The sequence below is a fragment of the Lysinibacillus irui genome (assembly GCF_028877475.1).
GTDB classification, from domain to species: Bacteria; Bacillota; Bacilli; order Bacillales_A; family Planococcaceae; genus Lysinibacillus; species Lysinibacillus irui.
Window position 1 is genome coordinate 1,040,243 of record NZ_CP113527.1, and the last position, 115,343, is coordinate 1,155,585.

Sequence of the window (115,343 nt, forward strand, 5' to 3'; positions counted from 1 at the left end):
TTGCTGCTCAGGAAGCATTTATGGAGCAGAAGCGTATAGAGGAAGCGGCATTGGCTCAGCAAGCAATGCAAGATTTCCAAAAACGAGAGCAGGAGAAAAAGGACAATCCAGCAGCAGCGAGCCTAGGAGATCGTCCATTCCAACTTGGGATGCATATTAAAGATGATGAAACGATGGAAATTAAACGAATTGTCGAAGAAGAGCGTCGTGTCATTATAGAAGGTTTTGTCTTTGATACCGAAATTAGAGAACTGAAAAGTGGGCGTTCCTTATTACAAATTAAAATTACCGACTATACAGATTCTATCGTAGTCAAAATGTTCTCTCGTGATAATGATGATGCAGAATTGATGCAGCATTTGAAAAAGGGTATGTGGGTAAAAGTTCGAGGCTCCGTACAAACAGATACGTTCATCCGTGATTTAATTGTCATGGCCAACGACATTAATGAAATCAAAAAAGAAACACGACAGGATCTCGCACCTGAGGGTGAAAAACGTGTTGAATTGCATTTGCATACACCAATGAGTCAAATGGACGCTGTTACGCCTGTTGATCGACTAGTAGCACAGGCTGCAAAGTGGGGTCACCCAGCTATCGCTATTACAGATCATGCGGTTGTACAATCTTTCCCAGAAGCATATGCAGCAGGGAAAAAACATGGGATTAAAATAATTTATGGTCTAGAGGCTAATTTAGTTGATGACGGGGTTCCGATTGCCTATGCTCCAGAGCATCGTTTATTAGCAGATGCAACGTATGTTGTCTTTGACGTGGAAACGACAGGATTATCTACAGCTTACGATACAATTATTGAACTTGCCGCAGTAAAAATTAAAGATGGCCAAGTCATCGATAAATACGAAAGCTTTGCGAACCCTCATCATCCACTTTCAGCTACTACAATTGAATTAACAGGGATTACAGATGATATGGTTCGAAACGCACCAGAAGTAGAGCAGGTTATTAAGGAGTTTCATGCATTTATTGGTGATGCGATTGTCGTCGCTCATAACGCATCATTTGATATTGGTTTCTTGTATACTGGCTATAAAAAATTTGGTCTTGAAGAAACGGTACATCCAGTAATTGATACGTTAGAGCTTGCCAGATTACTTTATCCTACGATGAAAAACCATCGCTTAAATACATTGTGTAAAAAATTCAATATTGAATTAACACAACATCACCGAGCGATTTATGATACTGAGGCGACTGGATATCTACTGCTGCAACTTTTAAAAGATGCAGATGAATTAGCCATCAAATACCATGATGACTTTAATAAGCACATAGGTGGGGGTGACGCCTATAAAAAGGGGCGACCAATGCATTGTACAATTTTAGCAGTCGACAATGCAGGTTTAAAAAATTTATTTAAACTGGTCTCACACTCCCATACCAAAACATTCTATCGTGTTCCTCGTGTGACACGAGCTGTCCTCGAGCAATATAGAGAAGGTTTGTTGGTCGGTTCAGGATGTAATAACGGCGAATTATTCGAAACAATGATGAATAAATCACCTGAGGAAGCAGAGCAAGTCGCTCGTTTCTATGACTATATTGAGGTACAACCGAAGGCGGTCTATGCTCCTTTAATTGAACGCAATGTCGTGCGTGATGAATGGACATTAGAGGATATTATCCGTAAGCTTGTGAAATTAGGGAAGAAGCTAGATAAACCTGTTGTGGCCACTGGTAACGTCCATTATTTAGATCCGACAGATGCTATGTTTAGACAAATACTTATAGGGTCTCAAGGTGGGGCGAATATTTTAAATCGTTCCAAGCTACCAGAAGTTCATTTTAGAACAACAGATGAAATGCTGAAGGAATTTGACTTTTTAGGACCTGACCTTGCAAAAGAAGTCGTGGTGACAAATGCTCAAAAAATTGCTGCAAGCATTGGGGATGTTAAACCGATTAAAGATGACCTTTATACACCAAAAATTGAAGGCTCAGATGATGAAGTAACGAATTTAACCTATGAAATGGCTCATCGTATTTATGGTGAAGAGTTACCTGAAATTGTAAAGGCTCGAATTGAAAAGGAATTAAAATCAATTTTAGGTCACGGGTTTGGCGTAATTTACTTAATTTCGGCCAAGCTAGTGAAAAAATCATTAGCTGATGGCTATTTAGTAGGTTCACGTGGTTCGGTTGGTTCCTCATTAGTTGCAACCTTTATGGAAATAACAGAGGTAAACCCACTACCTCCTCATTATGTTTGTCCCAATTGTAAGCATTCCGAGTTTTTTGATGATGGTTCGGTTAGCTCTGGCTTCGACTTGCCAAATAAGGACTGTACAGAATGTGGCACGCCATATAAAAAAGATGGCCAAGATATTCCATTTGAAACCTTCCTTGGCTTTAAAGGGGATAAGGTACCAGATATCGATTTGAACTTTTCAGGTGAATATCAGCCACAAGCTCATAACTATACAAAGGTGCTATTTGGAGAGGATTACGTGTACCGTGCTGGAACTATTGGTACCGTTGCGGAAAAAACTGCATATGGCTATGTAAAAGGTTATGCGAGTGATCATAATCTACATTTCCGAGGAGCAGAAGTAGATCGTTTAGTTCAAGGCTGTACAGGTGTAAAACGTACAACGGGACAACACCCTGGAGGGATAATTGTAGTACCTGATTATATGGATATATATGATTTCTCTCCTGTACAGTACCCAGCGGATGCACAGGATTCGGAATGGCGGACAACTCATTTTGATTTCCACTCTATCCATGACAATATTTTAAAGCTGGATATACTAGGACACGATGATCCGACTGTTATTAGGATGCTCCAGGATTTATCAGGAATTGATCCAAAAACAATTCCAACCGATGATCCTGTCGTAATGAAAATTTTTAGTTCTCCAGAAACTTTAGGGGTAACAGAAAAACAAATTGGCTGTAAAACCGGAACTTTAGGTATTCCAGAGTTTGGTACCCGCTTCGTGCGTCAAATGCTAGAGGATACAAAGCCCTCAACATTCTCGGAGCTTGTGCAAATTTCTGGACTATCCCATGGAACAGACGTATGGCTCGGCAATGCACAGGAACTAATTCAAAATGGCACATGTGTGCTAAAGGAAGTAATTGGTTGTCGTGACGATATTATGGTGTATTTAATTTACCAAGGTTTAGAACCATCGCTAGCATTTAAAATCATGGAGTCTGTACGTAAAGGGAAAGGTTTATCGGAGGAATTTGAAGCCGAGATGCTTGCTAATAAAGTACCTGGCTGGTATATCGAATCATGTAAAAAGATCAAATACATGTTCCCGAAAGCCCATGCGGCAGCTTACGTTTTAATGGCTGTACGTATAGCATGGTTTAAGGTACATTTCCCAATCCTGTATTATGCAGCGTATTTCACTGTCCGTGCAGATGATTTTGATTTAATTGCAATGGTTCAGGGTTCACAAATGATTCGTGCACGTATCGATGAAATCAATATGAAGGGCTTAGATGCATCAACAAAAGAGAAAAACTTATTAACGGTGCTGGAGCTTGCACTAGAAATGTGCGAACGAGGCATGAGCTTCCAAAAAGTTGACTTATACCGTTCACAGGCAAGTGAATTTGTCATAGATGGGAATTCGCTTATTCCGCCATTTGATGCAATTCCAGGGCTTGGAACCAACGTTGCCAAAACGATTGTAGCTGCCCGTGAAGAGGGAGAGTTTTTATCGAAGGAAGATTTACAGCAACGTGGTCGTGTATCGAAAACACTTATTGAATACATGGATCAACTTGGTTGTCTAGAAGGCATGCCTGATGCCAATCAGTTATCACTATTTTAGTATGGAATTTAATTTGTCAGGTTACGTTACAGAGAATTTCAAATTCCTGACACAATATGGTTATCTTCAATGAAGGAAATTTGCATTGTGTCGAGAACTGTGCTATCCTTATGGTAATAATTTGTTGATATTTTTCCAGCAAAAGAGTGGGTCCTTCCCGCTCTTTTCTGTTGTTATACCGTAGCAAAACAAATTTTGACTAACAGCAGGTAAGACCGTAAAATTTCACCAAAGCAACTGGTGGAATTTCTGTTTTATTTAGGTTCATTACTGAATCAATGGCAGTGATGAACAGTTCATACGCTAGAATTTGATAGATACAGGAGGAAACAATGAGCAAAGTACCATCTTTAATTGAAGAGCTCGCTAAACCAATTGTGGATGAGTTAAATCTTGAGCTAGTGGATATTGAGTTCGTCAAAGAAGGACGTAACTGGTTTTTACGTGTCTACGTTGATACGCCTGAGGGTGGAATTGACATTGACCAATGTGCTCAAGTTAGTGAACGACTAAGTTTGCTATTGGATGAAAAAGATCCAATTACACAAAACTATTATTTAGAAGTTTCTTCACCTGGAGCAGAGCGTCCATTAAAAAAAGATACTGATTTTCAAAAAGCAATTGGCAAATTTATTTATGTAAAAACCTATGAGCCCATCAAGGACATGAAGGAATTCCAAGGCTACTTAACGTCATACGATGAACATACATTAGTGATGGAAGTGCGTATTAAAACGCGTAAAATAACAGTAACAATTGAACAAGAAAAAATCGCATTGGCACGACTTGCCATCGATTTTTCAGCATAATGCATATTTAGGAGTGAAAATAAAATGAGTAGTGATTTGTTAGATGCGCTGAATGCGCTAGAAGAACAAAAAGGAATTTCAAGAGATGTGTTAATTGAAGCCATTGAAGCGGCATTAGTTACAGCTTACAAACGCAACTTTAACCAAGCACAAAATGTTCGTGTGGACTTAAATTTAGATAAGGGCTCTATTCGCGTATTTTCACGTAAAGATGTTGTGGAAGAGGTAGAGGATGATCGTTTGCAAATTGCTTTAGAAGATGCAAAAGCAATTAATCCAGCTTACCAGCTAGAGGATATCGTGGAGCAGGAAGTAACGCCACGTAATTTTGGACGCATTGCTGCTCAGACGGCTAAACAAGTGGTGACACAACGTGTACGTGAGGCGGAACGCGGTTTAATTTATGAACAATATGTGGACCGTGAAGATGATATCGTAACAGGTGTTGTTGAACGTTTAGATGCTCGAAATATCTATGTAGGTTTAGGTAAAGTAGAAGCAGCTCTGCCAATTAACGAACAAATCCAAGGTGAATCTTACCATCCTCATGATCGTATTAAAGTGTATATCACAAAAGTTGAACGTACAACACGTGGTCCACAAGTGATTGTGTCACGTACACATCCAGGTTTATTACGCCGATTATTTGAGATGGAAGTACCTGAAATTTATGAAGGCATTGTTGAGATTAAATCAATCGCTCGAGAAGCGGGAGATCGCTCTAAAATTTCTGTCTATGCCCATAATGAAGAAGTTGACCCAGTAGGTTCATGTGTTGGGGCAAAAGGCGCTCGTGTACAAACAATTGTCAATGAACTAAATGGTGAAAAAATTGATATCGTAGAATGGTCTGAAGATCCAGTAGTATTCGTTGCGAATGCTTTAAGCCCATCAAAGGTATTAGACGTTCAAGTGAATGAGGAAGAAAAATCGACAACAGTTGTTGTTCCAGACTATCAATTATCACTTGCGATTGGTAAACGTGGGCAAAATGCACGTTTAGCTGCGAAGCTTACTGGTTGGAAAATTGATATTAAGAGTGAGACAGATGCTCGTGAGCTAGGTATTTATCCTTCTGCTACAAGCACTTTCATCCCTGCTGACGATGAAGAAAGTGATTTTGATGATGTGGCAGTAGACTTATATCAAGACGACGAAGAATAAGTAAGAAAGCCCGTGTGACAAGTCAGCTGACAGTATTCAGTGGGCCCCCTACGCCGACTGAATACTGTCAGAGCGTCAAGTAGAGCATGACTTGTCCACCTCTTACGACAAGCTTCAGAGAGGAATGGTGATTCTTATGGCTGTAAACAAAAAAGTACCTCTTCGTAAATGTGTAGCAACTGGAGAAATGCTACCGAAGAAAGAGATGATACGTGTTGTTCGCTCCAAAGAGGGCGAAGTAAGTGTAGATGTCTCTGGAAAAAAACCAGGACGTGGTGCGTATGTCTCGAAATCAGAGAAGGCAGTTGACATCGCACGTAAGAAAAATGTATTAGGGCACCAACTTGATGTGAAAATTCCTGAAGAAATATACGAAGAACTGATTTTGCTGATTCGTAGGGAGTCAATTTTATGATGAATCAAGCAATATTTAATTTGCTTGGGATTGCGGCAAGAGCACGTAAAGTGATTTCAGGAGAAGAGTTAGTAGTAAAGGAAGTCCGCAATGGCAATGCTAAGTTAGTACTGCTTGCAAACGATGCTTCTAAAAACTCTAGCAAGAAAATTCAAGATAAGTGCACGTACTACAACGTTGAGTATCATGTAATTGGAGATCGTTATGATCTAGGACATGCTACAGGTAAGGAGGCCCGAGTGGCTTTAGCTATTACCGATAAAGGTTTTGCAAGTAAATTGTCTAGTCTACTCAACGAAAACTAATCGGGGGTGAGCAGATGACCAAAATCAGAGTTCATGAATATGCAAAGCAAGTGAATAAAACGAGTAAAGAGGTTATTGAAGCACTAAGTAAATTAAATGTGAGTGTAACAAACCACATGTCTATGTTGGAGAAAGATATTGTGGCTAAGTTAAACCAATCATTTAAAGCAACACCTGAGAAAAATGTAGCAAAACAATCAACTCAAAACATGGCACAAAGACCTCAATCGAATGGCCAGCAAAAACCACAGCATTCGGTGAAGAAGCAAGAGGGACAAAGGCAGCAATCTGCTACTTCTAAACCTAAAGCAAACAATCAGCAACACGCACAGCAAAACTCAAATTCGTCTAACGAAAAATCTAAGAATACAAAAGGTAATCAAAATAGAAATATGACACAAAATAATAATAATAACAATAATAATCGTAGAGGTGGCGGTGGTTATAACCAACGTCCAAAACCAGGGATTCATGGAGGCAAACGTCGCCATCCAAAAACGCATCAACCATCAATACCAGTAAAACAAAAGGAACTTCCAGAAAAAATTACTTTTGTTGAATCATTATCAGTTGCAGAATTAGCAAAAAAATTACACCGTGAGCCATCGGAAATCATTAAAAAACTATTTATGCTTGGTGTAATGGCAACAATTAACCAAGAATTAGATAAGGATGCAATTGAATTAATTTGCGCAGACTATGGTGTAGAAGTTGAAGAAGAAATCCGTGTAGATATTACGGATTTAGAAACTCACTTCGAGCAAACTGAAGAAGTAAACGAGGCAGATCTATCAGAACGTCCGCCAGTAGTAACAATTATGGGACACGTTGACCATGGTAAAACAACATTATTAGATTCTATCCGCCACACGAAAGTGACAGCTGGAGAAGCTGGTGGTATTACACAACATATTGGTGCATACCAAGTGACAGAAGGCGACAAGAAAATTACATTCCTTGATACACCAGGGCATGCTGCTTTCACTACAATGCGAGCACGTGGAGCGAAAGTTACAGATTTAACAATTTTAGTAGTTGCTGCTGACGATGGTGTTATGCCACAAACAGTAGAAGCGATTAATCATGCTAAAGCAGCTGAAGTACCAATTATCGTTGCTGTGAATAAAATGGATAAACCATCAGCAAATCCAGATCGTGTAATGCAAGAATTAACAGAGCACGGCCTAGTTCCTGAAGCATGGGGTGGCGATACAATTTTCGTACCAATTTCAGCATTAAAAGGTGAAGGCATTGATACATTACTAGAAATGATTTTACTTGTTGCGGAAGTTGGCGAACTTAAAGCAAATTCAGATCGTTTAGCGCTTGGTACGGTTATTGAGGCGCAGCTTGATAAAGGACGCGGTTCTGTTGCTACACTTTTAGTACAAGATGGAACGTTAAAAGTAGGTGACCCAATCGTTGTTGGTCATACGTATGGCCGAGTTCGTGCGATGGTGAATGACAAAGGTCGTCGTGTAAAAGAAGCTGGACCATCAACACCAGTGGAAATTACAGGTTTAAATGATGTACCTCAAGCAGGTGACCGCTTCGTTGTTTTTGAAGATGAAAAAACAGCACGCCAAGTTGGGGAAACTCGTGCGATGTCAGCAATCCAAGCGCAACGTTCAGAAAAACAACGTGTAACACTTGATAACTTATTTGAACAAATGAGTCAGGGTGAAATGAAAGAGCTTAACCTAATTGTGAAGGCTGATGTTCAAGGTACTGTTGAAGCAATGGCTGCCTCATTAATGAAAATTGATGTGGAAGGCGTAAATGTGAAAATCATTCACACAGGTGCTGGTGCTATTACGGAATCAGATATTTCTTTGGCAGCGGCTTCAAATGCAATTGTTATTGGATTCAACGTACGTCCAGATGCAAACGCAAAGCGTGCAGCTGAAGAAGAAGGCGTAGATATCCGTTTACACCGTATTATTTATAAAGTAATTGAAGAGATTGAACAAGCAATGAAAGGTATGCTTGATCCTGAGTTCGAAGAGAAAATTATTGGTCAAGCAGAAGTTCGTCAAACAATTAAAGTATCTAAAGTTGGTACGATTGCTGGTTCATACGTAACTGAAGGAAAAGTAACACGTGATTCAGGTGTTCGTGTAATTCGTGATAACGTAGTTATTTTTGAAGGTGAGCTAGATACACTTAAACGCTTCAAGGATGAAGTAAAAGAAGTTGCAAAAGGATACGAATGTGGTATTACCATTACAAACTTCAACGATATTAAAGAAGGCGATATTATTGAAGCCTATATTATGGAAGAAGTTAAACGCGTCTAATGATCGTGTATGCAGAAGTTGAATTCATTATTCAAACTGCCCATTCGTTAAAGGAAAAACGTGCTGTCCTACAGCGTATGATTACCCGCACCAAGCAGAAATTTAATGTATCTATTGCGGAAATTGACCATCAAAATGTATGGCAGCGTACGAAATTAGCACTTGTTGCTGTTTCTTCGTCTAAAGAAGCAGCTGAACGCGAAATTAATCACGCGCTCCACTATTTAGAGTCAAATCCGTCATGGGAACAGCTTAATGTGTGGCGAGATTATTTATAAGTAGTAATAGGTAGTTGTCCAAGCTTACGAAAGCATGGTACACACAACTATCTGTACATCGAAATAGAGGTGACAAATATGTCTCTACGTTCAAACCGTGTTGCTGAGCAAATGAAAAAGGAGCTCGGTGATATTCTTGGTCGTAAAATAAAAGATCCGCGTGTTGGTTTTGTTACGGTTACAGGTGTTGAAGTAACAGGTGATTTACAGCAAGCGACAATTTATATTACATCTTTAGGCAATGAACGTGAACGAGAGGACACGCTTAAAGCGTTAGTAAAAGCTTCGGGCTTTATTCGCTCTGAAATCGGGTCACGCATTCGTTTACGACGTACACCAGAATTAATCTTCGAATTTGATTCATCGATTGAATATGGTAACCGTATTGATACATTGCTAAGAGATTTACACAAAGAATAAGTTGAAAAAGTCTGCCACATGCATGTTTATGCAGGCAGACTTTTTATCTTCATACTGTAAAAAATGATAGCAGTGAGGATGCACTGCGAAATGAATGAAGGCAATTGGGAGGAGCTATATGAACGGTATTTTACCGCTTTGGAAAGAAAGAGGCATGACAAGCCATGATTGTGTCTTTAAATTACGCAAAATTTTGCGGACAAAAAAAGTTGGACATACAGGTACACTGGATCCAGGTGTTGAAGGTGTGCTACCAATTTGTATTGGTCAAGCAACTCGAATTGCAGAATATTTAACTGATGCAGGGAAGACCTATGAAGCTATCATTTCGATAGGTCGTACAACGACAACGGAAGATGCAGAAGGCGAAACGGTTGAACAAGATCAGACAGTGAAAACATTTTCTCGTAAGCAATTACTAGAGGTTCTAGCTTCATTAACAGGTGCTATTGAACAAACACCACCCATGTTTTCAGCAGTAAAAGTAAATGGGAAGCGCCTCTATGAATATGCTCGAAAAGGCGAAACGGTTGAAAGACCAACTCGTCAAGTAACCATTTATGATTTAGAGCTTCTTGACAAGGTAGAACTATATGAGGGGCAAGAAATAACATTTCCTGTCCGAATCGCGTGTAGTAAAGGGACTTATATTCGTACATTAGCTGTGCAAATTGGTGAAGCGCTAGGCTATCCAGCACATATGAAGGAGCTTGTAAGAACGGCCTCTGGTACCTTTACACGTGACAACTGTTTTACATTAGCACAAGTTGCAGAGCTAATGGATGCAGAGCAAGTAACTACCTGTATTTTACCTGTCGAGTATGCATTAGCAGACTATCCATATATTGAGATTACTGCCGCCAATGAAAAAGAAATTTTCAATGGACAAGTGCTTCCAGCAGATGCATTATTAAAGAGTCATGATAAAATTGTGTTTGGAATCAATGGAAAGGCAGTTGCGGTTTATCAGGCTCACCCTACGAAGGATGGTTTGATGAAGCCACACAAGATGTTTCCGACGATAGAGTAGGAGGATTTTTCAATGGAGGTCATTCATTTAAAATACCCACATCAATTACAGCAACGAGAAAGCATGCAGGCATATTCACTAGCGCTTGGTTTTTTCGATGGTGTACATAGAGGGCATCAAGCAGTGATCAAGGCAGCTAAGGAAGAGGGGGACAAACGTCAAATTCCAACTGCAGTGATGACATTCGATCCACATCCTTCATTAGTCCTTGGTGGACGGAACGAAAAAGTGTTTTATATTACACTCTTACAACAGAAATTACAACTGTTTGAGGAACAGGGTGTGGATAAAGTGTTTGTTGTCCATTTCACATCAGATTTTGCCAAGCTTTCACCAGCAGCGTTTATTGATACATTTATTCGTGGATTAAATATTCAACATGTGACAGCTGGCTTTGATTATTCGTTTGGAGCATTTGGTAAAGGAACAATGGACGATATGCGTACACTAAGTAATGGTGAGTATGGTGTAACAGTTGTTGAGAAGAAAACAGACGATATTGAGAAAATTAGCTCTACCCGTATTCGTAAGCTATTACAAGAGGGCGATATGGAAGAGGCAACAAAGCTATTAGGGAGACCATTTGAAATCAATGGGATAGTTGTACATGGTGATAAACGAGGTCGTACAATCGGATTCCCTACAGCGAATGTCCAAGCATTAGAAGGAACCTTTATTCCAGCAAGTGGTGTCTATGCTGTCCGTTTACTAGTGCAAAATAACTGGTATGATGGGGTCTGCAATGTGGGCTACAAACCAACTTTCAAAGATCCGAATGATAAGCAATTATCAATTGAAGTTCATATTTTAAACTTTGATAAAAATATCTATGGTGAGGAAGTACATGTAGCTTGGTATAAACGGATTCGAAGCGAACGAAAATTTGATGGTATTGAGGCGTTGAAGACACAAATCGAAAAAGATAAACAAGAAGCAATTCGCTACTTTAACGACTTGGAAGGCTAACTTCATCATTGTCTTCACATCCTTCAGGTCTACGTTTTGCTTGCTTGACTAACTGATTTATGGTAACATTCATAAGTGCATAAATGCTTAACCTTAGCTCGGTATTTCGATGACTCCAACGTTTACTGTGCTAATGGGGATTAATTATAATTTAGGAGGTCCATACAAATGGCTATTACAAAAGAACGCAAAAACGAAATTATCGCTGAGTACCGTACTCACGAAAGTGACACTGGTTCACCAGAAGTACAAGTTGCAGTATTAACAGAGGAAATCAACGCTCTAAATGCTCACTTACGTACACACAAAAAAGATTTCCACTCTGAGCGTGGTCTTCTTAAAATGGTAGGTCGTCGTCGTCACTTATTAAAATATCTTCGTGAAACTGACGTACAACGTTACCGTGAACTAATCAACCGTTTAGGCTTACGTCGCTAATTAAAGGCGGAAGTATTCCTGTATTAAACTGTAGACAAACCTATGTTTGTCTACAGTTTTTTTATGTTTCTAAGCAGTGGTTATCCTAGGTTTTGTTCATTAGAGAGCCATAACTTTTTATTACACAACAAAGACTGATCAATATAAAAATACTATTCTCAATTATAAGAGAGACTATTAGTCAGACATGCCAGTAAAAGATAGTTTTTCGGGGCTTGCATTTCCAATGTTCACTCAAGCCATTGCTTAAACTTTACTACATACGGAACTTTCTTTATACTAGTAAGATGTTGTATGTTAAGCACCATGTTATAATAAAGCTATTGTTAAAACTTGCACTAGAAAAAATAATGTTTGATAACAGTTACTTCCATTTACATACATTACTTTTCGTCAAGAAGGAATCAATATAAAAAAATCCATATACCAAAATGCTTTTTCAATTAAATATAGAAATAAATCTTAAATAAATTGGCAATAACTGAATTTAAATGTATGATTATTTCATGAAATATTATTTAGCATAGAACAAGCATTTTTGGTACACTTACTATTAGTACATACAGACGAAGTAAGTGTTTTTATAATAGAGAGGGGTTCATTGAATGAACGAAAAGAAAGTCTATTCCTACGAATGGGCTGGCCGTCCACTTGTAATTGAAGTCGGACAGTTAGCAAAACAAGCAAACGGAGCCGTACTAGTACGCTATGGCGATACTTCTGTACTTGCTACAGCAACAATGTCTAAATCACCTAAACCACTTGATTTCTTCCCACTAACAGTTAACTATGAAGAGCGTCTATATGCTGCAGGTAAAATTCCTGGCGGCTTTATTAAACGTGAAGGACGTCCATCTGAAAAAGCGATTTTAGCAAGCCGTTTAATCGACCGTCCAATTCGTCCGATGTTCCCAGATGGTTTCCGTAACGAGGTACAAGTCATTTCTATGGTTATGTCAAACGATCCTGATTGTACTTCAGAGATGGCAGCAATGGTTGGTTCATCATTAGCTTTAGCTATTTCAGATATTCCATTTGATGGGCCAATAGCTGGTGTACAAGTAGGTTATATTGACGGAGAATTCATCGTAAACCCGACAGTAGAACAATCGAATCATTCGACAATTCATTTATCTGTTGCAGGGAACAAAGATGCCATCAACATGGTTGAGGCAGGGGCACTTGAAGTTCCAGAAGAAATTATGTTAGAAGCAATTATGTTCGGTCATGAAGAAATCAAAAAAATCATTGCTTTCCAAGAGCAAATTGTGGCGGAAGTAGGTAAAGAAAAATTACCTGTGACACTATTTGAAATTGATGAGGCGATTCAAGCCGACATAAAAGCAGCTTGTGAGACGGATATGCATGATGCTATTCAAACTGCGGAGAAACATGCACGTGATGAGGCGATTCAAGCTGTAAAAGATCGTATTATCGCTTCTTATGAAGAACAAGAAGCCGATGATGAAACAATGAAACAAGTTTATACAATTTTAGATAAAATGGTTAAAGATGAAGTTCGTCGTCAAATTACGGAAGATAAGATTCGTCCAGATGGTCGTAAGCTAGATGAAATTCGACCACTTTCTTCTGAAACAGGCTTATTACAACGTACACATGGTTCTGGTCTGTTTACACGTGGACAAACACAAGCACTATCTATTTGTACACTAGGCGCACTAGGTGATGTACAAATTATTGACGGTTTAGGTGTTGAAGAATCGAAACGCTTTATGCACCATTATAACTTCCCACAATTTTCTGTAGGGGAAACTGGCCCAATCCGTGGACCAGGCCGTCGTGAAATTGGTCATGGTGCGTTAGGTGAACGTGCATTAGAGGCAGTTATTCCAGATGAATCAGAATTCCCATATACAATTCGTTGTGTATCAGAAGTACTTGAATCGAACGGATCTACTTCTCAAGCATCTATCTGTGCATCAACATTAGCGATGATGGATGCAGGTGTTCCATTAAAAGCACCAGTGGCAGGTATTGCTATGGGTCTTATTAAAAAAGGTGAACACTATTCAATTTTAACGGATATTCAAGGAATGGAAGACCATCTAGGAGATATGGACTTTAAAGTTGCTGGTACAGCTAAAGGTGTAACAGCTTTACAAATGGACATTAAAATCGATGGTTTATCTCGCAATATTTTAGAAGAAGCACTGACACAAGCTAAGGTTGGTCGTATGCATATTCTAGAATCAATGCTAGCAACACTTTCAGAACCACGTGAAAAGTTATCTGAATTTGCACCAAAAATTGTTATTGTGAAAATTAATCCAGATAAAATTCGCGATGTAATTGGACCTGGTGGTAAACAAATTAACAAAATTATTGAAGAGACAGGCGTTAAGATTGATACGGAACAAGATGGTACAATCTATATTTCTTCCGCTGATGAAGAAATGAATGCTCGTGCAAAACAAATTATTGAAGATATCGTACGTGAAGCAAAAGTAGGGGAATACTACTTAGCAACAGTGAAGCGTATTGAAAAATTCGGTGCATTCTGTGAAATTTTCCCAGGAAAAGATGGTTTACTTCACATTTCCGAAATTCAAGAGGAACGTACGAAGCAAGTAGAGGATGTCTTAAAACTTGGTGATCAATTACTTGTTAAAGTGATTGAAATCGACAAGCAAGGTCGTGTGAATTTATCTCGTAAAGTTGTGATTCAAGAGGAAAAAGAACGCGCTGAACAAGAAAAATAAAAATGATCAAAGGGCTGCGTATGATTGCGCAGCCTTTTTAGATAGTAACAAAAAGAATGTTAGGAATTATACAATAGAGAAATTAAGAATTGGGGGAGATTTTTTGGTTCAAGTACATACATGTCAAAATGGTGTTCGTATTGTATCTGAGCAGATTGATCATGTTCGATCAGTTGCATTAGGTATTTTTGTGAATGCAGGTTCCCGCTATGAACTACCTGAAGAGAATGGTATTACACATTTTATTGAGCATATGTTGTTTAAAGGAACATCTACTCGCTCAGCTCGTCAAATTGCGGAAGAATTTGATCGAATTGGAGGAGAGCTAAATGCATTCACGTCTAAAGAAAATACATGTTACTATGCAAAAGTTTTAGATCATCATGCCGAGCTCGCTGTCACAATACTTGCTGATATGTTTTTTAATTCTACGTTTGCAGAGGAAGAATTAGAAAAAGAACGACAAGTGGTGTTAGAAGAAATATTAATGAGCGAAGATGCTCCTGATGATGATGTGCATGAAAAGCTATGGAGTGTCATGTATCCGAATGATGCACTTGGTCGTCCAATACTTGGTACTGCAGCTACGTTAAAGACATTTACAGCAGAAACAATTCGACAATATATGGCCAAACATTATGGTCCAGAGTCTGTTGTAATTTCTATTGCAGGAAATATTTCTCCGCAGCTTTTACAAAAGATTGAAGATTTATTTGGACAATATCAGCCTTCACCACATGCTGTAGCGCCTGTGCTAACAAATCCTCCATTTTATCCGGGAGAGATTACAAAAATACGCGATACAGAGCAAGCCCATCTAGCCATTTCTTATCCAGCAATCGGTGTAAAAGATCCAGATATGTATAGCTTTATTGCTCTGAACAATATTATTGGAGGCAATATGAGTTCTCGTCTGTTTCAGGAGGTACGTGAAGAACGCGGGTTAGCTTATTCTATTTTTTCTTATCAATCCTGTTATGCAGATGTTGGTGCTTTTACGATTTATGGTAGTACAAGCCGTCAACAATTAGCACAGCTCCAACATACGATTGATGCCACGTTACTGGATATTGTTGCAGGCGGTGTTACGGAGGAGGAGCTTGATAATGCGAAAGAGCAACTGAAAGGGAGCTTCGTTCTTGGATTAGAGGGGACGGGTGCTCGTATGAATCGCAATGGAACGAGTGAACTTGTCCATCGGAAGCATCGAACTGTAGACGATGTTCTTGCCTCGATAGATGCTGTATCGATGGAGTCGATAGATCGTCTAATTGCTAAAATATTAAAAGCAGAACCAGCTATTTCGATTATCGGTCCTAGTGAATAAAGTCAACAAAATTAAATAATTGTAAGAGGAGAACTTTGATTATTTTCGAAGTTCTCCTTTTTCGTGTTTTCCTCTTTATCAATTAGGTGTTGTAATTCTCAATTAGCTTTGATAGTATAAATGATATTGAAAATCATTTTCAATTAAAAAGTTGATTGGAGGATATATAGGTGAAAAAATGGCTTATCGCTAGTACCTTTGTGATTTCATTAACACTAGTTGGCTGTGTAGAGCAGGAAGATAAAAATATCGACATAGAGGTGAAGAAAGAAGAAACACAGCAACAAGAAACAGCTAATACAGCTAAAGTACAAAAAGCCAAGATTCAGGATGGGGTAGATGAAGAAGCCTTTCAAAAAGCATTAGCAAGCTTCCCAACGACCATACCAGAAAACATAGTAACCACTTCGGTTCCATTAACAGAAATGTTACATCTCCTAGGAATTACACCTGTAGGGGTACCAACATCGACCAATCCTATACCAACAGATTTTGATTCGATTACAAAAATAGGCTCACCTATGTCACCTGACTTAGAGGTCATCTCGAGCTTACAATCGGATTTAATAATTGGAGCTTCCTCCCTACAAAGCTCGCTCGATCAGGCACTTCAAGGGATGAATTTGCCGACAGCTTATTTACCGACAGATTCGTATGAGGACTTAAAATTGAGCTTTAAAGTGCTAGGTACGTACTTTGCTAAAGAAGAAAAAATGAATGACGTTTTACAAAGAATCGTAGCAAAGGAAAAAGAGTTAGAAGCTCAAGCACAAGGCAAAGAATTACCTTCCGTAATGCTTGTAATCGGTACATCGGATTCCTTTATGGTAATGAACGACAAATCTTATTTAGGAAGCTTAGTGGAACGATTAGGGGCAGACAATATTGCGAAATCTGTGTTAAAAGCAGATTCAACTTATTCACCTATGAATCTTGAAGATATTATTGTGGCTGACCCAGACATTGTTTTTGTGTTAGCATCGGGTGACCACGGGGCAAATGAAGATAAATTTAAACAAGAAATTGAAAAAAATAGCGCTTGGCAACAATTATCAGCCTATAAAAATAATAAAATCTATGTACTTGATTACAGCACATTCGGTGTGACATCTATTACGAATGTAGAAACAGCACTGACAACAATTGCAGATTATTTCTATAAATAAGTTCGTGAGGTAAAGGTATGATTCATACAACAAGAAGTCGCATGATTATAATTACAACCTTTGTGGTTACGATAGTAGTGGCAATCATTGCGGTCGGGTTAGGTAGTGTTCATATTTCCGTTCCTAATATTTTAACCACCCTTCTCAATGGACGTGATCAAGAGGGTGTATATACAACAATAATTTGGGATATCCGATTACCTCGGGTGTTATTGGCTTTAATTATTGGTGCAAGTATTGCCATTTCGGGTGCCTTATTGCAGGCAGTCATGGGTAATCCGTTAGCTGATCCTGGATTAACAGGGGTAACAAGCGGGGCAGCAGCCTTTGTATTACTCATCCTTTTAGCAAATCCAGAGTTGACACACTTCATTCCTTTAGCTGCGATTGTGGGCGGATTGATTGCGGCTGCAATCGTTTATGCTCTCGCTTGGAGACGGACAGGCATTACACCCATCACTATTATTTTATCGGGGGTAGCCGTGAATGCTTTATGTGGCGGGGTCATTGGATTTTTATCGATTCTTTATAGTGATCGTTTACCGTCAGCTGTGCAATGGATGAATGGTAGTCTCGCTGCAAAAGGGAATGCATCACTACATATGATTTATTTGTATGCCATCATAGGTTGGGTACTATCCATTTTTGCGATTCGCAAAGCCAATATCATTCGTTTAGGTGATCAGGTGGCGACTAATTTAGGAGAAAGTGTAACGCGTATTCGTATTATGTTATCTATTTTAGCTGTTTTTCTAGCAGCTATTTCAGTCGCTGCAGTTGGTATGATTAGTTTTATCGGATTAATCATACCGCATATGGCTAGATTACTCGTTGGCTCAGACTATAAGTATATGTTGCCGATGAGTATGGCATTAGGGGCGATTGTTTTATTGATTGCCGACACTGGCGGGCGGACATTATTTGCACCACTTGATATTCCAGCAGGTATTTTAATGGCCGTTATTGGTGGACCTTACTTCTTATACTTGATGAGAAAGAAGGCGTTTTAATGTTAAAGATTGAACAGTTATCCATCAGCTATGAACAAAAGGAAGTTGTCCATGACTTTTCTTTTGATGTTAAAAAAGGCGAAATCCTATCCATCATTGGACCGAATGGCTCTGGCAAATCAACGATATTAAAGGCCCTTGCAAGGATGCAGCCGTACCAGACAGGAACTATTTTGTTTGATGGGGAAAATATGCGTCGATTATCCTCAAAACAAATTGCTCGAAAAATGTGTATGCTTAGTCAACAAAATCAAGCCCCAACTGATATATCTGTCAAAAATTTAGTGGCCTATGGTCGTTATCCACATAAAAAGTGGTTTGAGCGCCTCAATGCAGAGGATGAGGTCATTATTGATTGGGCATTAGAAAAAACTGATCTCTCACATTATAAAGAAAAGCCGATTGCTGCCTTGTCTGGGGGAGAAGCACAGCGCGCATGGATTGCCATGGCTTTAGCGCAACGGCCTGAAGTTTTACTATTAGATGAGCCCACGACATTCTTAGATATTGCGCATCAGCATGAAGTGCTAGAATTAGTGCGAGAGCTGAATCGTGACATGGGCATGACTGTTGTGATGGTACTCCATGATTTAAACCAAGCCTCTAGCTATAGTGATCAAATAGTGGTGGTAAAGGATGGTAAACGAGCTCATATGGGTACTCCAGATGAAGTCATGACAGAACGGATGATTCAACACATCTATCGGATGGAAGCGGAAATTCAATATGTTTCATGGGATAGTGCTCCAAGAATTCAATTAAAAAATACGGTCAAAGCTTAGGAGGAAAGTGCATGCCAAAAGCAATCGATTTGGAACAAGTAAAACAGGATTATAAAGCATTTATTCAAAATAAAAAAAATTGTGTATTAAGCTTCGTGGATGGAGAAGGCAGGCCTTTTAGTAGTACAGCCCCTTTTGTACGCCTAAATGGAAAATTTTATATTTATATTAGTCGGATTGCAGAGCATTACCAACTAATGGAGAAGTCAGAAGTAGTCGATTTAATTTGTGTAGCGGATGAAGCAGTAACTGCTAATCCTTTTGCCACAGAGCGAGCACGCTGGCAATGTCAGCCTAAAAATTTGGGCAATGAAGGTCATGAAGAAGTATTTGCAGCCTTTGATCAACTATTTAATGCAAAAATGATGACAATGTTACGTTCACTTGATTTCTCATTATTTGAGTTAACGCCGGTCGCTGGGCGGTATGTCGTGGGATTTGGCAAAGCCTTTACGATTGATATCGCCAATGACAAATTGATACATGTTGTCATTGATAAAAAATAGGTTGCCAATAAAGGCAGCCTATTTTTCAATGAATAGTTAGCAAATTTCTCTTGTCGTATATAAATGAAGACATTTATGGAACGTAAGAAAGCTAATGAGGGTGCTAACAATTGTTGGGAGCACTAAGATGAATAAGTTTCCAGCTATTAATGATAAATAGTAATGAACAACAAAGTTTAGCAGAATAATCAGCAAGGTAGCCGTAAGCATTCTGATAGTTCGTATTCCCTCCGTTTCTTGAAGTTGCTGAATATAAAATTGACTACAGATGAGAAAATAAGCACTGCTTATATAAGCGAAATACATAGCAAAATGCTCCAAAAAATCTGTAGAAGCTTCAGGTTGAGAGAAATAGATTGGTGCAATGAAAAGAAAGAGCAGAGTAATAAGGCCATAGCAATAAAGGAAATCAGACTGTAATTGCGCCTTTTTTGACAGAGGTAGGCTATTGACAAACACTTCCCAGTTTACTTGTCGATCCCCTTTGTATAAAATTTCAACAAGTGTGGCCGAAATGACGACGATCACCAAACCAATGGAAGGGCTATCCACGAAGGAGAAGTGAACAAAATTAAGGAGTAGACATAAGGTCATTGCAAAAATGAGAGACCATTTTTGTACGACAAATCTTTGTAACAATAATGCTCGCATAGAACCCCTCCCTAGAACTCTTTCCTTTTATAAATGGCTGTAGAAATTAACGAGGATAGCCAAAGTAATAATAAACCGGCAAATGGTGTTACAAACATAAACTGTTTAAGATTTAAAAAAGTGAAGGGTATATTGGGTAGATACTCTTTAAACATCCCTAACAAGAAGCCTGGGATAAAACAAAGCGCAATCAAAACCATTTTTCCTTTAATGGAGCCAAATTTAATATAAATAGGTAATAATACAGCTAACAGACAGAGAGCCAATGTCACAATCATAATAAATGTTAGGAAAAAATCTGTAGTGATACCGTGATCGGTAAAATAGTTGATAAGAAATATAATGGGCAGTGCAATAATAAGACCAATGATCATAAGCAATACACTCAGTATATATTTACTAAGAACAATATCCCCTTTAGAAATCGGTAGGGTATTGGCATACTTATCCCAGCTACTTTGCTCATCATAGGTAAGAGCTGTGATTGCTTGAATCGTTACAATAAAGACAATAACAGCCAGCAGCATTGAGCTTTGCTGCATAAAGATCGCCATCACAAGAAGAAATAGAACAACGTATGCCTGGGATCTCAATTGACGTTGAATAGTCATTAAATCTTTTACTATAAGACCTATCATATTGAAACACTACCTTTCACAAAAAATAGCATGATATCCTCTATAGAAGGTTTTTCGAGTCGGAAAGCCTCGTTTACTTCATGTTTCAGAACGAGGGCTTCAATTCCGAATGCTCCATTTCGTTTTTTTATAATGGCATGCTCTGGCAATACGCTTACTTCCTCACTACTCCCTTTGAAAATGCCGTAATCATATAATAGAGCGTCTTTACTTTCACTCAATAAAATTTCACCATTATGGATGAGCGTAATATAGTCAGCAATTTTTTCTAAATCGCTTGTAATATGAGAAGAAAATAAAATGCTATGTGTTTCATCCTGCATAAATGCTAAAAATAAATCTAAAATTTCATCCCTAATAATAGGATCTAGTCCACTTGTTGGTTCGTCTAAAATCAATAATTTTGGATGATGTGACAAGGCTAATGCAATCGACAGCTTCATCCTCATTCCTCGTGATAGTTCCTTGATCTTCTTCCTCTTTGGTACGTTAAATTGAGTCAATCGTTCAAAGTAATAGCTAGAATCCCACGTTTGAAATACCTTTTTCATAATCTTGTCGAGCTGCGTCGCATTTAGCGTCTCAGGTACATGTAAATCGTCAAACACTACACCGATGTCGTTTTTTATCGATAGCTCATGTTCGACATGATCCTGACCAAAAAGCAATATTTCGCCATATTCTTTTTTTAATAAATTCAGCATGCATTTAATGGTAGTTGATTTTCCTGCCCCATTTTCACCGACAAAGCCCATTACCGTTCCTTGAGGGACTGAAAAGCTTACATCTTTAAGGGAAAAGCCTTCAAAAATCTTATGTAGACCATGAATTTCAATGGCATTCATTTAAATTTCCTCCTCTAACAGTAAAGATATTAATTCTTGCATTTCTTCTTTAGAAAGACCAGCTGTTTTCGCTGCTCTTACCGCCCTCTGCAAATGTTCCTCCACCTGACGTAGTAACTCCTCGCGTAAAAAATCTTGATTACGTTCGGTGACAAAGCTTCCTTTTCCAGCGACTGTTTCAATGAAGCCATCTCGCTCTAAATCGGCATATGCTCGTTTGGTCGTCATCACACTTATTTTTAAATCCTTTGCTAGGGCACGAATAGATGGTAGTGCATCACCTGCTTGAAATTTATTCGCTAGAATGGCCTCTTTGAGTTGTGTGGTGATTTGCTCATAAATAGGCTTATCACTAGCATTACTTAAATGAATATGCACAAATCCTCACCTCTTATAACTGTATATATACACTATATACAGTAGGCGATAAAAATGCAACATATTCCTACTTTTGGTAGGGGGCACGAATTGCAAAAACTCGGCATATATTGAGGTAACGGCTCAAGGAGGGAGATGAGGCATGCTACTATCTGAGATGGTGGATAAAGAATTAATTCAAATTGAGGGTGGCGTACATTTTGGCATTTTAGCACATACAGAATGCCTATTGGATGTGCAAACAGGAAAAATACATGGATTTGAGATTGTGAAAGATAAATTACCATTCCAAAAAAAGAAGATGAAAGTTAGTGAAATGATACCTTGGCATGAAATTATATTAATTGGAGAAGATCGGATTTTATTTAATAAGACATCTACAGTACAATCAGAATATTTACAGTGAGGTGAGCTTTTGGAAAACGAAAAATGGCTTGTTATCGGTGAGGACTCGAGATTAAAGGAATTAGCGACAATGCTAAGAAGTCCATCGAGAACAGTGTTTTATAAAAGAACGACAGTTTGGAACGAAGAGTTAAATAAACTTGTTTTAGAATTCCAACCAAATAAAATTATCCTACCTATTCTTCCGTTGAAAATAGAAGTTGAGCAACTATATGGCATATCACAAGTTAAATTTTATACAGGTCGATTAACGATGCATTGGAAGCAATTGCTGGAGAAAAATGAATCCATTTGTTATTTACAACAAGAATCGTTTATTTGGCAAAATGCTCGGTTAACAGCGGAGGGATTTATCGCCACGTTCTACGGACTCGAGCAAAAATGTATTTACGGACAAAATTTTACGATCGCAGGCTTCGGTCGTATCGCCAAAATGCTCGCCTCTTTACTTGTTAAAATGGGTGCGAATGTTCATATTGTGGCACGTTCAGTTGTACAAGTGAGTGAAGCAAAAGCATATGGTTATAAAGCTACAAATTTAGATGACCGTCAATGGTCTATTACGGATAGCATTTTTATAAATACAATTCCAGCAAAATGGATTACAGAGTCATTTATTGAGCATGTTCCAGCAGTTTTATATGATTTAGCCTCAGAGCCAGGCTGTTTAGATATAGATGCTGATCAATTACAAACGTATGTACTATTGCCATCATTGCCTGGGAAATACTTTGCACATGACGCAGCTACAATATTGTGCAAGGCAATAGAGGAGGAAGAAAATTGTTAACGGGGAAACGAATTGGCCTAGGTATTACTGCTTCGCATTGTACTTATGAAGATGTAGTGCCTAAAATTCAAAATTTTATTGATGTTGGGGCTACAGTTATTCCTATCATTACCCACTCCGTTTTACATGCGGCTACCCGCTTTGGGACAGGGGAAGAGTGGATTGCAAAAATAGAAGCATTAACGGGTGAAAAGGTTATTTCTTCTATAAAAGAGGCGGAGCCATTTGGACCATCCAATCCTTTAGATGCAATGGTCATTGCGCCAATGACAGGCAATAGCATTAGTAAATTTGCTAATGCAGCAACAGATAGTCCTGTATTAATGGCAGCGAAGGCAACTTTACGTAATGGGTCTCCTGTAGTATTAGGTATTTCAACCAACGATGCACTTGGCTTAAATGGTATCAATATTATGAAGTTGTTAAATGCTAAAAACATCTATTTTATTCCATTTGGTCAAGATTCCCCTCATTCCAAACCGAATTCTTTAATTGCTGATTTTGATCAAATGGTGGATACTGTTCATGCAGCAATTACGCAGAAAAAGCAATTACAACCGCTGTTGATACAATATTTCAAATAAATCATATATTACACACAATTTTCAGTATTTTTGTGATACAATAGCACACATTATGAAACATGTATTCAAGGAGAGATGACAGATGACAAAGCAGTTAACGGTTGCAGTTGTTGGGGCAACAGGGGCAGTTGGTTCGAAAATGATGGAGCAGTTAATTAAACGTAAATTCCCAATTGGGAACATTAAATTTCTTGCTTCTGCTCGTTCAGCAGGAAAATCAATCGAATTTAATGGTCAAACATATACAATTGAAGAAGCGACACCTGAAGCTTTTGAAGGCGTCAATGTCGCTTTATTCTCAGCTGGTGGGTCAGTATCAGCTGTGCTTGCACCTGAAGCTGCTAAGCGTGGTGCAGTAGTAATTGATAATACGAGCCATTTCCGTATGGATCCAGAGGTACCGCTTGTCGTTCCTGAAGTGAATCGTGGCGACTTAGCGAAGCATAAAGGGATTATTGCGAATCCAAACTGCTCAACAATTCAAATGGTAGCTGCACTTGAACCAATTCGTAATGCATTTGGTTTAACGAAAGTAATTGTTTCAACTTATCAAGCAGTATCAGGTGCAGGTATTTCTGCTATTGAAGAATTAAAGGCACAAAGCGCAAACTGGGAAGCAGGTAAAGATGTAGAAGCAACTATTTTACCGTCTGGTAGTGATAAACGTCATTACCCAATCGCTCGTAATGTCATTCCACAAATTGATAAATTTACAGATAATGGATTTACATACGAAGAAATGAAGATGATTAATGAGACCAAAAAAATTATGCATGCACCAGAGCTAAAAGTAGCTGCTACTTGTGTTCGTGTGCCAGTTGTTTCAGGTCACTCTGAATCAGTTTATATTGAGGTAGAGAAAGAAGCGTCAATTCAAGAAATTTTCGACGTATTACGCAATGCACCAGGTGTGATATTACAAGATGATATTGCAACACAAACTTACCCAATGCCTATTTATGCAGAAGGGGAAGACGCTACTTTTGTAGGACGTATCCGTCAAGATTTAGACAATAGCAAAGGATTCCATCTATGGATCGTTTCTGACAATTTATTAAAAGGCGCCGCATTAAACTCTATCCAAATTGCAGAAGCAATGCTTGAGGATAACTTACTATAAGAGGGGTGTAAGGATGAATTTAGGTCGAATTGGAACGGCAATGATTACGCCGTTCAAAGATGATGGCACGATTAATTATCCAGAACTAGAACGTATTATTAATCATTTGATAGATAACGGTACAGATTGTATAGTTGCTTGTGGTACGACTTCTGAAAACCCAACGATGTCAACGGAGGAGAAAATTGAAGTTGTGCGCTTTACAGTAGAGAAAGTAGCTGGTCGTGTACCCGTTATTGCCGGCACAGGGGATAATGAAACGGCATACTCTATCGCAATGACTCATAAAGCAGAAGAAAATGGAGCCGATGGCATCATGCTAGTAGCTCCATACTATAATAAGCCAAATCAACGTGGGATTTTTGCTCACTTTGAAACAATTGCTAAACAAACGAGTCTACCTGTTATGCTTTATAATGTCCCAGGGCGTACTGGTGTCAATGTTGCCTATGAAACTTCTGTTGCGTTAAGCAAGATTCCAAACATAGCTTGGATTAAAGAAGCGAGTGGTAATTTAGATCAAATGGGTGATATTATCGAGAATGTTGACCCAGAAGATGATTTCTTAGTTTATAGTGGAGATGATGGCTTAACATTACCTCTAATGGCAATTGGCGGGGCAGGCGTTATTTCCGTAGCAGCTCACGTTGTAGGCAATGATATGCAATTAATGATTAAAGCGTTTGAAGAAGGAAATCATAAGCTAGCAGCCAAAATTCACCGAGCATTATTACCTTTAGTACGTGCGCTGTTCGCTCAACCAAATCCTTCGCCTATTAAATATGCGATGACAAAATTAGGTTTTGATACACTCAATGTACGTCTACCAATGATGGAAATGACAGATCAAGAGAAAGCTAACTTCGACAGAATTTGGGATACGTATCAAGAAAAAGCGAAAAGTTTTAGATAAAAAGCAACGAGGCTGAGATTCTTTCAGCCTCGTTTTTGTATGCTAGAAAAAAGATGAAAGACCCCTCAATCCATTACTTCTCATCCTCAAAAATACTAATATGACTATCATGATACAAGTTATCCAATATCTGCTGATCCCTCTCCTAATAATAAGCAAATAAAAGAAAATCTATTTCCAACGTGAAACATGTATTTTTAATTTGTGCAAAAGCTTTGCAAACCGTATAATAAATGTTAAGTGGTTGCTGTTCGGGATATTTTTTAGGAGGAAATAAATTGACAAAAAAGAAAAATGAATTAATTCGTATCATCCCTCTTGGGGGGGTAGGCGAAATTGGGAAAGCAATGTACGTAGTAGAAATTGATGAAGAGCTATTTGTAGTGGATAGCGGCTTAATGTTCCCAGAAGATGAGATGCTAGGCATAGATATCGTGATTCCTGACATTACGTACTTAGAAGAAAATAAAGAGCGTGTGAAAGGTATTTTCTTAACACATGGTCATGAAGATGCGATCGGTTCTATTGCCTATGTTTTACAAAAAATAAAGGCACCTGTGTACGGATCAAAATTAACAATTGCATTAGCAAAGGAACATTTAAAAGAATTACCTGCACCACATCAGGTGAAATTTTTTGAAGTAACAAATCGAAGTCGTATGAATTTCAATTCAACGTATGTAACATTCTTCCACACAACACATAGTATTCCCGATTCGTTAGGGGTGGTGTTCCATACATCTGAAGGCGCGATTGTTCATACAGGAGAGTTTAAATTCGATCAGTCAGCAACAGGTAAATTCAAACCTGATTTAGCAAAAATGGCACAATTAGGAGAAGACGGTGTCTTTATTCTCTTATCTGAATCGTGCGAAGCTGAACGACCAGGATATACGACATCGGAGATTGTGATTGAAGAACAATTATCAAAAACATTCCACTCAGCACCAGGTCGTATTTTAGTAGCTGTTTATGCATCGAATTTTATTCGTATTCAACAAGTTTTTGCCCAAGCCCAAAAATCATTCCGTAAAGTTGTGATTGTTGGTAAACCATTGGAAAAGGCTGTTGATTTAGGCGTACAGCTAGGTTATTTAACAGTTGAAGAAGATACAATTATTCCGATTTCAGAAATGCAAAAATATCAAGATGATGAAATTATCATTATTGCAACAGGTAATAGAGGAGAGCCTCTAGATGCATTAGAGAAAATCGTCCGCAAGCACCATCGTGATATTAAAATTAAGCAAGGGGATACAGTGCTAATCACATTTACTCCTTCTCCTGGCATGGAAGTACAAATGGCTAATACGATGAACTCTATGTCCAAAGCAGGCGCTGAAATTTTGACTTCTAGCAAAAATGTTCATGTATCAGGACATGGTAGTCAGGAAGATTTAAAGCTTATGCTGAATTTGATGCAGCCAAAGTATTTTGTCCCTGTACAAGGCGAGTACCGCATGCTAATTGCTCACTCGAAGTTAGCGCAACAGCTTGGTATGCAAAAATCACAAATTTTTATCGCTGATAAAGGGGATATTGTAGAGTATAAAAATAATAAAATGCGCATGAGTGGTCGTGTACAAGCTGGTAACGTCTTAATTGATGGTATTGGTGTAGGCGATGTAGGGAATATTGTTCTTCGTGATCGTAAATTATTATCACAAGATGGTATTTTCATTGTGGTTGTGACATTAAACCGCGCACAAAAGAAAATTGCCTCTGGCCCAGAGATTTTATCGCGAGGCTTTGTATATGTACGAGAATCAGAGGAATTAATGATTGAGGCATCTGACATTGCGAAAAACGTCATTGAAAAATATGTTGGTAAAGATACATTTGAATGGACGAATATTAAACAAGAAATTCGAGATACACTAAATACGTATTTATTCCAAAAAACAAAACGTCGCCCAATGATTATTCCAATTATTATGGAGTACTAATTGAACAAGCTTATCGTCAATGCTTTGAGGAAAAAGTAAAAGAAAAAGGATTTTCTCCCAATTGCGGTGGAAAATCCTTTTTTTGAAATAGTCAAGTTCTACTTGTGATGATTCGCTACATATATAAAATGGATTGCAAAAGAAGGTGAAAATAGATGGCAGTTAGTAAAAGAAAGAAAGGAACTAAAAGTAAAGCGACAACTGAAAAAAAAGACATGCATCCGCTTATGTATGAAATTTTAGGACTGCTTTTAATTGCCTTAGCAGTCATTATGATTTTTGAATTCGGCATGATTGGGCGGATTTTACAAACAATCGCCATGTTTCTTTTAGGTAATTTACATTTTGCTGTTCCATTTATGCTTATATTTGTTGCGTTGTTAATGATGATTGGTCGTAAAAAAATTGGTTTGAAGGATCGATTAATACTGGGCATGGTACTCATTATTATGAGTTTAACCATTTTTAGCCATGGCATATTATTTGAGCAATTATCGAAATCAGGTGGTCTATTATCTGATTCTGTTCTTCGTGAATCGTGGCGCATATTGATCAATACAGAAGGTATTATTCATCGTAGCAATGCTCTAGGTGGTGGGATGATTGGTGCTCTATTATTTAGCGGCCTCCACGTGTTATTTGAAGCATCAGGGGCAAAAGTCGTTGCTTGGGTTATTTTCTTTATAGGGTTAATTTTAGTCACAGGTAAGGCATTGGTGCCTTATTTAGCTGAAAAAATGCCAGGTCTATTTGGCAAATGGAAAAAGAAACACCGTGATAAGAAAAAAAATACACCGAAAAAGCCTAGCAATCGTCGCTCTAGAGTAGAAAGTGGAGATGAGGTAGCAGCAGTTAATCAAATGACAGATGTGTCAGAACAAGAGGAGGAAATACCTCATGAGCCGATTATCTCTGCTTTTACGCAAAATGTCTCACAGGAAAGAGCTGTATTTGATACGCCAACGATGGTGGAAAATGAACTAGAAGAAGCAACGGATGATGTCCATATTCAAGGCACTGATACTGTAGAAAATGCAGATTATCAGCTCCCATCCTATAATCTATTACAATTACCTCCTCAGCATGACCAAAGCGGTGAATATTCGGTGATTCAAGCTAATGCTAAAAAGCTAGAACAAACATTACAAAGCTTTGGTGTAAAAGCAAAGGTGACACAAGTCCATTTGGGACCAGCTGTCACGAAATATGAAATTTTACCAGATATAGGTGTGAAAGTAAGCAAAATTGTCAATCTGCAAGATGATCTTGCGCTAGCACTTGCCGCTAAAGATATTCGTATGGAAGCTCCTATCCCTGGGAAATCAGCGATTGGTATTGAAGTGCCAAATAGTGAGGTAGCCATTGTGACACTTCGTGAGGTATTAGAATCTAAGGATGGTGCTAAGCCTGATGCATTGTTACAAGTAGCATTTGGTCGTGATATTACAGGACAAGCGGTTCTAGCAGAGCTCAATAAAATGCCACATTTACTTGTAGCTGGTTCAACAGGTAGCGGGAAAAGTGTCTGCATAAATGGCATAGTTGTATCCATACTAATGCGTACAAAACCACATGAAGTGAAGCTCATGATGATTGACCCAAAAATGGTGGAGTTAAATGTTTATAATGGTATTCCTCATTTATTGGCGCCTGTCGTGACAGATGCACGAAAAGCCTCGCAAGCACTAAAAAAAGTGGTATCTGAAATGGAACGCCGTTATGACTTGTTTTCTCATACAGGTACACGAAATATTGAGGGCTATAATGCTCATGTACAAAAGGTTAATGAGCAAACAGAAGAAAAGCATCCAAAGCTACCGTATATCGTTGTCATTGTGGATGAGTTAGCGGATTTGATGATGGTTGCATCAAGTGATGTAGAGGATTCAATTACACGTTTAGCGCAAATGGCACGCGCTGCAGGGATTCATTTAATAATAGCAACACAAAGACCGAGTGTAGATGTCTTAACAGGCGTCATAAAGGCAAATATACCTTCAAGAATTGCATTTGCAGTTTCTTCAGCAATTGATTCAAGAACCATTTTAGACATGGGTGGGGCTGAACGCCTACTTGGTCGTGGTGATATGCTATTTTTACCTGCCGGGGCTTCGAAACCAAAAAGGGTGCAGGGTGCTTTTTTATCAGATCAAGAGGTTGAAGCTGTTGTGAATTTTGTTATAGAACAGCAAAAGGCACAGTATCAGGAGGAGATGATTCCTACTGAAGAAGAAACCATTTTAGAGGAAACGGATGAATTATATGATGAAGCTGTCCAATTAGTTGTCAGCATGCAAACAGCATCAGTATCTATGCTACAACGTCGCTTCCGAATTGGCTATTCAAGGGCAGCACGTATTGTCGATCAAATGGAACAACGCGGGATTGTAGGGCCTCCAGAGGGAAGTAAACCGCGTCAAGTACTTGTTCACCAGTATGATAACTAACCAAAAAATTGGACAAAAATAACTGTGTTTCACTGTATTTTTGTCCAAATATTTGCAATAAAAATGAAGAAAGAATGAATTCTATAACAGATTTTCTTTAAAACTGTTTATTTCATTCTGCAAAAATGTTATATTTATGAACGATTAGTAGGAATGTTGTACATCAGATGTCTGATCTCTGATTTTGGTGGTGATATATGTGACTATTAAAGCAGATCATCGTCATCTCTATCTTCAAGTAATCGATCGTTTAAAATCTGACATTGAGGCTGGTATTTTTAAAGAAAATGAAAAGCTTCCGTCAGAATTTGAATTATCGAAATCACTAGGAGTCAGTCGAGCAACACTTAGAGAAGCACTTCGACTGTTGGAAGAGGAAAATGTGATTGTGCGCCGACATGGGGTTGGGACTTTTGTCAATCCTAAGCCGTTGTTTACATCAGGCATCGAGCATTTATCGAGCATTTCTTCTATGATCGAGGCAGCGGGTATGGAGCCAGGTTCGCGGTTTTTAAAAGCGACTGAGCACGTACCTTCTGAGGAAGATTTAAAACGCTTCCAATGTGATGGCGAAGATAAAATACTCACGATTGAACGTGTCAGAACAGCGGATGGCGAACCAGTAGTATACTGCATAGACAGGCTACCTGCAAGCTTCCTGCCTACTGACTTTGTCGAAAAAAAAGAAGTTTCACTGTTCTCTGCTCTTGAGCAATCTGGCAAAATTCATGTAGCCTACGCTGTTACATATATTGATCCAGTAGGATATCATGAACAAGCCTCACCGATCTTAAATTGTGGACGTGAAACAGCTCTTTTAGTGTTAAAGCAGTTGCATTACGATGAGCATGATCAAGTAGTGCTCTATTCAAAAAATTATTTCCGAGCTGATAAATTCAGCTTCCATGTAGTTCGTAAACGGGTGTAGAACATTTCTAAATTTTTTCCTGCTAATTACAATACCTTTGGGGGGTTAATTAAATGAAAAAACGTAAATTTGGTTTAGTATTAACATCAGTATTAGCGGCAAGTGCTATTTTAGGTGCTTGTGGTGCGAAAGACGACGAAAAACCTGCAAAAGACAATGACAATGCTTCAGGCGGTGACAAAACTGAAGAAGCTTTCTCAGTAGCAATGGTTACTGACGTAGGTGGCGTTGATGACAAATCATTCAACCAATCTGCATGGGAAGGTGTTCAAGCTTACGGAAAAGAACATGGTCTTAAAAAAGGCGATGGTGGTTTTGACTACCTACAATCAGCATCAGACGCTGACTATGAAACTAACTTAAACAACTTAATTCGCCGTGACTTTAACTTAGTATATGGTATCGGCTTCATGATGGCTGATGCAATTGATGCAGTTGCTTCTGAAAATCCAGATAACCACTTTGCATTAATCGATGCAGAAGTAAAAGCTGACAATGTAGTTAACGTTTTATTCAAAGAGCAAGAAGGTGCTTTCTTAGCAGGTGTTGCTGCAGCAAAAACGTCTAAAACAGGTAAAATCGGCTTCGTAGGTGGCGTTGATATTCCAGTTATTAACCGTTTCCACGCTGGTTTCGTTGAAGGGGCTAAAGCAGTAAACCCTGATATCGACATTCAAGTAAAATACACTGGTGCATTTGATAAAGCAGATCTTGGTAAAATTACAGCGAACAGCATGTACTCTTCAGGTGTTGATGTAATCTTCCACGCTGCTGGTGCAACTGGTAACGGTGTATTCTCTGAAGCAAAAGAGCGTAAAGCTAAAGATCCTAATGCTGATGTATGGGTAATCGGGGTAGATGCTGACCAATACGAAGAAGGTAAAGTAGACGATAAAACAAACGTAACATTAACTTCCATGCTAAAAGGTGTTAATACAGCAGTAGTAGATATTTCAAACAGAGCAAAAAATGGTGATTTCCCAGGTGGAGAAACACTTGTTTACGGTTTAGCTGAAGATGGCGTTAAACTTGCAGATTCTCGTGGTGCAATTTCAGAAGATGTACAAAAAGTAATTGATGAATATAAAGAGAAAATTGCTAAGGGTGAAATCAAAGTTCCAGAAAAAGTGGAAAAATAATTCATCTTTTGATCATCATAAGGGACTTTTTAGAAGGACCTTATGATGATTTTTCAATCTATCGTTATATTTAGATTATTTGCAATACTCTATTTAACAAGATTTATATGAACCTTTAGAGGTAGAAATGATAATTTACTAGTTTAGGTTTTAAGTTAATAGAAGAAAGGTTTCTAACGATGACCTTTCCTGTATTAATTTAGCAAAACATCTACCTCTATGGGTGAAATTAAATATAGCCTCTGGTAGAAATCTAAATACTGGACGTATGGCTTATCTGTACCATCAATCATGTAGCAGCAGATACTATACGCTAAGGCGAAAAGACTTAATAATAGTGCCTATTAAGGGAGTGACAATTTTGGAATATGTGATTGAAATGCTAGGAATCCGTAAAGAGTTCGGTAATTTCGTGGCGAATAATAACATCACCCTCCAACTGAAACAAGGCGAAATCCATGCATTGCTAGGAGAAAATGGTGCAGGTAAATCGACTTTGATGAACGTCCTTTTTGGTTTGTATCAACCAGAGGGTGGCGAAATTCGCGTTCGTGGGAAGGCTGTAAAAATTACAAACCCGAATATTGCCAATGATTTAGGAATTGGTATGGTGCATCAGCACTTTATGTTAGTGGAAAATTTTACGGTAACAGAAAACATCATTTTAGGCACTGAGCCTACTAAAATGGGGATTGTTAACATAAAAGATGCGGCTAAGAAAGTACAAGCACTTTCTGAAAAATATGGATTGGATGTTGATCCATATGCCAAAATCGAAGACATTACAGTTGGTATGCAACAACGTGTTGAAATTTTAAAAACTTTGTATCGTGGTGCTGAAATTTTAATTTTTGATGAGCCAACTGCTTCATTAACACCACAGGAAATTACTGAGTTAATTCAAATTATGCGTCGACTTATTGCAGAAGGTAAATCGATTATTTTAATTACCCATAAGCTTAAAGAAATTATGGAAGTTTCGGATCGTGTGACAATTATCCGTAAAGGTGAAGGCATTGGTACTGTTGTAACCGCTGCCACAAATCCTGATCAATTGGCTGAAATGATGGTTGGGCGTCAAGTTGAATTTAAAACAGAAAAAATTGATGCCAACCCAACAGATGAAGTACTGTCGATTAACAACTTGGTTGTAACGGATTACCGAAACATCGACAAAGTCAAAGGATTAAACTTAAATGTTCGCAAAGGTGAAATCGTCGGTATTGCTGGTATTGATGGTAACGGTCAATCTGAATTAATTGAGGCCATTACGGGTCTTCGTAAAATCAAAAGTGGGACAGTTAAGTTAAATGGCAAAGAAATTACCAACATGAAGCCTCGTAAAATTACAGAGGAAGGTGTTGGACATATCCCACAAGACCGTCATAAGCATGGCTTAGTGTTAGATTTCCCTATTGGTCATAATATTGCTCTACAAACATATTACCAATCTCCAATAGCGAAGGGCTTTGTTATGGACTATAAAAAAGTGTCTGAGAAAGCTCGCCAAATCATTAAAGAGTATGATGTACGTACTGGTAATGGTGAAATGACACCAGCTCGTGCTTTATCTGGTGGTAACCAACAAAAAGCTATTATTGGTCGTGAAATTGACCGTAATCCAGATTTATTAATTGCCGCTCTACCAACGCGTGGACTCGATGTTGGGGCTATTGAATTCATTCACTCTCGTCTTATTGAGCAACGTGATAAAGGAAAAGCGGTTCTATTAATCTCATTTGAATTAGATGAGGTTATGAATGTTTCGGATCGTATTGCCGTAATTTATGATGGACAAATTGTGGATGAGTTAAATCCTAAAGAAACTACAGAGCAAGAGCTAGGCTTACTAATGGCTGGACAAAGTAAAAAAAATAATAAGCATGATGCGAAGGAGGGGAACGACTAATGTCAAATCGTGTCATTAATTTACTCGTTCCTATCATCTCTATCATTATCGGTTTAATTGTAGGGGCTATCGTCATGGTAGTCAGTGGCTATGACCCTGTAGAAGGTTATATCGCTCTTTGGACAGGTATTTTTGGAGATTCATATTCGATTGGGAACACAATTCGACAAATCACACCCTATATTTTGGCAGGTCTTGCAGTAGCGTTTGCTTTCCGCACAGGGTTGTTCAATATTGGGGTTGAAGGTCAGCTTATTTTAGGTTGGCTGGCAGCTGCTTGGGTAGGTTATGCATTTGAACTACCTAAAGTCATTCATTTACCATTGGCATTGCTTGCTGCAGCTGCAGCTGGTGCATTTTGGGCCTTTATTGCAGGTTTCTTAAAAGCGAAATTTAAAGTTCATGAAGTTATTGCGACAATTATGCTGAACTATACTGCGCTTTATATTGCCAACGCAGCGATAAAAAAATTGTCCGATGGCAGCTTTAAAACAGAACGTATTCATGAATCCGCTTCACTGCGTTCTCCGTTTTTAAGAGAGCTTACAGACAATTCAAGTCTTCACTATGGGATCATTGTTGCACTTTTAATGGTAGTTGTGATGTGGTTCATCTTGGAAAAAACTACACGTGGCTATGAACTAAAAGCAGTAGGCTTTAACAAAAATGCTGCAGATTATGCAGGTATGAGCGTCAATAAAAATATTATTCTAGCAATGACGATTTCAGGTATGTTTGCAGGTCTTGGTGGTGCGATGGAAGCTTTAGGTACATTCCAAAACGCATCCATTAAACCAGGCTTTACAGGGATCGGTTTTGACGGTATCGCCGTTGCCCTACTTGGTGCGAATACACCACTTGGGGTAGTGTTTGGGGCTTCACTTTTCGGTTCATTGAAATATGGTGCACTAAATATGCCAAATGCTGCAGGTATTCCAGAAGAAATCGTATCTATTATCATTGCGTTGATTATCTTCTTCGTTGCATCAGGCTATATTATTCGAGTAGGCTTACAAAAGCTGAGCAAGAAAAAGGAGGGACAATAACATGAGCTTTTTAGAAATGTTATATTTCATCATCCCTTCAGCGATTCTTTATGCAACACCTTTGATTTTTACAGCCATCGGTGGGGTATTCTCTGAACGCTCTGGTGTTGTCAACATCGGGCTAGAAGGCTTAATGATTGTTGGTGCATTTGTTGGTATTTTTGTCAATTTAGAATTCGCTTCGTCATTAGGAGGAGCAACAGTTTGGGTAGCAATGCTAGCAGCTGTTGTGATCGGGGCAGTGTTCTCACTTTTCCATGCCGTTGCTTCTATTTCTTTCCGTGCCGATCAAACAGTATCAGGGGTAGCAATTAACTTACTAGGCTTAGCCGCGACAGTTTTCTTAGTAAAAATGATTTATGATAAAGGTCAAACAGATATGATTGACCAACCAATACGTCGTTTTGGTATTCGTTATTTAGAGGATATTCCTTTCTTTGGTCGTTTATTGTTCCATGATGTTTATAGCACATCTATTTTAGCGTTTGTTGTAGCAATTGGCGCATGGTTTATCATTTATAAAACGCCATTTGGATTGCGCTTACGAGCTGTTGGTGAACATCCAATGGCAGCAGATACTATGGGGATTAACGTAAATAAAATGCGTTACATTGCCGTAATGATTTCTGGGGCTCTAGGTGGCCTTGGCGGTGCAGTTTATGCACAAACAATTACACATGACTTCTCACATGCAACAATTGCTGGTCAAGGTTTCATGGCCATTGCCGCTATGATTTTCGGGAAATGGCATCCAATGGGTGCACTAGGTGCAGCATTATTCTTCGGTTTAGCGCAAACATTAAGTATTGCAGGGAACCAAATTCCATTTATCGAGAATGTGCCAGCCGTTTATCTGCAAATTTTACCATATGTCCTAACAATCCTTGCTTTAGCAGGCTTTATTGGTAAAGCAAATGCACCAAAGGCAAGTGGCCAACCTTATATTAAAGGTAAACGCTAAGAAAAATGAATTATCAGAGACTGAGCGATCGTTGCTCAGTCTTTTTTTTTATGCAATTGGTGTAATTATTAATTTTTCCCATACATACTTTGGATTCCTTTTGCAATTATAGACAATAGACATGTATAGTATGTGTAGTACATCGTTATATTAAGAAGGATAGGAGGGTTTTTATATGTTTAAAACAATACCTTTTGCAAAAGGTGTCAATTTGCATATCCGACAAACAACCCAATTTAAAACTGTAAATTTTTCAATAAAATGGAGAAGAGCATTAACGGCTAAAAGTGCATCAGAACGTACAGTGTTAACCAATGTACTGCAGCACAGTAATGCTAAATATAAGACAACTGCTGCATTTCGTAGCTTTTTAGATGACTTGTACGGCACTGTTTTATATTTTGATACATCGAAGCGAGGGAATGAGCATACGGTGCTACTAAATGTAGAGACTGTAAATGACCATTATCTTGCGAATACAAGTGTGTTAAACGACGTACTTGGTTTATTGCACACGGCTATTTTTGAGCCTAATTTAGAAAATGATGCCTTTAAGGAATCAATTGTTGAACGTGAAAAGAAAACAGTTATTCAGCGTATTGAATCTATATTTGACGATAAATCCCGCTTTGCTCAGTTCCGTTTACAACAAATTTTAAGACCGAATGAGCCTGCATCGATTTCAGCAAATGGTAGTGTAGAGGAAATTCAAAAAATTACACCGGCTTCCTTATATGAGGCGTATCAATCCATGCTAGCTAACGATAAAATTGATATTTATGTTGCTGGTGATATTAATGAAGAGGAAGTCGTCGCAAAATTAAAAAAGGCGCTACCATTTAAAGATCGCACACCTGAAGAAGTTCCGGCGGTACTTCCCCAAAAACACCCTGACAATGATTATGTTAGAGAACAGCATGAAATGAAGCAAGGTAAGCTCCATATTGGCTTTAGCACGCCAGTAAGATTTGGTGATGCGGACTTTGCTAAAATGCAAATTTTTAATGGCATTTTTGGTGGCTATCCACATGCTAAATTGTTTATGAATGTTCGTGAAAAAGAGAGCCTTGCTTATTATGCATCAAGTTCATACGCATCGCATTACGGTCTCGTTTTTGTTGTCTCTGGTATCGAGCCTAAAAATGAAGAAAAAGCTCTAACGCTAATTAAAGAGCAACTTGCTGTCATGCAGGCTGGAGATATTACTGATTTAGAGCTGGAGCAAACAAAAGCTATGCTGACGAATCAGCTTAAAGAGTCGCTAGATTCTGCTCGTGGACAAATCGAAATTTTTGATCAATATAAAGACTTACCTGAGGAATTCTCTGTTGAAACTTGGGCAAATAAGTGGAAAGCTGTAACAAAGGAAGATGTTGTTGCAATGGCAAAGCAAGTGCAGCTTGAAGCAGTTTATTTCTTATGTGGAAAGGAGCAAGCGGCACAATGAAAACAATTGAATTTAAACAATTAGATGAAACACTTTATTATGAAAAGCTAGACAATGGCTTAGATGTTTATATTTTGCCAAAAAAAGGCTTTTCCAAAACATTTGTTACATTTACAACAAAATACGGCTCTGTTGATCGTACGTTTGTGCCCATTGGTGAAACGGAAAGTATCACTGTGCCAGATGGCATTGCTCACTTTTTAGAGCATAAAATGTTTGAAAAAGAAGATGGGGATGTTTTCCAAAAGTTTAGTGAGTACGGCGCTTCGGCTAATGCCTTTACATCGTTCACACGTACGGCTTATTTATTTTCTTCTACTGACAATATTTATAAAAGTACAGAAACTTTATTAAATTTTGTACAAGAGCCATATTTCACTGAAGCTACTGTCAACAAAGAAAAAGGAATTATTGGGCAAGAAATTACCATGTATGATGATCAGCCCGATTGGCGTTTATACTTTGGTACGATTGAAAATATGTATCATCATCATCCAGTGAAAATAGATATTGCAGGTACAATTGAATCGATTGATGGTATTACAGCTGAGCATCTATATACATGTTACAACACATTTTATCATCCATCTAATATGCTGTTATTTGTTATTGGCGCTGTGGATCCAGAGCAAATGATGACTTTTATTCGTGACAATCAAGGTAAAAAAGAGTTTCCGGAGCCTACGCCGATTCAACGTTTCTTCGATAAAGAACCAACAGAGGTTGCAATTAAAGAACGTACATTAAATATGGATGTTCAAAAGCCAAAAGTATATGTCGGTTTGAAAGCAAAAGAAACTAATTTATCAGGTCAGGAAATGTTAAAACATGAGCTATCTGTGCAAATTGCGCTTGAGCTTATTTTCGGACGCACATCAAGTTTTTATGAACGTGTCTATGAAGAAGGATTAATCGATGAAACCTATGCATTTGATTTTACTTTAGAAAATGGTTTTGGCTTTGCCATGATTGGTTCTGATTCAACAGAGCCAGATGGGTTATCAAAGGCAATTAAGGAAGAACTAGCAAAGTATGATGGAAATGCACACTTTGAAAGTGCTGATTTGGACCGTATCAAACGTAAAAAAATTGGATTCTTCTTACGTGCGCTTAATTCAATTGAATTTATTGCAAACCAATTTACACGCTATTCCTTTAATGACATGAATTTATTTGATGTTGTACCAGTACTAGAGACATTAACAGTTGAGGATTTAAAGAAAGCATTTGCTTCTATTCAAGGTGAATCTCAACAAACTGTTTTTAAAATTTTACCAAGCAAGCAGGGAGCACAGTGAAAAAATTTGCCCTTGTTTTAGGTGCATCAGGTGAGATTGGTCGTGCTATTTGTCAAAGCTTAGCTGAAGACGGTTGGTCCATCTATGTGCATTATTCACAAAATAAGAATGCGGCACAGAGTTTATGTGATTCGCTTACTACATCTTTCCCTGCACAAGAGTTTATGCTTGTTCAGGGGGATTTTTCAACCATAAAAGGAGCAGAAATGGTCGCAGCACAAATTTTTAATGTGCAGGCCATTGTCTTTGCTAATGGACAAGCCCATTATTCATTGCTTGAAGATACATCAGTGGAGGATATGGAAGCCTTATGGCGTGTTCATGTTCAAAATCCAATGCGTTTGACTGCTTTACTTTCTAAAAAGCTGCGACAACATGATGTAAGCTATGTACTATTTATTGGTTCAATTTGGGGAGAGGCTGGCTCAGCGGGTGAAGCACTTTATGCTACGGTTAAAGGTGCCCAGCATGCTTTTGTTAAATCCTATGCGAAAGAGGCAGCACTATCTCAAATTCGTGTAAATGCCATCGCTCCTGGTTTTATCAATACGTCAATGAACAGCCATTTAAGTCAAGTGGAGCTAGACTATATTTTAGAGGATATTCCTTTAGGCACCATCGGACAAACTACGGATGTAGCTGAAATGGTTCGTTTTTATTTGTCTGGTAAAGCTGATTATGTCACAGGACAAATCATAAGATTAAATGGTGGTTGGTACATATAATATTCTCTTCTGCACATACTACAAATGTAAAGGAGGAGGAACATATGACCATTTTAGAAAACTGGCAAAAATGGACATCGTTTTTAGGGCAAAACGTTATGCAAGCTGAATCAAGCGGCATGCCAAAGAAAATGATTCAAACGGCTGCTGTCCAAATTGGTGAGTATTTGGCGACAAATGTCGACCCTAAGAACGAACAAGAGCGAGTGCTGTCGGATTTATGGGGCGTTGCCTCTGAAGATGAGAAGCATGCATTAGCGAATTGTGTCATTAAACTTGTACAAAATAAGCATGTGCAGTAAATAAAAGAGGAGAGCCTATCTCCTCTTTTTTCTATATAAAAAAGCTATTTATCGCTGAAAATGAGAACGTATGTAAGCCTAATCTGCGAACACCAAAAAAAATTAGTAAATAACGTCGTAATTCCATGTATTCTAACTTTCCATTACATAAAAAATCAGCTATGATGGAACTTATAAAGGATTTTTTACGTTAACTAATAGGAAGGGAACGAGTGTGTTGAGCGATTGGTACTTTGAATATGAAATTCAGGTGAATCGCCCTGGATTATTAGGAGATATTGCTTCACTTTTAGGGATGCTTCGTGTCAATATTATTTCAATAAATGGTGTCGACGAGGATCGACGTGGTATGTTAGTGCATACAGACAATGATGAGGCGATTGAACGATTTCGTACAATCGTTTCGACAATGGAACATATTAACGTAACCAAATTTCGACAACCAAAACTTCGTGACCGTCTAGCTATTAGGCATGGTCGCTATATTCCTCGAGATGCAGACGAAAAAAACACTTTCCACTTCGTAAGAGACGAACTTGGTATTTTAGTCGATTTTATGGCGGAACTCTTTAAAAAAGAAGGACATAAGCTAATTGGTATACGTGGCATGCCACGTGTTGGGAAAACCGAATCCATTGTAGCTGCAAGTGTCTGTGCCAATAAAAAGTGGATTTTTTTATCGTCTACAATGATTAAACAAACAGTTCGAAATAAGCTTGTGGGTGATGAATTTAGTCGTAACAATATTTTTATTCTAGATGGTATTGTGACTCGACGTTCAACTGATGAGCGACATCTGCAATTAGTGCGTGAAATGATGAATATGCCATGTATTAAAGTTGTAGAGCATCCAGATATGTTCGTTCAGCATTCTGAATATAAAATAGAGGATTTTGATTATATTATTGAACTGCGTCATCACACAGATGAAGAAATTACCTATGAGATAATGGAAAAAAATCACATGTCCGAATCCGATTCATTTGGAGGATTTAATTTTTAATTTGATGTTAAAGTAGGTGTTATTAGTGGCAGAATTAGGTACTCGACTAAAAGAGGCGAGACTGTCTAAAGGCTACAGCTTAGACGATTTACAAGAAATAACGAAAATTCAAAAGCGTTATTTAGTAGGAATTGAAGAAGGCAATTATTCTATTATGCCTGGTTCGTTTTATGTACGAGCTTTTATTAAACAATATGCAGAAGCGGTTGGTTTGGACGCTGAAGAAATTTTAGAGACATATAAAAATGAACTGCCAAGCACTCCAAATGATCAATTAAGTCAATCTATGTCGAATAGTCCTAGCAGAAGAAAGGTATCGAAAGGCCCTTCCAACAAAATGATGGAGGCAATGCCAAAAATCATTGTTGCTTTATTTATTGTTGTTATCATTGTAGCTATATGGATACTATGGCAATCAAAAAACAGTTCAGGGACAAGCGAAGAAGTAAATCCAACTCCTGAGATGGAATATGATACAAATGTTAAGCCAATTGATAGTGAAAAAGATAAAAAAGACAAAGAAAATAAAGATGCACAAAAAAATGATAAAGAAGATACAAACTCTACAGATGAAACACCAATTGATGAAGATCAAACAGATCAAACTGAAGAGATGAAACAAACAATTTCTGCGGGTACTATTGAGACAGATGGAGCGACAACTTCTTATACGTTAACAGGTACAAAGACTATGAAAATTAAAGTCGAAGTATCAGGTCCTACTTTTGTTGGTATTCGTGACCAACAACAACAAGAATTATTAACAGATACACGTGTCTATAATGCTGGTGAAGTAATTGAATATGACGCTACAGCGCAAAATTATGTACGTATCCGTCTTGGTAATTCAACGCAGGCTAAAATCTATATTAATGACGAACCTCTAACGTATGCACAACAAATTGTAACGCAAAATATCGTCATCAATTTCAATAAAGAACAGTAGTCATCATCTGATGGCTACTTTCTTTCATCATGAAAGGTGTTAGAAAAATGAATATTCCAAATAAAATTACCATCTCTCGAATCTTGCTTATTCCATTCTTTGTCATTGTTATGATGTTTGATTTCGGCTGGGGAACATTGACATTATTTGGTGCAGAGATGCCAATCCATCATTTTATAGGTGCACTTATTTTTATCTTTGCTTCAACAACTGATTGGGTGGATGGTTATTATGCACGTAAGTATAATCTTGTGACAACGTTTGGGAAATTTTTAGATCCCTTAGCTGACAAATTACTTGTCTCAGCAGCCTTTATTTTAATGGTAGAACTTGATATGGCGCCTGCCTGGATCATTATCATTATTATTAGCCGTGAATTTGCAGTAACTGGCTTACGTCTAATTTTGGCAGGTGGAGGAGAAGTTGTAGCTGCTAATCAGCTCGGTAAAATAAAAACTTGGGCACAAATTGTAGCGATTGCTGCTGCTCTTTTACACAATACAATCTTTACACTAATTGGTATTCCATTTGATATGATCATGCTTTATATTGCATTGTTCTTTACGCTTTGGTCTGGGTGGGATTATTTCTATCTAAACAGACGTGTTTTACTTGAGTCTAAATAAGAAAGGTCTTGTGAATCATGAATGCTGAAATTCTTGCTGTTGGCTCTGAGTTATTATTAGGTCAAATTACGAATACAAATGCGAGATTTATCTCAAGTCAGTTATCAGAGCTTGGTATAAACGTTTTTTATCACACAGTAGTTGGAGATAATGCGCAACGGTTAGAACAAGCTATTGAAGTGGCGGAGTCTCGTGCTGATCTCATTATTTTTTCGGGAGGGCTTGGACCTACGAAGGATGATTTAACGAAGGAAACGATTGCACGTCACCTCGGTGTTTCTCTTGAATTTGACGAAGTGGCATTAACGTATATTGAGCAATTTTTTGCCAAACGAGGACGTCCAATGACGGAGAATAATCGTAAACAGGCATTAATTTTAGCTGGTAGTGAAGTGCTAGCCAATCACCATGGCATGGCTCCTGGTATGATTTTAACAAAGAATGATCGTACCTATATTTTACTTCCAGGACCTCCAAAAGAGCTAGAACCAATGTTTCAATTTGAGGCCAAACCTAAGCTAGCAGCGATGCTGAATGATGGAGGGATCATTGCATCTCATGTCATGCGTTTTTATGGCATTGGTGAGGCCGAGCTCGAAGTACGTGTTCAAAGTATATTAGATGCACAAACAAATCCAACGGTTGCTCCACTTGCTTCTGATGGAGAGGTAACATTGCGCGTGACAGCTAAAGCAGCAACAGAGCAACAAGCTCAACAGTTAATTGCTGCAAAAGTTGCAGAGATACAGGCACTAGTTGGAGAGTATCAATATGGTGTAGATGATGATTCACTTGCATCTAAAACAGTTGAAATGTTACTTGATAATAAGCTAACAATTGCAGCTGCAGAAAGTTTAACAGCTGGGTTATTTCAATCTGAACTTGCTGAAATTCCCGGAGTAGGCAATGCACTTATCGGAGGCATTGTTACGTATGCAGCAGATGCGAAAGTAAAACAGCTTGGTATTTCACAAGAATTAATTGATACACATGGTGTTGTCAGCAGCGAGTGTGCAGCGGCAATGGCGAGTGCTGTACGTGAAAAGTTTTCAACGAATATTGGCATTGGTCTTACGGGCGAAGCAGGCCCTACTGCGCATGATCACCAACCTGTAGGTACGGTTTGGATAGGTATTGCCATTGAGGATGAGGAGCCACTTACATATTTACTTCATTTATCTGGTATGCGCAATACGAATCGACTTCGTGCAGTGAAATTTACATGCCATTATTTAATGCAGTTATTAGAAGAGCGTGGATATACAAAACGATATAGATAGAGTAAAAAATAGGAATTTGGGTAGAGGAAAACTATCCAAATTTTTATTTTGAAGAAAAATCGAATAAATGTTCGCTTTTTTCTTGCGTGTTTTCTCAAAAACAAGTATAGTAGAGATAGACAAAAACAGTGAACAGTTTTCGAAGGAGGAAAATGAATGAGTGATCGTAAAGCAGCCTTAGAACAGGCTCTAAAGCAAATTGAAAAGAATTTTGGTAAAGGTTCTATCATGAAACTCGGCGAAAAAACCGATTTAGAAATTGCGACATCTTCAAGTGGTTCGTTAGCACTTGATGCAGCATTAGGAGTAGGCGGATATCCACGTGGACGTATTATTGAAGTATACGGCCCAGAATCATCTGGTAAAACAACAGTTGCGCTTCATGCCATTGCGGAAGTTCAAGCAAAAGGTGGACAAGCTGCATTTATCGATGCAGAGCATGCATTAGATCCAGTTTATGCGCAAAAATTAGGCGTCGATATTGACGAGCTATTACTTTCACAGCCAGACACAGGGGAGCAAGCACTTGAAATTGCAGAAGCATTAGTGCGTAGTGGTGCTATTGATATTATCGTTATTGACTCCGTTGCTGCCTTAGTACCAAAAGCTGAAATTGAAGGGGATATGGGTGATTCTCATGTCGGCCTACAAGCACGTTTAATGTCTCAGGCATTACGTAAACTTTCAGGTGCGATTAATAAATCAAAAACGATTGCTATTTTCATTAACCAAGTTCGTGAAAAAATTGGTGTCATGTTCGGAAACCCTGAAACAACACCAGGTGGACGAGCTCTTAAATTCTATAGCTCTGTCCGTTTAGAAGTGCGTCGAGCAGAAGCTATTAAACAAGGTAATGATATTGTTGGTAACCGTACAAAAATTAAAATTGTTAAAAATAAAGTAGCGCCGCCTTTCCGTACTGCTGAAGTGGATATTATGTATGGTGAAGGTATTTCTAAAGAAGGCGAAACAGTTGATTTAGGTGTAGAATTAGATATTGTCCAAAAAAGTGGTTCTTGGTATGCATATGGTGATGAACGTCTAGGTCAAGGTCGAGAAAATGCTAAACAATATTTAAAAGAAAATGTTGCTGTTATGGAAGACATCGCAAATAAAATTCGAGCTTCTTATGGTATTGCAGCTTCTTCTTACACAATTGCTGCTCATGATGAAGAAGAGATGGATGAAGAATTGATGTTACTTCTTGAAGAAGAATAATAAACGATTGCATTGTTCCCATTTTTTGAGGGAACAATGCTTTTTTTTGTCTATATTCTTAAACTTTTACCCATAATAAGAGTAATGCCGTCTATCTCAAGGTGTTATTTCTTATGTACTGTTTTTATATTAATTGTATTTAAGATGAAATTTTTTCTAGTGTAAAAGTAATAGGGTGAAAAATAACCGAATGGATAGGACTTACTTTTTTTGGCTGAAGGGCGAACAGACGCCCGACTATCCTTGACAGAGCTTAAGGCTAGCTATACAATTAAATATGTATAATTTCTGAATTATGACTTTAAATAGGCAGTACATTTTATCTTCATTTACCTAGTGTTTTCTAGTGAAATGGACATCACACATTTAGAATATTGTTGAGATTTTCCCTTTCATATAGATGTCTAAACACCTACTAAATGAAGCTAGAGCCTTTGGCTAATAGAACGGATTTTGTGTAAATTCAATCAAAATCTGGCGCAATTTCGCCAAGGCGCGATAGATGTATGCGCCGACTGAAACAGTAATACCCAAATAGCAAGAGGAGGTGTTCATATGGATGGAATTACTATCATCTCCGCTTTGCTTGGACTCATCGTTGGTGCCGCTGTTAGCTATATCTACATGAAAAAAGTGAATGACTCAAAAATCACTGGTGCTAAACATGTTGCTGAAACAATCGTTGAAGAAGGAAAACGAGAAGCGGAGGCAATGAAGAAAGAAGCACTACTTGAAGCCAAAGATGAAACTCACAAATTTCGTACTGAAGCCGAAAATGACATTCGTGAACGTCGTTTAGAACTTCAAAAACAAGAGAACCGTTTATTGCAAAGAGAAGAGAATCTTGATCGCAAGGATGATGCTCTAAATAAGAGAGAAGCAGGCTTAGAGCGTAAAGAACAAGCTCTAGCTGAAAGACAACAGCATATTGAACAGATGGAGAGCAAAGTGGACGAGCTCGTAGCACTACAAAAAACAGAGCTAGAACGTATTTCTGCTTTAACTAGAGATGAAGCTAAAACAGTTATCCTAAATGAAGTAGAAAAAGAGTTAGCGACTGATATTGCTGTGATGACGAAGGAAGCTGAAACACGTGCGAAAGAAGACTCAGATAAAAAAGCACGTGAAATTTTATCATTAGCATTACAACGCTTTGCGGCAGATCATGTAGCAGAAACAACTGTATCTGTTGTGAACTTGCCAAATGATGAAATGAAAGGTCGTATTATTGGTCGTGAAGGCCGTAATATCCGCACATTGGAAACATTAACAGGGATTGATTTAATTATTGATGATACTCCTGAAGCGGTTATATTATCAGGCTTTGATCCAATTCGTCGTGAAACGGCTCGACTTGCACTTGAAAAACTTGTACAGGATGGTCGCATCCACCCAGCTCGCATTGAGGAAATGGTGGAGAAAGCTCGACGTGAAGTGGATGAACAAATCCGCGAAACAGGTGAGCAAACTACATTTGAAATTGGCATTCATAATTTACATCCAGATTTAATGAAAATTTTAGGCCGTATGAAATATCGTACAAGCTATGGACAAAACGTCCTAAAACATTCAATTGAAGTCGCACATTTAGCAGGATTACTTGCTGCTGAACTTGGTGAAGATGTAGCGTTAGCTCGTCGTGCAGGCTTATTACATGATATTGGGAAAGCAATTGACCATGAAGTTGAAGGTAGCCACGTCGAAATCGGTGTGGAACTAGCAACGAAATATAAGGAACATCCGGTTGTTATCAACAGTATTGCTTCGCATCATGGTGATACTGAAGCAACATCTGTTATTGCGGTATTAGTTGCAGCGGCTGATGCATTATCAGCAGCTCGCCCAGGTGCACGTAGTGAAACACTTGAAAACTATATCCGCAGACTTGAAAAGTTAGAGGAAATTTCAGAAAGCTATGATGGTGTAGAAAAATCTTTTGCTATTCAAGCTGGACGTGAAATTCGTATTATTGTACAACCTGAAAAAATTGATGATTTAGCATCTCATCGTCTTGCACGAGATATCCGTAAACGTATTGAGGAAGAGTTGGATTATCCAGGTCATATTAAAGTAACAGTCATTCGCGAAACACGTGCTGTGGAGTATGCGAAATAATATTGAATGTTAGAGGTTTCTTTAGATTATTATCTAGAGAGCCTCTTTTTTAGTAGAGGTAGAGTCATGTTTGAGGAGCATCCATCATAAAAAAGAACAAGGCTAGGTTTTGATTAACGATGAAAGATGTGATAATCATGATCGATCTCCATGCACATATCTTATATGATGTGGATGATGGACCAAAAAATGAGATGGATTCCTTGGAAATGCTAAGGCAAGCTGCTAAAGAAGGGATTACAGAGATTATTTGTACATCCCATGCTAGACACCCACAATATCATGTCACTTATAGAAAAGTGGTAGAGCAAGTAAATGATTTACAACAATTATTACATCATCATCAAATTCCAATTACACTCCATACAGGCCACGAAATTCGCTTACATGATAATCTCCCAATATTACTACAACAACAGCAACTTCATCCATTAGCACAGTCAAAATATATCTTATTAGAACTTCCTTCGAGCACTATTCCGGCTTATACGATAGAGATGATAAGGAGCTTAAAAACATTTGGCTATATACCAATCTTAGCTCATCCAGAACGAAATTTTGCCATTAAAGAAAATCCAAAAAAACTAGAGGCCCTTATTCAACAGGGAGTATTGACACAATTGACAACAGGTAGTTTAACAGGATTATATGGAAAGGACATACAACGTTTATCCCTCGCTTTAGTGAGAGCAAATTACATTCATACGATTGGCTCAGACGCACATGATTTACAAAAAAGAAGTTTCTTCTTTCAATCAGCACTGCACTATCTGGAGAAAAAGAAAGAAATAGATACAATCACTCGCCTCTTAGATAATAATGCAAGAGTTTTAGCGAACAAGCCTATTTTGCCACTTGAGTTAGATGATATGGCTATAAAGAAACGATGGCTTATATTTTAAACGTCTTTGTTAGAATTGAGCGTGAAAAAAGATGCAATTGCTCTATACATTACTGTTTAGCTTACTTGTTTTTATGAGCCTGATGCAGCCTGTCGCTGGTATTTTCCATAAGTTATCCTTATTAATCAGCCTGTTAATCATACTCGTCTCTTTTTTCATCCATAAAAAAATATTCATTCACAATGTACAAGCTAGTGTTTTTTTTAGTATGTATACTTTTTTTTGTGTGATATCAGCAGGGGTGAATCAGGATATGGTTCTCCTGAAAAACAGTCTACAATTAATGTGCATGTTCATAGCAGTTTCAATTTTTTTTAATGATCTTGTCAAAGAACAGGTAATAGAAATTGTTTTGAATAGTGTTTTAATGGCCTATATACCATTTTTAGCTTTATGTTTTCAGCAAGCAAATTATATGTTTTCAGCTTTTTCAGGTGTATTTGAGAACCCAAATACGATGGGGTTTTCAATGATTGGTTTAATGATCGTTGTACTCATGAGATTGTATAAGGTGGCAATGCAGATGCTACATGGACAACAACAGGTAAACTACATATGGTCTTTTATTCTTTATATGACCGTTTATATATTTACTTTGTATGTCATCTTGCTATCTAATGCCCGCACTTCCTTGTTAACGGTTTCTATTGCCACAGTTGTTGTATTGTTTTGTATTGTCAAAAGCATGAACAAAACCTTTTTACCACTCTTAAAATTGATTTTACTCTTTGTAGGTGCAGGTTTAGTGGTGGTGATAGTGATGATCAAATTGGACATAATGCAAGAGGCGGTACAAAGTATTTTATCGAAAATGGAAAAAAAGTCGACGAACATAACAGATGGTCGTCTTGAAATTTGGCATTATGTTATTGAGCATTTTCGTTTCTGGGGACACGGTGTTGAATCACTGTGGTCGATAGGTGTTGCTCATGCACATAATACATTCGTAAATATTGTACAAGAAACAGGATTGATGGCATTGATTAGCTATTGTTTGTTCTTATTGGCAATCGTCAAAGGATATCGTCATATGAATAAACAAGCAATCGTATTTATGGGCTTAGTAATGGTAGCCGCTCTAGGGGTTTCTACATTTGAAATACTATATTTTAATATGCTTCATATTCTTGTATTTGTTGTGAGTGGCACTATTTATAATAAAGGCAAAATCACAATTACATCTGAATAACCAATAGGCTTGTTTAATATACTTTATTAGCATTGCGCACATTTGCCAATTAGGAGGGGATCCATTTTGAATGAAGAAATGACAATACAAAGTCTAGTAAAAGTAATGCTAAAACGTTGGCTCCTTATCCTAATGCTCACTATTCTATCAATAGGCGTTGCTTTATTGATTAGTTACTTTATTCAAACACCCATTTATGAAGCGGAAACCCAAATATTGGTCAATCAAAAAAGCTATGAAAATCAGCAACTAGTAGGGGCACAGAATGTTGATACGGATCTTCGGTTAATTAATACGTACAATGTCATTATCAAAAGCCCTGTTATTTTAGCGAAGGTTATTGAAGTGCTAGTACTTGATACGACGCCAGAGAAATTAATGAGGCAAATTGAGGTTTCGAGCGCCAATAACTCCCAAGTAGTGAACATTCGAGTACAAGATGAGAATAGTGAGAGGGCAGTAAAAATAGCTAATACGATTGCAGAAATATTTAAAGAGGAAATCCCTGTATTAATGCATGTAGACAATATTAATATTCTTTTTGTAGCACAAAATAGTGAGCATCCAGTACCTGTTAAGCCAAATAAACTGTTAAATCTTATCATAGCAGCCATCACAGGTTTCAGTTTGGCGATGGTGCTTGCATATTTTTTAGAAAAAATTGATAGGACTATTAAAACAGAACAAGATATTGAGGTTTTATCATTACCAGTGATTGGGGTTGTCAGTAATATAGAAATGCCTACTAGAAAAAAATCTAGAAACAGGGGGTCATCGTAATATTTTCCAAAAGAAAAACAAAAAAATCAACAATGGCTCGTAAGCTGATTACCGTTTCTGATATGACATCCATTCCTTCCGAGCAATATCGTACGATCCGGGCAAATATTAAATTCTCGCAACCTAATCGAGATGTGAGAACTATTTTAGTAACCTCCTCTATCGCTGGTGAAGGAAAATCTACAAATGCAGCAAATATCGGTGTCGTATTTGCGCAAGAGGGTAAAAATGTCCTCATTGTAGATGCAGATATGCGTAAACCAACTTTGCATCATACATTCTATCTTGACAATATTTCGGGACTTTCCTCTGTGTTATCACGCCAATCTACACTACAGGAAGTTATTCAAGAAACCTTTGTTGAAGGAGTGGATATCATTTCGAGTGGGGCCATTCCGCCCAATCCTACAGAGTTGCTAGCTTCTGAAACGATGACCTCGTTTTTAGCTGAAGTGAAAGATCTATACGATATCATTATATTGGATGCACCACCATTACTCTTTTTATCGGATGCACAAATTTTATCAAATAAATGTGATGGCACCCTGTTAATCGTCAACACAGGGGTGGTTGGGAAAGCCGCTGTTATAAAATCAAAATCCATCTTAACGGTTTCCAAAGCCAATATTTTAGGGGTCATCTTAAATAATTATAAGATAAAAGGTAGTACGTACGAGTATTATTACGGAAAAGAATAAGGGTGAGAATATAGCTGTGAAAAAAATCCTGCATATTATTCCAACAACAGATTATGGTGGTATTACCACGATGATTGTAGACATCTTAATGAATACAAACAAATCATTATATCATTTTGATTTTGTGTCGTTTAATAAAGGGCCATACCATGATATTTTCTTACAACAAGATGCAAAGATATTTTATGAGGAATATATTACGCAGCAAGGTCCTCTCTCGTATATAAAAAATATTTATCGAATAATTAAACAACATCAATATGATGCCGTTCATGATCATACAGGCTATCGAGCAGTCTTTACATTACTAGCAGCTCGTTTAGCAGGTGTTCAGTGCCGTGTACTACACAGTCATACGAATGTTGCAGAAGAGTGGAATCATCCAGTCATGTTAACCATGTTGAAGAAACTAAGTGTTTTCAATGCGACTCAATTGGTAGCCTGTAGTGAAAAAGCAGGAGAATTTTGTTTTCATAAAAAACCTTTTGAAATAATAGCGAATCCGATTGATAGCACCAAAATTGAACGCATATCAAATGAAGAGAAGCGGAGTTTGAGGAAGAAATTAAAAATCCAAGATGGCGAGTTAGTATTAGGACATATTGGGCGTTTTGTTCAAGTTAAGAACCATTCTTTTTTAATTGAACTTGCTAGCAATTTAAAACAACAAGGTGTTCCTTTTAAATTAATTTTGATAGGGGATGGCCCCTTAGAACAGGAAGTTCGCGATCTCGTAAAAGCAAAAAACGTAGAGGACTGTGTTCTGTTTTTAGGACAGCGTGCTGATATCATTAAACTACTACAACTTTTCGATAAATTTATTTTACCATCTCATTTTGAAGGGTTTGGAATTGTTCTGTTGGAAGCTCAAGTTTGTGGTACACCATCCATTGTTTCTTCGACTTTACCAAGGGAAGTAGACCTTGATATTGGTTTACTACATTATCTAGATCTACAGGGCGATATAGATTGTTGGCTACAACAAATTGCTAAGAAGAATGTCAAATTGGATGAACATATTATCCAAAACAGTATAATCAATAAAGGACTGGATGTAGAAAATGTTACGCGCCAATTATGCGCTCTCTACAAGTAACAAATTTAAGTCAAAGGATGAGACTATCCAAAAGAAAATTAAAATTACTCATATCATTACCACTATTGGACTTGGGGGAGCCGAAGCAATGCTTTATCGTCTTTTGCAAAATATGGATCGGAATGTGTATGAGGTAGAAGTCATCTGTTTAACAGAGATGGGGACATATGGTAAGTTAATTGAGCAGCAATTACATATTAAGGTATCTATATGTGATATGCGCAGTAATAGTATAAGGGCTGTTCTAGACTGTTATCGATTATGTCGAGGGAGCGACATTATTCAAACTTGGATGTATCATGCGAATTTACTAGGGTATATTCTATCCATTTTGCTCAAAAAGAAATTAATTTGGGGTATTCACCACAGTAATTTAAACAAAAAGGAGAATAAACGCAGGACTATTTTTATTGCCAAGCTTTGTGCAAGATTGTCGAAACGTGTGGATGCCATTATTTCGTGTGGGCCAAAAGTAAAGGAAATACACGAAGCGATTGGCTACAAAGGGAAGCAACATCACGTTATTGTTAATGGAATTAACACAGATGAATATATGCCGAGTAAAAAAAGATACTATTATATGGAACAATTCGGTATAAAAAACCAACCAATCTTGTTGCATGTCGGGAGATGGGATCCCTTAAAGGATTATGAAAATTTGATTGCTAGTTTAAAATGGTTACGTCAGCTTCGACAAAACTTTTATTTATTTTTAGTTGGCTATGAAATCGATACCTTTAATAAGGAATTAATGCTAATGATTGAGGAAGCACAGTTGCAACAGGTAACATTCTTATTAGGTAGTAGAGAGGATGTCCCACAATTAATGGCTGCGGCTGATTTATTTGTTTTATCATCAGCGGGAGAGGGGCTACCTAATGTGCTAGTGGAGGCACTGGCTAGTGGAACCTGCTGCGTAACAACGAATGTTGGCGATTGTGAGTATTTGGTGGGGGATTATGGAGAAGTAGTGTCAGCCAAGGATCCAAAGGCTTTAGCAATGGCAATAAATAAGGCATTAAACTACAGTTCACAGCAATATGCAGAAAGAGCAGGCCACGGTCGTGAGCATGCTTTAGCAAATTTCCAAATTAAACAGGTCGTTGCGCAATACCATGCATTATATCCTACGATACTTGATGAAAAGTCATCCTAACTAATAGAAAGGTGTGCTCATGAAAGAAATTAAGATTGGGGCCATTCTTTCGTATTTGACAATAGGTTGTACGATGATTTCTTCTCTTATTTTCACACCTATTTTGATCGCACTCCTTGGTCAGAAAGAATATGGTTTATATTCCTTAATGATAGTACTTGTAGGGTATTTATCTATTTTAGATTTAGGGTTAGGTAATGCCATTATACGCTATATTGCTAGAAATAGAGCCGCAGCGGATAAAACGTTAGAAGCATCTTTAAATGGATTTTTTCTAAGATTATTTATCGGTATTGGCTGTCTTTCATTATTGATAGGATTTTTCCTATTTTCACACGTTGATCTTATTTTTGGTCAAAGCTTATCAAAGGAACAATTAGAAAAGGCCAAGATCATGGGCTATATAATGACCATTAGTTTGGCGATGCAGTTTCCCTTAGGCGTCTTTACTTCCATTCTACAAGCATATGAAAAATTTATTTTTATTAAATTGACAACATTATTACAGGTGATTATACAGCCTCTGACAATGTTGTTTTTTTTGTTACAGGGGACAAATTCGGTGACATTAATAGCTATTATCGCTATTTATAACATTCTTTTTTTAGCGCTAGATGCTATTTATTGTATGAAGGTGCTTTCTATCCAATTTACATTTACCATAAAAAATACAGCACTGATAAAGGAGATTTTTGTCTTTTCATTTTTTATTTTTATAACAGTCATCGTGGATAAAATTTATTGGCAAACTGATCAAGTTCTATTAGGAATATTGAAGGGAACTGCGGATGTTGCCATTTATGCAGTGGCGGTTCAGATTGTGTTGATATTTATGTCACTTGCTTTAGCCATTAGTGGATTATTTTTACCTCGTATTTCGATGCTTGTGACAAAGGAAAATGGATTAGAAGAGATTAATCAACTCTTCATTAAAGTTGGAGCGATTCAATTTTTAGTCGTTGGTTATATATTGGGAGGCTTTTTTCTTTTTGGTCAAGAATTTTTATTATTGTGGTTAGGGAAAGATTTTATCGACATATATGCAATAGTTCTTATTATTATGGTGCCTTTTAGTATTGATCTCATTCAAAACTTGGGGCTTAATGTATTAAAAGCCAAAAACCTTTTTAAATTTAGAACTGTTTTACTAATTAGCGTTGCAGTCGCCAATGTTTTTATATCAATACCAGCTATCTATTTTTATGGAAAAATCGGTACAGCAATGATTACGGCTTGTTCATTATTTATAGGGAATGTAGTGATCATGAACATCTATTACCATAAAAAAATTGGATTAGATATATTCGGATTTTGGAGAAAGGTTGGTAGACTAGTTATCGCTTTTAGCTTGGCCATTTGTATAGGTAAGTTATTATGGGAATTAACAAAACCTCCAATTAGTTGGCTTTCTATTTTGCTTTATATTTTCTACTATACAGTTCTGGTAGCAGGCAGTCTTTTTTGGGTTGCTTTAAAGAAGGAACAAAGAAAAGAGTGGATAGAGTTTTTCCGTAAAGGAGGCGCGAAGTTATGGCGTCCAAAATCTTAGTGAGTGTCATTGTGCCTGTCTACAATGCTGAGAAATACTTGGAGAAATGTCTAACGAGCATATGCCATCAAACATTAAGAGATATTGAAATTATTATGATTAATGATGGCAGTCAGGACCAATCATTATCTATTTTGCAAAATTTCGCTGATCTTGATAAGCGTATTACCGTTTTGGATTTGGAAAATAGCGGTGTAAGTAAGGCGAGAAATATAGGGATTGACCATGCGAATGGACAATTTATCACCTTTGTGGATGCGGATGATTGGCTAGAGGTAACCATGCTGGAGGAACTGTATCAAGCATGTAGGCTAACAGGCTCCAACATTGCAAAATGCGATTTATACTGGCAGGAAGCGGAAGGAAGTAGGCAATTACACTATCCATCCAACACCTATTGTACTTTTAGTGCAATAGAGTGTTTAAATAAATTATTTACAGAAATAGGGGAAAGCCATTTTGGTTTTGCAAGCTGCAAATTGTATGAAAAATCTTTTTTAGATATGCATAGGCTTCGTTTTGATGAAGCGATGAGTTTCGCTGAAGATACTGTTTTTTTAACGAGAGCCGTCCTAAAAAACCAGTCTATCTGCTATGTACCAAGACAACTTTATTATTATAATGTGAACAACGAAAGCTCTTTAACTAAGAAAGCAATGGTTAATTTACGGAATAATTATGATGTCTTGTATAAAAAGCTCTTAATGGAATTACTGCGTGCAGAGGTTTATGCGGAAGTGAAAAATAGCTTTTTGAATTACCAGTTTGAGGGGTTACTAGTTATTCTTCATCAAAGCTCAACGAAACAACAAATGAAGTATGAGATGCAATCCTTTTTAAAGGCTTATCCAGACATACTAAAAGTTAAGTTAATTAATCGCAATATGAAACAGTTTGTTTTTTTAAAACTAATGAAAATGAATTGGTTTAGCCTATCTTCAACACTGATCTATTTGAATGTAAAAAAGCCTAAAGTTATATAGCATTGTAAGATCCGATATTTTATTTTGCGTAATCATGGTCCTCGCGTTACAATGAATGATGGTATGATAGGTGCGAATGAATGTCTCTAAAATCCTATAGAGACGGAATGAAAGAAAGAGTGGTTAAAAAATGAAAGTTTTATTTATTGGCGATATTGTTGGATCAATTGGGCGAGATGCGGTGGAGAAATATTTACCTCGCTTAAAAAAGAAATTTAATCCAGATGTTGTAATCGCAAATGGTGAAAATGCTGCGGCAGGACGTGGGATTACGCGTAATATTTATAATAGCCTATTACAGATAGGTGTAGATGTCATTACAATGGGCAATCATACATGGGATAATAAAGATATATTTGATTTTATTGATGATGCAGACTATTTAATTCGACCAGCCAATTTTTCAAATGAGGCACCTGGTAAAGGAATGGTGCAAATTTCGAAAAATGGCGTGACATTATCTGTCATTAATTTACATGGTCGTGTATTTTTGCCTCCTCATGAAGACCCATTTGCAATGGCGGAACAATTGATTGAGGAAGCACGTCAAACATCACCACTTGTTTTTGTAGATTTTCATGCGGAGGCGACGAGTGAAAAGATCGCCCTTGGCTGGCACTTAGATGGAAAGGCTTCAGCGGTTGTTGGGACACATACTCATGTACAGACAGCAGATGCAAGAATTTACCCGAACGGTACAGCCTATATTACGGATGTTGGTATGACAGGTCCTTATGATGAAATTTTAGGCATGACAAAGGAGAGCGTCATCTATAAATTCCAAACTAATATGCCTTCACGTTTTGAAGTGCCAAAGAAAGGGCGAGAGGTATTAAGTGGATTCTTTGTAGATATTGATGATCGAACAGGGAAAGCTACTGCATGTGAACGTATTTATATAAATGAAGATTATCCGTTTCAAGGATAAAATAAGTCGAAGTTTGTTGGTTTACAACTCTTTTAGTGGGATATAGGATTCTTAGTCTATTTCCTTCTTGCGGAGCATAAAATGTGCTACGGACAATAACTTGAGGTCCAAAAAAGGGGGACATGAGTTGTTGAGCGTAAACACTATTCGCGAAACGGGGAGGAATAATTGTGGATTCATTAAAAGTATCATCACGCTCTAATCCAAATTCAGTTGCAGGTGCATTAGTCGCGGTAATCAGAGAAAAAGGGCAAGCAGAAATGCAAGCAGTTGGGGCAGGTGCACTTAACCAAGCCGTGAAAGCAGTGGCCATTGCACGCGGATTTGTAGCGCCAAGTGGCACAGATTTGATTTGCGCGCCGGCGTTTGCCGATATTTTAATTGCTGGTGAAGAACGTACAGCCTTGAAGCTGCTAGTGGAAAAACGTATTCGATAAAATTGTAATGAAGTAAAATGCCTTGTCACATAATAATGTGGCGAGGCATTTTTTCATGTTCTACATATGATACATGTCACTTGAAAAAGAGGCTTGATTTTGCTTAGATTTGAAAATTACAACTTTATGAACAGGATTTTCAGTCAAAGGTCTGATTTTCGCCTAAATCGTTGAGAAACAATAGTGCAGACGGTTTCTTCGTGTTAAACTTATGAAGGAAAAATAATAGTACACATTGGATTTAAGGAGTTGTTGACATGTTACATCAGCTTTCATGGAAAGTCGGTGGGCAACAGGGTGAAGGGATTGAGAGTACAGGTGAGATTTTCTCAATGGCAATGAATCGTCTAGGTTATTTCCTATACGGTTATCGTCACTTCTCTTCTCGAATTAAAGGTGGCCATACGAATAATAAAATTACAGTTCGTCCAACAGAAGTACGTGCAATTGCGGATGATTTAGATATTTTAGTGGCATTCGATCAAGAAACAATCGATGTCAATTATAAAGAGCTTACAGAGAACGGTGTTATTTTAGCAGATGCGAAATTTGATCCTGTTAAACCAGAAGATTCAAAGGCACCTTTATTTGCTGTACCATTCACTGAAATCGCAGCAGAACTTGGTACTTCGTTAATGAAAAATATGGTGGCAATAGGATCTACCGCGTCATTACTAAATTTAGAGGATGCCGTGTTCCAAAATGTTGTTGATGATATTTTTGGTAAGAAGGGCGAAGAGGTCGTTCAAAAAAATATGGAAGCCATTACACGTGGTCGCCAAATTATGAATGAGCTTTTAGGTGATCGTGTAGGTGAATGGGAGCTTGCACCTGCAGATGGTAAACGTCGTATGTTTATGATTGGGAACGACGCTGTGGCGCTTGGTGCATTAGCTGCTGGGACACGCTTTATGGCTGCATATCCAATTACGCCAGCTTCTGAAATTATGGAATACTTGATTAAAAAATTACCGAAATTCGGCGGGACAGTCATCCAAACGGAAGATGAGATTGCTGCAGCTACGATGGCTATTGGTGCTAACTTTGGTGGTGTACGTTCCTTTACTGCTTCTGCAGGTCCTGGTCTTTCATTAATGATGGAAGCAATAGGTCTTTCAGGTATGACAGAGCAACCATTAGTAGTAGTCGATACACAACGTGGAGGTCCTTCAACGGGATTACCAACAAAGCAAGAGCAATCAGACCTAATGGCTATGCTTTACGGAACACATGGTGAAATTCCTAAAGTAGTCATCGCACCTTCTACTATGGAGGAAGCATTCTTTGATACAATCCAAGCATTTAATATTGCAGAGGAACTACAATTACCAGTTATCTTAATGACAGATTTACAATTGTCACTAGGGAAACAATCTGTAGAACCGTTCGATTACAATAAAATCGAAATTCGTCGAGGGAAAATAGTTACAGACGAATTGGAAGAAGCGGCAGATAAAGCCTACTTCAAACGCTATGAAGATACAGAAGATGGCATTTCACCTCGTGTATTACCAGGTAAATTACATGGTATTCACCACGTTACGGGTGTTGAACATGATGAAACAGGTAAGCCATCTGAAGCAACGGGTAATCGCCAAACGCAAATGGATAAACGTTTCCGTAAGTTAGCTAAATTAAAATTTGATAACCCAGTATATGTCAATGCCCCACATGAGGAAGCTGAGATTTTATTAGTAGGCTTTAACTCAACAAGGGGTGCTATTGAAGAAGTGCAAGAACGATTAAATGCGCAAGGAATGAAGGTAAATCATGCACATATTCGCTTAATTCACCCATTCCCATCTGCGGAAATGGCTCCTCTTGTAGCAAAAGCGAAAAAAGTGATTGTTGTCGAAAATAACTATACTGGTCAACTAGCTAATATTATGAAGATGAATATTGGTGGTCATGAGAAGATTGCAACAATTACTAAATACAATGGTACACCATTCTTGCCAGGTGAATTAGAAAATCGTGTGAAGGAGTTGACTCGCTAATGGCAACATTTAAGGATTTTCGTAATACAGTGAAGCCAAATTGGTGCCCAGGTTGTGGAGACTTCTCCGTACAAGCAGCTATTCAACGTGCTGCTGCAAATGTCGGCATTGAACCAAATGAACTGGCTGTCATTTCTGGAATTGGTTGTTCAGGTCGTATCTCAGGCTATATTAATTCTTATGGATTCCATGGTATCCATGGCCGTGCACTTCCAATTGCACAAGGATTAAAAATGGCCAATCGTGATTTACATGTCATCGCTTCAGGTGGTGATGGTGATGGATTTGCTATCGGTATGGGGCATACAATTCATGCGATCCGCCGTAATATCGATATCACTTATATTGTAATGGATAACCAAATCTATGGCTTAACAAAAGGTCAAACATCTCCACGTTCTGCTGCCGGATTTATTACGAAATCTACACCAGGTGGAGCGATTGAGCCATCATTAAAACCGTTAGAGGTAGCATTAACAAGTGGTGCTACATTTGTGGCACAAGGTTTCTCTACAGATATTAAAGAATTAACAGCTTTAATTGAAGCTGGTATTAACCATAAAGGCTTCTCATTTATCAATGTCTTCTCACCTTGTGTAACGTACAACAAAGTGAACACATATGATTGGTTTAAAGAAAACTTAACAAAACTAGCAGATGTGGAAGGCTATGATCACTCAGATCGTGGAATGGCGATGCGTACAGTAATGGAACATGAGGGCTTAGTAACAGGTATTATTTATCATGATACAGAAACAACATCGTATCAGCAAAAAGTACCTGGCTACTCTGAGTTACCATTAACAGATATCGATATCAAAATGAGTGAAAATGATTTTAATGAATTAGTAAAAGAGTTTATGTAAAATATACAGGCAAAGCATTTGGAATGATGTCATTTCCAAATGCTTTTTTTGTTTCGCTATTTATAAAACTGAATTTGGAATCCTTATAAAATCCTTATATTTATTTTTTATACTAAGGTCATCGAAAGGATGATGACTACTTATGAAAGAATTGATTTTGAAAACGGAAAATCTTTATAAAGCTTTTAAAGGTCAAACAATTGTGGACAATTTATCTTTAGAAATCCAACGAAATACCGTTTATGGTTTGCTCGGACCTAACGGAGCAGGGAAGTCAACAACATTAAAGATGATTACTGGCATGCTACAGCCTAATGCAGGGGAAATCATTTTTAATGGGCGTCCATGGACACGAAATGATTTACAAGACATCGGTGTCTTAATTGAAACCCCCCCTCTATATGAAAATTTAACAGCAAAAGAAAATTTAAAAGTTCGAACGGTAGCGTTAGGTCTACCGCAAAATCGTATTGAAGAAGTATTAGAAATTGTAGATTTAACAAATACGGGAAAGAAACGGGCTGGCCAGTTTTCCTTAGGTATGAAACAAAGATTGGGAATAGCCATTGCGCTGTTAAACAAACCAAAGCTATTAATTTTAGATGAACCGACGAATGGGCTAGATCCAATTGGAATTCAAGATCTACGGAAGCTTATTCGCTCATTTCCTGCCCAGGGCATCACAGTTATATTATCTAGTCATATACTGTCTGAGGTGGAACAAGTCGTTGATGACATTGGCATTATTGCTGATGGCAAATTGGGCTATCAGGGAATGGCACCACAGGGACAGGAATTAGAATCTTTATTTATGCAGGTTGTGTCTGCTAATAGAAAGGCAGGCCATTAACATGATAGCAATTATAAAAGCAGAACAATTAAAATGGAAGCGATCTTTTATCCCAAAATTACTTTGGCTTACGCCCATTATGACATTACTTTTAAGTGCTGTACTTATGGGTGGGACTTTCTTTCAAACAGGTGCTTATAACTGGTGGTACTCCATGCTTTTGCCAGGAGCTTTGACGATCTGCTGTGCTTTAGTGGTGGAAAAAGATAAAAAAATGAAATATCATAGTTTACTTGCATTACCACTTAACCTGAAAAAAATCTGGCTTGCAAAAATACTTGCAACAAGTTTATGGTTACTACTAATTACGATTATTTTCTTTATAGGAATCACAGCAGGAGGTTTGCTTTTCAATCATAGTTTACCTCTAACAAGTAGTTTACTGAGTGCTCTCATCATTTTTCTTACGTTTTTGTGGCAAATTCCCTTATGTCTTTTCTTAGCAGCTAAATTAGGCACCTATTTAGCTATTTTGATAAATTTAGTAGCTAATATCATTGGGATTGTTGCTTTTGCAGACGGGGATTTGTGGTATTCTTATCCATTTGCAATTGGAGCACGTTTATTATGTTCAACACTTGGCATATTACCAAATGGTTTGCCAGTTCCAGAAGGAAGCCCATTATTCAATAATAGTGTTATACTTCCAGGCTTACTAATTGCCTTAGCTTTATTTATAATGATTAGCTTCCTGACTGCAAAGTGGTTTCAAAATAGGGAGGCGAAATAGCTGATGGTCATGTTACGATTATTAAGAGCAGAATGTCTTAAAACAAAAAGAACACCTTTTTTACTCACACATCTACTGGTCCCCCTCATTATTTCAGGGATCTTTTTAGCCTACTACACTTATTCACCATGGGATTTTCAAGGAAAGGTAACAGCATATTTTCAGGGATTAGCGTGTGGTTTACCTATTATTATAGGATTGGTGTGTGCTATGGCATCTGAACAGGAGGCAAACGCAGGTCATTTTCAGGTAATGCTGGCTACAACGAACAGAAAAATCATGACATACATGGCTAAACTGTTACTGTTATTGCTCTTTAGCCTTGGAGCTATTTTTCTTTCTATAGCAATTTTTAGTATAGGCTTTATAGAACTATTACATGAAGTACATTTTGATTATTCATTTTATAGTATGGCTGCATGTATTCTGTTCGGCAGTCATGTCATTATATATATATTACATTTATTTGTTAGTCTCCAATTTGGAAAAGGAGCTTCAATTGGACTTGGTATAGTAGAAGCTCTTTTGGTTGCTTTACTGCTTACAGGCTTAGGAGATAGTATTTGGCCATTTTTACCTTATGGATGGAGCGGGCACTTCATTTCCTTATGGATCATAAAGTCTGTAGGAATGGATATAACATTGCTCGAGGCTAGCTTGCGTCATGGTATCATAGCTTGTATAGGAGGCATATTAGTGACCTTTATACTGTCGTGTCTATGGTTTTGGAAATGGGAAGGCAGAGCATCAGAACATTAGGAATGGATTTGAGGGTTAGTTATGGCGAATATATTAGTAGTTGATGATGAGGAAGATATTTTAATGTTGATTAAAAATTCACTTCGAACAGATGATCATTTAGTAACAATTGTATCCGAACCAACAGAAGTTGCTAAGCTAGATCTAGGTATCTTCGATTTAATTTTGCTCGATGTGATGATGCCTGCTATTGATGGCTTTACACTATGCGGACAAATTCGCCATGCAGTGGATTGTCCGATTCTTTTTCTTACTGCTAAATCGCTAGAGGAAGATGTTATGTATGGTCTTGGATTAGGTGCAGATGATTATTTAACCAAACCCTTTGGCATTGGGGAGCTACGTGCAAGGGTCAATGCCCATATTCGACGTGAAAGAAGAGAGAAACGGAGCATTCTTTATATCGATAATGTGCATTTTAATCTTTCAGGTAAAGAGCTTTTTGTTCATAATGAGCGAGTCATGCTAACTAAAAGTGAGTATGAGATATGTGAATTTTTAGCACGTAATCGGGGACAAGTTTTTTCAAAAGAACAAATATACGAAACGATTTTTGGATTTGATGGCAAAAGTGATAGTACGGCGATAACAGAACATATTAAAAATATCCGCTCAAAGCTACATACTTTTGACATAGATGTCATTAACACGGTTTGGGGGATTGGATATAAATGGAGTCAATAAAACCGAGGAAAGGAACACGTCTTCATACATTTTTCCTTAGGTATTTATTATTTCTTTGCATAGGGATTATTTTATTAGGGGCGCTGCTAATGGGTCTATTTATGTTTGCCTTTTCGGCTAATATCATTTTGCCAGCAAATTATGCAGAAACTCAGATTACTAAGGTGAAAGATCATATTGCTTCAAGCAGTTTAGTTACAGACAATATGATTCCTGATCTTGTAGACTACGCTGTTATATCCAATCAAGGGAAATATCTTTCTGGCAATTTAACAGAAAAAGAGGCTCTCCATGCTTTTCATTTGCAGCAAAAGGGGGAGAGGCAGAGTAGCTCTAGGTTTTATACATTTATTGAACGAGAACAGGAAGTGTGTATTCTACGCTATAGTTTAGTTCCCGAGTATCGCTCCACTATAATAAGAAAGTACTTACCCAACCCTCAACTAACAGTGTTACTGTTATTTATTTTAGGAGTAATTTTGCAGGCAACAGTGCTTGCAGTTCATTTCGGCAGAAGGCTTAAACGGAAAATGTCGGGCTTACAAGTGGCCATTGAAAAAATCCAAAATCAAAATTTGGATTTTCATTTAAAACCTTCTGGTATTAGAGAAATAGATGATATTGCACTCTCTTTTGAGCAAATGAAGGAAGCATTAAATCGTTCATTAACACAACAATGGGAGGCAGAGAGGTCGCGAAGAGAACAAATTTCTGCACTTGCCCATGATTTGAAAACACCTCTTACCATTATTCGGGGAAATGCGGAGCTTTTACAAGATACTGTTCAAGATGATATACAAAAAGAATATAATCGTTATATATTAAAAAATACCATTGAAATAGAAAAATTCACAAAGCAATTAATGGACATATCGAAGATGGAACAACATGTTGTGAATGCAAAAACAAATGTAGAATTAGATTCCTTTGTTCATAAGATAGAACAACAAATGAAGGCTCTTGCTTTGGAAAAAAGACTCGAAGTAGATGTAGTGAAAGATAAATTGCCTGCTGTTTTGATGATAGAGGAGGAACTCTTTTATCGGGCTCTTTTAAATGTGATTGTTAATGCTGTTGAATATACACCCAATAATAGCAAAGTCACTTTATCGGTTGCTGGAGAATTAAACTTTGTTCATTTTACTGTGACAGATAGTGGTCCAGGTTTTTCATCGAAAGATATAAAAGAAGCAACCAAGCAATTTTATCGAGGGGATCCAAGTAGGAATTCTGCAAAACATCATGGGATGGGGCTTTACATTGTAGAATCGATTATTCAAAAACATGGTGGAACATTGACGCTAGCTAATAGTTCGATAACGGGTGGAGGAAAAGTGACAATCACAATTCCAACGTCAGGGTTGTAAATCATACTTGTCCACAAAGACCAGGCTTCCGCGTGTATTCCATCTAAGCCTCTGTTAAATTATTAAGAGCTCCCCAAAAAAAGCAGAGGCCAGTACAGGCAATGTTTGTCTAAACAATGCTACAATAAAAGAAAAAAAAGAGGCGATGACCGTGAATAACGTCATTGATTTTATTGCAAAGAAAAAGGAACGTGAAGAAAGAAAGCGTGCACAGGATTTAGAACTTTATGTAGCCACACAGTGCAATTTTCAGCAGCCTGAAAAAATAGATGCTCTTGTAGATGATAAATTGATTGAAGTAAAGGATCATACATTATTTCTGGGCTTTTTATCCATTCTAAAGGATGAGCAAATCGAGCCACTCGCTATTTTTCAGGATGTTTTTACGTTAGAGCCTTCTCGATTTGAGCTGTCCTACAATATGAGATGGTGGTCAGTTGTGCAGCTAGCATTTACATTTTTAACAATTCTAAAGGAACATGAGCCGCATACATATGCAGATTTCTTAGGTCTCTCCAACTAATCAACACAATAAATATTTCATCCCTGTCGTTACATTCGAGTAAGGAATTATTTCGGCTATCTGTCATAGTCTGAAATTGTATGTGATTTTACTTTTCAATACGTCCAATTTTGTGTAAGCTTGGTAATTTTTCGGGTTTTTATTGTACTGTTCTTATTAAATTAGAAAAGAATGGTGGGTTCCATGAAAAAATTAGGTTTACTTAGAATATTGGCATTTATAGTTATAGTGCTAATACTTTTTTCAAATGGGGTACAAGCCCATGATTTTCTTATTTTATTGTTTGCTGTTTTCTTTGTAGGTGTTCCATGGTACCAATTTTTTAAAAGGTAAAATGAATTAGAGCTTAACACATATAGTCGACTTAAAAATTTCTATATTCATTTCTATTCTGTTCAATGCTTAATATTTTGATTGCTGTCGAAACCATAAATTTATCTAAAAAACTCACACATTTTGATTATTTTCCTCAAAATGTGTGGGTTTTATTTATTATAAGGAAATTAAAGCAGGAGAACTGGTTTTATAAATGGATTTTGCTATTTTAAATTTAAAGATTTTTATAATTTCTCAATAATTTTTACTAAATATTTTAATGCACTCCATACTTGCTTAATGTTTGTTTTATACCATTACGTTTGTAAGCAAATAAAAATAAACAAAAACAAATGGAGGTCCAACACATGGCAATTCAAAAGTGGTGGAAAAAAGGTCTAATTGGTGCATTAACAATTTCCATGTTAGCAGCTTGTTCTGACAGTTCATCTAGTGCAAATGAGGTAAGCAAAGATTTATCGCTTGAGGAAATTACGGAGAAAGCGAAGGAAGAGGGTACTGTTAATTCCGTTGGTATGCCAGATACATGGGCGAACTGGGTGGAAACTTGGGAAGAGCTTGGAGCCGAATATAGCATAAAGCACAAAGATACGGATATGTCGAGTGCTGAAGAGTTAGCGAAATTTGAAGCAGAGAAAGATGATGCTACAGCAGATATTGGCGATGTTGGCATCGCTTTTGGTCCAATCGCTAAGGACAAGGGCTTAACCTTACCATATAAAACTTCGTACTGGGATGAAATACCTGATTGGGCTAAGGACGATGAAGGACACTGGATTGTCGGTTATACGGGGACCATTTCATTTTTAACAGATAAAAATAATGTGAAGAATCCTCCAACTTCCTGGGAGGATCTGAAAAAAGGAGATTACACAGTTAGTATTGGGGATGCCTTAACGGCAAATCAAGCTCAGTTTGCTATTTTAGCTGCGGCAATGGCATTTGGGGGAGATGAATCGAATATCCAGCCTGGCATTGATTTTTTTGCTGAGTTAGCAAAACAAGGTCGATTACAAGGAGATCCATCCGTAGCAAATTTAGAAAAAGGAGAAATTGATGTCGCCATCTTATGGGATTTTAATGCCTTAGGGTATCGTCATCAAATTGATGAAGAACGTTTCGATGTAGTGATCCCATCGGAAGGATCTGTTACTTCTGGCTATGCAACGATTATTAATAAGTATGCAAAAAATCCACATGCTGCCATGCTTGCTCGCGAATATATTTTATCCGATGCTGGTCAAGAGAATTTAGCAAAGGGCTATGCACGCCCAATTCGAGAAAAGGTAGAGTTACCACAGGATGTAAGGGATCTACTATTACCAGCAGATATGTATACGAATGCTCAACCAGTAAAAGATCAAAAGAAATGGGAAGAAACAACAAAGCAAATTCCTCAATACTATCAAGAGCAGGTGTTAATCCATGCAAAATAACAAAGTGGTACTCATTGTGATCGATGCGCTACGTTTTGATACGGCCTGTACACATATGGGATTCTTGCACCATCTAGTCGAACGTAAGGTGGCCGCTCGCTATAAAATTTGCTCAGAGGTGCCATCCTTATCAAGACCTTTATATGAGACGATCTTAACAGGGACACCCCCCATTGTTCATGGAGTTACAAGCAATATGACCGTACGTATATCGAATCAAAAAAGTGTCTTTCATGTCGCAAAGGAACATGGTTTGTCCACTGCAGCCTCTGCTTATTATTGGGTAAGTGAGCTATACAATAGAGCGCCATTTAGCCATATGGAGGATAGATTACAACTTGATAAACAGTTACCTATTGAAAATGGTTTGTTCTATTTCGAGGATCATTATCCTGATAGTCATGTATTTGCTGATGCAGCATGGTTAATGGATCAAAAGCAGCCTGATTTTCTTTATATCCATCCAATGAATGTTGATGATGATGGTCATAAATTTACGGCAGATTCCGCACAATATCGCAATCGAGTTTTAGCAATGGATGCATTACTTTCCTTATTTATTCCTAAGTGTATGGCACAAGGCTATGAGGTCATCGTTACGGCTGATCATGGTATGACAAGTGATGGCAATCATGGCGGAACTACCCATGAGGATCGACATGTCCCGCTGTTTGTCATTTCTGATTTTGTAAAGGCTGGTATTAAAGAAGGGATTATTTCGCAATTACAAATTGCACCATTATGCTGTCATTTATTAGCTATTGAGCCTGCTGAAGGTATGGTACCACTCCTACTAGAAGGTGTGTTTACAGCAAAAGAAGTTTAAACAATAATAGTCGCTCCACTTTAACAGGAGCGGCTATTATCCCCCTAAGCCGCAAGTAATTTATAGAAAGAAGTGATTGTGTTGATATCGAAGCGGCAATCCATTGCCTGGCTTTCGCCTTTTCTTGTCTTACTATTATTGTTTTTCTTTGTTCCGTTATTTTATATGCTCATAACAAGCTTTCAAAATAGTGAAGGCTTTACGTTGATGCAATATGAAGCCATTTTTACGAATGACTATATTTTACAAGGTTTTAAAAATAGTATTACATTATCCATTATCTCTGCCTTGATTGCGCTAATTGTCACATTGTTCGCGGTCTATGCCATGATGAAATTTTCTGAACCAGTAAGGGAGAAAATTTTAATTTTATCAAATTTAACTTCGAATTTTTCGGGTATTCCGCTTGCATTTGCTTTTATCGTTTTACTCGGAAATAGCGGGCTATTTACCCTATTATTTGAAAAATGGGATATCGATGTACTATCGTCCTTCTCTCTTTATAGTTGGGGTGGTTTATTATTAATCTACATTTACTTTCAGCTTCCGTTATCACTCATGCTGTTATATCCCATTTATGATGGGATTCAGCAACATTGGAAGGAAGCCGCTGCCTTACTAGGCGCATCTAGTTGGCAGTTTTGGATGAAGATTGGTCTACCTATTATGCTACCAGGTATTGTTGGAACATTTAGTGTGTTGTTCGCCAATGCGATGGGTGCGTATGCTTCTGCCTATGCACTAACAAGCAGTAATTATAACCTCGTTGCGATTCGTATTGGTTCATTAATAAAAGGGGATATCTTTGCTCAACCAGAGCTAGCAAGTGCGATAGCGGTCATTCTCGCTGTAACAATGGTCACTGCTATGCTAATTAGTGAGTGGAGCATCTCAAAAACAAGGAGGAAACTTAAATGAAAAAGCGAGGCTTGGCCGATTTATTTTTCCTCCTGTTAGTGGGGTATTTACTATTACCTGTGCTAGCAACCATGCTCTATGCCTTTGCGTCAAAATGGAACAAAACTATACTACCAGAGGGGTTGACATTAAAATGGCTTTCTACGTTGTTTCAAGACACTGATTTTATTCAGGCATTTGGACGTTCTGTACTATTAGCCAGTGGCGCTGTAAGTATTGCACTCCTTGTCATTGTGCCAGCCATTTTCGTCATTGTTCTATACTTTCCTACATACGAAAAATGGATACAAATGGCAGTGGTTATGGTCTATTCTTTCCCAGGAATTATTTTAGCAGTAGGGCTTATTCGTGTTTATAGCCAATTTGGTATACCGATGATTTTTGTTGTTTTAGGAGCCTATGTTGTTGGGATTCTCCCTTATATCTATCAAGGAACACGAAATAGTTTACGAAATATAGATGCTAGGCAGCTACTTGATGCAGCCCAATTACTTGGCGCTTCTAAAAAGCAAGCATTTACAAAAGTTTTATTGCCTACTGTTTATCCAGGTTTATTTGCAGGGGCATTGTTATCCTTCTCTGTCTTATTTGGTGAATTTGTCTTGATTAATCTTGTGGTTGGTTCTCGCTTTGAAACAGTTCAGATTTACTTAATGAAAAAGCTTAGCACAAGTGGACATATTGCTAGTGCAATTGTTTTCATTTATATCGTGCTGATGGGTCTATTAACTTTTGTCATTGCGATAGTAACGAAAAGAACGAAAGGTGCTACAAATCTATGAGTTATCTTGTTATTGAAGGACTTCATAAAAAATATGGGCAATCAGCCGTTTTAACAAATATTACTATGGAAATTAAAAAGGGTGAATTCATTACATTGTTAGGGCCAAGTGGCTGTGGGAAGAGTACCATTTTACGAATTGTCGCAGGCTTAACAGACGCAACTAAAGGTAAGATTTCTATTGAAGGAAAAGATATGACTGGTGTGCAACCGAAGGATCGTCAAGTGGGCATGGTCTTTCAATCCTATGCGCTCTTTCCAAATATGACTGTGCAAGAAAATGTTGCCTTTGGTTTACGTATGCAAAAAGTTGCTGCTGCTGAAATGGATAAACGAGTTCAAGAAATGCTATCACTTGTTCATTTAAGTGAAAAAGCCCATGCCTACCCAAAAGAATTATCTGGTGGACAACAGCAACGGGTTGCTCTTGCACGAGCCTTAATTGTTCGTCCCAAAGTACTTCTCTTAGATGAGCCGCTTAGTGCGCTAGATGCGCAAATTCGCAAGAAGCTGCAAGCTGACTTAAGAACAATTCAACGAAAACTCAATATGACGATGATTTTAGTCACGCATGATCAGGAGGAGGCAATGGCTGTTTCAGACCGAATATTCGTGATGAATCATGGTAACATAGCCCAAAATGGTACACCGACAGAGATTTATACAAGACCGACTAATGAATTTATTGCTGGCTTTATAGGGCATTACAATATCTTTACTCGCAAGTCATTAGAGAAAATGCTTGGAAAAACTTTAGCAGAGCAATCCACCAAATTTGCCATTCGACCAGAAGCCCTGCATCTTGAAAAAAGAGAGGGGGATTTATGTCTATCGGGGATAGCGAAGCAATCATTAATGAGTGGCAATATTATTCGAACTACATTTGATGGAGAAACCACATTTACAATGGAACAACTCCATCAACAAGGGTATTCGCTTGAAATGGGCAAATCCTATACGTGTTATGTCGCAAAAGAAGATGTGATTGCCCTATTATGACGTACGCAAAACTTGAGAGATTTGAATTTATTTTAAAACAATTAGATATAGAGGGAAAAATAATCGTTGCAAATATTGCCGATGCCCTTCAAGTGGCACCAGAAACAATTCGCCGTGATTTTGATGAATTAGAGCAGCAGCATTTACTAACAAGGGTTCATGGTGGAGCTATTAAATACACCAACGTTCGAAATGAGCCTGCTTTTTTACGCAAGCTACAAATGCAAAAAGAAGCAAAGCGCCAAATTGCTCGTATAGCTGCCAAACGCATTTGCGATGGCGATACCATTGCAGTTGATACAGGGACAACAACAGTTCATATGGCCGATTTCTTACTAGCTGTCGATGATATAACTGTTGTAACCAACTCGATCGCGGCAGCTATTCAATTTAATTTAGCCATTGAAGAGCGACGTATGACGGGCAAGGTCATATTACTAGGAGGTACGACAAATCCTAAACAATCTTCAGTCGCGGGTGCTATGACATTAGAAATGCTAGATAATATGAATTTTGATAAAGCCTTCTTATCTTGTGGTGGTATTAGTGATGGCATTGTTTATGATTACGATTTAGATGAATCTCTAGTTTCTAAAAAGATGCTCAAGCATAGTAAATTAAGTTATTTATTAGCCGATGCATCTAAGATGGATGGGAAATCATTTTTTCAAATCTGTCATCTAGAAGATTGTACAGAAATTCTGTGTGAAAGCACTTGTCCAATAGAATGGCAGGATTATGAGGAAAAATGGACGGTATGTAATGGAGGGAATAGCGGATGACAATAGATTATCATGTGCATTTAGAAGAAGGACCTTATTCATTTCGCTGGCTAGAGCGTACATCACAAGCATTAGATTTTTTCCATCAACATGATGCGATAGATAAAGGTTCGAAGGCACATATGACCGATCAACTACAGCGACTAGCAAAGCGAGTACAAGGTGGCTGTTATAGCGAGGAGTGGTTAGATTTATATCTTGAACAAGCAAAAAAGCTTGGCTTACGTGAAGTAGGCATTGTGGATCATTTATATCGTTTTCAAGAAACGCGTGCCTATTTCGAGCGCTTTATGCGGCTGGATGATAGTGAAATAGGTCAAATCCAGCGATATTGGCTAGAACGTGTTATGACAGAAAATATAACTGATTTTGTTAGTACCATCCAGCAGGCAAAGGAGAAATGGCGCCAACAGGGCATCGCTTTAAGGCTTGGTATTGAGGCTGATTATTTTGTCGGCGGGGAGGAAGAATTAACGGCCTTGCTAAATGATTATCCTTGGGATTATGTCATCGGTTCTGTCCATTTTGTTGATGGCTGGGGCTTTGATAATCCTCAAACACAATATGTTTTTGAGCAAATGGATCAATCTGCTTTACAACAAAGTTACGAGGAATTTTTTACAACGGTTGAGAACATGATTCTTTCCAATATGTTTGATTTTGTTGCCCATCTTGACAATTTTAAAGTGTTTAATTATCAAGTGGAGAATCATGAATTTAATGAGGCTTGGTATAAACGTATTGCTCAAGCGCTTACGTCAACGCAAACTGCTACTGAAATTAATGCTGGGCTGTATTATCGTTATCCTGTAAAGGAAATGTGTCCTGGCCCTCATTTTTTACAAACCCTACTGAACCATGGAGTTGCTTTTACAGTGTCCTCTGACGCCCATTTTCCTGATGATTTAGGTAAATATACATTTGCCAATACAGAATTGCTAAGGAGTTACGGTGTTCAATCGGTGGTTGCCTTTGAGCAACGGGTCAAAAAATGGCTAGATTTATGGTGAGAGTAAAAGGCACTTAAGTTTCAGAGTGCCTTTTAATTGTGTTACATAAGTACAATGGAGCTTGCATACAAATGATTAAATTCAATTTAATATGTGAGGCGAGTCAAATTGACATTCATTAATGAACAACCCTTTTTGCCTATTATTATCCAATCGGGTCAGCATGCCTATGGAGTAGCCCGCTCCTTTTATGAAGCCTATCGTATCAAAAGTCTTGTTATTGAGCCTGCTGTAAAGGATAGAAATATTCGTACGCTCCTATTAGGCGGCTCACAAGGCGTTGCCACACAAAATAGCAGTATATTGGAGTTTCAATATGTAGAGAACTTAGATGAGCCTGCCTACTTTGTACAAGCTTTAATCGGAGTAGCACTGCAGTATCAACAGAAGAAATTGATTTTAATCGTTTGTGACTGCTATTACGCAGAGCTTATCATTGAAAATAAAGTACAGCTTGAAAAATATTTTATTTTACCTTATATTGATCAAACTTTGCTTAAGAGGGTGCAAACGAAGGAAAAATTTTATCAGCTTTGTGATCAGTATCAATTAAACTATCCCCAAACCATCATTATAACTAAACAGCACCTACCGGGTAAACTCCCTTTCCAGTATCCAGTTATCATTAAACCCTCTAATCCAGTGGCCTATACGAATTGTTCTTTTCCAGAAAAGAAAAAAATTTTTTTTGTGCAGGATGCCGCTGAGATGCAGCATATTATTCAATCTATTTATCGTTCTAGCTATCAAGATGCCTTGATAGTACAAGAATTTATTCCAGGCGATGATTCTTCTATCCGTGTACTAGATGTTTTTGTAGGAAGAGATCACAAAGTCAAATTAATGTGTATCAGCAACAAGCTGCTTGAAGATCCATCCCCACAGAATAAAGGTATTTCTTTAGCTGTTATGACTGATTACGATGAACAGCTAATGGAGTCCATCCGGCACTTTTTAGAGGACATAGGCTATAGCGGTTTTGCTAATTTCGATATGAAATATGATGCCAAAGTCGGAGTATACAAGCTATTTGAAATGAATTTACGTGCAGGGGCTTCAAGTCACTATGTGACAGCAAGCGGTTATAATTTAATGCAGTATATGGTGGATGACTACTTACTTGGCATACATCATGAACGAACGTATGTCCAGACAAAGCATATATGGTCACTCCTTCCACCCAAAACTTTATTAAAATACATGCGGAATGAAAAATTAAAAATAGAAGCAAAGCGTTTAATGAAAGAAGGACGATATACGGATGCATTGCTTTATAAAAAAGATGTAAATATCAAGCGATGGATCAAGCTGAAATTGTATAATCGATACTTACATGTAAAGTATCACAAGTACTTTCATGAAAGTGATTGATTAAATAAGTGAATAACAGGATTGAACGTCTTAACTGCAGGATAGCACTTAAAATTTAAAAGATAGAACGTTAAAACGGATGGATAGATACTTCCAACTTGCTGTAATTAAGTCGAATCCCCGACATTTGAGGCGCAAACCTTGTAGGAAGTATCAACTATTCAGTATAATAGTAAAATGGAAATTCAAGTGCATGGATTTCGTTTGAAAGGAGTTACCTGATTGCGATGAATGAGGAACAACGCTTAGCTAATCAACAGGTCAATCAACCAAAAAAAGAAGACAAGCCTGAAAAGGATTATAGTAAATATTTTGAGAGGGTCTTTACAGCTCCTTCCTTAAAAGATGCTAAAAAACGTGGAAAAGAAGATGTTAAATACCATAAGGATTTCAGCATTGCCGAGGAATTTGCAGGCATGGGTAAAGATCGTACTTTCTACATTCGTACTTATGGCTGCCAAATGAATGAGCATGATACAGAAGTAATGGCCGGGATTTTTATGCAGCTTGGCTACACACCAACAGAGGCGATTAAAGAGGCTGACGTTGTCTTACTGAATACATGTGCTATTCGTGAAAATGCAGAAAATAAAGTATTTGGAGAACTAGGTTTCCTACTAAAATATAAACGTAAAAACCCAGAAATGCTGATTGGGGTTTGTGGCTGTATGTCGCAAGAGGAATCGGTTGTCAACAAAATTTTAAGAAGCTATCCACACGTCGATATGGTATTTGGTACGCACAATATTCATCGTTTACCAAACATACTTAAAGAAGCCTATATGTCGAAGGAAATGGTTGTAGAGGTTTGGTCAAAAGAAGGCGATGTCATTGAAAATCTGCCGAAAAAGCGACTTGGTTCTATTAAAGCTTGGGTTAATATTATGTACGGTTGCGATAAATTCTGTACGTATTGTATCGTTCCCTACACACGTGGTAAAGAACGTAGTCGACGTCCAGAAGAAATCATTGCTGAAGTTCGTGATTTAGCGGCTGCAGGCTATAAAGAAATTATGCTTCTGGGGCAAAATGTCAACGCTTACGGGAAGGATTTTGAAGATATCGATTATCGCCTCGGTGATTTGATGGATGAATTAAGAAAGATCGATATCCCACGTATCCGTTTTACAACAAGTCATCCGCGTGATTTCGATGACCATTTAATCGAAGTGCTTGCAAAACGCGGGAACTTAGTGGAACATATTCATTTACCTGTACAATCTGGGTCTAATGAAGTTCTAAAAATTATGGCTCGTAAATATACACGTGAGCATTTCCTTGGATTAGTAGACAAAATTAAAGCCGCAATACCTGAAGTTACCTTAACGACAGATATTATTGTTGGCTACCCAAATGAAACAGAGGAGCAATTCGAGGAAACATTGTCGTTATATCGTGAAGTGGGCTTTGAGGCAGCATTTACGTATATTTATTCTCCTCGTGAGGGAACACCAGCGGCTAAAATGATTGACAATGTACCCGAAGAGGTCAAAAAAGAGCGCCTTCAACGTTTAAATGAAGTAGTGGGTGAATACTCTCGCAAAGCATTGGAACGATTAAAAGGTGAGATAGTCGAAGTTCTAGTTGAAGGTACAAGTAAAAAACGCGATGATGTCTTAGCTGGCTATACGCGAAAAAATCGTCTGGTTAACTTTAAAGCGCCAGCTGAAGTAATTGGTCAATTAGTAAAAGTTAAAATAATAGAGGCTACCTCTTATTCGCTTACTGGTGAATTTGTAGAAGTCGTAAAAAATGAAAAGGTGGAAGCGTAAATGACACAAGTCTTATATACAAAAGAAGATTTAATTAAAAAATCACATGAAATTGCACATATGATTGCGAATACGCCAGAGGTTGAATTCTTTAAAAAGGCAGAGGCACAAATTAATGAAAATCAACAAGTACGTGAACGTATTGCAAGTTTAAAAAGCTTACAAAAACAAGCTGTTAATTTCCAACACTTAGGAAAAGAAAAAGCATTGAAAATGATTGAAGATAAAATCGCTAAAATTGAAGAAGAAATTAATGACATCCCAGTTGTGCAACAATTTAAAGAATCACAAGGCGATGTGAACGATTTATTGCAACTTGTTTCGAATACAATTGCTAATAATGTAACAAATGAAATTATTCGCTCAACAGGTGGCGATGTACTTCGCGGTGAAACAGGTTCATACGTAGAAAACTCTCAGCCAGGTAGCTGTTCTTAAAAAATCATAGAAATGAAAGCTCGAATGACAGCATTCGAGCTTTTTTATGTCTTCTTCTATAGAAGGACTCTATCCTATAGTAGACATCTCATGGAAAAGAATCTTGCCGAACCATTACATTCTCTAAAAATATATGTTCACCCAATGGGCGCTACCTGCATATGATGGAGTGAAAAGAGTCGAAGGAGGAATTGCGCTGAAACGTTTACGACAAATCGTGACGAAAGCAGTAGTTGCCAAAGGGAAGAAGAGAACGGAAGAACGTGTCACATTATCACCAACAAATAAACCGACAAGTATTTTAGGATGCTGGGTTATCAATCATACGTGCTCTGCAAAAAGAGTCGGGAAATTTGTTGAAGTAACAGGGAAATTTGATGTCAATGTATGGTATGCGTATAGTAACCATTCGAAGACAGCTGTGTTTTCCGAAACAGTTCACTATAAAGACAAAGTGAAGCTTCACTACCGAGAAGGCGAGATTAGCGTTGGTGAGGATGTTCGAGTACGGGTGTTACAAGAACCAAATTGTATTGAAGCGGTCATCTCTCCATGTGGTACAAAGTTTGAAATTGTAGTAGAACGTGAAGTAGTAGTTGAAGTAATGGGTGAAACAACAATTTGTATTAGTGTCCATCCATTAGACTATGAGGAAGATTGGAACTTTAATGATGAAAGCTCATCATCATCGTCATCAAGCTCAAGCTCAAGTTCAAGCTCATCTTCGAGCTCTGATGGTGAAGGTAGGTATGTGTTAGAGTCTTCATCGTTTCCTGATGAACGACCAAGATAAATCTAGAAAACATCATTTTTTGATACATGCGGAACGCTAGCATCTTAAAAAAGGTGAATCAAGCGTTTCGCATGTATCTTTTGTTATAATAAAAATATCTATTAGGCAAGAGCGAGGTAAATATTTATATGACAACATATACACCAATGATGCAACAGTATCTACAGGTTAAAGAAGATTACAAAGATGCCTTTTTATTTTTTAGATTAGGCGACTTTTATGAAATGTTTTTTGAGGATGCCATTAATGCCTCACAAATTTTAGAAATTACATTAACGAGCCGAGATGCAGGGGCAAAAGAGCGAATACCCATGTGTGGGGTGCCTCATCACTCGGCTAAAAATTATATTGAAACACTTGTACAAAAAGGGTATAAAGTGGCGATTTGTGAACAAACAGAAGATCCAAAGCAAGCAAAAGGTGTGGTAAAACGGGAGGTCGTTCAATTGATCACACCAGGTACCATTATGGAAGGTAAGGCGCTTGACGGTAAATCTAACCATTTTATTGGAGCAGCAGAGCAATTGGATGACACAACTTTTGGCTATGCTTATTTAGATTTATCAACAGGCGAAGCAGTTGCTTCTTCTATAGAAGGCGATGGAAAAGCTCTTTTAATGCAAATGCAAGCTTACGGCATTCGGGAGCTTATTGTGACTGATAGTTTACAACTATTGTTAGCAGAGCATGCCGTCAATGCGGGAATTGTGCTTTCAGTTGAAACTAATGAAATGCCGATCGATCAAGCAGCAAGCTATTTAGAAGCGGTCCCACAACCATTACAAATTGCATGTCTGCGTTTGTTAGCTTATATTGACCAAACACAAATGCGTTCCTTATCACATATTCAAGCATTCACATTTAATGAAATAAAAAATTATTTACGAATTGATTCTAGTTCTAAACGAAATTTAGAGCTGATTCAATCGATTCGTGGCGGAGACCAGAAAGGGACACTTTTATGGCTGCTTGATGATACTGTAACGGCGATGGGTGGGCGTAAATTAAAGCAATGGCTTCATCAACCACTTGCCACTCGATCAGCTATAGAAGCAAGATTAGAGATTGTAACCGATTTATTGGAAGCATATTTTGTGCGAACAGAGCTGCAAACAGCCTTAAAACAAGTATATGATTTAGAACGCTTGGCCGGTCGTGTTGCTTTTGGTAATGTGGGTGGACGTGATTTAGCTCAATTGCGTGATTCACTACGCCAGGTACCAACCATCCAGCAACAATTGCTGGATGCAGACAAGGAAACGCTTCACCGATTGGGTCTAGCACTCGATACATGTACAGATGTTGAGGCACTGTTAGCAAAGGCAATCACAGATAATCCGCCTATTACCATTAAAGAAGGAGACGTCATCCGTGATGGCTTTAATGAACGACTAGATGAGCTTCGCTATGCTGCTCGTAATGGCAAGGATTGGATTGCTCAGCTTGAACAAGAAGAGCGGATGAAAACGGGTATTAAGAATTTAAAAATAGGCTATAATCGAATTTTTGGTTACTATATTGAAATTACAAAATCCAATATCCATTTAGCGGATTTAACTCGCTATGAGCGTAAACAAACACTAGCTAATGCAGAGCGCTATATTACCCAAGAGCTAAAAGAAAAAGAGGCGTTAATTTTAAATGCTGAGGAAGAAAGCTTAACTTTAGAGTACAATCTGTTTGTGGAAATTCGAGATGCATTAAAAGCATATATTCCCCGTGTCCAAGCACTCGCAGCAAGCATTAGCGAGCTAGATGTTTTACTAAGCTTTGCAAGTGTTTCAGAAAAGTATCGTTTTACGAAACCAGAATTTCATGGTGGACGTGCCTTAGAAATTATCGAAGGCAGACATCCCGTTGTTGAAAAAATGTTAAATAAACAAATGTATGTACCAAATGATTGTGTGTTAGAAGAGCAGAACAATATGATGCTCATTACAGGGCCAAATATGTCTGGTAAAAGTACCTACATGCGTCAAGTTGCCTTGATTGTTGTGATGGCGCAAATGGGCTGCTATGTACCTGCTGAAAAAGCGAAGCTACCGATTACCGATCAAATTTTTACTCGAATTGGGGCGGCTGATGATTTAGCAGCAGGACAATCCACATTTATGGTCGAGATGCTTGAATCCCAGCATGCCATTATGCACGCAACGAAAAATAGCCTGATGCTATTTGATGAAATTGGGCGTGGAACATCGACGTATGATGGTATGAGTTTGGCCCAGTCAATGATGGAATATATTCATGACAAAATCGGAGCCAATACGTTATTTTCTACGCATTATCATGAGTTAACAGCACTTGAAAAGGATTTACCTCGTTTACAAAATGTACATGTCTCAGCCACAGAAAAAAATGGGACGGTTGTCTTTTTGCATAAGGTAAAAAAAGGAGCTGCTGATAAATCCTACGGTATTCATGTGGCGCAGCTTGCGCAATTACCAGAGGAAATTTTAGCGAGGGCACGTGTATTGCTAGAGAATTTTGAAGCAGGTAAAGAAGTAGTAGCCGAAAAACAGGAAATAGCCGAACAACCCGTGCAAATGTCCTTATTTGCTGAGGAGGAATCAATTTTGCCAGCTGAGGCAGAGGTGCTAAAAAAATTAGAAAAAGTAAATATTTTAGGAACTTCACCAATGCAGGCAATGAATATTTTATATGAACTACAGCAAGAGCTTATTAACGCCAAAAAATAAAGGAGTGATTCGTTAGTGGGAAACATACAAATTATGGACGAGTGGCTATCCAATAAAATCGCAGCAGGAGAAGTGGTAGAAAGGCCAGCTTCTGTTGTCAAAGAGTTAGTTGAAAATGCTATTGATGCTGGAAGTACGTCCATTGATGTGTTTTTACTAGAAGCGGGTCTTACTTCTATTCAGGTAATTGATAATGGTGGCGGTATGGATGAAGAGGATGCCTTAATGTCATTCTCTCGCCATGCTACTAGTAAAATTCATCAGGAACATGATTTATTCCGTATTCGTACATTGGGGTTCCGTGGAGAAGCATTGGCATCGATTGCTTCTGTTTCTAAAATGACATTAATTACATCGAATGGGGAATCTGGAACACATTTAGAGCTTGAAGGGGGACATATTCTAACACATAAGCCTGGTCCCTTACGTAAAGGAACGGATTTAACAGTTTCACAGCTCTTCTTTAACACACCCGCTCGCTTAAAATATATGAAAACTATTCAAACTGAACTAGGGCATACAATAGACTTGATGAATCGCCTCGCGCTTAGTAATCCTCAAATTGCGTTCAGATTACTGCATAATGGTCAACAATTATTGCAAACGAATGGACGAGGAGATGTGCAACAAGTTCTTGCTGCTATCTATGGTATACATAATGCCAAGAAAATGGTGTCGTTCCAGGGAGAGTCACATGACTATCGAATTTTTGGCTTTGTAACCTTGCCAGAGGTAACACGTGCATCTAAAAATTATATGTCCTTATTTGTTAATGGTCGCTGGGTTAAGCATTATTTAGTACAAAAAGCAATTGTAGATGCCTACCATACGTATTTACCTATCGAGCGTTTTCCAATCGTTGTCCTCTACATTGAAGGTGATCCATATTTAACAGATGTCAATGTGCATCCTGCGAAGCATCAGATTCGTTTAAGTAAAGAGCCAGAGCTTTTGAAATTAATAGAAGAAACCATTCGAGAAAAAATTCGCAGTGTTATTCGCGTTCCACAAATGGAGAAGAAGGAAAAAAGCGTCAAACCTGTGACGGAGCAATTAAATATTTGGAAACCTGCGCCCAAGATAGATGTTGAGAAGATGAATGCAATCGTAGAAAAACTGTACGATGTACAAACTATTCAAGAAAATAATCAACAGTCAGTTGAGCCAGAGCCTATTCCTGATGTTGTGGGGGATAAGGATAATTGGCAGCCAGCCCCTCAAATAGAGACTAATGAGGTTGAAGAGGTAAGCATTGTAGAACAACAAGAAGTATTAGAGGATGAGCCAACGAAAGAACCGTTTCCCGAACTGGAAGTAGTAGGACAAATCCATGGCACATACATTGTTGCACAAATGGAGGATGGTTTTTATTTAATTGATCAGCATGCTGCACAAGAACGGATTAAATATGAGTTTTTCCGTGAAAAGGTTGGTCAGGTCAATCCACATGAACGTCAGGCATTACTGCTCCCACTAACATTCCACTATGCTGCCGATGAGGCACTTATTTTACGAGAACATAAGCAAGAGTTAGAAGCTGTAGGTGTATTTTTAGAGGAATTTGGACAGTCATCTTTCGTTGTCCGTGAGCACCCAAGTTGGTTCCCACAAGGGGATGAACAGGAAATCATCGAGGATTTAATTGAACAAGTGCTGACAACGAAAAAGGCTGATGTCAAAAAGTTACGTGAAGCAGCAGCCATCATGATGAGCTGTAAAAAATCGATTAAAGCCAATCATTTTCTAACAAAAGAACAAATGGAAACATTGCTGCGAGATTTACGCAATGCAGATAATCCATTTACATGCCCACATGGACGTCCAGTGCTTATTCACTTTACATCGTATGAAGTGGAAAAAATGTTCAAACGGGTAATGTAGTAAGAAGGGAGAATAGGAATGGGCGAATTTATTTTAGCGATTGATCAAGGAACGACAAGTTCAAGAGCCATTTTATTTAATAAAAAGGGTGAAATTGTTCATGTAGCACAAAAAGAATTTCAACAAATTTTCCCGAAGGCTGGGTGGGTAGAGCATAATGCAAATGAGATTTGGGGTTCTATCTTATCTGTTATCGCCGCTGTATTAACTGAAAGTGGACATGAAGCAAGTGAAGTCCATGCAATTGGCATTACCAATCAGCGGGAAACAACGGTTGTCTGGGATAAACAATCAGGTCAGCCAATTTACAACGCTATTGTCTGGCAATCACGCCAAACACAGGATATTGTGAATACGTTAAAAGAACAAGGACATGAAGAACTATTTCAGCAAAAAACAGGATTACGTTTAGATGCTTATTTTTCAGCCACAAAAATAAAATGGATTTTAGACAATGTGGAGGGTGCACGTGAACTCGCTGACAATGGAGACTTGCTATTTGGAACGATTGATTCTTGGATTGTTTGGCGATTATCAAAGGGAAAGGCCCATATTACGGATTATTCAAATGCAGCACGAACAATGCTTTATAATATTCATAAATTGCAATGGGATGAGGAACTTTGCAAGCTGTTAGATATCCCTATGTCCATGCTCCCTGAAGTGAAAAATTCATCAGAAATTTACACAGAAACTGCTCCAAGTATTTTCTTTGGTGAAAAAATTCCAATTGCTGGTATTGCAGGTGATCAACAGGCAGCTCTATTTGGGCAAACTTGTTTTACCAAAGGAATGGCCAAAAACACGTACGGCACAGGCTGTTTTATGTTAGTAAATACGGGACAGCAGGCGGTAACATCTGAGAATGGATTATTGACAACCATTGCATGGGGAATAGATGGGAAAGTGACTTACGCATTAGAGGGTAGTGTTTTTGTAGCTGGGTCAGCTATCCAATGGCTACGGGATGGACTACGAATGATACGCACCGCCGAAGATTCTGAAACCTATGCTACAAAAGTAGATGATACGGACGGTGTCTACGTTGTACCCGCCTTTGTGGGACTAGGTACTCCTTATTGGGATACAGATGCTCGTGGTGCCATTTTTGGCTTAACACGAGGAACGTCTAAAGAACATTTTATCAGGGCAACACTTGAATCACTAGCTTATCAAACGAAGGATGTACTAGATGCGATGGAGGAAGCGGCTGGCACACCAATTGAAGTGCTGCGTGTAGATGGTGGGGCCGTCAAAAATCAATTTTTAATGCAGTTCCAAAGTGATATTTTACAGCTCCATGTAGAGCTAGCAAAGCTCAATGAATCAACAGCACTAGGCGCGGCCTATTTAGCAGGGCTTGCTACTAGCTTCTGGCCAAACCAAGAGGCTTTATCGGCATTATGGATGAGTGGTCAAACCTACCAACCACAAATGGATGAAGAACAAGCCACAGCTCTTTACACAGGCTGGCAAAAGGCTGTAGAAGCTACACGAATTTTTAAATCATAGCTATTGGGGGAAAAAAGTATGTTTTCATATGAGCATCGTCCAAAAATTTTATATTATCTTGAGCACTATAGCTTTGACGTATTAGTCATTGGTGGAGGGATAACAGGTGCAGGTATTGCATTAGATGCTGCATCGAGAGGACTTTCAGTTGCATTAATAGAAATGCAGGATTTTTCAGCCGGTACCTCTAGCCGTTCAACAAAACTTATTCACGGCGGTTTACGTTATTTAAAGCAATTTGATGTGGGTGTCGTAGCAGAAGTGGGACGTGAGCGTGAGATTGTGTATGATAATGCGGTTCATGTAACAACGCCTGAAAAAATGCTCTTACCTTTATATAAAAAGGGCTCGCTCGGTCCTTTCACAACATCTCTAGCATTAAAGGTATATGACAGATTAGCAGGTGTAAAAAAACATGAACGAAGAACGATGTTAAACGCTCAAGAAACACTAGCATTAGAGCCATTACTCAATCAAGATGGACTTGTTGGTGGCGGCTATTATGTTGAATATCGAACGGATGATGCACGTCTGACGATTGAGGTATTAAAGAAGGCTGCTGAATATGGTGCACTGTGTCTTAATTATGCAGAAATGAAGGAATTTATTTACGAAAAGAAAAAGCTTGTTGGCATTAAGGTGGAGGATCATTTAACGGGGAGAATACTCGATGTTCATGCTGCACAAATTGTCAATGCTACAGGGCCTTGGGTAGATGAAGTGCGACAAAAAGATAAAGTAGCTGATAACAAGCAATTACGATTAACAAAGGGTGTTCATATTGTCCTAAAACAAAAGGACTTTCCACTGAAGCAAGCTGTTTATTTTGATATTGCCGATGGGCGTATGGCCTTTGCCATTCCACGAGATGGCAAAACCTATGTAGGGACAACTGATACTGTCTTTGAAGGTGATCCTGTACATCCTATTGCAACCCAGCAAGATGTGGATTATTTAATTGATGCAGCTAAACGTGTTTTTCCAACAGCTACAATTACTAGAGAAACAATTGAATCCACTTGGGCAGGAGTACGCCCACTAATTTATGAAAAAGGAAAGGACCCTTCTGAAATTTCAAGAAAAGATGAAATTTGGACGGCACCAAGTGGTTTAATGACGATTGCAGGTGGAAAACTCACAGGTTATCGTCAAATGGCAGAGACAATTGTAGATAAAATTGTTAAGGTTCGTCGTTATAAGCATGCGAGTGAATGTTTAACTCGTGAGCTATCACTCTCGGGTGCAAAGGGAATAAACGCTATTAATTTCCCTGACTATATAGCCTATAAAGCACGAGAAGGTGTCCAATATGGCTTGAATTATGATGAAGCCAAACAGCTTGTACAAAAGTATGGTACGAATGTTGATGCGTTATTTGATCGTGTGAAATATTTACATGAACATGGCAGTACAATGCCTTTAGCCTTACATGCCATGCTATTGTATGGCATTGAAGCAGAAATGGTCTATACACCGAGCGACTTCTTTATTCGTCGTACTGGCTTGTTATACTTTGATATTGAAGCAGTGAAGCTCTATAAGCAACAAGTGGTTCAAGTAATGCAACAACACTTGAATTATACGGAAGAACAAAAAAATACTTATATAGCTGAATTAGATCAAGCTATCATGGATGCGACAAATTTTGTAAATGAAGGGGAGTAAGGGATGGAGCGTTATATTCAAATGTCGGATGATCAATTTGTCTTCACGCGAACATTGGAGCCATCAACGCCATGCATTGGTCATATACACATTTTGCATGGTATGGCAGAGCACAGTGGTCGTTATGTAACATTTGCCAAAACACTCAATGCATTTGGCTATGCTGTAACGATGCACGATCATCGTGGACATGGTGAAACGGCCGCTTATAATGGCACATTAGGCTTCTTTGCTGAAGAAAACGGCTTTGAACGTGTTGTAAAAGATGCCCATGAAGTGATAATGCAATTACATGCACCGTTTGCAGATGTCCCATTCATTCTATTTGGTCACAGTATGGGTTCATTCATTACACGGCGTTATATTCAACTATACGGAGAGCAAGTTGATAAAGTAATTCTTTGTGGTACCGGAAATGTTACAGCTTTGCATGCAGTGGGAAATATTGTCGCTAAAGCATTAGCGAAGGGACTTGGTAAAGAGTCGGAAAGTAATTTGTTAAATCAGCTGAGCTTTGGTAGCTTTAATAAACAGTTTCCGAATCCAAAAACTGCCTATGACTGGCTATGCTCAGTACAGAAAGAAGTCCAAAAGTATATTGATGATCCCTATTGTGGCTTTATTCCGACCAATCAATTTTTCGTTGATTTAACGACGGGCTTAACAACACTAAATCGTAAAAAAGAATTAGCGAAGGTAAGACAAGATCTTCCTATCCTCTTGATTAGTGGTAGTAAGGATCCCGTAGGTGAACAGGGGCTAGGGGTTTACGCAGTTGCTGAACAATTAACTGCGGTAGGTGTAAAAGATGTAACGGTTTATTTATTTGAGGATAAGCGGCATGAAATTTTAAATGAAGACAATCAAGAAGAAGTCTTTCAAGTTATATTACGGTGGTTAAAAAAATATGATACAAACTAGATTACAGCAGGCAGAGGTCGTAGCTATTGTGGGGCCAACTGCTTCTGGGAAAACAGCTTTAAGTATTGAACTTGCAAAAAAATATAATGGTGAAATCATAAATGGTGACTCCATGCAAGTTTATAAAGGACTGGATATAGGGACTGCAAAAATTACGGAAGAAGAGATGGAGGGTATCCCACATCACCTACTAAGCTTTTTAGAGCCGACAGAATCTTTTTCAGTGGCAGATTATCAAAAACTAGTGCGAGCCAAAATTGCAGAAATCCAATCTCGACATAAGTTACCCATTATAGTAGGTGGCTCGGGCTTATATGTACAAGCTGTCTTATATGATTTTCAATTTACTGATGAAAAAGTCGATGAGGCTGCACGTAAAGCCTATTATGATGAATTAGCAAAGCTTGGCCCAGAGGCAATGCACGATAAGTTAAAACAACTAGACCCTCAAACGGCTGAAACGATTCATCCAAACAATACTCGACGTGTGATTAGGGCATTGGAAATGTTAGAATTAAGCGGTGTATCCAAAGCTGCAGAAGCACAAAATCGAGGTGAAGTGCCTCTATACAAGCATGTCATTTTAGGGCTAGGTCAAAATATGTCACGTGAAGTGCTGTATGACCGCATTAACCATCGTGTTGATTTGATGATGGAAAAAGGTCTTTTAGAAGAGGTTAAAGGATTATGGCAGCAAAATATTCGAGGTGTTCAGTCCATACAAGCGATTGGTTATAAGGAACTATATGATTATTTGGATGGAAAATGTTCCCTTGAGGAAGCGATAGACAGTTTAAAACAAAATTCTCGCCGCTATGCAAAAAGACAGCTTACCTATTTCCGCAATAAAATGGATGTCTATTTTATGACGACAGATGAGCAATTATAAAAGTTGACATATTTTCTTGCTAATTAAAGAAATATTTCTAAAAATTACTAATTGATAAATTGGTAGAACGTGCTACTATAGGAATGAAGAGGTAGAAAGTTAGTAGGGAGGCTATTTGATGAAATCAATCAACTTGCAAGATACGTTTTTGAACCAACTACGTAAAAACAGTGTTTTTGTAACTGTATTTCTGTTAAATGGATTTCAGTTAAAAGGGACTGTGAAATCATATGATAATTTTACAGTTTTATTATTAGATGCTGAAAATAAACAGCACCTAATCTACAAGCACGCCATTTCTACATTCGTTCCAGCTAAACAAATAGATTTTTTAGAGACAGAAGCATAAAAAGATAGTATTAAACAGTTAGTGTTCTCCACACTGGCTGTTTTTTTTTCTTCAGGCTATAATGATAGAGGAAATTGATATTTGGAGGACGAGTTTTATGAAATCGATGGAAACAACGCAATTATTAGATCTATTGGATGCCAATGAAGACCTATATATTATTGACGTTCGAGAAGACGAAGAAGTAGCGCATGGCATGATTCCTGGCGCTCAGCATATTGCCCTTGGGACAATCCCAGAGCGTTTAGATGAATTAGATGTAGAAAAGCCGTATATTGTTGTATGTAAGGCTGGTGCTCGTTCTGCGAATGCTTGCGCCTATTTAGAAGCTCAAGGATTTGATGTAACAAATCTTGAAGGCGGCATGCTTGCATATGATGGAGAATTAGAATTTAAATAATGTGATACGTAAAAAGAAAGAGTGCCTACTCTTTCTTTTTTTAGGTCTATTCTTTTAATGAATTCATAATGTAACCAAAGTTTTCTGCAAAATTGTTATAAAGATTCACATTTTTTTGTCCTTTAATCTTTGCAGCATAACTGGCAAAGTTCAAACCAGCCCCGTAAACTTGTAGTGCACCATTCGCAAGATCCCCCTTTTGGAGAAGCTCAATACCATCCTTTAAAAAATTGTCACTTTCATCAAAGTGACACTCCGTAATGTATTTATGTCCGCTATGAAATAATTTTAAATTTTTTATAATTGTATGTGCTGTTTCTTCGCTAATAGATGCGTCGATGTCCATTAATAACTGATTAATTGGTTTTACGAGCTGGGCATACGGGCTATCATGAGTTTCACATGTTTCAGCAATGGCGTTTCTTAATTCTTTTGCATTCATCGTATCTTCTCCTTTTTCATCATTTAGATTATTGAATAATTTACCTCATTTTTTCAAAGACAAACTCTCCTGAATTTTCAGAAATATGTTATGATAACATGTAATGAAGGAGGGATTTTGTATGTTTCGATCAATAGCACCCCCAACAATGTCTTTACAGTAGAATCTACTGTTTAGGCATCCGATAACTGATTGCTCATTCTTATTAGATTCTACTGTATAGGCTCAAACTATATGCGTAGAAAGTAGGAATTTTTAATGAGCGGAAAATTAGCATTTGTATTATCTATGGTTATTTTTGGTGCTGTCGGTGTTTTTGCAAGGTATATTCCTTTAGCTTCTAGTGAGATTGCCTTTTGGATGAGTGGCATTGGTGCTTGTTTTTTACTAGTAATTTTTATTTATAAAAAGGAAAGCTTTGCAAGAAGCGCTATTGTCCTGAATAAATGGCCGTTATTAATTTCAAGTGTTGCTTTATGTGGAAATTGGATATTTTTATTTCAGGCGTATAAGGAAACGACCATTGCTAATGCTGCCCTAAGTTATTATTTTGCACCCGTATTGGTCATCTGTTTATCGCCTATTATTTTAAAAGAAAAGCTAGTTGCAAGAAAAATAGTTTATGTTGTTGTAGCACTTATCGGTCTTTTTTTGATAGTGCAAAGTCAGAACGCAGAAAATAGTGGACACTTAATTGGTATTGTCTATGGTCTGATTGCGGCATGCTTTTACACCCTACTAACATTTACAAATAAAAATATTCGCGGGTTAAAGGAACCACATAATACGATTATCCAACTCTGTTTAGCTGCATTTTTCCTCAGCCTCTATATTGTAGGAACGACGGGTTTTCAGGTGATGCAAATAAATTTTGCTTCTATTCTATTACTCATCGTATTGGGCATTGTCCATGCAGGTATAGGATTTTATTTATTCTTTTTAGGCATGTCACAGCTAAAAGGTCAAAGTATAGCTATTCTTAGCTATATTGATCCACTGACATCATTAGTGATCTCCACGATGATTATTGGAGAAAAAATGACGCTGCTACAACTAATAGGAGCCATTCTCCTATTAGGCTCCACATTACAAAGTGAAATCGAAAAAGTGTAAAAGGGTTTGACAGGAAGAATAAGCTGTCGTAGATTTAAAGTAATTTAATAAAAGCATTAGGTGCCCAAAGGGGAGAATAGGGAATAAAGTGAAAATCTTTAGCGGACCCGCCACTGTATAAGGGAGTTCTATAGTAAATACCACTAGCGCGTTGCTGGGAAGGTGCTGTGGAATGTTGAACTTGAGCCAGGAGACCTGCCTATTTGCTTTAAAAGGTATGGATGATGGAAAAGTCTGTAGTTTATTTGTTGTGACGATAAACTACAGGCTTTTTCTTTTTGTCTTAAAAGGAAAGGAGAAATTATCATGCAATTACTACAAAACACGTTACAAAACATCCAAGGTGCTGACATGAAAACGAGGGAGCAAGCAAGAAAGCGTATAGATGCTCTCTGTAAGCCCCCTGGTAGTTTAGGAAAACTAGAGTCCATTGCTGTGCAGCTTTCTGGGATAACTGGACAATTATATCCGCTCGTTGATAAAAAGGTCATTATTATCTGTGCTGCTGATCACGGTGTTTGTGAAGAAGGTGTAACCACGAATCCACAAGATGTTACGGTCTTTCAAACATTAAATTTCCCTCAAGGTGGTACAGGCGTTTGCGCGATTGCAAACATTACCAATGCCAAGGTGGTCACAGTAGATGTAGGGGTGAAAGAAGAGATTCCACACGGTGCAGGTGTCATCATCAATAAAATTAAGTACGGTACAGACAATATGGCAAAAGGACCTGCCATGTCTAAAGAGGAAGCCATTCAAGCAATTGAAGTAGGAATTCATGTGGCGACAGAGGAAATAGCAAAAGGGGCTAATGTACTTGGCACAGGTGAAATGGGCATTGGTAATACAACACCTAGTGCTGCTATTTTAGCTGTATTGACTGGATGTGATCCAATTGAAGTAACAGGGTTTGGGGCAGGTGTAGGCAATGGTGGCATTGCTCATAAAGCAGCGGTTATTAAAAAAGCTATTGAGGTCAATCAACCAGACCCTCAAGACGGTTTAGATGTATTAGCTAAAGTCGGGGGCTTAGAGATAGGGGCCATGACTGGTATCATACTAGGGGCAGCTGTCCATCGTAAGCCGGTTGTGATTGATGGTTTTATTTCAACTATTGCCGCACTTATCGCATATAAGCTTGAACCGAAAGTAAAAGATTATATTATCCCTTCCCATGCTTCAGAGGAACCGGGTGCTAAAATTGCCGCAGCGTTACTCGGCATTGAACCAATGCTACATATGAACATGCGCTTAGGAGAAGGCTCTGGTGCCGCCTTAGCTTTTCCCATTTTAGATGCAGCCTGCTCCATGATGAACAATATGGTGACGTTAGAGGAAGCGATGCAACTATTAGCTAAATAAAAAAGGAATAAGCCTGTATAGTTGCAATACTATTTGGGCTTATTCCCCATTCATTATGCTCGATTTAGCTTACGTAAAGGCAAACGCCATTTCATCATATAGGAAAGAATGCGTAACACTGTGATGATGGCGAATAAAATATAAAGGAAGATGTCTCCTGTAAACACTTCAAATCCAATAATTAGCCCTGCAAGTGCAGCCCAAACACCATACACCTCATCTCGTAGAACTAATGGTTTACGTCTAGCCAATAAATCTCGCACAATGCCGCCACCCGAACCAGTTAAGACAGCAGCTACTATCACAGCACTAATAGGCATATCTAGTTTCACGGCATACAACGCACCTTGAATTGCAAATGCTGATAAGCCAATCGCATCTGTGAAGTTACCCCAACGATGCCAATGCTGAATCAAATGATGAGGGAAAATAAAAAATATAGTAATCGCTGCTAACGCAATTTGAAACATCATATCCTGCCCCCATAAGGTCGTGACAGGTAGTCCAATAAGTAAATTTCGAATAGCCCCTCCGCCAAAAGCAGTTACAATTCCGAGTATATAGACACCGAATAAATCGTATTCTTCTTCCATGGCAATAATTGCCCCAGAAATAGCAAAGGCAATTGTTCCGATAATACTAAAAACCTCCCAAGCCATTCCTTTCACCCCTTCTATTAATAAATAAACTTCTTTTTATGTTAAAAGACTTTTCTTGTAACAAAATCTATGGATTTATGAGCCAAATTCAGTCATTAAACACGCTTCTTGAAACAAGTCCGCACATTAGCTTAGCGTAAAATGCGCTTAGAAACAATAGGCAAGTTTTGCAGGTACACATACAAATTGTTAAGATGATAATGAAATAAAGAAAAAGATCTGTCATGAGCGTTGATATACCAGTAGTTGATTAGCAAATTCTAGAGAGAGTTAGTTCAATTTAGATCATAAAAATCTTACTGATTGAAATGCGGGACAACGGTGAAATGGAGAAGAAAAGAATGACGTTTACATCTAACTTATCAGTACAAACGCTATCATTAGCAGCACAAATAGAGGAGCGAGTTCGACCTTATCATGCAAAGGTCGAAGAAATGGCATTTTATAATCAACAGAAGGTGCTAGCAGCTTTCAGAAAGCATCAAGTAAGTGATTATCATTTACATCCATCAAACGGCTATGGCTATGATGATGAGGGACGCGATAATCTAGAGCGTGTTTATGCGGAAGTATTCGGTGCAGAGGCTGCCATTGTACGACCACAAATCATTTCCGGAACACATGCGATCACGCTTAGTCTATTCGGTGTACTTCGTCCTGGTGATGAGCTGCTTTATATTTCTGGTCAGCCATATGATACATTGCAATCTATTGTCGATGGTGGTGACAAAGATACAGGCTCCTTGAAAGATTATCAAATCGGCTATCGCCATGTCGATTTACTGAATAACCAAGCAATTGATTGGACAGGTGTGGAAGCGGCTATTACTCCGCAAACTAAAATGATTGCAATTCAACGATCTAAAGGTTACGCGACACGACCTTCCTTTACGATTGCAGAAATTGCGGAAATGTGCGCAAAGATTCGTCAATTGGCCCCACAAGCGGTCATTTTTGTAGATAATTGCTATGGCGAGTTCGTAGAAGCACAGGAGCCTACAGAGGTTGGGGCTGATTTAATGGCCGGCTCACTGATAAAAAATCCTGGTGGTGGTTTAGCTAAAATTGGTGGCTATATTGCTGGCCGTGCCGATTTGGTGGAGAAATGTGCCTATCGCATGACATCTCCGGGTATTGGGGCAGAGGCGGGGGCTACATTAAATACACTAGGAGATTTTTATCAAGGATTCTTCCTAGCACCCCATGTCGTATCACAAGCATTAAAAGGGGCAATCTTTACGGCAGCCATGCTAGAGGAAATCGGGATGAATACGTCTCCAAGCTATAAGGCGAATCGCACGGATTTAATTCAATCTGTTTCATTCCAAACGGCACAGCAAATGATTGCCTTTTGTCGTGAAATACAAGCCAATTCCCCAATAAATGCTCATTATGCACCAGAACCAGCCTATATGCCCGGCTATGAAGATGATGTCATCATGGCTGCGGGAACATTCATCCAAGGCTCTAGTATTGAATTGACAGCAGATGGTCCAATACGTCCGCCGTTTACAGCTTTTATACAGGGTGGACTGACATATGAACATGTGAAGTTTGCTATTTGCAGTGCTGTTCAGGCTATTCAAAAATAATCATGTGGAAATTAAAAATTTGAACAGTTTTTTACAATTTTCTAGCACTTTTAAAAAAATAACATTGTCATGTCAGGAAACCTTACATGCTTGGTTGACAGTGAAAAAATTTCGTTATATGATAAGCGGGTATTGGAGGAGGACTTAAATGAGTCGTGAAATTAGACGAACTATGCCGTTATTATCGATGAGTATTGTGATGCAATTAACTGAACTTTCGGCACGACAAATTCGTTATTATGAAGAACACCATTTAATTGAGCCGCACCGAACAGAAGGCAACCGTCGAATGTTCTCACTAAATGACGTCGACACATTGCTTGAGGTTAAAGACTACTTAGAACAGGGTATGAATATGGCAAAGATTAAAAAAATATTTGCTAAAAAGCAAAATCCTGTTGCTACAATTGATGAGCAAGATTTAAGTGATTCAGAATTACGCCAAATCATGCGAGAAGAAATGCGACAAGCACAGCGCATGCAAAAATCATCCATCCGACGTGGGGATTTATCTCGATTCTATTAATTAATAGGGTAGGGTAAACATAAAAGCTAGACAAATTATAGGAGTGTGGAAAACTGTGGGTAAATACACAAAAGAGGACATTAAACGTCTCATCGAAGAAAAAAACGTAAGCTTTATTCGTTTACAATTTACAGATATTCTTGGCACAATTAAAAATGTTGAGATTCCTGTAAGTCAATTAGACAAAGCACTAGAAAATAAAATGATGTTTGATGGCTCATCTATTGAAGGTTTCGTTCGAATCGAAGAATCTGATATGTATTTATATCCTGACCTCGATACTTTCGTAGTATTCCCTTGGACTTCTGAAAAAGGGAAAGTAGCACGTTTTATCTGTGATGTTTACACTGCGAAAGGCGAACCATTTGCTGGTGACCCACGAAATAACCTAAAACGTATTCTTAAAAAAATGGAGGACATGGGCTTTTCAAGCTTCAATTTAGGGCCTGAGCCAGAGTTCTTCTTATTCAAATTAGATGCAAAAGGCGAGCCAACGTTAGAAGTAAATGACCATGGTGGTTACTTCGATTTAGCTCCAACAGATCTTGGTGAAAACTGCCGTCGTGATATTGTATTAGAGCTAGAAGAAATGGGCTTTGAAATTGAAGCCTCTCACCATGAGGTAGCTCCAGGACAACACGAAATTGACTTTAAATATGCTGATGCTGTTACTGCATGTGATAACATCCAAACATTCAAATTAGTAGTGAAAACAATCGCTCGTAAACATGGCTTACATGCTACGTTTATGCCAAAACCACTATTTGGTGAAGCGGGCTCTGGTATGCACTTTAACGTATCACTATTTAAAGGCAAAGAAAATGCATTCTATGATGAATCGACTGAATTAGGACTTTCTGAAACAGCTATGCAATTTATGGCGGGTGTTCTTGCACACGTACAAGGCTTCACAGCTGTGACAAACCCAACAGTTAACTCTTATAAACGTCTAGTACCTGGTTATGAAGCACCATGTTATGTAGCATGGTCTGCACAAAACCGTTCACCACTCATTCGTATCCCATCAGCACGTGGGCTTTCAACTCGTGTAGAGGTACGTTCAGTGGACCCTTCAGCAAACCCATATTTAGCGATGGCCGTTATTTTAGAAGCAGGTCTTGAAGGTATTCGTCAAAGCTTAACACCACCTGCAGCTATTAATCGCAACATCTATGTAATGACAGAAGAAGAGCGTCAAGCAAATGGTATTGAAAACCTACCTGCAGCATTAGATGATGCTTTAACATTACTTGCAAAAGATAAAGTAGCACAAGCAGCATTAGGCGAGCATATTTATGCAAACTTTAAAGAAGCAAAAGAAATCGAGTTCGATATGTACCGTACAACAGTCCATCAATGGGAACGCGATCAATATTTAAAAATGTATTAATCATAAAAGATAAACCGAGTGGCTTATGAGGTCACTCGGTTTTTTTCGTCTAAATTTCTGTGTACGGTTAGACAGTTTTTTATTAATAACCCATATGTTTATGATGGTGTGGCATATGGCAAGGGTTAGGCGGCATACCGCACATTGTATGTGTTTCACAGCATTCATTAACGACAGATTCTGTGCATGGGAAATAGTATTGATGATCAATCATATGTTTGTTCACTGTTGTTACATGTGCTGGTTGTACGTGTGGAACAACTGTATGGATATAATTTGTGCGTACATATTGCTCTGGTGGTAAAAATTGTGGTGGATCAAATTGCGTTGGCATTGTTTGTGGCGGACAGCAGTGTGGACCTTTCGCCGGATGGCGTCTTCGTTGAAACATGTTATAACCTCCTGTTTTGATAAGTTGTAGTTCATTATTAAGATATGAGATATATGTCGATAGGGTCTATTTATTTGCCTATTAATGCATAGGTAAATCTAACAAGTAGCTAATTTGGTAGAAATTATAAAATCAACTTGCCTACATCTAGGAGTGAAATAAAAGTATCAAGATGAAGGATTTAACCTTTTTCTTTACTGTCAAAACTAATACATCAATGTCCTGAATTTTTTATTTAAAATAAATTTTGATGAAAAGAGTACGTTTTTTGAAAAAATAGATATTGTCATTAAAACAGTCGTACAGTATACTCTTTAATTGATAATGATTATCGTTATTAATTAAATCTTAGGAGGATATGTATGCCAAAATTATCGCTACAAAGGAAAGACTTTTTTATATTTTTTACACTGCTATTTAGCTTTGCGCTCTTATTAGTTGGATGTGGGGAGTCAACATCGAACTCCAGCAGTTCACAAGAAAATGACAAAGCAGAAATAAGTAACACGGAATCCTCTAGTCGAGAGATTAAACATGCAATGGGCACTACCACAATTAAAGGAACACCTACAAAAATCGTTACCCTTTACCAAGGGGCTACAGATGTGGCAGTAGCGTTGGGCATTAAGCCAGTTGGGGTAGTAGAATCTTGGGCTGAAGCACCTATTTATAATTACTTAAAAAATGATCTTGATGGTGTTGCAATTGTTGGACAAGAAACTCAGCCAAATCTTGAAGAAATTGCAAAGCTTAAACCAGATTTAATCATTGCTTCTAAAGTCCGTCATGAGGAAATTTATGATCAGTTATCTCAGATTGCACCAACAGTTGCTCATGAAACGGTTTTCGATTTCAAAGGGACAGCTGAAATGATGGGGCAAGCAATGAATCAAGAAGAAAAAGTTAAAGAGGTATTAGGGGATTGGGATACTCGAGTGGCTGATTTCCAAACAAAAATTCAAGAAAAGCTGGGCGATAAATGGCCATTCCATGTATCTGTTGTTAACTTCAGAGCAGACCATGCACGAATATATGTAACTGGGTATGCGGGCTCTATTTTAGCAGAGCTTGGCTTTCAAGGCCCTAAAAATTTAACAGATGATTCATTGGAAATCGTGAAACTAACAGACAAAGAAAGCATTACACAAATGAATGCTGATGTTATTTATATGTTTATGGAAAATGATGAAGCAGTCAAAAAGGTTTATGAAGAGTGGACAAATCATCCACTATGGAAAGAGCTTGATGCTGTAAAGGCAAATCAGGTTTATCAAGTAGATGAAATAAATTGGAATCTAGCTGGTGGGATTATTAGTGCTAATTTAATGTTAGATGATATTTATGACAAATTTGAATTAGAAAAATAGTGAAGGAGATAAGGGCTGTTTAAGGTGTTGGAGAATGCTTGAACAACAGCCCTCTCCTGTAGTGTTAGAGATTTCGAAAACTACAACCCTATTCATAAGATAAAATGTGGATCAGAAAGTTGGCATAAAAATGAGAATTATTCTTTCTAGTACTTCGATGAAACAAACAGGCTTATTCATCAGTTGTGTGTTTCTTTTGCTGGCATTTATCATTAGCATAGCCATTGGTCAAACTCCCATTCCTTTCTCGTCAATCTACGATGCCATGTTTCATTTTGATGCTGCTGATAAGGAGCATGTTATTATTCGAACATCTAGATTTACAAGAGCTGTAATCGCTACAGTAGTTGGCGCAAGCCTTGCTATAGCAGGGGCATTAATGCGAGCATTAACAAGAAATCCTTTAGCAGCTCCTGATATTTTAGGAATCAATGCAGGAGCCATATTTTTTATTGTCAGTGCCATTACTCTTTTTTCCATTCAATCTTTAATGAGCTATATGTGGATTGCCTTTTTAGGGGCGGGCATTGCGGGAGCAATGGTGTTTTTCTTAGGTTCATTAGGTAGGGATGGTTTAACACCAATTAAAATAGTATTAGCTGGTGCAGCGATTACAGCTCTATTTGTCTCGTTTACGCAAGGGCTTTTAGTAATTGATGAACAGGGTTTACAAAGCGTCCTTTTTTGGTTAGCGGGGTCTGTGTCAGGACGTAGCATTGAAATGCTTGTACCTGTATTACCTTTTATTTTAATAGTAACAATCGTGGCGATATTAATGGGGCGTTCTATCAATATTTTACAATCTGGTGATGATATTGCAAAAGGTTTAGGTCAACGAACAATGATCACGAAAATTACTCTAGGCATCATCATTATCATACTTGCAGGTAGTTCAGTTGCTGTAGCAGGTTCAATCGGTTTTATTGGATTGATTGTCCCTCATATTGCCATCAATCTTGTTGGTACAGATTATCGTTGGATTATTCCGTATAGTGCAATATTAGGAGCGATATTGCTACTGTTAGCTGATATGGCAGCTAGATATGTTATGATGCCGTTAGAACTCCCAATTGGTGTAATGACTGCCTTAATCGGAGCTCCTTTCTTTATTTATATTGCACGAAAGGGGTTAGCGAAAAATGTCTAATTATATGTCGGTTCGAACGAAATCTAATCGCATATCTTTTCAAATTGCCAAAAGAACTTGTTGGGTGTTACTTCTGCTAAGTTTATTAGTAGGCATCATATCAGTCCTTGCTCTATCTGCGGGTAGTGAGTTTATCCATCCATTCACAGTGGTGAAAGAACTATTCGGCTATGGTAATAGGGATTATGATTTTGTCTTACATACATTAAGGCTCCCGCGTGTGTTGATGGCATTGTTAGTTGGTGCTGCGCTAGGTGTTGCAGGGTTACTATTACAAGGAATTATCCGCAATCCACTTGCGGCTCCAGATATTATCGGAATAACGAGTGGAGCATCCATGGGTGCAATTATCTTTATCGTGTATTGTATGGGGTCAATCAGCATTCAATTTTTACCGTTAGCTGCTATATTAGGTGCTGCTATAATCTCCTTTATCATCTATCTTCTCTCGTGGAGAAAAGGCGTAACACCTATTCGCATGGTCCTCATTGGGATTGGTATTTGTGCTTTAGCAAAGGCAGTTGTGACCATGTTACTTGTTATGAGTGAGGTGGCAGCGACAACGAAGGCCTATTTATGGCTAACAGGTAGTTTATATGGGGCGAATATGCAGGATGTGTATTTACTCTTACCGTGGGTGGCCATTTTATTGCCATTAACATTTATGTTGGCAAGAACGGTGAATGTAAAGGAACTGGGAGACGAAATGGCAATAGGGCTAGGGGTCAAAGTGCAAAGGTATCGTTTACTTTTTTTACTTATTAGTGTGATGCTAGCCGGTTCAGCAGTCGCTTTTGCTGGTGGAATTGCCTTTGTAGGATTAGTAGCTCCTCATATTAGTAGAATGCTTGTGGGGCGATCCTTTGCTGGATTAATTCCGGTGACAGCTATTATTGGTGGCATTATTGTTATCGTAGCCGATATTGTGGCACGAACAGCCTTTTTACCAAAGGACTTACCAACAGGTGTATTTACAGCTGCAATTGGCGCACCTTTCTTTATATATTTACTATTTAGAACGCGCAATCAATAAATTAATATAGAAGAATAGGAAAGCGTAGAAGAAGGTGACAGGAATATGAGAAATGTCTTAGAAGCACGAGATTTAAATGTTAGTTATGGAGATAATCTTATTTTGGAGGATTTGAATCTTCAAATACCTAAAGGGAAAATAACGGTACTGGTAGGTGCCAACGGTTGTGGAAAATCCACCCTACTTCGAACGTTTGCACGACTTCAAAAAGCGAAGTCAGGTGACATTCTATTAGAAGATGATCAACTACATGCCATTTCTACCAAAGAAGTGGCAAAACGTTTAGCTATTTTACCACAGGGTCCTGTTGCGCCTGAAGGATTAACCGTCCAACAATTGATTAAGCAAGGTCGCTATCCCCATCAAAGCTGGTTAAAGCAATGGTCTACTGAGGATGAAAAAATTGTGGAGAATGCACTTACGGTTACACAGATGACTAAATTTGCTGATCGACCAGTGGATGCATTATCTGGCGGTCAAAGGCAACGTGTGTGGATTGCCATGACATTGGCTCAAAATACAGATCTTATTTTACTAGATGAGCCCACAACTTATTTAGATATGGCTCATCAAGTAGAAATTTTAGATTTACTATTTGATTTAAATGAAAATGAAGGCCGTACTGTTGTCATGGTGTTACATGATTTAAATTTAGCATGTCGCTATGCCCATCATATTGTTGCTGTGCGTGATAAACAAATTTATGCGCAAGGTAAACCTGAGGAAGTGGTAACAGCCGAGATGGTACAGGCTGTCTTTCGTATGGACTGTACCATAATAAAAGATCCGTTATTTAGTACGCCATTATGTGTCCCTCATGGTAAAGGACGATCAGTGAATGAGGAGATTTTAGAGGAGGTAGGGATCAGTTGAGTGTAAAACTGTCAGCTGAAGAAATAGCCATACTTGTAAGAGATTATCGATTGACGAAGGAACCCATTTTAGATTCAAACTACTCTTTATGCGCTCAAGAATTATTGAATACTAAACAAGCTTTAAAATATTTACAAAAAATTGCACCTTTCTTCCAATCTCCATCTATTCTCGTTACAGCATCGCTATTTGCTAAGCGCTACAGTGTTTTAACTATGGCTTCAGCGTTTTATGCGATGTCGAGATTTGATAAAGGTATACCTGTTCATATCGACAATATCTGGATAGAAGCAGAAAATAATGCAAAGCCGTGGCTTCCCAAAATTCGATTAATCGATAGCACGGTCTCAGAGCCTATACTAGACCGTAATCAATGGCGTGATGAGGTTCTTAGAGGAATTTTTGCGGACAATCTTGCGAAAGTATGGCAATCTTTAACAATTATAACGAAGATTCCAAAAACAATCTTGTGGGAAAACACCGCAATTTATGTTAATTGGTTATATGAAACAAAATTAAAAGAAGATGCCAGCGAGCAAGAGCTAGCACGTATCCAAGAAGATTATCATTACATAGTAAAGCAAGCGCCAGGTATCCTTTTTGGTGAAAGAAAAAATCCTTTGACCCACTATTGTGGACCTAAAGTGACAATTGAGGAATCCGAGCATCCAGTTCGACTGAGAAAAACGTGCTGCTTCTACTATCAAACCTCTGATGAAACAAAAGACTTTTGCATCTCCTGTCCTAAAATAAAAAGACCATAATAATCCCAAAGTGAGTGAATAGACAACTTATCATTGTATAGTTGTCTATTCACTTATTTTATCTTCAGCCCCATTCTTTTTTTCATTAATCTAGAATGAAGTTTATTTTAGAATATATTATTATATAAATATAACAAAACAATAATTACATGTATAAATATTCAGAGAATTGTAAGGTTGAACCAAACGTATTGTAGCGTTTACAATAGTTTTATAACACAATTATGTTATAAAAACATGAATGAAGTAAGTCTTTTTCTGGCTAAAACTCAAAACTTCAAAGTTTTTATAATAGTTCTATAACAGAGGGAGGAAAGAGGTATTGAATGAAAACGGCATATCCTAGCTCGTAGAACGTGGCAACAATCAAAGGGGAGGAAAGTAATATAGTTAATTATTAACACTATATGTATTGTTGGTATGTATTAAAATAGTTACAGGTAATTTTGTTTGGTATGAATGTTATAGTAGCAAATTTCTATATGACTAGCTAAAAATACATAATGATCAAGCTTTCTTGCGTAAAAAGAGAAATGGGGTTTTATAAAAAAATGAAAAAATATTCTAGTTCTACATATTTCTATTTTATTATTCCTTCTTTAATCGGTATTTTCTTATTTATGACACCGGTATTAACTGAAGAGGGGTGGAAAGTACCAATAGCAATATTAGCAAATATTCTTGCGGGGATTGTGGCTCCAGTTATTAGTTACTTTACGATCTTAATGTTTGCAATTTCAGCATTTGGAGCACTTATTGCTAAATTTATTCCTCGAAAAAATGCGAAAGAGCCTAGTATTTTAGATACATTGTTTTATGTAAATTGGTTTTGGACGATAACACGATTTATCGGATTAATTTTTGCTTCCATGGTTGTCTTTAATTTTGGACCTTCTGCGATCAACAATGAAAATACTGGTGGACTACTAATGGATCCAAATGGTGGACTTGTGACGTTCCTATTTACCATTTTTTTATTTGCTGGATTCCTCTTACCATTTTTAACAAATTTCGGTTTACTTGAATTTTTTGGCACAATGATGGTAAGAATCATGCGACCCCTATTTAAGAGTCCTGGTCGTTCTTCAATCGATGCTCTTACATCATGGGTTGGTGATGGTACGATTGGTGTGTTAATGACTAGTAAGCAATATGAGATGGGGAACTACACGAAGAAAGAAGCAGCTATTATTGCGACAAGTTTCTCGGTTGTATCTATCACATTCTGTATCGTTGTATTGGATACTGTGCACCTGGCACGCTATTTTATTCCTTATTATTTAACAGTTGTGCTTTGTGGGATTGTGTTAGCCATTATTATGCCAAGAATTTATCCACTTGCTAAGAAGGAAGATACATATATAGATGGTACGCCAGTAGACTATTCGCGTGAAAAATTGCCAGAAGGCTATAATTCTGTCTCACATGGTCTAGAAAACGCTCTAGCTGTTGCCCATGCAAACCGAGATCCACGTCAATTTTTAAAAGATGGATCTAGAAATGTCATTGATTTATGGATTGGAGTTGCTCCGATTGTAATGGCTTTCGGAACAATTGCCTTAATGCTTGCCGAATTTACAAGCATCTTTGTGATTTTAGGGAAGCCATTTGAGCCAATTTTAACAGTACTCGGTTTACCTGAAGCAGCAGAAGCGGCTCAAACGATGGTTGTAGGCTTTGCCGATATGTTCCTACCTTCTATTTTAGGAGCAGGAATCGAATCGGATGTTACTAGATTTGTTATTGCAGTGGTATCTGTTTCACAGCTGATTTATATGTCAGAAGTGGGTGGCCTTATTCTGGGTACAAAAATTCCATTGAAATTCTTCGATTTAGTTGTTTTATTTATCCTGCGTACACTGATCACTCTACCAATTGCAGCATTGATTGGTCACTTACTCTTCTAAATAAGGAAAAGGAAGTTTAGTTTTAAAAAATAATAGATCACCATTTTAAGATAAGAATCATTAATCTATAACAAATTTTGAATAAAAATCCTGTGTTTATATGCAGGGTTTTTTCTTATTCCATAATCGAGCCATATTATCGAAGAAGATTCTTTAATGAAGAAGATGAAAATTTCATTGACAATAAAGAAGGATGTTTTATACTGACTTGGTTGAAAGGCTATCTGGAATACAGAGTCGACGGAATACGAGGAGGACTTGTAAAATGAAAAACAAACTCGGGAATTTACTTCCCGAGTTTGTTTTTACTTATTGGCAACAATGACCAATTTACCTGTATCCAGTTCCTTTTCGAATTGAGCAGCTTCCGATTCACTTAATCCGACAGAAGCTAACTCGTTGCGGAGTTCATCTCCACGGGAATTCACCAGGTTCTTCATAGTAGTCAGGAACCCTTGCTCGCCAATACCAGCTTCTTCTGTCCCGAGTGCTTCGTTAATATCATCTTCACGTTCTTCGTAGTGGGCAAAGATGTAAATGTTATCTCGAAGATATCCTTGTGCTTCTAATTTCTCCACTTCTTGTTTCGCCTGTACTACGTTTTCTACTGTCAATTTGACTGTCATTATTTATCCCTCCTATATATGTTCACATTCAATCTATTCCACTAAATTGAATAAATAAAACATCTTTTTAGTTTTAATTATGTTAGAGTGGCACAACTAATGGAATACTAATGAACAACTCGAAAACATTGTAAGTTGTTATTCTATAATTGGGCACTGTTCTATTTAGGGATTGTACCTTATTCAAGAATAGGGCGCTTTCCTGGTAACAAGGAAAATGCCTTTTTGATTAATTAGAGTTCGAAACTATCACTATTTTTTAGGTTGTTGAAAATCCTTGTATGAAAAAATTTTTCATTGAACTAATAGAAAGGTGGGAGAGTGAAAGACACATGTTATCCGAAGCATGGAAAAGGTATCAACAGGATAAAAAAATCGAGGGAGATTCATCGCTTACATTAAAAACATATTGTTTTCAATAACCGTTATTAAACATATGCGTTGCATACTATGTCGTAATTGATGCGGATGTATACTTTTTATACCAGCCCGATTTGAGATGCGCTTGATAATATATCTTAAATTATCAATGCTCATTTGCCTTTCGGTCTTCTGTCCGTAATAAACAAACAAGGTGCGCCAAATGATATCATTCAAAGTTTACTGGGTCATGAAAAGAGTGAGACTACAAAGATATACGCTAAGCAGAGCGGAAAGCTAATACAGGATTTTTAATTAAAATTAAATAAATTTAACTTTAATTCAATAAGACACTCATGTTTAAATGGGTGTTTTTTGTAATAAAGCCAATTTCTTTAGTAAGAAAAGAAGCTTACTTCATCTAAGGAATAAGCTCGGATTTAGTTACCTGAACAATATATTTACCTAAAATTTTGAAAATAAATAATATATATTTGTCTTGAATAATAAAATTTCGTTGTCAATAATAAAATTACATAAAATTCTTTTATTATACTATTAATATAGTGATGAGAAAATTTAAAACCTTGGTGCAGGCATTCATTGCTGTATCAAGGTTTTTATTTTATACAGGAGAATAACATTATTACCCAAAAGAGTAAAAAGTATTAGAGGATAATAAGCATAAGGTTTTGCGTGATGATTATATAATAATTCAAATCACTTAATTAACAGTCTATTATAATGTTAAATTTTTACTTTTTAATTAATTCTTTTAACTAAAAAAATGAAATTGTATGTGCGAATTATATTAATAGGTAAATAATTCCTACAACCTATTAATTTTATTTTAAGATAAAACGATAATCATTATGAATATAGTGGAAAATGAAGTGACTAATGGTAAAACCTAAAGTGATATTAATCTCGGAAGATATTCTAAATTCAAAAAACCTTGAAAGGGGGGATATTGTTTTTAATAAAAAATTTCTATTTAGAAGGGGGAGTTACTTAGTTTGATTGTAAATATTACAACTACATAGGAGGAGAATAATGAGACGTAGCATATATTGTTCTAGGAAACTTAGCATATTCCTAATTTTCGTATTACTATTTCAAAGTCTGTCTTCTTCAATTATTTCTCTAGCTAGTGCAGAGGAGTTAATAAATAATTATACAGATAATTTGTATTTTACTGAGAAAGGCCAAAATGAGAGAATTCAAGAGTTTAAAGTAGAAAACCAAGTAATCTCTTTGGACTTAGTCTTACAAGAAGGACAAGATACAGATACTAAATCAAAGTTGCAACTGCCAGAAGGGTTATCCCTGAAATTGGATAATCCTTTGCAAGAAGGACTAACTTATGATGAAAACACTCAAACAGTATTTGTGGATTGGACCAAATTTACTCTTGTAGGAGATAAGAAAAGAGTTTCCTTATCCCTTTCTAGTAGTCTTACTGATAATGTAAATATTCAGGCAACAATGGAGCAAAATAGTCAAATTTTTTATTCACAGCCATTGAACATTACACCTGTACCCTCTGAAACGCCATCAACTACTGAGGCAACATCAGATGAAAATATAACATCTAATGAGAATACAGCACCAGATGAAAATGCAGTTCCAGAGGAAATAATTGAAGAAACACCAGAAGAAGAACAACCTATTAAAGAACAGCCTACAGAAGACAATCATACTTCTTCAGAAATGTCTTCTTCGCAAGATGCAGCCATTACTTATACAGACCAAGATATTATGGCAAATGCTACTGGCTCTAATCCTTGGCTTACGTATAAGTTCGATAATTTTCCAATGGATACAGTGAATCAATTATTTACTTTAAATGGAACTGCAGCGGTACCGGGTGGTTCCGATATTATTCGCTTGACATCTGCAACTCCTCTACAAAGTGGAGCCGTCTTTAACAAAGATGCAATGTGTCCTAAAAACAATTATTCATTTAGTACAGCATTTTCTTTTAGTATGAATAATGCAAATCCTGCAGGTGCAAGTGATGGATTGACCTTTACGATTTCAACTAAATCAACTAGCGAAAAGGCAGATGGAGGCGGTTTGGGATATTATGGTATAAACCCAAGCTTTGCCGTTAAATATGATACATTCTTAAACGATGTTTATAAAGATCCATCTTCAAATTACATTGGACTTGCAGAAAATGGATCAGTGGTAAATCAGACAGGTCGATTTACAGATTTGAATCAGTATAATACAGATAATGGTACCAATTTTGTTTTATCTAACGGTACTCAGTATTATTCTTGGATCGACTATGACGGTTTAAGCCAGATTGTTCAGGTTCGTTTAGGTACTTCACCGGATAGGGCTAGTTCTAATATAGTACTAAGTGTGAACAACGTAGACCTTGGTGCTATATTTGGCGGACAACCGATTCATGCTGGGTTTACCGCGTCAACAGGATATCCCAATTATGAGAACCATGATATCAATAGCTGGTATTTTGTGAATGATTTGGCTCCTATTACGACACTTAATCCTCAAAATAATTACAAGCAAGCACCTAGTAGTGTGCAATTAGCGACAGAGCCAAACGGTAATTCTGGGGAATATAATGTGACGGCAACCTTATTAGATCCATTAGGCAATCCAGTTTCAGGAGCATCTCTTGATACTTTCACTTCAACAAGTGGAGTATTAACAGGGCCAAACGGAGAAGCACTGGCAGATTTAGTTTCGGATACAGAAGGAAAAATACATGCAGTTTTAAAAAATGCTGATTATTCTATGGATAATACGCTTAAAGCCACTATTGGTTGTAAAGAAGATACGGCAACAATCCCAGCTTCGAACCAACCACCAACTGATCCGCCAACAGAATCCTGTCCAGCACCAGTAGCATTGATTAATGGTAGTTTTGAAGAACCGACTGCAAGAATGCCGGGAGATACAGGTTCACCAGGATCTGAACATGCATGGCAGTATTTCTTGGAAAGTGAAGTTCCAGGATGGAAAACATCAGCATCCGATAAATTTATTCAAATTATGAAATCAGAATACCTTTATGGAGGTATGGAAATTAACCCTCCAAATGGGAATCAATATGCTGAGTTGAATGCTGAACAAGTATCGGCACTATATCAAGATGTTAAAACAACACCAGGTCAAACAATTTATTGGCGATTAGCCCATAAGGGAGGGCTAGGTGTAGATACAATGGCTGTACAAATAGGTTCAGCCAATATTGATCCAAAAAGTCTTCCGACTGTTAAAGAAATTACGACTGATAAAGACGAGTGGGTATATTATTCAGGGTCCTACACGGTACCAGCAGGTCAAACAACCACAAGGTTTGCTTTTAACTCTATCGAAGCAGCAGGTGGAGATCAACGTTGGGGTAATCTATTAGATGATATTTTCCTAGGAACAGTACCTTGTGTGACAGCAGAAAAAACCGTTTCACCGGAAGGAGAAGTATCTGCTGGTGATGAGTTAACGTATGAAGTTACCATTAAGAATAACGGAGGAGATGTTGCATCTAATGCAATATTTGAAGATGCTATTCCGGCAGGTACTGAATATGTTCCAGGCTCATTAAAGATTACCAACGGCCAAGGTACAGGCGATCTAACAGATGCAAATGACAGCGACAAAGGCCATTTTGATGGCGATAAAGTCATTGTTAAGCTAGGAGACTTGCCAAATACTAGTTCTTTACCAGATGGCATTACTGTTCAATTTAAAGTAAAAGCTTTACTAAGTGGTGCTGGAACAACTGTAGCTAATAAAGCGCAAGTAAACTATAGAAATTTATTAACAAATACAGAAGAAACAACGAATACGAATGAAGTATCTACGTTGGTTAATGAAAAGGGACCAGTCCTACAATCTGAAAAAGTTGCAGTGCTAAAAGAAAAAGCTGCTGCTAATACTGATGCGACAAATCCAGAAGTTGGAGATACATTACTGTATACGATTTATACCCAAAATACTATCTCTAATAGCATGATTAAAAATTTAGTTATTTCAGATGCTATACCAAAAGGGCTTGCATACCAACCTGGTAGCTTAAAAGTAGATGGCGTAGCAGTAACAGATGAACAAGATACAGATAAAGGCCATTTTATAGATGGGGTTATTACAGGACAATTCGGTGATATTACGGATATGGATTGGCATGTATTAACGTTTGAAGTAAAAGTCCAAGCGGGTCAAGCAGGATTGGATATTAAAAATGTAGCGACAGTGACAGGCGATAATATTCCAACCCCAGATAAACCGGAAGAGGTAGTCAATGTTTATCCACGTGGCGCACAACTAGCGTCGGAGAAATCATCGACTATTAAAGAAAAGGCTTCAGGAAATACAGATAAGGATCACCCAGAGGTTGGAGATACGCTTCTGTATACAATCAAAACGCAAAATACGTTAACAGATAGTCTAGTTAAAAACTTAGTCATCTCGGATGCGATACCAAAAGGGCTTGAGTACCAACCAGGTAGCTTAAAAGTAGATGGCGTAGCAGTAACAGATGAACAAGATACAGACAAAGGCCATTATGCCAACGGCACTGTAACCGGCCAATTCGGTGATATTACAGATACAAACTGGCATGAACTAACGTTTGAAGTAAAAGTCCAAGCGGGTCAAGCAGGATTGGATATTAAAAATGTAGCGACAGTGACAGGCGATAATATTCCAACCCCAGATAAACCGGAAGAGGTAGTCAATGTTTATCCACGTGGCGCACAACTAGCGTCGGAGAAATCATCGACTATTAAAGAAAAGGCTTCAGGAAATACAGATAAGGATCACCCAGAGGTTGGAGATACGCTTCTGTATACAATCAAAACGCAAAATACGTTAACAGATAGTCTAGTTAAAAACTTAGTCATCTCGGATGCGATACCAAAAGGGCTTGAGTACCAACCAGGTAGCTTAAAAGTAGATGGCGTAGCAGTAACAGATGAACAAGATACAGACAAAGGCCATTATGCCAACGGCACTGTAACCGGCCAATTCGGTGATATTACAGATACAAACTGGCATGAACTAACGTTTGAAGTAAAAGTCCAAGCGGGTCAAGCAGGATTGGATATTAAAAATGTAGCGACAGTGACAGGCGATAATATTCCAACCCCAGATAAACCGGAAGAGGTAGTCAATGTTTATCCACGTGGCGCACAACTAGCGTCGGAGAAATCATCGACTATTAAAGAAAAGGCTTCAGGAAATACAGATAAGGATCACCCAGAGGTTGGAGATACGCTTCTGTATACAATCAAAACGCAAAATACGTTAACAGATAGTCTAGTTAAAAACTTAGTCATCTCGGATGCGATACCAAAAGGGCTTGAGTACCAACCAGGTAGCTTAAAAGTAGATGGCGTAGCAGTAACAGATGAACAAGATACAGACAAAGGCCATTATGCCAACGGCACTGTAACCGGCCAATTCGGTGATATTACAGATACAAACTGGCATGAACTAACGTTTGAAGTAAAAGTCCAAGCGGGTCAAGCAGGATTGGATATTAAAAATGTAGCGACAGTGACAGGCGATAATATTCCAACCCCAGATAAACCGGAAGAGGTAGTCAATGTTTATCCACGTGGCGCACAACTAGCGTCGGAGAAATCATCGACTATTAAAGAAAAGGCTTCAGGAAATACAGATAAGGATCACCCAGAGGTTGGAGATACGCTTCTGTATACAATCAAAACGCAAAATACGTTAACAGATAGTCTAGTTAAAAACTTAGTCATCTCGGATGCGATACCAAAAGGGCTTGAGTACCAACCAGGTAGCTTAAAAGTAGATGGCGTAGCAGTAACAGATGAACAAGATACAGACAAAGGTCATTATGCCAACGGCACTGTAACCGGCCAATTCGGTGATATTACGGATACAAACTGGCATGAACTAACGTTTGAAGTAAAAGTCCAAGCGGGTCAAGCAGGATTGGATATTAAAAATGTAGCGACAGTGACAGGCGATAATATTCCAACCCCAGATAAACCAGAAGAGGTAGTCAATGTCTATCCACGTGGCGCACAATTAGCGTCGGAGAAATCATCGACTATTAAAGAAAAGGCTTCAGGAAATACAGATAAGGATCACCCAGAGGTGGGCGATACGCTCCTGTATACAATCAAAACGCAAAATACGTTAGCAGATAGTCTAGTTAAAAACTTAGTCATCTCGGATGCGATACCAAAAGGGCTTGAGTACCAATCAGGTAGCTTAAAAGTAGATGGCGTAGCAGTAACGGATGAACAAGATACAGACAAAGGCCATTATGCCAACGGCACTGTAACCGGCCAATTCGGTGATATTACAGATACAAACTGGCATGAACTAACATTTGAAGTAAAAGTCCAAGCGGGTCAAGCAGGATTGGATATTAAAAATGTAGCGACAGTTACAGGCGATAATATTCCAACCCCAGATAAACCGGAAGAGGTAGTCAATGTTTATCCACGTGGCGCACAATTAGCGTCGGAGAAATCATCGACTATTAAAGAAAAGGCTTCAGGAAATACAGATAAGGATCACCCAGAGGTGGGCGATACGCTCCTGTATACAATCAAAACGCAAAATACGTTAGCAGATAGTCTAGTTAAAAACTTAGTCATCTCGGATGCGATACCAAAAGGGCTTGAGTACCAATCAGGTAGCTTAAAAGTAGATGGCGTAGCAGTAACGGATGAACAAGATACAGACAAAGGCCATTATGCCAACGGCACTGTAACCGGCCAATTCGGTGATATTACAGATACAAACTGGCATGAACTAACATTTGAAGTAAAAGTCCAAGCGGGTCAAGCAGGATTGGATATTAAAAATGTAGCGACAGTTACAGGCGATAATATTCCAACCCCAGATAAACCAGAAGAGGTAGTCAATGTCTATCCACGTAATCCAATTTTGGAATCTAGTAAAACTGCTGTGAATGCACAAACAGGAAAGAACAATTTTGAAGTTGGAGACACGATAGTTTATACAATTAAATCACGTAATAAAGTATCTGAAAGTATCATTAAAAACTTTACGATTACAGACAAGCTTCCTACAGGCATACAATATGTAGAAGATAGTATTAAAGTTAGTCATAATGGTAAAGGTTCATTCAGTAATGGCGCTGTAATCGCGGAATTTGGTGATGTGAAAGATACGGAATGGTATACAGTCTCATTTGAAGCTAAAATCTTGTCGGGACAATCCGGCGAGGAAATCAAAAATATTGCTGCTGTTGGTGGAGACAATATTGATGATCCGGATAAGCCAAGTACGGATATCCAAGTTTTACCGGTTGATATAAAGTTAACTAAAGAAGTAGATAAAGCAAAAGCAAATATAGGTAATCTTATAACCTATACAATTGAAGCTAAAAACGAAGAAAAAATTGAATCTTGGAATGGTACAATCAAAGATAAACTACCTGCTCATGTTGAGCTAGTTCCAGGGTCTACTATTTTAAATGGCAAAGAATTAATGGATACTGATGTTTGGAAAAATGGTGAGTTAATTATTCAACCTGTCGTATTAAAAGCGGGGGAAACAGCTACTATTAAGTTCAGAGTAAAAGTGTTACCAAGTGCTTTAAATGCAACAATAGAGAACATAGCAATTGCATATGACTCAAAAAATAATGAAATTACAACACCTCCAGCTAAAACAGAAGTGGTTCAGGTAGTTCCGGATGGCAATACTAATACAGACGGTAATACTGGTACGGATGGTAATACTGGTACGGATGGTAATACTGGTACGGATGGTAATACTGGTACGGATGGTAATACTGGTACGGATGGTAATACTGGTACAGATGGTAATACTAATACAGACGGTAATAGTGATACGGATGGTAATACTAATACAGAGGATAATACTGGTACGGATAGTAATACCAATACAGACGGCAATATTGGTATGAATGGCAGTTCTAATACAGACAGTAATACTAGTAAAGATGCTAATAGTATTGATAGTAATACAAATGAAAGTAATATTACCCCAGAAGACTATACGAAAAAAGAGAAACAGCAAATATTGCCTCAAACAGGTGAAAAGCAGACAGGTTTTATGAACCTTATCGGTATTCTCTTGGTTGGATTTGCACTTTTTGGTCTTTTGAATAGAAAAAGAGTTTAGAAAAGATATTTATTAATTAACCAACAACAGCACTTGGAAATGTATCCGAAATTGGATAGTTTAAGGTGCTGTTGTTTTATTTTGAAAAATTACATTTTACTAGCGTTTTATCAGATATTGTTAAAAGAAAACTGAGGATGTTATTGTTAGCTTTAAACGTTTTTTATTCTTTTATTCAATAATAGTTATTCAGAATCAACATACCGGTTGAGAATATTTTACCATGCACTACACTTACACTTTCTACGTATTTTTCTATTAAATTGTCTAAAAAGTTCTCTTTTATCAACGATCGCTTCTGGAATTTATTTGTAAATATTTTTTGAAAAAAGTAGTAGCCGTTAAATAATGTAATATGGTATTATAACTATATACCAATATTTTACATAGGAGTTGATATAATGTTAAAAAGGTTAATTTTATCATTATTACTATTGCTATCAGTAGTTGGTGCAGCTTTTACAATTGATTCAAAAATAGCTGCAGCAGAAGAAGTAAATTCAGAAGAAGAAGTAAATTCAGAAGAAGAAGTAAATTCAGAAGAAGAAGTAAATTCAGAAGAGGTTACAACTTATTTTATTAATGATTTCCGATATAGAAAGGTAAATGTTAAAACATACAATGAATGGTCGGGCTATAAAAGAGCTTCTGATAATATAACAACAGGCAAAGGAGGCGGTTCTATTACAGCAACCAAAAGTGTCACTTTTGGAACAGAAGTATCTGGAGAAATAGATGGACTAGGTATATCAACATCAAAATCTATCACAAGTGCAATTGGATATACATTAAATGCTGACCCTAATACAACCGTTTATATGGGGTATAGAGTATATTATAAAGTGGAAACGGGTACTAGAGAGTATTATGATTTAGTAACTGGAAAAGTATTAAGAAGTAATAGTTATACTGTTAAGGTTCCACAATATGGTGAGTTTAAATTAATAAATGCTAAGTAAACAATTAACTGAAACAAGACTAGCTAATATAGTTAGTCTTGTTTCATTTTTTTAGAAAAGAAGTATCCTAATTTTGATAGTGAATATAATAAAAAAATAATCATTAAATTCCTGGATATTACATATCCATCAATTGCTAAATCGTAACCCTTTGGTATTAAAATATTACTGTTAAACAGAATATATATTGTAGATAAAATAGGAATAAGAATACATAAAAGTCCTAATAATTTATATTTGCTATCCATAGTTATCTTCACCTACTTAATTATTTTATTCATATTATTTTAACATTTTTCTTTACATTTTAAAATTGTAATTTTAGTTATTATTTAACAGGAGTTTTATGTTTAGCCTATTTCTTGAGGGGCGTTACTCTAAAAAGGTTTAAAATTTTAAAATGCTCGTTTTAAGCTAACGGGGCCGTATGCTGAAATTCCGCTCCAGTCGCGACAGTTGTAAAAAGTAGTGATGGAGAGTCTAGAACAAAATGCGTCTTTTTTAGATTTTCCACTCTTTAGATGAAGTATGTAAAACTTTTTATTTTATTCCCTTTGTAAGCAATATAGGGTTTTAAAATAAAATCAATGGAAACCTGGAATATAAAAGCCCTGGCCCAATACCTGGTTAATGTTATGCACGGAATTACAGTGACCACTGTAACTGCGGATCGTGAAATGCTGGACAATATTGTGCGCAATTCGCTTTACTTTCTGCCGTGAGCACAAGAGAATACAATAGAAGGAGCTGTACGTTTATGTACAGCTCTTTTTAGTGTTTATAAAGATTGGGACTTAGATATTCGGCAAGACCGTAATAATAATTTGTTTACTACACTTACATTTTATTGTATTTCTATCCATAAAGACAACGCGTTGATCCAATTTGGATCTCCGTATCCTTGATAGCTTTGAACAGCTTCATAATTCTTTCCTTGGTATTCTACCTTATCTCCTTTTGTATACGCCTTAAACGGATTCCATTGTTCATAAGAAGCTCCGAGGTCTTTTGTTGTTACAGTTAAAATTGTACTTTTAACGGATTCATTTCCAGCTGTATCTACAGAAGTTACGGCATACTTATATGTTGTATTTGCTTGGAGATTCTTGTCCATAAATGATGTAGTTTTTGATGTCCCAACAACAGTCATAGGTTCAACTTGTGTCCCTTTATATATAACATAATGGTCAACTGCTACATTATCCTCTGATGCACTCCACATTAAGTCTACACTAGAAGATGTTACACCCATTGTGTGTAGTGCAGTCGGTTGCGTTGGTGTTTCTGTATCTGGAACCGTATGCATTGTCTCTACAACTGTCGATTCACTTTCATTAGAAACATTTCCAGCAGCATCTACTGCTTTTACTGTATATGTATATTTTGTACTCGCTTTTAAATTTTTATCTGTGAATGTTGTTCCTGGTACCACGCCAACTACTTTACCATCTCGTAATACCTGATATTCTTTTACACCCACATTGTCTGTAGAGGGATTCCATTTTAGTTCAGCACTGTTTGAAGTAATTTTTGTTGTAAGTAATCCATCTGGTTGAGTTGGAGCTTCTTTATCTACGTCTCCATTATTCACCAAATTAACATCAATTGCACTATAGAAGGCATTTGAAGTATCAGCTACATCCCAAACAGCTAGAATAATGTGGTACCCACTACGATCAGTTGGGACGTTAATTGTATGAGTTAAATTATTCGATGCGGCAGAACCATTATGTTCAACAGTACCAATCAGTTCAAGATCAGCCCGAGTTAATGGTTTATTAGGATTCCAACCACTTTTTGTAATATAATAATGCCATTTACTTGTTAAATGGGGGGCAGTATATTTCCATGTAAAAGTATTTAATCCTCCTGTAATCGTATTTTTAAACCAGCGATCTGCAGTTTGTTGATCAAGGATACCACCAAATAGGCCTCCAGCAGATGCAATTTTACCATCAGCAGGTCCACTTTGTGGAAATCCTTTAGGTGCCTCTAGACTTTGTGGCTCGTACATAACGTTTCCACACATTAAGTTAAGTGCCCCATAATTTTGAGTACATAAAGCAGCTCTGCTAGCCGGTTTTTCAACAAACCCATGAGCATATGCATTTGGCGCCATTGAAATACCTATGATTCCAGCAGCTAAAATGGTAGCACTTAATCCTTTTTTGCTTAATTTTGTGAATTTAGTATTCATATAACTAGTCTCCTTTTGTTGGAATTAGAAAGCAACTAGTATGATAGCAATATATTAATAATTATTCAAAGTCTGTATATATAGTTAAATTGTAATGGTTAATAAAAACAAATTGTTTCAATATGGTTGGTTATATAGTCCTTAATCGGATATTTATCTTATTTTTTGGACTTATTTTCTATTAAAAATAACATGTTATTTTATAAAAATCTTTAATTCTATTAAAATTTGTCAATTTCCGTACAGTTACTCTTCTCATCCATGTAATGACATAAAAAAAGTAGTTAGATTGAAACGAAACACTCAAATATTGCAACATGAAGTATCTAGCTAAAGCTCCTTTTGTTCAAAAATAGACTAAGAAGCAATATTGTAATAATTGATGAAATTGTAGTAACTTAATTTAAATAACGGGAAGAACCCGCTTCAAGAAACCATTATGACATGGGCTTTTAAACATGGCATGGTATTTGAAGCGGGTTCTTTTTATTTATTGAAAAGAAAAGATTCGAAGGGAAGATAACTAATGTATTGAGTGCTTTGCATCAATACATACGATTATAATTTAACATGTCCATAAACATGAAAAATGCAAGGAAAGTGAATAATTTATTGATAATCAGCCAAATTTTTATTATTGTCTGCCAGTATTTATATTTTGTTATCGCTTCAGTTGAATTTTTATATCCCATTTTTAATTATCAGCATTCTCATAGGTATTATATAATGCAATCTAAAAAATATAATAATAATAAAAAGAATTCATTTATTGTGGAGTCTTTTTATTATGTCTGAGTAATCTGGTTTATCACTCACTAAGACTAAGAATGGAAATCTAAGATTGGAAATGAATAATTTTAAACTAAGGTAGGAGTTAACCTACCTTAGTCGGGCGGACAAAATAACAGGAAAATGATCGAACTTTTTTTAAAAAATCTTATACTTAATCTAAAAAGAGTAACTAACTACATTTTATCAATCATTTTTTAAAATGTAATTTTTGATAAGGAATGAGGGATATTTTTTAATCAATCTTTATAAAGCTACAAAAAGTTATAATCTAGTTTTAAATTGTATGTAGTATTCATTACGCTTCGTTTCCATCTTTCTTTTATTCCTTCAAAATTCCTTATGGCTTGAACTTACAATTTATAAGGAATATATTTCAAACTTTATTTGTCATATACAATTTTATAAAAAAGATTGATCATTTATAACAAAGCTCGATTATTTAAAACAAAGATTAACATTTATAATATAGTTTGATTAAAATTCCTTTGTTGATATGCAGGATTTTTTTGTTCAACTATCGGGCCATTTAATGGAGTAAGGTTTATTGAATTAACTGTGCATCCGGTAAAAAAAATTTTTTTACCCATTATTAGTACCTAGTGCTAGTAATAAGTGATAAAATAAAGGAGTAAAAATTTCTAAATAAGGTGGTTTTTTTATGTCCGTATCTAAAGCTCGTATTACTGCCATAGGTTCATATGTACCTGAAAGAAGGTTAACAAATTACGATTTAGAAAAATTAGTTGAAACAAACGATGAATGGATTGTTAAACGTACTGGTATTAAAGAACGAAGAATAACAAATGAAGAAGAATTTACAAGTGATTTAAGTTATAAAGCCGTAAGAAATTTAATGGAACGATACGATAAATCAGTAGATGACGTCGATATGATTATCGTCTGTACATTAACTCCTGATTTCAAAACTCCAAGCGTGTCTTCATTAGTCCAAGCAAAGCTAGGTATTAAAAATTCTGGAACTATTGATTTAAACGCTGCTTGTGCAGGGTTTACTTATGGATTGCATGTAGCAAATGGATTAATTACTTCTGGTTTACACAAGAAAATTCTTGTTATTGGAGCAGAAACTCTATCTAAAGTTACTGATTATGAGGATAGATCTACCTGTATTTTATTTGGAGATGGTGGAGGAGCAGTACTTGTAGAGTTCGACGAAAAAAAACCAAGTTTTCTATCCTCACATTTGGGTTCAGAGGGGGAAAAAGGAAAAAGCTTATATTGTTCCAATTTATCAAATCGTATGTTTGAAGAGGATTTAATTAATAGTGATAAAATCGTTCAAAATGGACGCGAGGTTTACAAATGGGCTGTTACT

99 protein-coding genes, 1 pseudogene and 1 riboswitch (2 of these 101 running past the window's edge) are annotated in these 115,343 nt (G+C 37.6%); of the genes and pseudogenes, 90 read left to right on the top strand and 10 right to left on the bottom strand.

Annotation, left to right across the window (positions count from 1 at the left end; translation table 11 throughout):
• From OU989_RS04920 to OU989_RS05000, 17 genes are all read left to right on the top strand, one after another.
• A protein-coding gene (locus tag OU989_RS04920) for a PolC-type DNA polymerase III (protein ID WP_274796004.1) crosses the window boundary here: on the top strand, nucleotides 1-3,809 show its 3' portion. It extends 523 nt beyond the left edge of the window; the window shows 3,809 of its 4,332 coding nt (coding positions 524-4,332); its start codon lies off the left edge, out of view; it ends in the stop codon at nucleotides 3,807-3,809.
• A 332-nt stretch (nucleotides 3,810-4,141) separates the two neighbouring features.
• Nucleotides 4,142-4,618, top strand: coding sequence for a ribosome maturation factor RimP (gene rimP, locus OU989_RS04925; RefSeq protein WP_274796005.1), 477 nt, complete (start codon nucleotides 4,142-4,144; stop codon nucleotides 4,616-4,618).
• A gap of 24 nt (nucleotides 4,619-4,642) precedes the next feature.
• A complete protein-coding gene (gene nusA / locus OU989_RS04930; RefSeq protein WP_274796006.1) occupies nucleotides 4,643-5,782 on the top strand; it encodes a transcription termination factor NusA in 1,140 nt (379 codons plus the stop codon).
• A gap of 136 nt (nucleotides 5,783-5,918) precedes the next feature.
• Nucleotides 5,919-6,197, top strand: coding sequence for an RNase P modulator RnpM (rnpM, locus tag OU989_RS04935; RefSeq protein WP_274796007.1), 279 nt, complete (start codon nucleotides 5,919-5,921; stop codon nucleotides 6,195-6,197).
• Nucleotides 6,194-6,502, top strand: a complete 309-nt coding sequence (locus OU989_RS04940) for a YlxQ family RNA-binding protein (RefSeq protein ID WP_016994544.1) — start codon at nucleotides 6,194-6,196, stop codon at nucleotides 6,500-6,502. The genes rnpM and OU989_RS04940 overlap by 4 nt, the downstream gene beginning before the upstream one ends.
• Nucleotides 6,503-6,516: 14 nt before the next feature.
• Nucleotides 6,517-8,799 carry a translation initiation factor IF-2 gene (infB, locus tag OU989_RS04945; RefSeq protein WP_274796008.1) on the top strand — a complete coding sequence of 761 codons (2,283 nt, stop codon included), beginning with the start codon at nucleotides 6,517-6,519 and terminating at the stop codon, nucleotides 8,797-8,799.
• Complete coding sequence (locus OU989_RS04950) at nucleotides 8,799-9,077, top strand: DUF503 domain-containing protein (protein WP_008178987.1); 279 nt, start codon at nucleotides 8,799-8,801, stop codon at nucleotides 9,075-9,077. Before infB ends, OU989_RS04950 begins: the two co-directional genes overlap by 1 nt.
• 78 nt (nucleotides 9,078-9,155) lie before the next feature.
• Nucleotides 9,156-9,497, top strand: coding sequence for a 30S ribosome-binding factor RbfA (rbfA, locus tag OU989_RS04955; RefSeq protein WP_274796009.1), 342 nt, complete (start codon nucleotides 9,156-9,158; stop codon nucleotides 9,495-9,497).
• Nucleotides 9,498-9,615: 118 nt separating this feature from the next.
• Complete coding sequence (gene truB / locus OU989_RS04960) at nucleotides 9,616-10,527, top strand: tRNA pseudouridine(55) synthase TruB (RefSeq protein WP_274796010.1); 912 nt, start codon at nucleotides 9,616-9,618, stop codon at nucleotides 10,525-10,527.
• A 12-nt stretch (nucleotides 10,528-10,539) separates the two neighbouring features.
• Nucleotides 10,540-11,493: a riboflavin biosynthesis protein RibF gene (gene ribF, locus OU989_RS04965; protein WP_274796011.1), complete on the top strand. Its 954-nt coding sequence runs from the start codon at nucleotides 10,540-10,542 to the stop codon at nucleotides 11,491-11,493.
• Between the two features lie 168 nt (nucleotides 11,494-11,661).
• Nucleotides 11,662-11,931, top strand: a complete 270-nt coding sequence (gene rpsO, locus OU989_RS04970) for a 30S ribosomal protein S15 (protein ID WP_036121378.1) — start codon at nucleotides 11,662-11,664, stop codon at nucleotides 11,929-11,931.
• 605 nt (nucleotides 11,932-12,536) lie between these two features.
• Nucleotides 12,537-14,651 carry a polyribonucleotide nucleotidyltransferase gene (gene pnp, locus OU989_RS04975; RefSeq protein ID WP_274796015.1) on the top strand — a complete coding sequence of 705 codons (2,115 nt, stop codon included), beginning with the start codon at nucleotides 12,537-12,539 and terminating at the stop codon, nucleotides 14,649-14,651.
• Between the two features lie 103 nt (nucleotides 14,652-14,754).
• Nucleotides 14,755-15,978 (top strand): M16 family metallopeptidase, encoded by a 1,224-nt coding sequence (locus OU989_RS04980; RefSeq protein WP_274796016.1) that lies wholly within the window; start codon nucleotides 14,755-14,757, stop codon nucleotides 15,976-15,978.
• 170 nt (nucleotides 15,979-16,148) lie between these two features.
• On the top strand, nucleotides 16,149-17,144 hold the full coding sequence (locus OU989_RS04985; RefSeq protein ID WP_274796017.1) for an ABC transporter substrate-binding protein: 996 nt from the start codon (nucleotides 16,149-16,151) through the stop codon (nucleotides 17,142-17,144).
• Nucleotides 17,145-17,161: 17 nt separating this feature from the next.
• Complete coding sequence (locus tag OU989_RS04990) at nucleotides 17,162-18,154, top strand: FecCD family ABC transporter permease (RefSeq protein WP_274796018.1); 993 nt, start codon at nucleotides 17,162-17,164, stop codon at nucleotides 18,152-18,154.
• A complete protein-coding gene (locus OU989_RS04995) occupies nucleotides 18,154-18,936 on the top strand; it encodes an ABC transporter ATP-binding protein (RefSeq protein WP_274796019.1) in 783 nt (260 codons plus the stop codon). The genes OU989_RS04990 and OU989_RS04995 overlap by 1 nt, the downstream gene beginning before the upstream one ends.
• Before the next feature lie 11 nt (nucleotides 18,937-18,947).
• A complete protein-coding gene (locus tag OU989_RS05000) occupies nucleotides 18,948-19,442 on the top strand; it encodes a HugZ family pyridoxamine 5'-phosphate oxidase (RefSeq protein ID WP_274796020.1) in 495 nt (164 codons plus the stop codon).
• 36 nt (nucleotides 19,443-19,478) lie between these two features.
• Here OU989_RS05000 and OU989_RS05005 read toward each other — a convergent pair whose 3' ends face one another.
• The 4 genes from OU989_RS05005 to OU989_RS05020 are packed head-to-tail and all read right to left on the bottom strand — an operon-like array spanning nucleotide 19,479 to nucleotide 21,954.
• Nucleotides 19,479-20,093 (bottom strand): ABC-2 transporter permease, encoded by a 615-nt coding sequence (locus tag OU989_RS05005; protein WP_274796021.1) that lies wholly within the window; start codon nucleotides 20,091-20,093, stop codon nucleotides 19,479-19,481.
• An 11-nt stretch (nucleotides 20,094-20,104) separates the two neighbouring features.
• On the bottom strand, nucleotides 20,105-20,731 hold the full coding sequence (locus tag OU989_RS05010; RefSeq protein WP_274796022.1) for an ABC-2 transporter permease: 627 nt from the start codon (nucleotides 20,729-20,731) through the stop codon (nucleotides 20,105-20,107).
• Nucleotides 20,728-21,576: an ABC transporter ATP-binding protein gene (locus OU989_RS05015; protein WP_274796023.1), complete on the bottom strand. Its 849-nt coding sequence runs from the start codon at nucleotides 21,574-21,576 to the stop codon at nucleotides 20,728-20,730. The genes OU989_RS05010 and OU989_RS05015 overlap by 4 nt, the downstream gene beginning before the upstream one ends.
• Complete coding sequence (locus tag OU989_RS05020; protein WP_274796025.1) at nucleotides 21,577-21,954, bottom strand: GntR family transcriptional regulator; 378 nt, start codon at nucleotides 21,952-21,954, stop codon at nucleotides 21,577-21,579. It abuts the gene before it with no gap.
• Between the two features lie 142 nt (nucleotides 21,955-22,096).
• Between OU989_RS05020 and OU989_RS05025 the strand changes: the two genes are divergently transcribed.
• From OU989_RS05025 to OU989_RS05315, 59 genes are all read left to right on the top strand, one after another.
• On the top strand, nucleotides 22,097-22,360 hold the full coding sequence (locus OU989_RS05025) for a YlmC/YmxH family sporulation protein (protein ID WP_004224966.1): 264 nt from the start codon (nucleotides 22,097-22,099) through the stop codon (nucleotides 22,358-22,360).
• Between the two features lie 9 nt (nucleotides 22,361-22,369).
• The gene (locus tag OU989_RS05030; protein WP_274796026.1) at nucleotides 22,370-23,149 is read left to right on the top strand and encodes an NAD(P)-dependent oxidoreductase; all 780 of its coding nucleotides are present in this window, start codon (nucleotides 22,370-22,372) and stop codon (nucleotides 23,147-23,149) included.
• The gene (locus OU989_RS05035) at nucleotides 23,143-23,733 is read left to right on the top strand and encodes a dipicolinate synthase subunit B (protein WP_274796027.1); all 591 of its coding nucleotides are present in this window, start codon (nucleotides 23,143-23,145) and stop codon (nucleotides 23,731-23,733) included. The genes OU989_RS05030 and OU989_RS05035 overlap by 7 nt, the downstream gene beginning before the upstream one ends.
• 82 nt (nucleotides 23,734-23,815) lie before the next feature.
• Complete coding sequence (locus OU989_RS05040; protein ID WP_274796028.1) at nucleotides 23,816-24,853, top strand: aspartate-semialdehyde dehydrogenase; 1,038 nt, start codon at nucleotides 23,816-23,818, stop codon at nucleotides 24,851-24,853.
• Between the two features lie 13 nt (nucleotides 24,854-24,866).
• Complete coding sequence (gene dapA / locus OU989_RS05045) at nucleotides 24,867-25,766, top strand: 4-hydroxy-tetrahydrodipicolinate synthase (RefSeq protein ID WP_274796029.1); 900 nt, start codon at nucleotides 24,867-24,869, stop codon at nucleotides 25,764-25,766.
• Nucleotides 25,767-26,044: 278 nt separating this feature from the next.
• Entirely contained in the window at nucleotides 26,045-27,712 is a 1,668-nt protein-coding gene (locus OU989_RS05050) for a ribonuclease J (RefSeq protein ID WP_274796030.1), read from the top strand.
• Nucleotides 27,713-27,867: 155 nt separating this feature from the next.
• Nucleotides 27,868-30,159: an FtsK/SpoIIIE family DNA translocase gene (locus tag OU989_RS05055; protein ID WP_274796031.1), complete on the top strand. Its 2,292-nt coding sequence runs from the start codon at nucleotides 27,868-27,870 to the stop codon at nucleotides 30,157-30,159.
• Nucleotides 30,160-30,358: 199 nt separating this feature from the next.
• Nucleotides 30,359-31,087, top strand: a complete 729-nt coding sequence (locus OU989_RS05060; RefSeq protein ID WP_274796032.1) for a GntR family transcriptional regulator — start codon at nucleotides 30,359-30,361, stop codon at nucleotides 31,085-31,087.
• A gap of 53 nt (nucleotides 31,088-31,140) precedes the next feature.
• Complete coding sequence (locus OU989_RS05065; protein ID WP_274796033.1) at nucleotides 31,141-32,226, top strand: BMP family lipoprotein; 1,086 nt, start codon at nucleotides 31,141-31,143, stop codon at nucleotides 32,224-32,226.
• 361 nt (nucleotides 32,227-32,587) lie between these two features.
• Nucleotides 32,588-34,135, top strand: a complete 1,548-nt coding sequence (locus OU989_RS05070; RefSeq protein ID WP_274796034.1) for an ABC transporter ATP-binding protein — start codon at nucleotides 32,588-32,590, stop codon at nucleotides 34,133-34,135.
• Complete coding sequence (locus OU989_RS05075; protein WP_274796035.1) at nucleotides 34,135-35,181, top strand: ABC transporter permease; 1,047 nt, start codon at nucleotides 34,135-34,137, stop codon at nucleotides 35,179-35,181. The genes OU989_RS05070 and OU989_RS05075 overlap by 1 nt, the downstream gene beginning before the upstream one ends.
• 1 nt (nucleotide 35,182) lies before the next feature.
• Nucleotides 35,183-36,142 carry an ABC transporter permease gene (locus OU989_RS05080; protein WP_274796036.1) on the top strand — a complete coding sequence of 320 codons (960 nt, stop codon included), beginning with the start codon at nucleotides 35,183-35,185 and terminating at the stop codon, nucleotides 36,140-36,142.
• A 175-nt stretch (nucleotides 36,143-36,317) separates the two neighbouring features.
• Nucleotides 36,318-37,589, top strand: a complete 1,272-nt coding sequence (yfmF, locus tag OU989_RS05085) for an EF-P 5-aminopentanol modification-associated protein YfmF (RefSeq protein WP_274796037.1) — start codon at nucleotides 36,318-36,320, stop codon at nucleotides 37,587-37,589.
• Nucleotides 37,586-38,887, top strand: a complete 1,302-nt coding sequence (gene yfmH / locus OU989_RS05090) for an EF-P 5-aminopentanol modification-associated protein YfmH (RefSeq protein WP_274796038.1) — start codon at nucleotides 37,586-37,588, stop codon at nucleotides 38,885-38,887. The genes yfmF and yfmH overlap by 4 nt, the downstream gene beginning before the upstream one ends.
• A complete protein-coding gene (ymfI, locus tag OU989_RS05095) occupies nucleotides 38,884-39,612 on the top strand; it encodes an elongation factor P 5-aminopentanone reductase (protein ID WP_274796039.1) in 729 nt (242 codons plus the stop codon). The genes yfmH and ymfI overlap by 4 nt, the downstream gene beginning before the upstream one ends.
• Before the next feature lie 44 nt (nucleotides 39,613-39,656).
• On the top strand, nucleotides 39,657-39,914 hold the full coding sequence (locus OU989_RS05100; protein WP_004224939.1) for a DUF3243 domain-containing protein: 258 nt from the start codon (nucleotides 39,657-39,659) through the stop codon (nucleotides 39,912-39,914).
• Nucleotides 39,915-40,131: 217 nt separating this feature from the next.
• Entirely contained in the window at nucleotides 40,132-40,917 is a 786-nt protein-coding gene (locus OU989_RS05105) for a DUF3388 domain-containing protein (RefSeq protein WP_274797280.1), read from the top strand.
• A gap of 16 nt (nucleotides 40,918-40,933) precedes the next feature.
• Nucleotides 40,934-41,863, top strand: a complete 930-nt coding sequence (locus OU989_RS05110; protein ID WP_274796040.1) for a helix-turn-helix domain-containing protein — start codon at nucleotides 40,934-40,936, stop codon at nucleotides 41,861-41,863.
• 47 nt (nucleotides 41,864-41,910) lie between these two features.
• Nucleotides 41,911-42,489 (top strand): CDP-diacylglycerol--glycerol-3-phosphate 3-phosphatidyltransferase, encoded by a 579-nt coding sequence (gene pgsA, locus OU989_RS05115; RefSeq protein WP_274796041.1) that lies wholly within the window; start codon nucleotides 41,911-41,913, stop codon nucleotides 42,487-42,489.
• A 17-nt stretch (nucleotides 42,490-42,506) separates the two neighbouring features.
• The gene (locus OU989_RS05120) at nucleotides 42,507-43,769 is read left to right on the top strand and encodes a competence/damage-inducible protein A (protein ID WP_274796042.1); all 1,263 of its coding nucleotides are present in this window, start codon (nucleotides 42,507-42,509) and stop codon (nucleotides 43,767-43,769) included.
• 156 nt (nucleotides 43,770-43,925) lie between these two features.
• A complete protein-coding gene (gene recA, locus OU989_RS05125) occupies nucleotides 43,926-44,987 on the top strand; it encodes a recombinase RecA (protein ID WP_274796044.1) in 1,062 nt (353 codons plus the stop codon).
• Between the two features lie 555 nt (nucleotides 44,988-45,542).
• On the top strand, nucleotides 45,543-47,102 hold the full coding sequence (rny, locus tag OU989_RS05130; RefSeq protein WP_274796045.1) for a ribonuclease Y: 1,560 nt from the start codon (nucleotides 45,543-45,545) through the stop codon (nucleotides 47,100-47,102).
• 119 nt (nucleotides 47,103-47,221) lie between these two features.
• Nucleotides 47,222-48,004, top strand: a complete 783-nt coding sequence (locus OU989_RS05135) for a tyrosine-protein phosphatase (RefSeq protein ID WP_274796046.1) — start codon at nucleotides 47,222-47,224, stop codon at nucleotides 48,002-48,004.
• Between the two features lie 253 nt (nucleotides 48,005-48,257).
• The gene (locus OU989_RS05140) at nucleotides 48,258-49,193 is read left to right on the top strand and encodes an O-antigen ligase family protein (protein WP_274796047.1); all 936 of its coding nucleotides are present in this window, start codon (nucleotides 48,258-48,260) and stop codon (nucleotides 49,191-49,193) included.
• A gap of 66 nt (nucleotides 49,194-49,259) precedes the next feature.
• Nucleotides 49,260-49,973 carry a YveK family protein gene (locus tag OU989_RS05145; protein WP_274796048.1) on the top strand — a complete coding sequence of 238 codons (714 nt, stop codon included), beginning with the start codon at nucleotides 49,260-49,262 and terminating at the stop codon, nucleotides 49,971-49,973.
• The gene (locus OU989_RS05150) at nucleotides 49,973-50,671 is read left to right on the top strand and encodes a CpsD/CapB family tyrosine-protein kinase (RefSeq protein WP_274797281.1); all 699 of its coding nucleotides are present in this window, start codon (nucleotides 49,973-49,975) and stop codon (nucleotides 50,669-50,671) included. Before OU989_RS05145 ends, OU989_RS05150 begins: the two co-directional genes overlap by 1 nt.
• A 16-nt stretch (nucleotides 50,672-50,687) precedes the next feature.
• Nucleotides 50,688-51,767, top strand: a complete 1,080-nt coding sequence (locus tag OU989_RS05155; protein WP_274796049.1) for a glycosyltransferase — start codon at nucleotides 50,688-50,690, stop codon at nucleotides 51,765-51,767.
• A complete protein-coding gene (locus OU989_RS05160; protein ID WP_274796050.1) occupies nucleotides 51,733-52,923 on the top strand; it encodes a glycosyltransferase in 1,191 nt (396 codons plus the stop codon). Before OU989_RS05155 ends, OU989_RS05160 begins: the two co-directional genes overlap by 35 nt.
• A gap of 19 nt (nucleotides 52,924-52,942) precedes the next feature.
• Entirely contained in the window at nucleotides 52,943-54,472 is a 1,530-nt protein-coding gene (locus OU989_RS05165) for an oligosaccharide flippase family protein (RefSeq protein ID WP_274796051.1), read from the top strand.
• Nucleotides 54,454-55,455, top strand: coding sequence for a glycosyltransferase family 2 protein (locus tag OU989_RS05170; RefSeq protein ID WP_274796052.1), 1,002 nt, complete (start codon nucleotides 54,454-54,456; stop codon nucleotides 55,453-55,455). Before OU989_RS05165 ends, OU989_RS05170 begins: the two co-directional genes overlap by 19 nt.
• A 130-nt stretch (nucleotides 55,456-55,585) precedes the next feature.
• Complete coding sequence (locus tag OU989_RS05175) at nucleotides 55,586-56,383, top strand: TIGR00282 family metallophosphoesterase (protein WP_274796053.1); 798 nt, start codon at nucleotides 55,586-55,588, stop codon at nucleotides 56,381-56,383.
• Between the two features lie 170 nt (nucleotides 56,384-56,553).
• Nucleotides 56,554-56,820, top strand: coding sequence for a stage V sporulation protein S (locus OU989_RS05180; RefSeq protein ID WP_004224903.1), 267 nt, complete (start codon nucleotides 56,554-56,556; stop codon nucleotides 56,818-56,820).
• A 257-nt stretch (nucleotides 56,821-57,077) separates the two neighbouring features.
• Nucleotides 57,078-58,817 (top strand): 2-oxoacid:acceptor oxidoreductase subunit alpha, encoded by a 1,740-nt coding sequence (locus tag OU989_RS05185; RefSeq protein WP_274796054.1) that lies wholly within the window; start codon nucleotides 57,078-57,080, stop codon nucleotides 58,815-58,817.
• On the top strand, nucleotides 58,817-59,683 hold the full coding sequence (locus OU989_RS05190) for a 2-oxoacid:ferredoxin oxidoreductase subunit beta (RefSeq protein ID WP_274796055.1): 867 nt from the start codon (nucleotides 58,817-58,819) through the stop codon (nucleotides 59,681-59,683). The genes OU989_RS05185 and OU989_RS05190 overlap by 1 nt, the downstream gene beginning before the upstream one ends.
• A gap of 142 nt (nucleotides 59,684-59,825) precedes the next feature.
• Nucleotides 59,826-60,533 (top strand): lantibiotic protection ABC transporter ATP-binding protein, encoded by a 708-nt coding sequence (locus tag OU989_RS05195; RefSeq protein ID WP_274796056.1) that lies wholly within the window; start codon nucleotides 59,826-59,828, stop codon nucleotides 60,531-60,533.
• A gap of 1 nt (nucleotide 60,534) precedes the next feature.
• Entirely contained in the window at nucleotides 60,535-61,263 is a 729-nt protein-coding gene (locus OU989_RS05200; protein WP_274796057.1) for a lantibiotic immunity ABC transporter MutE/EpiE family permease subunit, read from the top strand.
• A 3-nt stretch (nucleotides 61,264-61,266) separates the two neighbouring features.
• On the top strand, nucleotides 61,267-62,022 hold the full coding sequence (locus tag OU989_RS05205) for a lantibiotic immunity ABC transporter MutG family permease subunit (protein WP_274796058.1): 756 nt from the start codon (nucleotides 61,267-61,269) through the stop codon (nucleotides 62,020-62,022).
• Between the two features lie 21 nt (nucleotides 62,023-62,043).
• Nucleotides 62,044-62,706, top strand: coding sequence for a response regulator transcription factor (locus OU989_RS05210; RefSeq protein ID WP_274796059.1), 663 nt, complete (start codon nucleotides 62,044-62,046; stop codon nucleotides 62,704-62,706).
• Nucleotides 62,707-62,795: 89 nt separating this feature from the next.
• Complete coding sequence (locus OU989_RS05215) at nucleotides 62,796-64,073, top strand: sensor histidine kinase (RefSeq protein ID WP_274796060.1); 1,278 nt, start codon at nucleotides 62,796-62,798, stop codon at nucleotides 64,071-64,073.
• Between the two features lie 145 nt (nucleotides 64,074-64,218).
• On the top strand, nucleotides 64,219-64,596 hold the full coding sequence (locus tag OU989_RS05220; protein WP_274796061.1) for a 2-oxoglutarate ferredoxin oxidoreductase subunit beta: 378 nt from the start codon (nucleotides 64,219-64,221) through the stop codon (nucleotides 64,594-64,596).
• Between the two features lie 683 nt (nucleotides 64,597-65,279).
• A complete protein-coding gene (locus OU989_RS05225) occupies nucleotides 65,280-66,368 on the top strand; it encodes an ABC transporter substrate-binding protein (protein ID WP_274796062.1) in 1,089 nt (362 codons plus the stop codon).
• Complete coding sequence (locus OU989_RS05230) at nucleotides 66,358-67,194, top strand: alkaline phosphatase family protein (RefSeq protein ID WP_274796063.1); 837 nt, start codon at nucleotides 66,358-66,360, stop codon at nucleotides 67,192-67,194. Before OU989_RS05225 ends, OU989_RS05230 begins: the two co-directional genes overlap by 11 nt.
• A gap of 72 nt (nucleotides 67,195-67,266) precedes the next feature.
• Nucleotides 67,267-68,112: an ABC transporter permease gene (locus OU989_RS05235; RefSeq protein WP_274796064.1), complete on the top strand. Its 846-nt coding sequence runs from the start codon at nucleotides 67,267-67,269 to the stop codon at nucleotides 68,110-68,112.
• Nucleotides 68,109-68,894 (top strand): ABC transporter permease, encoded by a 786-nt coding sequence (locus tag OU989_RS05240; protein ID WP_274796065.1) that lies wholly within the window; start codon nucleotides 68,109-68,111, stop codon nucleotides 68,892-68,894. The genes OU989_RS05235 and OU989_RS05240 overlap by 4 nt, the downstream gene beginning before the upstream one ends.
• Nucleotides 68,891-69,892, top strand: coding sequence for an ABC transporter ATP-binding protein (locus OU989_RS05245; RefSeq protein WP_274796066.1), 1,002 nt, complete (start codon nucleotides 68,891-68,893; stop codon nucleotides 69,890-69,892). Before OU989_RS05240 ends, OU989_RS05245 begins: the two co-directional genes overlap by 4 nt.
• Complete coding sequence (locus OU989_RS05250; RefSeq protein WP_274796067.1) at nucleotides 69,889-70,674, top strand: DeoR/GlpR family DNA-binding transcription regulator; 786 nt, start codon at nucleotides 69,889-69,891, stop codon at nucleotides 70,672-70,674. Before OU989_RS05245 ends, OU989_RS05250 begins: the two co-directional genes overlap by 4 nt.
• Nucleotides 70,671-71,684 (top strand): histidinol phosphate phosphatase domain-containing protein, encoded by a 1,014-nt coding sequence (locus OU989_RS05255; protein WP_274796068.1) that lies wholly within the window; start codon nucleotides 70,671-70,673, stop codon nucleotides 71,682-71,684. Before OU989_RS05250 ends, OU989_RS05255 begins: the two co-directional genes overlap by 4 nt.
• 108 nt (nucleotides 71,685-71,792) lie before the next feature.
• Nucleotides 71,793-73,055: a carboxylate--amine ligase gene (locus tag OU989_RS05260; RefSeq protein ID WP_274796069.1), complete on the top strand. Its 1,263-nt coding sequence runs from the start codon at nucleotides 71,793-71,795 to the stop codon at nucleotides 73,053-73,055.
• 227 nt (nucleotides 73,056-73,282) lie between these two features.
• Nucleotides 73,283-74,827 carry a tRNA (N6-isopentenyl adenosine(37)-C2)-methylthiotransferase MiaB gene (miaB, locus tag OU989_RS05265; RefSeq protein ID WP_274796070.1) on the top strand — a complete coding sequence of 515 codons (1,545 nt, stop codon included), beginning with the start codon at nucleotides 73,283-73,285 and terminating at the stop codon, nucleotides 74,825-74,827.
• Entirely contained in the window at nucleotides 74,828-75,265 is a 438-nt protein-coding gene (locus tag OU989_RS05270; protein WP_274796071.1) for a YlbF/YmcA family competence regulator, read from the top strand.
• A 133-nt stretch (nucleotides 75,266-75,398) separates the two neighbouring features.
• The gene (cotE, locus tag OU989_RS05275; RefSeq protein ID WP_274796072.1) at nucleotides 75,399-76,058 is read left to right on the top strand and encodes an outer spore coat protein CotE; all 660 of its coding nucleotides are present in this window, start codon (nucleotides 75,399-75,401) and stop codon (nucleotides 76,056-76,058) included.
• Between the two features lie 128 nt (nucleotides 76,059-76,186).
• Nucleotides 76,187-78,757, top strand: coding sequence for a DNA mismatch repair protein MutS (gene mutS / locus OU989_RS05280; RefSeq protein WP_274796073.1), 2,571 nt, complete (start codon nucleotides 76,187-76,189; stop codon nucleotides 78,755-78,757).
• A 15-nt stretch (nucleotides 78,758-78,772) separates the two neighbouring features.
• A complete protein-coding gene (mutL, locus tag OU989_RS05285; protein WP_274796074.1) occupies nucleotides 78,773-80,638 on the top strand; it encodes a DNA mismatch repair endonuclease MutL in 1,866 nt (621 codons plus the stop codon).
• An 18-nt stretch (nucleotides 80,639-80,656) separates the two neighbouring features.
• On the top strand, nucleotides 80,657-82,150 hold the full coding sequence (gene glpK, locus OU989_RS05290; RefSeq protein WP_274796075.1) for a glycerol kinase GlpK: 1,494 nt from the start codon (nucleotides 80,657-80,659) through the stop codon (nucleotides 82,148-82,150).
• Between the two features lie 18 nt (nucleotides 82,151-82,168).
• Nucleotides 82,169-83,815, top strand: coding sequence for a glycerol-3-phosphate dehydrogenase/oxidase (locus OU989_RS05295; protein ID WP_274796076.1), 1,647 nt, complete (start codon nucleotides 82,169-82,171; stop codon nucleotides 83,813-83,815).
• A 3-nt stretch (nucleotides 83,816-83,818) separates the two neighbouring features.
• Nucleotides 83,819-84,736: an alpha/beta fold hydrolase gene (locus OU989_RS05300; RefSeq protein WP_274796077.1), complete on the top strand. Its 918-nt coding sequence runs from the start codon at nucleotides 83,819-83,821 to the stop codon at nucleotides 84,734-84,736.
• Nucleotides 84,723-85,625, top strand: coding sequence for a tRNA (adenosine(37)-N6)-dimethylallyltransferase MiaA (miaA, locus tag OU989_RS05305; protein WP_274796078.1), 903 nt, complete (start codon nucleotides 84,723-84,725; stop codon nucleotides 85,623-85,625). Before OU989_RS05300 ends, miaA begins: the two co-directional genes overlap by 14 nt.
• 118 nt (nucleotides 85,626-85,743) lie before the next feature.
• The gene (gene hfq / locus OU989_RS05310; protein ID WP_274796079.1) at nucleotides 85,744-85,974 is read left to right on the top strand and encodes an RNA chaperone Hfq; all 231 of its coding nucleotides are present in this window, start codon (nucleotides 85,744-85,746) and stop codon (nucleotides 85,972-85,974) included.
• A 97-nt stretch (nucleotides 85,975-86,071) separates the two neighbouring features.
• On the top strand, nucleotides 86,072-86,374 hold the full coding sequence (locus OU989_RS05315; protein WP_274796080.1) for a rhodanese-like domain-containing protein: 303 nt from the start codon (nucleotides 86,072-86,074) through the stop codon (nucleotides 86,372-86,374).
• Between the two features lie 46 nt (nucleotides 86,375-86,420).
• On the opposite strand, the gene OU989_RS05320 is transcribed toward OU989_RS05315, so the two are convergent.
• Nucleotides 86,421-86,816, bottom strand: coding sequence for a hypothetical protein (locus tag OU989_RS05320; protein WP_274796081.1), 396 nt, complete (start codon nucleotides 86,814-86,816; stop codon nucleotides 86,421-86,423).
• 258 nt (nucleotides 86,817-87,074) lie between these two features.
• Here OU989_RS05320 and OU989_RS05325 point away from each other — a divergent pair, with 258 nt between their 5' ends.
• Entirely contained in the window at nucleotides 87,075-87,929 is an 855-nt protein-coding gene (locus tag OU989_RS05325) for a DMT family transporter (RefSeq protein WP_274796082.1), read from the top strand.
• A 41-nt stretch (nucleotides 87,930-87,970) separates the two neighbouring features.
• Nucleotides 87,971-88,146: riboswitch (cobalamin riboswitch) on the top strand.
• 89 nt (nucleotides 88,147-88,235) lie between these two features.
• Nucleotides 88,236-89,291 carry a nicotinate-nucleotide--dimethylbenzimidazole phosphoribosyltransferase gene (gene cobT / locus OU989_RS05330; RefSeq protein ID WP_274796083.1) on the top strand — a complete coding sequence of 352 codons (1,056 nt, stop codon included), beginning with the start codon at nucleotides 88,236-88,238 and terminating at the stop codon, nucleotides 89,289-89,291.
• 53 nt (nucleotides 89,292-89,344) lie between these two features.
• Here cobT and OU989_RS05335 read toward each other — a convergent pair whose 3' ends face one another.
• Complete coding sequence (locus OU989_RS05335) at nucleotides 89,345-89,950, bottom strand: trimeric intracellular cation channel family protein (RefSeq protein ID WP_274796084.1); 606 nt, start codon at nucleotides 89,948-89,950, stop codon at nucleotides 89,345-89,347.
• Nucleotides 89,951-90,291: 341 nt separating this feature from the next.
• On the opposite strand from OU989_RS05335, the gene OU989_RS05340 reads away from it, so the two are divergent.
• The 3 genes from OU989_RS05340 to glnA all read left to right on the top strand — a co-directional run bounded on the left by OU989_RS05340 (nucleotide 90,292) and on the right by glnA (nucleotide 93,458).
• Nucleotides 90,292-91,542, top strand: a complete 1,251-nt coding sequence (locus OU989_RS05340; RefSeq protein WP_274796085.1) for a methionine gamma-lyase family protein — start codon at nucleotides 90,292-90,294, stop codon at nucleotides 91,540-91,542.
• Nucleotides 91,543-91,690: 148 nt separating this feature from the next.
• Nucleotides 91,691-92,068, top strand: a complete 378-nt coding sequence (locus OU989_RS05345) for a MerR family transcriptional regulator (RefSeq protein ID WP_274796087.1) — start codon at nucleotides 91,691-91,693, stop codon at nucleotides 92,066-92,068.
• A 55-nt stretch (nucleotides 92,069-92,123) separates the two neighbouring features.
• On the top strand, nucleotides 92,124-93,458 hold the full coding sequence (gene glnA, locus OU989_RS05350) for a type I glutamate--ammonia ligase (protein ID WP_274796088.1): 1,335 nt from the start codon (nucleotides 92,124-92,126) through the stop codon (nucleotides 93,456-93,458).
• A gap of 82 nt (nucleotides 93,459-93,540) precedes the next feature.
• Here the strand turns inward: glnA and OU989_RS05355 are convergent, their stop codons facing one another.
• Nucleotides 93,541-93,849: a CotD family spore coat protein gene (locus tag OU989_RS05355; RefSeq protein ID WP_274796089.1), complete on the bottom strand. Its 309-nt coding sequence runs from the start codon at nucleotides 93,847-93,849 to the stop codon at nucleotides 93,541-93,543.
• A gap of 362 nt (nucleotides 93,850-94,211) precedes the next feature.
• Between OU989_RS05355 and OU989_RS05360 the strand changes: the two genes are divergently transcribed.
• The 6 genes from OU989_RS05360 (at nucleotide 94,212) to OU989_RS05385 (ending at nucleotide 100,940) form a co-directional block, all read left to right on the top strand.
• Complete coding sequence (locus OU989_RS05360; RefSeq protein WP_274796090.1) at nucleotides 94,212-95,216, top strand: ABC transporter substrate-binding protein; 1,005 nt, start codon at nucleotides 94,212-94,214, stop codon at nucleotides 95,214-95,216.
• Nucleotides 95,217-95,346: 130 nt separating this feature from the next.
• Entirely contained in the window at nucleotides 95,347-96,363 is a 1,017-nt protein-coding gene (locus OU989_RS05365; protein ID WP_274796091.1) for a FecCD family ABC transporter permease, read from the top strand.
• Entirely contained in the window at nucleotides 96,356-97,396 is a 1,041-nt protein-coding gene (locus tag OU989_RS05370) for a FecCD family ABC transporter permease (protein WP_274796092.1), read from the top strand. Before OU989_RS05365 ends, OU989_RS05370 begins: the two co-directional genes overlap by 8 nt.
• Before the next feature lie 45 nt (nucleotides 97,397-97,441).
• Entirely contained in the window at nucleotides 97,442-98,269 is an 828-nt protein-coding gene (locus tag OU989_RS05375; RefSeq protein WP_274796093.1) for an ABC transporter ATP-binding protein, read from the top strand.
• The gene (locus OU989_RS05380; protein WP_274796095.1) at nucleotides 98,266-99,033 is read left to right on the top strand and encodes an IucA/IucC family C-terminal-domain containing protein; all 768 of its coding nucleotides are present in this window, start codon (nucleotides 98,266-98,268) and stop codon (nucleotides 99,031-99,033) included. Before OU989_RS05375 ends, OU989_RS05380 begins: the two co-directional genes overlap by 4 nt.
• Nucleotides 99,034-99,584: 551 nt before the next feature.
• Nucleotides 99,585-100,940 carry a YjiH family protein gene (locus tag OU989_RS05385; protein WP_274796097.1) on the top strand — a complete coding sequence of 452 codons (1,356 nt, stop codon included), beginning with the start codon at nucleotides 99,585-99,587 and terminating at the stop codon, nucleotides 100,938-100,940.
• A 305-nt stretch (nucleotides 100,941-101,245) separates the two neighbouring features.
• On the opposite strand, the gene OU989_RS05390 is transcribed toward OU989_RS05385, so the two are convergent.
• Together OU989_RS05390 and OU989_RS23655 are read right to left on the bottom strand one after the other, a co-directional pair.
• Entirely contained in the window at nucleotides 101,246-101,566 is a 321-nt protein-coding gene (locus tag OU989_RS05390; RefSeq protein ID WP_144787983.1) for a YflT domain-containing protein, read from the bottom strand.
• Between the two features lie 421 nt (nucleotides 101,567-101,987).
• Nucleotides 101,988-102,141, bottom strand: a pseudogene (locus OU989_RS23655) (tyrosine-type recombinase/integrase); the annotation flags it as partial.
• Nucleotides 102,142-102,979: 838 nt separating this feature from the next.
• Here OU989_RS23655 and OU989_RS23785 point away from each other — a divergent pair.
• Nucleotides 102,980-110,059 carry an isopeptide-forming domain-containing fimbrial protein gene (locus OU989_RS23785; RefSeq protein ID WP_274796098.1) on the top strand — a complete coding sequence of 2,360 codons (7,080 nt, stop codon included), beginning with the start codon at nucleotides 102,980-102,982 and terminating at the stop codon, nucleotides 110,057-110,059.
• Between the two features lie 401 nt (nucleotides 110,060-110,460).
• Entirely contained in the window at nucleotides 110,461-111,018 is a 558-nt protein-coding gene (locus OU989_RS05400) for a hypothetical protein (RefSeq protein WP_274796099.1), read from the top strand.
• Nucleotides 111,019-111,862: 844 nt separating this feature from the next.
• Here OU989_RS05400 and OU989_RS05405 read toward each other — a convergent pair.
• Nucleotides 111,863-113,215, bottom strand: coding sequence for a lytic polysaccharide monooxygenase (locus tag OU989_RS05405; RefSeq protein WP_274796100.1), 1,353 nt, complete (start codon nucleotides 113,213-113,215; stop codon nucleotides 111,863-111,865).
• A gap of 1,450 nt (nucleotides 113,216-114,665) precedes the next feature.
• Between OU989_RS05405 and OU989_RS05410 the strand changes: the two genes are divergently transcribed.
• Nucleotides 114,666-115,343 carry the 5' portion of a ketoacyl-ACP synthase III gene (locus OU989_RS05410; RefSeq protein WP_274796101.1) on the top strand. Its footprint extends 306 nt past the window's final position, so the window shows 678 of its 984 coding nt (coding positions 1-678); it begins with the start codon at nucleotides 114,666-114,668; its stop codon lies off the right edge, out of view.

What these genes read in the sequence shown, in the direction of transcription:
- rimP (WP_274796005.1), top strand. Translation starts at nt 4,142, where the DNA reads ATGAGCAAAGTACCATCTTTAATTGAAGAGCTCGCTAAACCAATTGTG.
- nusA (WP_274796006.1), top strand. Translation starts at nt 4,643, where the DNA reads ATGAGTAGTGATTTGTTAGATGCGCTGAATGCGCTAGAAGAACAAAAA.
- rnpM (WP_274796007.1), top strand. Translation starts at nt 5,919, where the DNA reads ATGGCTGTAAACAAAAAAGTACCTCTTCGTAAATGTGTAGCAACTGGA.
- OU989_RS04940 (WP_016994544.1), top strand. Translation starts at nt 6,194, where the DNA reads ATGATGAATCAAGCAATATTTAATTTGCTTGGGATTGCGGCAAGAGCA.
- infB (WP_274796008.1), top strand. Translation starts at nt 6,517, where the DNA reads ATGACCAAAATCAGAGTTCATGAATATGCAAAGCAAGTGAATAAAACG.
- OU989_RS04950 (WP_008178987.1), top strand. Translation starts at nt 8,799, where the DNA reads ATGATCGTGTATGCAGAAGTTGAATTCATTATTCAAACTGCCCATTCG.
- rbfA (WP_274796009.1), top strand. Translation starts at nt 9,156, where the DNA reads ATGTCTCTACGTTCAAACCGTGTTGCTGAGCAAATGAAAAAGGAGCTC.
- truB (WP_274796010.1), top strand. Translation starts at nt 9,616, where the DNA reads ATGAACGGTATTTTACCGCTTTGGAAAGAAAGAGGCATGACAAGCCAT.
- ribF (WP_274796011.1), top strand. Translation starts at nt 10,540, where the DNA reads ATGGAGGTCATTCATTTAAAATACCCACATCAATTACAGCAACGAGAA.
- rpsO (WP_036121378.1), top strand. Translation starts at nt 11,662, where the DNA reads ATGGCTATTACAAAAGAACGCAAAAACGAAATTATCGCTGAGTACCGT.
- pnp (WP_274796015.1), top strand. Translation starts at nt 12,537, where the DNA reads ATGAACGAAAAGAAAGTCTATTCCTACGAATGGGCTGGCCGTCCACTT.
- OU989_RS04990 (WP_274796018.1), top strand. Translation starts at nt 17,162, where the DNA reads ATGATTCATACAACAAGAAGTCGCATGATTATAATTACAACCTTTGTG.
- OU989_RS04995 (WP_274796019.1), top strand. Translation starts at nt 18,154, where the DNA reads ATGTTAAAGATTGAACAGTTATCCATCAGCTATGAACAAAAGGAAGTT.
- OU989_RS05000 (WP_274796020.1), top strand. Translation starts at nt 18,948, where the DNA reads ATGCCAAAAGCAATCGATTTGGAACAAGTAAAACAGGATTATAAAGCA.
- OU989_RS05005 (WP_274796021.1), bottom strand. Translation starts at nt 20,093, where the DNA reads ATGCGAGCATTATTGTTACAAAGATTTGTCGTACAAAAATGGTCTCTC.
- OU989_RS05010 (WP_274796022.1), bottom strand. Translation starts at nt 20,731, where the DNA reads ATGATAGGTCTTATAGTAAAAGATTTAATGACTATTCAACGTCAATTG.
- OU989_RS05015 (WP_274796023.1), bottom strand. Translation starts at nt 21,576, where the DNA reads ATGAATGCCATTGAAATTCATGGTCTACATAAGATTTTTGAAGGCTTT.
- OU989_RS05025 (WP_004224966.1), top strand. Translation starts at nt 22,097, where the DNA reads ATGCTACTATCTGAGATGGTGGATAAAGAATTAATTCAAATTGAGGGT.
- OU989_RS05040 (WP_274796028.1), top strand. Translation starts at nt 23,816, where the DNA reads ATGACAAAGCAGTTAACGGTTGCAGTTGTTGGGGCAACAGGGGCAGTT.
- dapA (WP_274796029.1), top strand. Translation starts at nt 24,867, where the DNA reads ATGAATTTAGGTCGAATTGGAACGGCAATGATTACGCCGTTCAAAGAT.
- OU989_RS05055 (WP_274796031.1), top strand. Translation starts at nt 27,868, where the DNA reads ATGGCAGTTAGTAAAAGAAAGAAAGGAACTAAAAGTAAAGCGACAACT.
- OU989_RS05065 (WP_274796033.1), top strand. Translation starts at nt 31,141, where the DNA reads ATGAAAAAACGTAAATTTGGTTTAGTATTAACATCAGTATTAGCGGCA.
- OU989_RS05075 (WP_274796035.1), top strand. Translation starts at nt 34,135, where the DNA reads ATGTCAAATCGTGTCATTAATTTACTCGTTCCTATCATCTCTATCATT.
- OU989_RS05080 (WP_274796036.1), top strand. Translation starts at nt 35,183, where the DNA reads ATGAGCTTTTTAGAAATGTTATATTTCATCATCCCTTCAGCGATTCTT.
- yfmF (WP_274796037.1), top strand. Translation starts at nt 36,318, where the DNA reads ATGTTTAAAACAATACCTTTTGCAAAAGGTGTCAATTTGCATATCCGA.
- yfmH (WP_274796038.1), top strand. Translation starts at nt 37,586, where the DNA reads ATGAAAACAATTGAATTTAAACAATTAGATGAAACACTTTATTATGAA.
- OU989_RS05100 (WP_004224939.1), top strand. Translation starts at nt 39,657, where the DNA reads ATGACCATTTTAGAAAACTGGCAAAAATGGACATCGTTTTTAGGGCAA.
- pgsA (WP_274796041.1), top strand. Translation starts at nt 41,911, where the DNA reads ATGAATATTCCAAATAAAATTACCATCTCTCGAATCTTGCTTATTCCA.
- OU989_RS05120 (WP_274796042.1), top strand. Translation starts at nt 42,507, where the DNA reads ATGAATGCTGAAATTCTTGCTGTTGGCTCTGAGTTATTATTAGGTCAA.
- recA (WP_274796044.1), top strand. Translation starts at nt 43,926, where the DNA reads ATGAGTGATCGTAAAGCAGCCTTAGAACAGGCTCTAAAGCAAATTGAA.
- rny (WP_274796045.1), top strand. Translation starts at nt 45,543, where the DNA reads ATGGATGGAATTACTATCATCTCCGCTTTGCTTGGACTCATCGTTGGT.
- OU989_RS05135 (WP_274796046.1), top strand. Translation starts at nt 47,222, where the DNA reads ATGAAAGATGTGATAATCATGATCGATCTCCATGCACATATCTTATAT.
- OU989_RS05140 (WP_274796047.1), top strand. Translation starts at nt 48,258, where the DNA reads ATGGTTCTCCTGAAAAACAGTCTACAATTAATGTGCATGTTCATAGCA.
- OU989_RS05160 (WP_274796050.1), top strand. Translation starts at nt 51,733, where the DNA reads ATGTTACGCGCCAATTATGCGCTCTCTACAAGTAACAAATTTAAGTCA.
- OU989_RS05165 (WP_274796051.1), top strand. Translation starts at nt 52,943, where the DNA reads ATGAAAGAAATTAAGATTGGGGCCATTCTTTCGTATTTGACAATAGGT.
- OU989_RS05170 (WP_274796052.1), top strand. Translation starts at nt 54,454, where the DNA reads ATGGCGTCCAAAATCTTAGTGAGTGTCATTGTGCCTGTCTACAATGCT.
- OU989_RS05175 (WP_274796053.1), top strand. Translation starts at nt 55,586, where the DNA reads ATGAAAGTTTTATTTATTGGCGATATTGTTGGATCAATTGGGCGAGAT.
- OU989_RS05185 (WP_274796054.1), top strand. Translation starts at nt 57,078, where the DNA reads ATGTTACATCAGCTTTCATGGAAAGTCGGTGGGCAACAGGGTGAAGGG.
- OU989_RS05190 (WP_274796055.1), top strand. Translation starts at nt 58,817, where the DNA reads ATGGCAACATTTAAGGATTTTCGTAATACAGTGAAGCCAAATTGGTGC.
- OU989_RS05195 (WP_274796056.1), top strand. Translation starts at nt 59,826, where the DNA reads ATGAAAGAATTGATTTTGAAAACGGAAAATCTTTATAAAGCTTTTAAA.
- OU989_RS05200 (WP_274796057.1), top strand. Translation starts at nt 60,535, where the DNA reads ATGATAGCAATTATAAAAGCAGAACAATTAAAATGGAAGCGATCTTTT.
- OU989_RS05205 (WP_274796058.1), top strand. Translation starts at nt 61,267, where the DNA reads ATGGTCATGTTACGATTATTAAGAGCAGAATGTCTTAAAACAAAAAGA.
- OU989_RS05210 (WP_274796059.1), top strand. Translation starts at nt 62,044, where the DNA reads ATGGCGAATATATTAGTAGTTGATGATGAGGAAGATATTTTAATGTTG.
- OU989_RS05215 (WP_274796060.1), top strand. Translation starts at nt 62,796, where the DNA reads ATGGGTCTATTTATGTTTGCCTTTTCGGCTAATATCATTTTGCCAGCA.
- OU989_RS05220 (WP_274796061.1), top strand. Translation starts at nt 64,219, where the DNA reads ATGACCGTGAATAACGTCATTGATTTTATTGCAAAGAAAAAGGAACGT.
- OU989_RS05225 (WP_274796062.1), top strand. Translation starts at nt 65,280, where the DNA reads ATGGCAATTCAAAAGTGGTGGAAAAAAGGTCTAATTGGTGCATTAACA.
- OU989_RS05230 (WP_274796063.1), top strand. Translation starts at nt 66,358, where the DNA reads ATGCAAAATAACAAAGTGGTACTCATTGTGATCGATGCGCTACGTTTT.
- OU989_RS05240 (WP_274796065.1), top strand. Translation starts at nt 68,109, where the DNA reads ATGAAAAAGCGAGGCTTGGCCGATTTATTTTTCCTCCTGTTAGTGGGG.
- OU989_RS05245 (WP_274796066.1), top strand. Translation starts at nt 68,891, where the DNA reads ATGAGTTATCTTGTTATTGAAGGACTTCATAAAAAATATGGGCAATCA.
- OU989_RS05250 (WP_274796067.1), top strand. Translation starts at nt 69,889, where the DNA reads ATGACGTACGCAAAACTTGAGAGATTTGAATTTATTTTAAAACAATTA.
- OU989_RS05255 (WP_274796068.1), top strand. Translation starts at nt 70,671, where the DNA reads ATGACAATAGATTATCATGTGCATTTAGAAGAAGGACCTTATTCATTT.
- miaB (WP_274796070.1), top strand. Translation starts at nt 73,283, where the DNA reads ATGAATGAGGAACAACGCTTAGCTAATCAACAGGTCAATCAACCAAAA.
- OU989_RS05270 (WP_274796071.1), top strand. Translation starts at nt 74,828, where the DNA reads ATGACACAAGTCTTATATACAAAAGAAGATTTAATTAAAAAATCACAT.
- cotE (WP_274796072.1), top strand. Translation starts at nt 75,399, where the DNA reads ATGTTCACCCAATGGGCGCTACCTGCATATGATGGAGTGAAAAGAGTC.
- mutS (WP_274796073.1), top strand. Translation starts at nt 76,187, where the DNA reads ATGACAACATATACACCAATGATGCAACAGTATCTACAGGTTAAAGAA.
- glpK (WP_274796075.1), top strand. Translation starts at nt 80,657, where the DNA reads ATGGGCGAATTTATTTTAGCGATTGATCAAGGAACGACAAGTTCAAGA.
- OU989_RS05295 (WP_274796076.1), top strand. Translation starts at nt 82,169, where the DNA reads ATGTTTTCATATGAGCATCGTCCAAAAATTTTATATTATCTTGAGCAC.
- OU989_RS05300 (WP_274796077.1), top strand. Translation starts at nt 83,819, where the DNA reads ATGGAGCGTTATATTCAAATGTCGGATGATCAATTTGTCTTCACGCGA.
- miaA (WP_274796078.1), top strand. Translation starts at nt 84,723, where the DNA reads ATGATACAAACTAGATTACAGCAGGCAGAGGTCGTAGCTATTGTGGGG.
- hfq (WP_274796079.1), top strand. Translation starts at nt 85,744, where the DNA reads ATGAAATCAATCAACTTGCAAGATACGTTTTTGAACCAACTACGTAAA.
- OU989_RS05315 (WP_274796080.1), top strand. Translation starts at nt 86,072, where the DNA reads ATGAAATCGATGGAAACAACGCAATTATTAGATCTATTGGATGCCAAT.
- OU989_RS05320 (WP_274796081.1), bottom strand. Translation starts at nt 86,816, where the DNA reads ATGAATGCAAAAGAATTAAGAAACGCCATTGCTGAAACATGTGAAACT.
- OU989_RS05325 (WP_274796082.1), top strand. Translation starts at nt 87,075, where the DNA reads ATGAGCGGAAAATTAGCATTTGTATTATCTATGGTTATTTTTGGTGCT.
- cobT (WP_274796083.1), top strand. Translation starts at nt 88,236, where the DNA reads ATGCAATTACTACAAAACACGTTACAAAACATCCAAGGTGCTGACATG.
- OU989_RS05335 (WP_274796084.1), bottom strand. Translation starts at nt 89,950, where the DNA reads ATGGCTTGGGAGGTTTTTAGTATTATCGGAACAATTGCCTTTGCTATT.
- OU989_RS05340 (WP_274796085.1), top strand. Translation starts at nt 90,292, where the DNA reads ATGACGTTTACATCTAACTTATCAGTACAAACGCTATCATTAGCAGCA.
- OU989_RS05345 (WP_274796087.1), top strand. Translation starts at nt 91,691, where the DNA reads ATGAGTCGTGAAATTAGACGAACTATGCCGTTATTATCGATGAGTATT.
- OU989_RS05355 (WP_274796089.1), bottom strand. Translation starts at nt 93,849, where the DNA reads ATGTTTCAACGAAGACGCCATCCGGCGAAAGGTCCACACTGCTGTCCG.
- OU989_RS05360 (WP_274796090.1), top strand. Translation starts at nt 94,212, where the DNA reads ATGCCAAAATTATCGCTACAAAGGAAAGACTTTTTTATATTTTTTACA.
- OU989_RS05365 (WP_274796091.1), top strand. Translation starts at nt 95,347, where the DNA reads ATGAGAATTATTCTTTCTAGTACTTCGATGAAACAAACAGGCTTATTC.
- OU989_RS05370 (WP_274796092.1), top strand. Translation starts at nt 96,356, where the DNA reads ATGTCTAATTATATGTCGGTTCGAACGAAATCTAATCGCATATCTTTT.
- OU989_RS05375 (WP_274796093.1), top strand. Translation starts at nt 97,442, where the DNA reads ATGAGAAATGTCTTAGAAGCACGAGATTTAAATGTTAGTTATGGAGAT.
- OU989_RS05385 (WP_274796097.1), top strand. Translation starts at nt 99,585, where the DNA reads ATGAAAAAATATTCTAGTTCTACATATTTCTATTTTATTATTCCTTCT.
- OU989_RS05390 (WP_144787983.1), bottom strand. Translation starts at nt 101,566, where the DNA reads ATGACAGTCAAATTGACAGTAGAAAACGTAGTACAGGCGAAACAAGAA.
- OU989_RS23785 (WP_274796098.1), top strand. Translation starts at nt 102,980, where the DNA reads ATGAGACGTAGCATATATTGTTCTAGGAAACTTAGCATATTCCTAATT.
- OU989_RS05400 (WP_274796099.1), top strand. Translation starts at nt 110,461, where the DNA reads ATGTTAAAAAGGTTAATTTTATCATTATTACTATTGCTATCAGTAGTT.
- OU989_RS05405 (WP_274796100.1), bottom strand. Translation starts at nt 113,215, where the DNA reads ATGAATACTAAATTCACAAAATTAAGCAAAAAAGGATTAAGTGCTACC.